This is a genomic window from uncultured Croceicoccus sp. (assembly GCF_947496385.1).
Lineage (GTDB): Bacteria > Pseudomonadota > Alphaproteobacteria > Sphingomonadales > Sphingomonadaceae > Croceicoccus.
Genome location: NZ_CANMCP010000006.1, coordinates 57,337 through 170,997, shown reverse-complemented (window position 1 = coordinate 170,997; position 113,661 = coordinate 57,337). Strand labels below are relative to the sequence as shown.

105 protein-coding genes and 4 tRNA genes (2 of these 109 cut by a window edge) are annotated in these 113,661 nt (G+C 64.7%); 54 read left to right on the top strand and 55 right to left on the bottom strand.

The annotated features are described in order from the left end of the window. The 7 genes from radA to Q0897_RS11275 form a co-directional block, all read left to right on the top strand. A protein-coding gene (gene radA, locus Q0897_RS11305; protein ID WP_299309557.1) for a DNA repair protein RadA crosses the window boundary here: on the top strand, positions 1 to 155 show its 3' portion. Its footprint begins 1,222 nt before the window's first position; 155 of the gene's 1,377 nt are visible here — the last part of the coding sequence; the start codon falls outside the window, past its left edge; its stop codon occupies positions 153 to 155. An 11-nt stretch (positions 156 to 166) separates the two neighbouring features. Further along, positions 167 to 739: a CvpA family protein gene (locus Q0897_RS11300; RefSeq protein WP_299309556.1), complete on the top strand. Its 573-nt coding sequence runs from the start codon at positions 167 to 169 to the stop codon at positions 737 to 739. Beyond that, the gene (locus tag Q0897_RS11295) at positions 736 to 1,167 is read left to right on the top strand and encodes an iron-sulfur cluster assembly scaffold protein (RefSeq protein ID WP_299309555.1); all 432 of its coding nucleotides are present in this window, start codon (positions 736 to 738) and stop codon (positions 1,165 to 1,167) included. The genes Q0897_RS11300 and Q0897_RS11295 overlap by 4 nt, the downstream gene beginning before the upstream one ends. A 5-nt stretch (positions 1,168 to 1,172) precedes the next feature. Then, positions 1,173 to 2,243 (top strand): alanine racemase, encoded by a 1,071-nt coding sequence (gene alr / locus Q0897_RS11290; protein ID WP_299309554.1) that lies wholly within the window; start codon positions 1,173 to 1,175, stop codon positions 2,241 to 2,243. Between the two features lie 99 nt (positions 2,244 to 2,342). Further along, the gene (gene phaR / locus Q0897_RS11285; protein ID WP_299309609.1) at positions 2,343 to 2,939 is read left to right on the top strand and encodes a polyhydroxyalkanoate synthesis repressor PhaR; all 597 of its coding nucleotides are present in this window, start codon (positions 2,343 to 2,345) and stop codon (positions 2,937 to 2,939) included. 141 nt (positions 2,940 to 3,080) lie between these two features. Beyond that, positions 3,081 to 4,613, top strand: coding sequence for a proline--tRNA ligase (proS, locus tag Q0897_RS11280; RefSeq protein WP_299309608.1), 1,533 nt, complete (start codon positions 3,081 to 3,083; stop codon positions 4,611 to 4,613). 66 nt (positions 4,614 to 4,679) lie between these two features. After that, the gene (locus tag Q0897_RS11275; RefSeq protein WP_299309553.1) at positions 4,680 to 6,044 is read left to right on the top strand and encodes a M28 family metallopeptidase; all 1,365 of its coding nucleotides are present in this window, start codon (positions 4,680 to 4,682) and stop codon (positions 6,042 to 6,044) included. Here the strand turns inward: Q0897_RS11275 and Q0897_RS11270 are convergent. Next, positions 6,014 to 6,913: an ATP-grasp fold amidoligase family protein gene (locus tag Q0897_RS11270; protein ID WP_299309552.1), complete on the bottom strand. Its 900-nt coding sequence runs from the start codon at positions 6,911 to 6,913 to the stop codon at positions 6,014 to 6,016. The two genes, Q0897_RS11275 and Q0897_RS11270, sit on opposite strands and share 31 nt — an antisense overlap. 33 nt (positions 6,914 to 6,946) lie before the next feature. Further along, positions 6,947 to 8,155, bottom strand: a complete 1,209-nt coding sequence (locus tag Q0897_RS11265; RefSeq protein ID WP_299309551.1) for a VOC family protein — start codon at positions 8,153 to 8,155, stop codon at positions 6,947 to 6,949. Positions 8,156 to 8,263: 108 nt separating this feature from the next. Here Q0897_RS11265 and rnr point away from each other — a divergent pair, with 108 nt between their 5' ends. Beyond that, positions 8,264 to 10,603, top strand: coding sequence for a ribonuclease R (gene rnr / locus Q0897_RS11260; protein WP_299309550.1), 2,340 nt, complete (start codon positions 8,264 to 8,266; stop codon positions 10,601 to 10,603). Positions 10,604 to 10,609: 6 nt separating this feature from the next. Here rnr and Q0897_RS11255 read toward each other — a convergent pair whose 3' ends face one another. Then, a complete protein-coding gene (locus Q0897_RS11255) occupies positions 10,610 to 11,065 on the bottom strand; it encodes a universal stress protein (RefSeq protein ID WP_202087784.1) in 456 nt (151 codons plus the stop codon). Positions 11,066 to 11,211: 146 nt separating this feature from the next. Here Q0897_RS11255 and Q0897_RS11250 point away from each other — a divergent pair, with 146 nt between their 5' ends. The 5 genes from Q0897_RS11250 (at position 11,212) to Q0897_RS11230 (ending at position 15,351) form a co-directional block, all read left to right on the top strand. Then, entirely contained in the window at positions 11,212 to 12,516 is a 1,305-nt protein-coding gene (locus Q0897_RS11250; RefSeq protein WP_299309549.1) for a pyruvate dehydrogenase complex dihydrolipoamide acetyltransferase, read from the top strand. Then, the gene (locus tag Q0897_RS11245; RefSeq protein WP_299309548.1) at positions 12,516 to 12,911 is read left to right on the top strand and encodes an acyl-CoA thioesterase; all 396 of its coding nucleotides are present in this window, start codon (positions 12,516 to 12,518) and stop codon (positions 12,909 to 12,911) included. The genes Q0897_RS11250 and Q0897_RS11245 overlap by 1 nt, the downstream gene beginning before the upstream one ends. A gap of 10 nt (positions 12,912 to 12,921) precedes the next feature. Further along, entirely contained in the window at positions 12,922 to 14,337 is a 1,416-nt protein-coding gene (gene lpdA, locus Q0897_RS11240; RefSeq protein ID WP_299309547.1) for a dihydrolipoyl dehydrogenase, read from the top strand. A 56-nt stretch (positions 14,338 to 14,393) separates the two neighbouring features. Beyond that, the gene (locus Q0897_RS11235) at positions 14,394 to 14,654 is read left to right on the top strand and encodes a hypothetical protein (protein WP_299309546.1); all 261 of its coding nucleotides are present in this window, start codon (positions 14,394 to 14,396) and stop codon (positions 14,652 to 14,654) included. A gap of 67 nt (positions 14,655 to 14,721) precedes the next feature. After that, positions 14,722 to 15,351 (top strand): YitT family protein, encoded by a 630-nt coding sequence (locus Q0897_RS11230; protein WP_299309545.1) that lies wholly within the window; start codon positions 14,722 to 14,724, stop codon positions 15,349 to 15,351. Positions 15,352 to 15,374: 23 nt separating this feature from the next. On the opposite strand, the gene Q0897_RS11225 is transcribed toward Q0897_RS11230, so the two are convergent. From Q0897_RS11225 to Q0897_RS11215, 3 genes are read right to left on the bottom strand one after another with little or no spacing between them, the layout of a single operon-like run. Further along, positions 15,375 to 15,797 (bottom strand): TadE/TadG family type IV pilus assembly protein, encoded by a 423-nt coding sequence (locus Q0897_RS11225; protein WP_202084903.1) that lies wholly within the window; start codon positions 15,795 to 15,797, stop codon positions 15,375 to 15,377. Further along, positions 15,794 to 16,279, bottom strand: coding sequence for a TadE family protein (locus tag Q0897_RS11220; protein ID WP_299309544.1), 486 nt, complete (start codon positions 16,277 to 16,279; stop codon positions 15,794 to 15,796). Before Q0897_RS11220 ends, Q0897_RS11225 begins: the two co-directional genes overlap by 4 nt. Further along, a complete protein-coding gene (locus Q0897_RS11215) occupies positions 16,276 to 18,306 on the bottom strand; it encodes a pilus assembly protein (RefSeq protein ID WP_299309543.1) in 2,031 nt (676 codons plus the stop codon). The genes Q0897_RS11220 and Q0897_RS11215 overlap by 4 nt, the downstream gene beginning before the upstream one ends. 259 nt (positions 18,307 to 18,565) lie before the next feature. Here Q0897_RS11215 and Q0897_RS11210 point away from each other — a divergent pair, with 259 nt between their 5' ends. Together Q0897_RS11210 and Q0897_RS11205 are read left to right on the top strand one after the other, a co-directional pair. Continuing rightward, positions 18,566 to 19,648, top strand: coding sequence for a hemolysin family protein (locus Q0897_RS11210; protein ID WP_299309542.1), 1,083 nt, complete (start codon positions 18,566 to 18,568; stop codon positions 19,646 to 19,648). A gap of 176 nt (positions 19,649 to 19,824) precedes the next feature. Next, positions 19,825 to 20,043: a YrhK family protein gene (locus tag Q0897_RS11205; RefSeq protein ID WP_299309541.1), complete on the top strand. Its 219-nt coding sequence runs from the start codon at positions 19,825 to 19,827 to the stop codon at positions 20,041 to 20,043. Between the two features lie 366 nt (positions 20,044 to 20,409). Here Q0897_RS11205 and Q0897_RS11200 read toward each other — a convergent pair whose 3' ends face one another. Further along, positions 20,410 to 23,052 (bottom strand): TonB-dependent receptor, encoded by a 2,643-nt coding sequence (locus tag Q0897_RS11200; protein WP_299309540.1) that lies wholly within the window; start codon positions 23,050 to 23,052, stop codon positions 20,410 to 20,412. Positions 23,053 to 23,089: 37 nt separating this feature from the next. Further along, positions 23,090 to 25,561, bottom strand: a complete 2,472-nt coding sequence (locus Q0897_RS11195) for an exo 1,3/1,4-beta-D-glucan glucohydrolase (protein ID WP_299309539.1) — start codon at positions 25,559 to 25,561, stop codon at positions 23,090 to 23,092. A 116-nt stretch (positions 25,562 to 25,677) separates the two neighbouring features. Here Q0897_RS11195 and Q0897_RS11190 point away from each other — a divergent pair, with 116 nt between their 5' ends. Further along, complete coding sequence (locus tag Q0897_RS11190) at positions 25,678 to 26,775, top strand: LacI family DNA-binding transcriptional regulator (RefSeq protein ID WP_366519932.1); 1,098 nt, start codon at positions 25,678 to 25,680, stop codon at positions 26,773 to 26,775. Here Q0897_RS11190 and Q0897_RS11185 read toward each other — a convergent pair. Both Q0897_RS11185 and Q0897_RS11180 read right to left on the bottom strand, forming a co-directional pair. Next, positions 26,772 to 28,214: a glycoside hydrolase family 6 protein gene (locus Q0897_RS11185; RefSeq protein WP_299309538.1), complete on the bottom strand. Its 1,443-nt coding sequence runs from the start codon at positions 28,212 to 28,214 to the stop codon at positions 26,772 to 26,774. The genes Q0897_RS11190 and Q0897_RS11185 overlap by 4 nt on opposite strands. Position 28,215: 1 nt before the next feature. Continuing rightward, a tRNA-Ser gene (locus tag Q0897_RS11180) sits at positions 28,216 to 28,305 on the bottom strand. A 144-nt stretch (positions 28,306 to 28,449) separates the two neighbouring features. On the opposite strand from Q0897_RS11180, the gene Q0897_RS11175 reads away from it, so the two are divergent. The 7 genes from Q0897_RS11175 (at position 28,450) to Q0897_RS11145 (ending at position 34,959) form a co-directional block, all read left to right on the top strand. Then, positions 28,450 to 29,490, top strand: coding sequence for a lytic transglycosylase domain-containing protein (locus tag Q0897_RS11175; RefSeq protein WP_299309537.1), 1,041 nt, complete (start codon positions 28,450 to 28,452; stop codon positions 29,488 to 29,490). Positions 29,491 to 29,521: 31 nt separating this feature from the next. Further along, entirely contained in the window at positions 29,522 to 30,748 is a 1,227-nt protein-coding gene (locus Q0897_RS11170) for a D-alanyl-D-alanine carboxypeptidase family protein (protein WP_299309536.1), read from the top strand. Further along, positions 30,745 to 31,389: a dTMP kinase gene (tmk, locus tag Q0897_RS11165; RefSeq protein WP_299309535.1), complete on the top strand. Its 645-nt coding sequence runs from the start codon at positions 30,745 to 30,747 to the stop codon at positions 31,387 to 31,389. The genes Q0897_RS11170 and tmk overlap by 4 nt, the downstream gene beginning before the upstream one ends. Positions 31,390 to 31,512: 123 nt before the next feature. Further along, the gene (gene efp, locus Q0897_RS11160) at positions 31,513 to 32,076 is read left to right on the top strand and encodes an elongation factor P (protein ID WP_299309534.1); all 564 of its coding nucleotides are present in this window, start codon (positions 31,513 to 31,515) and stop codon (positions 32,074 to 32,076) included. Between the two features lie 40 nt (positions 32,077 to 32,116). Beyond that, entirely contained in the window at positions 32,117 to 32,938 is an 822-nt protein-coding gene (locus tag Q0897_RS11155; protein WP_299309533.1) for an inositol monophosphatase family protein, read from the top strand. 56 nt (positions 32,939 to 32,994) lie between these two features. Then, positions 32,995 to 33,078 (top strand) — tRNA-Leu (locus tag Q0897_RS11150). A gap of 123 nt (positions 33,079 to 33,201) precedes the next feature. Then, positions 33,202 to 34,959 (top strand): SLC13 family permease, encoded by a 1,758-nt coding sequence (locus Q0897_RS11145; RefSeq protein ID WP_299309532.1) that lies wholly within the window; start codon positions 33,202 to 33,204, stop codon positions 34,957 to 34,959. 5 nt (positions 34,960 to 34,964) lie between these two features. On the opposite strand, the gene Q0897_RS11140 is transcribed toward Q0897_RS11145, so the two are convergent. Next, positions 34,965 to 35,591: a winged helix-turn-helix domain-containing protein gene (locus tag Q0897_RS11140; RefSeq protein WP_299309531.1), complete on the bottom strand. Its 627-nt coding sequence runs from the start codon at positions 35,589 to 35,591 to the stop codon at positions 34,965 to 34,967. A 118-nt stretch (positions 35,592 to 35,709) separates the two neighbouring features. Between Q0897_RS11140 and Q0897_RS11135 the strand changes: the two genes are divergently transcribed. Then, positions 35,710 to 35,991 carry a hypothetical protein gene (locus Q0897_RS11135; protein WP_299309530.1) on the top strand — a complete coding sequence of 94 codons (282 nt, stop codon included), beginning with the start codon at positions 35,710 to 35,712 and terminating at the stop codon, positions 35,989 to 35,991. A 53-nt stretch (positions 35,992 to 36,044) separates the two neighbouring features. Here Q0897_RS11135 and Q0897_RS11130 read toward each other — a convergent pair whose 3' ends face one another. Continuing rightward, entirely contained in the window at positions 36,045 to 37,139 is a 1,095-nt protein-coding gene (locus Q0897_RS11130; RefSeq protein ID WP_299309529.1) for a DUF475 domain-containing protein, read from the bottom strand. A 60-nt stretch (positions 37,140 to 37,199) separates the two neighbouring features. Next, complete coding sequence (panB, locus tag Q0897_RS11125) at positions 37,200 to 38,075, bottom strand: 3-methyl-2-oxobutanoate hydroxymethyltransferase (RefSeq protein WP_299309528.1); 876 nt, start codon at positions 38,073 to 38,075, stop codon at positions 37,200 to 37,202. Between the two features lie 111 nt (positions 38,076 to 38,186). On the opposite strand from panB, the gene Q0897_RS11120 reads away from it, so the two are divergent. Beyond that, positions 38,187 to 39,638 (top strand): sodium-dependent transporter, encoded by a 1,452-nt coding sequence (locus Q0897_RS11120; protein WP_299309527.1) that lies wholly within the window; start codon positions 38,187 to 38,189, stop codon positions 39,636 to 39,638. Between the two features lie 79 nt (positions 39,639 to 39,717). On the opposite strand, the gene Q0897_RS11115 is transcribed toward Q0897_RS11120, so the two are convergent. Further along, positions 39,718 to 40,197, bottom strand: coding sequence for a pyridoxamine 5'-phosphate oxidase family protein (locus tag Q0897_RS11115; protein ID WP_299309526.1), 480 nt, complete (start codon positions 40,195 to 40,197; stop codon positions 39,718 to 39,720). Positions 40,198 to 40,382: 185 nt separating this feature from the next. On the opposite strand from Q0897_RS11115, the gene Q0897_RS11110 reads away from it, so the two are divergent. Next, positions 40,383 to 41,219, top strand: a complete 837-nt coding sequence (locus Q0897_RS11110; protein ID WP_366519928.1) for a hypothetical protein — start codon at positions 40,383 to 40,385, stop codon at positions 41,217 to 41,219. Next, entirely contained in the window at positions 41,107 to 42,711 is a 1,605-nt protein-coding gene (locus Q0897_RS11105; RefSeq protein ID WP_299309525.1) for a DUF6504 family protein, read from the top strand. Before Q0897_RS11110 ends, Q0897_RS11105 begins: the two co-directional genes overlap by 113 nt. On the opposite strand, the gene Q0897_RS11100 is transcribed toward Q0897_RS11105, so the two are convergent. Further along, a complete protein-coding gene (locus Q0897_RS11100; RefSeq protein ID WP_299309524.1) occupies positions 42,702 to 43,493 on the bottom strand; it encodes a sulfotransferase in 792 nt (263 codons plus the stop codon). The genes Q0897_RS11105 and Q0897_RS11100 overlap by 10 nt on opposite strands. An 11-nt stretch (positions 43,494 to 43,504) precedes the next feature. Here Q0897_RS11100 and Q0897_RS11095 point away from each other — a divergent pair, with 11 nt between their 5' ends. Next, positions 43,505 to 44,746: a glycosyltransferase gene (locus Q0897_RS11095; protein ID WP_299309523.1), complete on the top strand. Its 1,242-nt coding sequence runs from the start codon at positions 43,505 to 43,507 to the stop codon at positions 44,744 to 44,746. Here Q0897_RS11095 and Q0897_RS11090 read toward each other — a convergent pair. From Q0897_RS11090 to Q0897_RS11080, 3 genes are read right to left on the bottom strand one after another with little or no spacing between them, the layout of a single operon-like run. Continuing rightward, a complete protein-coding gene (locus Q0897_RS11090) occupies positions 44,668 to 45,591 on the bottom strand; it encodes a galactosyltransferase-related protein (protein WP_299309522.1) in 924 nt (307 codons plus the stop codon). The two genes, Q0897_RS11095 and Q0897_RS11090, sit on opposite strands and share 79 nt — an antisense overlap. Next, positions 45,588 to 46,736: a glycosyltransferase gene (locus tag Q0897_RS11085; protein WP_299309521.1), complete on the bottom strand. Its 1,149-nt coding sequence runs from the start codon at positions 46,734 to 46,736 to the stop codon at positions 45,588 to 45,590. The genes Q0897_RS11090 and Q0897_RS11085 overlap by 4 nt, the downstream gene beginning before the upstream one ends. Continuing rightward, complete coding sequence (locus Q0897_RS11080; protein WP_299309520.1) at positions 46,733 to 48,751, bottom strand: HAD-IIB family hydrolase; 2,019 nt, start codon at positions 48,749 to 48,751, stop codon at positions 46,733 to 46,735. Before Q0897_RS11080 ends, Q0897_RS11085 begins: the two co-directional genes overlap by 4 nt. Positions 48,752 to 48,991: 240 nt before the next feature. On the opposite strand from Q0897_RS11080, the gene Q0897_RS11075 reads away from it, so the two are divergent. Genes Q0897_RS11075 through Q0897_RS11060 form a run of 4 tightly spaced genes read left to right on the top strand, consistent with a single transcriptional unit; the run spans position 48,992 to position 56,003 of the window. Further along, on the top strand, positions 48,992 to 50,239 hold the full coding sequence (locus Q0897_RS11075; RefSeq protein ID WP_299309519.1) for a putative DNA modification/repair radical SAM protein: 1,248 nt from the start codon (positions 48,992 to 48,994) through the stop codon (positions 50,237 to 50,239). Continuing rightward, positions 50,236 to 51,702, top strand: a complete 1,467-nt coding sequence (locus Q0897_RS11070) for a UdgX family uracil-DNA binding protein (RefSeq protein WP_299309518.1) — start codon at positions 50,236 to 50,238, stop codon at positions 51,700 to 51,702. Before Q0897_RS11075 ends, Q0897_RS11070 begins: the two co-directional genes overlap by 4 nt. A gap of 12 nt (positions 51,703 to 51,714) precedes the next feature. After that, positions 51,715 to 55,242 (top strand): error-prone DNA polymerase, encoded by a 3,528-nt coding sequence (locus tag Q0897_RS11065; RefSeq protein ID WP_299309517.1) that lies wholly within the window; start codon positions 51,715 to 51,717, stop codon positions 55,240 to 55,242. A gap of 2 nt (positions 55,243 to 55,244) precedes the next feature. Continuing rightward, positions 55,245 to 56,003 (top strand): extensin family protein, encoded by a 759-nt coding sequence (locus Q0897_RS11060; RefSeq protein WP_299309516.1) that lies wholly within the window; start codon positions 55,245 to 55,247, stop codon positions 56,001 to 56,003. A gap of 1 nt (position 56,004) precedes the next feature. Here Q0897_RS11060 and phoB read toward each other — a convergent pair whose 3' ends face one another. The 7 genes from phoB to Q0897_RS11025 all read right to left on the bottom strand — a co-directional run bounded on the left by phoB (position 56,005) and on the right by Q0897_RS11025 (position 63,370). Continuing rightward, positions 56,005 to 56,694 (bottom strand): phosphate regulon transcriptional regulator PhoB, encoded by a 690-nt coding sequence (gene phoB, locus Q0897_RS11055; protein ID WP_299309515.1) that lies wholly within the window; start codon positions 56,692 to 56,694, stop codon positions 56,005 to 56,007. 81 nt (positions 56,695 to 56,775) lie between these two features. Continuing rightward, positions 56,776 to 57,450 carry a phosphate signaling complex protein PhoU gene (gene phoU / locus Q0897_RS11050; protein ID WP_299309514.1) on the bottom strand — a complete coding sequence of 225 codons (675 nt, stop codon included), beginning with the start codon at positions 57,448 to 57,450 and terminating at the stop codon, positions 56,776 to 56,778. After that, on the bottom strand, positions 57,447 to 58,193 hold the full coding sequence (gene pstB, locus Q0897_RS11045) for a phosphate ABC transporter ATP-binding protein PstB (protein ID WP_299309605.1): 747 nt from the start codon (positions 58,191 to 58,193) through the stop codon (positions 57,447 to 57,449). The genes phoU and pstB overlap by 4 nt, the downstream gene beginning before the upstream one ends. An 84-nt stretch (positions 58,194 to 58,277) precedes the next feature. Next, on the bottom strand, positions 58,278 to 59,546 hold the full coding sequence (gene pstA / locus Q0897_RS11040; RefSeq protein ID WP_299309513.1) for a phosphate ABC transporter permease PstA: 1,269 nt from the start codon (positions 59,544 to 59,546) through the stop codon (positions 58,278 to 58,280). Between the two features lie 7 nt (positions 59,547 to 59,553). Beyond that, positions 59,554 to 60,936 (bottom strand): phosphate ABC transporter permease subunit PstC, encoded by a 1,383-nt coding sequence (pstC, locus tag Q0897_RS11035; protein WP_299309512.1) that lies wholly within the window; start codon positions 60,934 to 60,936, stop codon positions 59,554 to 59,556. Between the two features lie 21 nt (positions 60,937 to 60,957). Then, the gene (locus Q0897_RS11030) at positions 60,958 to 62,001 is read right to left on the bottom strand and encodes a substrate-binding domain-containing protein (RefSeq protein ID WP_299309511.1); all 1,044 of its coding nucleotides are present in this window, start codon (positions 61,999 to 62,001) and stop codon (positions 60,958 to 60,960) included. Positions 62,002 to 62,152: 151 nt separating this feature from the next. Further along, on the bottom strand, positions 62,153 to 63,370 hold the full coding sequence (locus Q0897_RS11025) for an ATP-binding protein (protein ID WP_299309510.1): 1,218 nt from the start codon (positions 63,368 to 63,370) through the stop codon (positions 62,153 to 62,155). 399 nt (positions 63,371 to 63,769) lie between these two features. On the opposite strand from Q0897_RS11025, the gene Q0897_RS11020 reads away from it, so the two are divergent. Continuing rightward, positions 63,770 to 66,715, top strand: a complete 2,946-nt coding sequence (locus Q0897_RS11020) for a TonB-dependent receptor (RefSeq protein ID WP_299309509.1) — start codon at positions 63,770 to 63,772, stop codon at positions 66,713 to 66,715. 107 nt (positions 66,716 to 66,822) lie between these two features. On the opposite strand, the gene Q0897_RS11015 is transcribed toward Q0897_RS11020, so the two are convergent. The 5 genes from Q0897_RS11015 to recJ form a co-directional block, all read right to left on the bottom strand. Beyond that, positions 66,823 to 68,511, bottom strand: coding sequence for a putative 2OG-Fe(II) oxygenase (locus Q0897_RS11015; protein WP_299309508.1), 1,689 nt, complete (start codon positions 68,509 to 68,511; stop codon positions 66,823 to 66,825). Continuing rightward, positions 68,493 to 69,137 (bottom strand): 2OG-Fe(II) oxygenase family protein, encoded by a 645-nt coding sequence (locus tag Q0897_RS11010; protein WP_366519927.1) that lies wholly within the window; start codon positions 69,135 to 69,137, stop codon positions 68,493 to 68,495. The genes Q0897_RS11015 and Q0897_RS11010 overlap by 19 nt, the downstream gene beginning before the upstream one ends. A gap of 177 nt (positions 69,138 to 69,314) precedes the next feature. Then, positions 69,315 to 69,389: transfer RNA gene (locus Q0897_RS11005), tRNA-Glu, on the bottom strand. A 50-nt stretch (positions 69,390 to 69,439) separates the two neighbouring features. Then, positions 69,440 to 69,514: transfer RNA gene (locus Q0897_RS11000), tRNA-Glu, on the bottom strand. Between the two features lie 80 nt (positions 69,515 to 69,594). After that, positions 69,595 to 71,391 (bottom strand): single-stranded-DNA-specific exonuclease RecJ, encoded by a 1,797-nt coding sequence (gene recJ, locus Q0897_RS10995; protein WP_299309506.1) that lies wholly within the window; start codon positions 71,389 to 71,391, stop codon positions 69,595 to 69,597. A gap of 126 nt (positions 71,392 to 71,517) precedes the next feature. Between recJ and Q0897_RS10990 the strand changes: the two genes are divergently transcribed. From Q0897_RS10990 to Q0897_RS10980, 3 genes are all read left to right on the top strand, one after another. After that, positions 71,518 to 72,006 (top strand): flavodoxin family protein, encoded by a 489-nt coding sequence (locus Q0897_RS10990; RefSeq protein WP_299309604.1) that lies wholly within the window; start codon positions 71,518 to 71,520, stop codon positions 72,004 to 72,006. Positions 72,007 to 72,124: 118 nt separating this feature from the next. Then, complete coding sequence (locus Q0897_RS10985) at positions 72,125 to 72,781, top strand: hypothetical protein (RefSeq protein ID WP_299309505.1); 657 nt, start codon at positions 72,125 to 72,127, stop codon at positions 72,779 to 72,781. Between the two features lie 177 nt (positions 72,782 to 72,958). Beyond that, positions 72,959 to 73,417 (top strand): AHH domain-containing protein, encoded by a 459-nt coding sequence (locus tag Q0897_RS10980; RefSeq protein ID WP_366519926.1) that lies wholly within the window; start codon positions 72,959 to 72,961, stop codon positions 73,415 to 73,417. Here the strand turns inward: Q0897_RS10980 and leuA are convergent. From leuA to miaA, 6 genes are all read right to left on the bottom strand, one after another. Beyond that, positions 73,414 to 75,090: a 2-isopropylmalate synthase gene (gene leuA / locus Q0897_RS10975; RefSeq protein WP_299309503.1), complete on the bottom strand. Its 1,677-nt coding sequence runs from the start codon at positions 75,088 to 75,090 to the stop codon at positions 73,414 to 73,416. The two genes, Q0897_RS10980 and leuA, sit on opposite strands and share 4 nt — an antisense overlap. 336 nt (positions 75,091 to 75,426) lie before the next feature. Beyond that, positions 75,427 to 76,077 (bottom strand): YceI family protein, encoded by a 651-nt coding sequence (locus tag Q0897_RS10970; protein ID WP_299309502.1) that lies wholly within the window; start codon positions 76,075 to 76,077, stop codon positions 75,427 to 75,429. 149 nt (positions 76,078 to 76,226) lie between these two features. Beyond that, entirely contained in the window at positions 76,227 to 77,246 is a 1,020-nt protein-coding gene (gene ilvC, locus Q0897_RS10965) for a ketol-acid reductoisomerase (protein ID WP_299309501.1), read from the bottom strand. A 71-nt stretch (positions 77,247 to 77,317) separates the two neighbouring features. After that, complete coding sequence (gene ilvN, locus Q0897_RS10960; protein ID WP_202084828.1) at positions 77,318 to 77,830, bottom strand: acetolactate synthase small subunit; 513 nt, start codon at positions 77,828 to 77,830, stop codon at positions 77,318 to 77,320. Continuing rightward, positions 77,827 to 79,587 carry a biosynthetic-type acetolactate synthase large subunit gene (ilvB, locus tag Q0897_RS10955; protein WP_299309498.1) on the bottom strand — a complete coding sequence of 587 codons (1,761 nt, stop codon included), beginning with the start codon at positions 79,585 to 79,587 and terminating at the stop codon, positions 77,827 to 77,829. Before ilvB ends, ilvN begins: the two co-directional genes overlap by 4 nt. A gap of 108 nt (positions 79,588 to 79,695) precedes the next feature. Continuing rightward, positions 79,696 to 80,700 carry a tRNA (adenosine(37)-N6)-dimethylallyltransferase MiaA gene (miaA, locus tag Q0897_RS10950; protein WP_299309497.1) on the bottom strand — a complete coding sequence of 335 codons (1,005 nt, stop codon included), beginning with the start codon at positions 80,698 to 80,700 and terminating at the stop codon, positions 79,696 to 79,698. Here miaA and serB point away from each other — a divergent pair. Then, complete coding sequence (gene serB / locus Q0897_RS10945) at positions 80,693 to 81,574, top strand: phosphoserine phosphatase SerB (RefSeq protein WP_299309495.1); 882 nt, start codon at positions 80,693 to 80,695, stop codon at positions 81,572 to 81,574. The two genes, miaA and serB, sit on opposite strands and share 8 nt — an antisense overlap. Here serB and purL read toward each other — a convergent pair. Then, on the bottom strand, positions 81,571 to 83,742 hold the full coding sequence (purL, locus tag Q0897_RS10940; RefSeq protein WP_299309494.1) for a phosphoribosylformylglycinamidine synthase subunit PurL: 2,172 nt from the start codon (positions 83,740 to 83,742) through the stop codon (positions 81,571 to 81,573). The two genes, serB and purL, sit on opposite strands and share 4 nt — an antisense overlap. Before the next feature lie 118 nt (positions 83,743 to 83,860). On the opposite strand from purL, the gene Q0897_RS10935 reads away from it, so the two are divergent. The 8 genes from Q0897_RS10935 (at position 83,861) to Q0897_RS10900 (ending at position 90,247) form a co-directional block, all read left to right on the top strand. Continuing rightward, positions 83,861 to 84,115, top strand: coding sequence for an exodeoxyribonuclease VII small subunit (locus Q0897_RS10935; protein WP_299309493.1), 255 nt, complete (start codon positions 83,861 to 83,863; stop codon positions 84,113 to 84,115). A 25-nt stretch (positions 84,116 to 84,140) separates the two neighbouring features. Beyond that, positions 84,141 to 85,040 carry a polyprenyl synthetase family protein gene (locus Q0897_RS10930; protein WP_299309491.1) on the top strand — a complete coding sequence of 300 codons (900 nt, stop codon included), beginning with the start codon at positions 84,141 to 84,143 and terminating at the stop codon, positions 85,038 to 85,040. A 26-nt stretch (positions 85,041 to 85,066) separates the two neighbouring features. After that, the gene (gene coaD, locus Q0897_RS10925) at positions 85,067 to 85,582 is read left to right on the top strand and encodes a pantetheine-phosphate adenylyltransferase (RefSeq protein WP_299309489.1); all 516 of its coding nucleotides are present in this window, start codon (positions 85,067 to 85,069) and stop codon (positions 85,580 to 85,582) included. 115 nt (positions 85,583 to 85,697) lie between these two features. Continuing rightward, the gene (locus Q0897_RS10920) at positions 85,698 to 86,432 is read left to right on the top strand and encodes a peptidylprolyl isomerase (protein ID WP_299309488.1); all 735 of its coding nucleotides are present in this window, start codon (positions 85,698 to 85,700) and stop codon (positions 86,430 to 86,432) included. A gap of 73 nt (positions 86,433 to 86,505) precedes the next feature. Further along, the gene (gene queA, locus Q0897_RS10915) at positions 86,506 to 87,534 is read left to right on the top strand and encodes a tRNA preQ1(34) S-adenosylmethionine ribosyltransferase-isomerase QueA (RefSeq protein ID WP_299309487.1); all 1,029 of its coding nucleotides are present in this window, start codon (positions 86,506 to 86,508) and stop codon (positions 87,532 to 87,534) included. 36 nt (positions 87,535 to 87,570) lie between these two features. Continuing rightward, the gene (locus tag Q0897_RS10910) at positions 87,571 to 88,542 is read left to right on the top strand and encodes an ABC transporter ATP-binding protein (RefSeq protein ID WP_299309486.1); all 972 of its coding nucleotides are present in this window, start codon (positions 87,571 to 87,573) and stop codon (positions 88,540 to 88,542) included. Beyond that, positions 88,539 to 89,312 carry an ABC transporter permease gene (locus tag Q0897_RS10905; RefSeq protein WP_299309484.1) on the top strand — a complete coding sequence of 258 codons (774 nt, stop codon included), beginning with the start codon at positions 88,539 to 88,541 and terminating at the stop codon, positions 89,310 to 89,312. Before Q0897_RS10910 ends, Q0897_RS10905 begins: the two co-directional genes overlap by 4 nt. A 17-nt stretch (positions 89,313 to 89,329) precedes the next feature. Then, positions 89,330 to 90,247 (top strand): DUF481 domain-containing protein, encoded by a 918-nt coding sequence (locus Q0897_RS10900; RefSeq protein WP_299309483.1) that lies wholly within the window; start codon positions 89,330 to 89,332, stop codon positions 90,245 to 90,247. A 4-nt stretch (positions 90,248 to 90,251) separates the two neighbouring features. On the opposite strand, the gene Q0897_RS10895 is transcribed toward Q0897_RS10900, so the two are convergent. Further along, positions 90,252 to 91,010 carry a TSUP family transporter gene (locus Q0897_RS10895; RefSeq protein WP_299309482.1) on the bottom strand — a complete coding sequence of 253 codons (759 nt, stop codon included), beginning with the start codon at positions 91,008 to 91,010 and terminating at the stop codon, positions 90,252 to 90,254. A 75-nt stretch (positions 91,011 to 91,085) separates the two neighbouring features. Between Q0897_RS10895 and Q0897_RS10890 the strand changes: the two genes are divergently transcribed. Next, a complete protein-coding gene (locus Q0897_RS10890; RefSeq protein WP_299309480.1) occupies positions 91,086 to 91,697 on the top strand; it encodes an alpha-ketoglutarate-dependent dioxygenase AlkB in 612 nt (203 codons plus the stop codon). A 10-nt stretch (positions 91,698 to 91,707) separates the two neighbouring features. Continuing rightward, positions 91,708 to 92,832: a tRNA guanosine(34) transglycosylase Tgt gene (gene tgt, locus Q0897_RS10885; RefSeq protein ID WP_299309478.1), complete on the top strand. Its 1,125-nt coding sequence runs from the start codon at positions 91,708 to 91,710 to the stop codon at positions 92,830 to 92,832. Between the two features lie 16 nt (positions 92,833 to 92,848). On the opposite strand, the gene Q0897_RS10880 is transcribed toward tgt, so the two are convergent. Further along, positions 92,849 to 93,040: a hypothetical protein gene (locus Q0897_RS10880; RefSeq protein WP_299309477.1), complete on the bottom strand. Its 192-nt coding sequence runs from the start codon at positions 93,038 to 93,040 to the stop codon at positions 92,849 to 92,851. Positions 93,041 to 93,183: 143 nt separating this feature from the next. Next, positions 93,184 to 93,798: a 30S ribosomal protein S4 gene (gene rpsD / locus Q0897_RS10875; protein ID WP_202084797.1), complete on the bottom strand. Its 615-nt coding sequence runs from the start codon at positions 93,796 to 93,798 to the stop codon at positions 93,184 to 93,186. 198 nt (positions 93,799 to 93,996) lie between these two features. On the opposite strand from rpsD, the gene Q0897_RS10870 reads away from it, so the two are divergent. Continuing rightward, positions 93,997 to 94,311: a chorismate mutase gene (locus Q0897_RS10870; protein ID WP_299309474.1), complete on the top strand. Its 315-nt coding sequence runs from the start codon at positions 93,997 to 93,999 to the stop codon at positions 94,309 to 94,311. A gap of 9 nt (positions 94,312 to 94,320) precedes the next feature. On the opposite strand, the gene Q0897_RS10865 is transcribed toward Q0897_RS10870, so the two are convergent. From Q0897_RS10865 to Q0897_RS10820, 10 genes are all read right to left on the bottom strand, one after another. Continuing rightward, positions 94,321 to 95,046, bottom strand: a complete 726-nt coding sequence (locus Q0897_RS10865; protein ID WP_299309473.1) for a TrmH family RNA methyltransferase — start codon at positions 95,044 to 95,046, stop codon at positions 94,321 to 94,323. Beyond that, positions 95,043 to 95,507 carry a transcriptional regulator NrdR gene (gene nrdR / locus Q0897_RS10860; RefSeq protein WP_299309472.1) on the bottom strand — a complete coding sequence of 155 codons (465 nt, stop codon included), beginning with the start codon at positions 95,505 to 95,507 and terminating at the stop codon, positions 95,043 to 95,045. Before nrdR ends, Q0897_RS10865 begins: the two co-directional genes overlap by 4 nt. Next, the gene (locus Q0897_RS10855) at positions 95,508 to 95,681 is read right to left on the bottom strand and encodes a hypothetical protein (RefSeq protein WP_299309470.1); all 174 of its coding nucleotides are present in this window, start codon (positions 95,679 to 95,681) and stop codon (positions 95,508 to 95,510) included. It abuts the gene before it with no gap. 12 nt (positions 95,682 to 95,693) lie between these two features. Beyond that, positions 95,694 to 96,989 (bottom strand): serine hydroxymethyltransferase, encoded by a 1,296-nt coding sequence (glyA, locus tag Q0897_RS10850; RefSeq protein ID WP_299309469.1) that lies wholly within the window; start codon positions 96,987 to 96,989, stop codon positions 95,694 to 95,696. Between the two features lie 36 nt (positions 96,990 to 97,025). Beyond that, on the bottom strand, positions 97,026 to 97,463 hold the full coding sequence (gene rpiB, locus Q0897_RS10845; RefSeq protein ID WP_299309467.1) for a ribose 5-phosphate isomerase B: 438 nt from the start codon (positions 97,461 to 97,463) through the stop codon (positions 97,026 to 97,028). Positions 97,464 to 97,567: 104 nt separating this feature from the next. Continuing rightward, positions 97,568 to 98,104, bottom strand: coding sequence for a DUF2059 domain-containing protein (locus Q0897_RS10840; RefSeq protein ID WP_299309465.1), 537 nt, complete (start codon positions 98,102 to 98,104; stop codon positions 97,568 to 97,570). A 50-nt stretch (positions 98,105 to 98,154) separates the two neighbouring features. Beyond that, the gene (gene rpoD / locus Q0897_RS10835) at positions 98,155 to 100,170 is read right to left on the bottom strand and encodes an RNA polymerase sigma factor RpoD (RefSeq protein WP_299309463.1); all 2,016 of its coding nucleotides are present in this window, start codon (positions 100,168 to 100,170) and stop codon (positions 98,155 to 98,157) included. Next, positions 100,163 to 102,091 (bottom strand): DNA primase, encoded by a 1,929-nt coding sequence (gene dnaG, locus Q0897_RS10830; protein WP_299309462.1) that lies wholly within the window; start codon positions 102,089 to 102,091, stop codon positions 100,163 to 100,165. The genes rpoD and dnaG overlap by 8 nt, the downstream gene beginning before the upstream one ends. Positions 102,092 to 102,173: 82 nt before the next feature. Beyond that, entirely contained in the window at positions 102,174 to 102,848 is a 675-nt protein-coding gene (locus Q0897_RS10825; RefSeq protein ID WP_299309460.1) for a hypothetical protein, read from the bottom strand. After that, entirely contained in the window at positions 102,848 to 103,309 is a 462-nt protein-coding gene (locus tag Q0897_RS10820) for a GatB/YqeY domain-containing protein (protein ID WP_299309459.1), read from the bottom strand. The genes Q0897_RS10825 and Q0897_RS10820 overlap by 1 nt, the downstream gene beginning before the upstream one ends. Before the next feature lie 152 nt (positions 103,310 to 103,461). Between Q0897_RS10820 and carA the strand changes: the two genes are divergently transcribed. The 4 genes from carA to greA all read left to right on the top strand — a co-directional run bounded on the left by carA (position 103,462) and on the right by greA (position 108,792). Continuing rightward, a complete protein-coding gene (gene carA / locus Q0897_RS10815; protein WP_299309457.1) occupies positions 103,462 to 104,649 on the top strand; it encodes a glutamine-hydrolyzing carbamoyl-phosphate synthase small subunit in 1,188 nt (395 codons plus the stop codon). A 3-nt stretch (positions 104,650 to 104,652) separates the two neighbouring features. Then, the gene (locus Q0897_RS10810) at positions 104,653 to 104,880 is read left to right on the top strand and encodes a hypothetical protein (RefSeq protein WP_299309455.1); all 228 of its coding nucleotides are present in this window, start codon (positions 104,653 to 104,655) and stop codon (positions 104,878 to 104,880) included. After that, the gene (carB, locus tag Q0897_RS10805) at positions 104,880 to 108,221 is read left to right on the top strand and encodes a carbamoyl-phosphate synthase large subunit (protein ID WP_299309453.1); all 3,342 of its coding nucleotides are present in this window, start codon (positions 104,880 to 104,882) and stop codon (positions 108,219 to 108,221) included. Before Q0897_RS10810 ends, carB begins: the two co-directional genes overlap by 1 nt. Positions 108,222 to 108,318: 97 nt before the next feature. Continuing rightward, positions 108,319 to 108,792 carry a transcription elongation factor GreA gene (gene greA / locus Q0897_RS10800; RefSeq protein WP_202084769.1) on the top strand — a complete coding sequence of 158 codons (474 nt, stop codon included), beginning with the start codon at positions 108,319 to 108,321 and terminating at the stop codon, positions 108,790 to 108,792. Positions 108,793 to 108,849: 57 nt separating this feature from the next. On the opposite strand, the gene Q0897_RS10795 is transcribed toward greA, so the two are convergent. The 5 genes from Q0897_RS10795 to Q0897_RS10775 form a co-directional block, all read right to left on the bottom strand. Further along, positions 108,850 to 109,095, bottom strand: coding sequence for a DUF4170 domain-containing protein (locus Q0897_RS10795; RefSeq protein ID WP_299309450.1), 246 nt, complete (start codon positions 109,093 to 109,095; stop codon positions 108,850 to 108,852). 150 nt (positions 109,096 to 109,245) lie between these two features. Next, complete coding sequence (locus Q0897_RS10790) at positions 109,246 to 109,785, bottom strand: hypothetical protein (RefSeq protein ID WP_299309449.1); 540 nt, start codon at positions 109,783 to 109,785, stop codon at positions 109,246 to 109,248. Between the two features lie 52 nt (positions 109,786 to 109,837). Beyond that, complete coding sequence (locus Q0897_RS10785) at positions 109,838 to 110,155, bottom strand: hypothetical protein (protein WP_299309447.1); 318 nt, start codon at positions 110,153 to 110,155, stop codon at positions 109,838 to 109,840. Continuing rightward, positions 110,155 to 110,586 carry a phage holin family protein gene (locus Q0897_RS10780; protein WP_202084760.1) on the bottom strand — a complete coding sequence of 144 codons (432 nt, stop codon included), beginning with the start codon at positions 110,584 to 110,586 and terminating at the stop codon, positions 110,155 to 110,157. Before Q0897_RS10780 ends, Q0897_RS10785 begins: the two co-directional genes overlap by 1 nt. An 88-nt stretch (positions 110,587 to 110,674) precedes the next feature. Continuing rightward, positions 110,675 to 111,241: a hypothetical protein gene (locus tag Q0897_RS10775; protein WP_299309445.1), complete on the bottom strand. Its 567-nt coding sequence runs from the start codon at positions 111,239 to 111,241 to the stop codon at positions 110,675 to 110,677. A gap of 278 nt (positions 111,242 to 111,519) precedes the next feature. Here Q0897_RS10775 and eno point away from each other — a divergent pair, with 278 nt between their 5' ends. Next, the gene (gene eno, locus Q0897_RS10770) at positions 111,520 to 112,806 is read left to right on the top strand and encodes a phosphopyruvate hydratase (protein ID WP_299309444.1); all 1,287 of its coding nucleotides are present in this window, start codon (positions 111,520 to 111,522) and stop codon (positions 112,804 to 112,806) included. A 134-nt stretch (positions 112,807 to 112,940) separates the two neighbouring features. Continuing rightward, positions 112,941 to 113,661, top strand: partial view of a M13 family metallopeptidase gene (locus tag Q0897_RS10765; RefSeq protein WP_299309443.1) — the 5' portion only. 1,361 nt of this gene lie beyond the right edge of the window; the window shows 721 of its 2,082 coding nt (coding positions 1-721); the start codon lies at positions 112,941 to 112,943; its stop codon lies off the right edge, out of view.

The following is a 113,661-nucleotide window of genomic DNA, read 5'->3' as shown; positions in this document are numbered from 1 at the left end:
CGCCGCTGCGTCTTCGCGAATCGGTGAAGCTTGGCTTCGACCGCGCATTCGGGCCGGGCTCGGTGGCGGAAAAGGGCGAAAAGGTTGCGGGCGCGCGCTTTCACCCGATGCGGCAATTGCCAAATCTCGTTGACCATGTGGTGGGGAGCCAATAGCGGATAACGCCATGACGGCATTCGATCTCGTGGTGATTATCATCGTCGGTTTTGCGGCGGTGGGCGGCTTCATGCGCGGGTTCGTGCATGAGATACTGGCGCTGGCCGCGTGGATCGCCGCGATGATCGCAATCTCCGCGCTGCATACCCCGCTGACGCAGTGGATGCTGCAGTATATCGACACGCAGGCGAGCGCGGCGGTGCTGGCCTTTGCCGTATTGTTGATGGTGCCCTATCTCATCGTGAAGCTGATCGCGCGGTGGGCCGGGTCGCGCGCGCGCAACTCGGTGCTCGGCGCGGTCGACCGGATGCTGGGCCTGGGCTTTGGCATCGTGAAGGGGCTGATCATGGTCGTGCTGGCCTTTTCGGTGCTGGTGCTGGGATATGACACGATCTGGGGCGTGGAGGGGCGGCCCGACTGGATCGCGAAGGCGCGCAGCTATTCCTTCGTCAACGCGGCCAGCATCGCACTGGTCGAGGATATCGAGCAGCGCCGCGCCGCCTTTCGCGCGCAGGCGGACGAGGAAGACGGCGAGGACGACATGGAGCGCGTGAGCAGCGAAGTGGACGCCGCGACCCGATGAACGCGCACCGGCTCTATACGCCCGCCGTGCTGGCCGCGGCGACCCGGCTTGCATCCTTTACGCTGGATTCGCGCTTTTCCATTCGCGGCGAGGCGCGCTCGCCCAGCTGCGGCAGCCGGGTCGAGCTGGGCCTGCTGCTCGGCGAGGGCGGCAAGATCGCGGAGGTCGGCATCGCGGCCCATGCCTGCGCGGTGGGGCAGGCGGGTGCGGCGGTCTTCGCGGAATCTGCCGCGGGCCGCGACGCGCAGGACATCGCGGCGGCGAACGCGGCGATGGAGGAATGGGTGCGCCGCGACGGACCGCAGCCCGACTGGCCGGGGCTCGACCTGATCGCACCGGCACGCGCCTATCCGGGGCGCCACGGGGCGATGTTGCTGGCATGGAACGCGGCGGCGAACGCGCTTCGCCCGATGGTTCGCGAAGGGTGAGCGAAGTGACGCCGCCGCTCGCGAATGGCGATGAGCCAGGTGTGCCGCTTCCGCCGCCTGCCTTGCGCCTGTCTTTTGACGAAGATGCGTTGGCGGCGAACTGGCGCGTGCTGGACCGGTTATCCGGGCGGGCGACGGCCGGGGCGGCGGTGAAGGCGGACGGCTACGGCACCGGCGCACGGCGGGCGGCGCGCGTCCTGTGGGAGGCAGGCTGCCGCCATTTCTTCATCGCGCACTGGCAGGAGGCGCCCGATGTCATGGCCTCCGTTCCGGCCGATGCGATCTCGGTGCTCCACGGCCCTGCCACGGATGAGGAAGCGCGCTATGCCCGGGCGACCGGATTGCGCCCCGTACTCAACAGTCTGACGCAGGTTGACCGATGGCTCGCGGCCGGCGGCGGGTCGTGCGATCTCATGATCGATACGGGGATGAACCGGCTGGGCCTGCGTCCCGACGAATGCGGCGATGCGAGATTGCAGCAATTGCAGGTCGGCACGCTGATGTCGCATCTCGCCTGCGCCGACGAGGATGTCGCGGCCAATGCGCGGCAACGCGATGCGTTCGCAGGCCTGCTGCACCGGATCCCGCACCAGCGGGCGAGCCTTGCCAATGGTGCGGGGATCGCATTAGGCGCGGATTACCATTTCGATCTCACCCGGCCCGGTCTCGCGCTTTATGGCGGGGTGCCGCGCCCCGAACTGTCCCCGCATATCCGCCAGGTCGTCACGCCCGAGGCGATGGTATTGCAGGCCCGCCATGTCGCGGCGGGTGACAGCATCGGATATAACGCGACCTTCACCGCGCCGCGCGACTTGCGCGTGGGCATCGTGTCGCTGGGCTATGCCGACGGGTATCTGCGCTGCTGGAGCGGGAAGGGCGGCTTCGTGTGCGATGGCCGAACGCTCCCGGTTCTTGGCCGCGTGTCGATGGACATGACCGCGATCGACCTCGGCGATAGCGGCATCGGGGAGGGGGACTGGGTCGCGGCGCGTTACGACCTGCCGGAAGCGGCGCGGACCTGCGGCCTGTCGCAATACGAACTGCTCACCGTGTCCGGCCCGCGCCTTCGGGGGTAAGCGGCGCTTGCCCCGTCAATGCTGCGCATGCTAAGAGCGTGTGCAGCAACGTGAAAATCCGCAATCCGGCGGGGTCGTTCAGTAGTGATGGGCATGGATATGGCGGAAAAGAAGCGCGAAGATGGTGTCATCATCATCAAGAAATATGCCAACCGGCGCCTGTATAACACCGACAGCTCCAGCTATATCACGCTCGATCACCTGTCGAAGATGACGCGCGAAGGGGTCGAGTTTCAGGTCGTCGATGCGAAGAGCGGCAACGACATCACGCATCAGATCCTGACGCAGATCATCATGGACGAAGAGGCCGCGGGCGGATCGCAGATGTTGCCGGTGAGTTTCCTGCGCGATCTGATTTCGATGTACGGCAATTCGATGCAGTCGATGATCCCGCATTATCTCGAAATGTCGATGCAGCATTTTCGCGAAAACCAGATGAAGATGCGCAAGACGTTCGAGGAAAGCCTCGGCTCCAATCCCTTGGCCAAGCTGGCGCAGCAGAACATGGCGATGTTCACCGCCGCGACCAATGCGTTCATGCCCGGCGGAGCGCAGCACAGCGGCGCGCCGCAGGGCGAGGACCGGCCCGAGGGCGACGCGAGCGCGACGAGCGACGAGGGCAAGGAGGCCGAGCTTGAAACGCTGCGCCGGCAAATGGCCGAGATGCAAAACCAGCTGAACAAGCTCATCAAATAGCACGCCACGCTTGGCAAATGGAGCGCTTGGGAATAGGGCGTTCCCGACAGGGGTGCGGCAGGACAGCCGTCACCCCTTTATTGATATGCTCTATACCCGAGGTACGCAGTGGCCGCCAAGACCGACGCCCAATTTCCGACGATTCGCCATGCGCTGGACATCAAGCGCGAGGACGATTTCGCCGCCTGGTACCAGGCGGTCGTGTCCCAGGCGGATCTGGCCGAGGAATCGGGCGTGCGCGGGTGCATGATCATCAAGCCGTGGGGCTGGGGCATCTGGGAACGGATTCAGCGGCTTCTGGACGAACAGATCAAGCTGACCGGTCATGACAATTGCTATTTCCCGATCTTCATCCCGCTTTCCTATTTCGGGAAAGAGGCGGAGCATGTCGAGGGTTTCGCCAAGGAAATGGCCGTCGTCACGCATCACCGGCTGAAGGCGGAGGACGGCAAGCTCGTCGTCGATCCCGATGCCGAGCTTGAGGAACCGCTTGTCGTGCGGCCGACGTCGGAAACGGTGATCGGTCAGGCGATGCACCGCTGGGTGCAGAGCTGGCGCGATCTTCCGCTCAAGATCAACCAGTGGGCCAATGTCGTGCGCTGGGAAATGCGGACCCGCATGTTCCTGCGCACGAGCGAATTCCTGTGGCAGGAGGGGCATACCGCCCATGCCGACAAGGCCGACGCCATGGACGAGACGCTGAAAATGCTCGAGGTCTATCGCGCCTTTGCCGAGGACGTGCTGGCCATGCCGGTGATCGCGGGGGAAAAGCCGGAGAACGAGCGTTTCCCCGGCGCCGATGCGACCTTCAGCATCGAGGCGATGATGCAGGACGGCAAGGCATTGCAGGCAGGCACGTCCCATTACCTCGGCACGACCTTCGCCGAGGCCGCCGACATCCGTTACCAGGACAGCGAGGGGCAGCAGCAGCTTTGCCACACGACGAGCTGGGGCGTGTCCACCCGCATGATCGGCGGCGTCATCATGACCCATGGCGACGATGACGGGCTGGCCGTGCCGCCCCGCGTCGCCCCGCATCAGATCGTCATCCTGCCCTTGCTGCGCGGCAAGGACGAGGACGCCGACATCATCAACTATTGCGAGGAAGTGCGCACCGCGCTCATCGGGCAGGACGTCTTCCGCGAGCCGATCCGCGTGCTCGTCGATCGCAAGCCGGGCAAGACGGCGGTGAAACGCTGGGGCTGGGTCCGCAAGGGTGCGCCCCTTATCATCGAGGTCGGCCCCCGCGACATGGAGGGCGACAAGCTTTCGGTCCTGCGCCGCGATGCGCTGTGGCGCGAGGATGACGGAAAGCCCGATTTCGCCTTGCAGGACCGGCACGATTTCGTGTTCTGCGCCGGCGGTATCCTCGCGGAGATTCAGCAGACCCTGTTCGAGCGTGCCCGCGAACGGCGCGATGCCGCGATCCGTTACGACGTCACCGATTTCGAGACGCTGGCCGATCATTTCCGCGAAAGCGAGACGAAGCCGGGCTGGGTCGCGGTGCCATGGTCGCGCCCGACCGGCGCCGCGCTCGACGCGATCGTGGAAAAGCTGAAAACGCTGAAGATCACGATTCGCAATTCCGCGCTCGATGCCGACGTGCCCGATGCGCCGTGCTTCTTTACCGGGGATAAGGCGGTCGAGACGATCTATATCGGCCGCACCTACTAGGCGGGTTTGGCGCGCGGGCGATCGCCTGCTCTTGCCGCAGGGTGATTTGGCGGGCATCGTCGGCGGATGAAAACCATCGCGCTTCTCTCCGCTCCATTGCTCCTCTCGCTCGGCGTCGCCCCTGCCTTCGCGCATGATCCGTCGCCCGCATCGTCGGTCGCCGCCCCCGTATCGCAGGACCGTCTGCGCGCCGATGTCGAAAGCCTTGTCGGTTTCGGCACGCGCCATACGCTTTCGGAGCAGGACAGCGCGACGCGCGGCATCGGCGCGGCCCGCCGCTGGGCAGAGGCGGAATTCCGCCGGGCGAGCGAGGCGTGCGGCGGCTGTCTCACGATCGTCACGCCCGAACGCATGGTGTCGGGCAATCGCATCGAAACGCCGGTCCGCCTCGTCAATGTCGTGGCGATACAGCCCGGCACCGAGCGTCCCGACGAGGTCGTCATCGTGCAGGCCCATATCGACAGCCGTGCCAGCGATGTGATGGACTGGAAAAGCGATGCACCCGGCGCCAATGACAACGCATCGGGCACCGCGCTCGTGCTCGAAGCGGCGCGCACGCTGTCGCAACATGACTATCCCACGACCATCGTCTATGCCGTGCTTTCGGGTGAGGAGCAGGGCCTTTACGGCGGCAAGCTGATGGCGGATTACGCGCGGGAGCAGGGCTGGACCGTGAAGGCGGTGCTGAACAACGACATCGTCGGCGGCTCGCACGGTTCGGACGGAAAGTCGGACGACGCGCATGTCCGCGTCTTTTCGGAGGCGCTGCGTTCCGATTCCACCGACGAATTGCGCAGTGCCATGCGCCGCAACGGCGGCGAGAACGACAGCCCGTCGCGCAATCTGTCGCGCTATATCGCCGGCATCGCGAGCGCCGATACGGATGATACGCTCGCCGTTCGTCAGATCTATCGCGCCGACCGCATGGGGCGCGGCGGCGATCAATTGCCGTTTCAGGCGATGGGCTATCCCGCCATCCGTTTTTCCGTCGCGGTCGAGGATTACGAGCATCAGCATCAGGATCTGCGCACCGAGGATGGCGTGACCTACGGCGACACGGTCGAGGAAATGGATTTCCCCTATCTTGCCAAGGTCACGCGGCTGAACGTCGAGACGCTGGCCGCGCTCGCGCAGGCGCCGATGCCTCCGCGCGTGTCCGCCGAAGCCGCGGTGCAGACCTTTACCACGGTGCAGTGGACACCGAGTGAAGGGGCAACGGGCTATCGCATCTGGCGCCGGCGGACCGACGATGCGCAGTGGGAATTGCTGCGCGAAACCGATGGCGCGACGCATATGGTGACGCTCGACGGGTTGCGCGGTGACGACTGGATCGTCGGGGTCAGCGCGCGCGCCGGTGAGGCGGAAAGCCCGGTCGCCGCGGCGGTTCCGGGCGGCGCGTTCTATCCGCTCGACACTTCCGAGGGGGAGTGAACGGTCCGCTCGTCAAGGCGCGCGACCGGATTTTGCGTCGATAGCGCGAGCGCCCAGAGCCCGCCCAGCGCAAGATCGGTCGCATCGTCGAAAAACCGGTCCAGCCCCGATCCGGGGTAGAAGCAGAATTCGCCGAACACCGGGCGCCCGTGCAATTCGTAGAAGTCCACGCGCACGAAGGACATCGCGCCCGACAGCATTTCCGCCGCCTCGATCATCGCGTCGACGCTGCGCGGCCGGGGAAGCGCTGCGCCGCCATCGAGCCGTTTCCAGTCCCGGTCATGCAGGTGCCAGCGATGCCGCCCCCCGCCGCGCCCGGTGTGCACCTGCACATGGGTGGCCGCGCCGCCAAATACGTAGATCTTGTAATCCACCGGCAGCGTGGCGCCATCGCCGAGCCACCCCTCGATCATCAGGCCGCGCGGCACATCGCGATAGGCCCATTCGTCGAGCCACACACCATAAGGCGAGCGCAGCCAGCGATGCGCTTGGCGGCGCACGGTCTCCCACCGGCCCGGCGCCAGCGACGGGCCGAGCGCGCGATATTGATTACAGCCGTGCCGCGATTTCAGCATCGCACGCCCCGACACGGGCGACCGCGCCGGCAATGCCGCCCCCTCCCACGCGAGCGGCGCCACCCAGTCGAAGCCGAGGCGGCCAGCAACGAGCCGTTTGGCGTAGAGCTTGTCGAGCAGGCGCGGCATGGCGGGGTCGCGATCGTATAGCTTGCGATGCTGCACAAATTCGGTGAAGCGGCGCGGGTTTTCCACCGGACACAGCCGCCCCATCCGCGCCGCGTAGCACAGCGCGACCCGCATACGCGCAGCAGGCGCTGGCGGATCGTTCGCGTCGGCGGGAAAGGCGGTCATTCCTGCTCAAATCGCGATCGTGCAGCAGGTTCCCTACGGCGCGTCGTCGGCGCCCGCACGATAGAGGGCGAAGGGATCGTGTACCGCCATGCCGAGCGCATCCTCGAACGCGTCGCGCGCCGATCCGGCTTCGCCATGTCCACTGCTCGTTTCGGCGCCGAGATTGGACTGAAAAATGCCGGCTGCGCTCACGGGCAGGAAATCCTCGTAGGTGACCGGATGTCCGTCGCGGAAAAAGGCGAGCGCTTCCTCACGCATCGCGTCGAGGTCGTCGGGAAAGCGGGCAAAGGATTCGCGCAAGGCAGCCTCGTAATCGCCGCCTGCCGCGCGCGCATCGGCGAGGCATTCGTCGTATAGCGCGCGGCCCTTGGGCGTAAGCGCGGCGCCGCGTTGCTCGATCTCTCCGAAACGGGCGGTGTGGGCACCTGCGTCGTCGCCGCCGAAGGACACCGTTTCCGACAGCGCCTTGAAACTGGTCTGACGCAGGAGAATGGGGCACGCGCGGCGCGGCGGGCCTTCGATCTGATCCTTGGCGTCGATATTGCGGGCGATCATTTCCGCCTGCGCCGCGTCGATGTCGAGCGTGCGCGGCGTCAGATGGTTGATGTGCGGTCCGGCAAAACTGACCACGTCGGCAATAAGGCGGTGCGCATCGTGCAATTCGCCATAGGTCTGGGCATCGACCCGCGCCGTATCGTGCCAGCGAAAGACGTTCAGCCCCTCCTCCAGAAACGCGTCGGCATCGCCTGGCGCCAGCCCGCCCGTCTCCTCCGCCTTTGCGATGAGTTCCATCAGCCGCGTCGAGCAGATCTGCCGCGCCTCCAGAATATCCGCAGCCCGATCGCGCAGCGCCGCATCCTCGATCAGTTCGAGCCGGAGCAGCGAGCAGAACATGCGGAACGGGTTGGCGTCCATGCCGCCCGCGGTGATGGGGCGAAACGCAGTCGAATGCACCGGCACACCCGCCACCGAAAGATCGTAGTAATCGACAGGCTCCATGTCCATCACTCCAAAGAAGCGCCGCATCGCGCGCAATTCCGCCGCCGTGCCCACGCGGATCGCGCCGTGGCGTTCCTCGCCCAGCCGCCCGCCATCGTGCGTCGCCGCCCCGCCGGAGCGCGCGTTTACCGACGCCACGATGTCGAGCAATTCGCCATAAAGCGGCACCTCGGCCCGGTACATCGCCGACATCGCGGCGGAGAAGCGTGCGCGCAGCGTATCGGGCGAAACGAATTGGGTCATGGGTCGGCTCCGGTCGGCAGGTCTTTGCCGGGTGATAGGGCACGCGATTGCATTTGCAACCGGGCGAACGCGCTTGCGTATCGCGCAGGTGCGGCCCACATGGGAGCCATGAACGAAAAATCGAAGAAATTTCAGGGACTGCCGTCGAAAGAACAGATTTTGGAGTTCGTGAAGACGAGCGAAACCCCCACCGGAAAGCGGGAAATCGCGCGCGAATTCGGCCTCAAGGGGCAGGAGAAGATCTCGCTCAAGGCGCTGCTGCGCGACATGGCCGAAGAGGGGCTGATCGACGGGAAGAAATCCGCGTTCCACAGTATGGGTGGCCTGCCGCGCGTGACCGTGTTGCGCGTTGCGGATATCGAGGATGGCGTGCCCATCGCCGTTCCCGAAAGCTGGTCGCCCGACAGCGGGGAGTTGCCGCCACGGCTGCGCGTCGTCGACCGGAAACAGGCGGGCGGCAAGGGGAAGGGCAACCGCGCCTTTCCCGCCCTGCGCAAGGGCGACCGGGTGCTTGCCCGGACGGAGGAGACGGGCACGGGCTGGCTCGCCCATGTGATGAAGAAACTGCCCGATGCGCAGACCGCGATGATGGGCGTCGTCGAGATTGACAAGACGGGGAAGGGCTGGCTCGCCCCGATCGAGAAATCGGTGCGCAATTCTGCCGCCATCGCCGATCTTGGCGGGGCCGAAGAAGGCCAGCTCGTGCTGGCCGAGCCGACCGGCAAATCGCCCCGTGCCGGCGTGAAGGTGACGCAGATCCTCGGCGACCCGCTCGAGCCGAAATCTTTCAGCCTGATCGCGATTGCAAAGCACGAAATCCCCTTTCACTTCGACGACGCGGTGAAGGATGCGGCGCAGGCGGCGGCGAAACTGCCCGTGTCCGCCGACAGTCGCGAAGATTTGCGCCATCTGCCCATCGTTGCCATCGACCCGGCCGATGCGCGCGACCATGACGATGCGATCTGGGCCGCGCCGGACGACGACCCCGCCAATGCAGGCGGGTGGAAGGCAATCGTCGCCATCGCCGACGTGTCCTATTACGTGCGGCCGGGCAGCGCACTCGACCGCGAGGCGAGGAAGCGCGGCAATTCGGTCTATTTCCCCGACCGGGTCGTGCCGATGCTGCCCGAAATCCTGTCCGCCGACGTGTGTTCGCTGGGCGAGGGGGAGCCGCGCGCCGCGATGGCGTGTCACATGACCGTCGATGCGAAGGGCAAGATCAAGGACTGGCGCTTTACCCGCGCCATCGTGAAGATTTCCGAGGTCATCGCATATGAGGATGCGCAAAGCCGCATCGACGATGACAGCGCGGATGAAAGCCTGCGCCATCTGTGGGCCTGCTGGAAGGTGCTCAACGCCGCGCGCGAGGCCCGCGATCCGCTCGATCTCGACCTGCCGGAACGGCGCGTGGTGTTGAACGAGGCGGGGCGGATCGAGGAGATCGCCGTGCGCGAACGGCTCGACGCGCACCGGGTGGTGGAGGAATTCATGATCGCCGCCAATGTCGCGGCGGCCAAGGCGCTGGAGAGCAAGGTCGCGCCCGTCGTCTATCGCATTCATGAAACGCCGAGTCGCGAAAAGCTGATGGCGCTCAAGGACTACCTCGCCACCTACGACCGCAATTTCACGCTGGGGCAGGTGATCACGCCGGGGATCTTCAACCGGCTGATCAAGGATACGGCCGACGATGCGGAGCGCGCGCTTATCATGGAGCAGGTGCTGCGCAGCCAGACGCAGGCGTATTACGGGCCGCAGAACGCGGGGCATTTCGGGCTAGCGCTCGGAAGCTATGCGCATTTCACCTCGCCCATTCGCCGCTATTCCGACCTGCTCGTGCACCGGGCGCTGGTCGATGCGTTCAACCTCGAACAACCCAAGCCGCAGGACCGCGACATTCCGGCCCGCTCCGGCCTGTCCGACAAGGATCGCGCCAGCCTCGAATCGATCACCGAGGCGATCAGCAAGACCGAGCGCCGCGCGATGGAGGCGGAGCGCGACACCATCGACCGCTATGTCGCGGCGTGGCTTTCGGGGAAGGTCGGCGAGGTGTTCGACACCCGCGTGACCGGCGTGCAGAAATTCGGCCTGTTCGCGACGATCCTCAATTTCGGGGGTGACGGATTGCTGCCGATTTCGACCATCGGCGATGAATATTTCGTCTATGAGGAAAAGGCGCAGAAATTGGTCGGCAGCGATACCGGCACCGAATACAAGGTCGGCGACCGGCTGAAACTGCGGCTGGCGGAGGCGAACCCGCTCAGCGGTGCGTTGAAGTTCGAGCTGCCCGAGCAGGAAGGCAAGGTCGAACCGCGCGGCAAAAAGATCGTGCACAAGGGCAAGGCGCGCACGAAGGACCGCGGCCCGAAAAAGGACGCGCAGGGCAAGCACATCGTCGGCAAGCGCGGCCGCCCCGGCAATATCCGGCATCAGGGGCGCAAGAAGAAATAGGCAGGCTCAGCTCAGCGCGTCGATATCTTCCTCACTGAGCCCGCCGGGTACGATCATGAGCGGGCAGGGGAGCTGCCCCGCCTTGTGATTGGCGAAATGGTGCACCAGCGGACCCGGAGAGCCCTCCGCCGCGGCGCCGAGAACGAGCGCGGCAATCTGTGCATTTTCCGTAAGGTAGTCCTGCACCACCTTCGCCCCGTCGCCGACGCGGACGGAAATTGACGGCATCCGCCCGCTTTCGGCGAGCAGGCTTCCCGCCGCCGCCATGACGAGCACTTCGGCGCGGCTTTTCGCCTCCTCCTCGATCGTGGCCTGGACGCCGCCGAACGCGACGAAGGCCTGTTTCGGGACGAGCGCGATGAGATGCACCGACCCCCCGGTTTTCGCCGCGCGGCGCGATGCAAAGCGCAAAGCGACCTTCGCCTCCGGCGTTTCGTCCATGATGACGAGATATGTACGCATGTGGCGTGGTGTCCCCTCTGTGCCCTGGGGTCCAGACTGGGCCATGAACGCATTATTGGCAAGTCGGCGGCTTACGCCCTTGACCGCGGCGGGCCGTCCCCCCAACAAGGCGATCAAATGTGAGCCAAGGATCGCGAAGGAAGCCCATGCCGATCGAAATCAAGATGCCCGCCCTGTCCCCCACGATGGAGGAGGGCACTCTCGCCAAGTGGCTGGTCGAGCCGGGACAGAAGGTGGAACCCGGTGACATCATCGCCGAAATCGAAACCGACAAGGCGACGATGGAGTTCGAATGCATCGATGAAGGCACGATCGCGGCCATCGCGGTGGATGAAGGCACCGAGAACGTGAAGGTCGGCACGGTCATCGCCATGCTGGCCGAAGAAGGCGAGGATGCCGGCGCGATTTCGGCGCCATCCGCGCCCGCCTCCGATGGCGGCAGCGACGCGACGAAGGTCGAAACGCAGGACCGCAAGGAAAAGGTCGAGGGCGAGAAGGCCCGCACGCGCGAAACGCCCGCCCCGGCACCCGCACCCGCGCCGACCGGCGGGGGCCGTATCGTGGCATCCCCGCTCGCCAAGCGGATCGCGGCGGAAAAGGGCCTCGACCTTTCGGCGATCAGCGGCAGCGGCCCCAATGGCCGCATCATCAAGGCCGATGTCGAAAATGCAAAACCGGGGCAGCAGAAGGCCGCCGCCGAAACGGCTGCGCCTGCCGCCGCACCCGCACCCGGACCGGCGCCGAAATCGGCCGCGCCGGACATTCCGCACGAGGCGGAAAAGCTTTCGGGCATGCGCAAGACCATCGCCCGCCGCCTCACCGAATCGAAGCAGCAGGTGCCGCATATCTACCTGACCGTGGATATTCGCCTCGATGCGCTGCTGAAACTTCGGGGCGAGCTCAATGCGACGCTGGCCGCGCGCGATGTGAAGCTTTCGGTCAACGACCTGATGATCAAGGCGCTCGCCCGCTCGCTCGAAATGGTGCCCAAGTGCAATGTGCAATTCGCGGGCGACGAGCTTTACAGCTTCACGCGCGCCGATATTTCGGTTGCCGTTTCGGTCCCGGCGGGCCTCATCACGCCGATCATCACCGATGCAGGCGGCAAGTCCGTTTCCAAGATCTCGACCGAGATGAAGGATCTCGCCGCGCGCGCCCGCGATGGCAAGCTTCAGCCGCACGAGTTCCAGGGCGGCACGGCGTCGCTGTCCAACATGGGCATGTACGGGATCAAGCAGTTCGAGGCGGTCATCAACCCGCCGCAGGGCATGATCATGGCGATCGGCGCGGGTGAAAAGCGCGCGCATGTCATCGATGGCGCGCTGCAGATCGCCACGGTGATGAGCGCCACCGGGAGCTTCGATCACCGTGCCATCGACGGCGCGGACGGCGCGCAATTGATGGCCACGTTCAAGGATCTTGTCGAAAACCCGCTGGATCTTCTGGCCTGATGGCGGGGGGCGGCGTCGCTGAGGTCCAGCCCGACGGCGAACCGGTCATCCGCATGACCGCGATGCCCGCCGATACCAATGCCTATGGCGATATTTTCGGCGGCTGGCTGATGAGCCTCATGGACATGGGTGCGGGGCTCGTCGCCTCGCGCCGGTGCAAGGGGCGCGCCGCGACGGTGGCGATGGACGGGATGCAGTTTCACGAACCGGTCGCGGTCGGCGACGAGGTTTCGGTGCATGCCTATATCGAGAGCGAGGGCCGTACATCCATCAAAATCGCAGTAGAAGCATGGCGGCGTCACCGGCATGAAGAGGTACGCGTAAAGGTGACCGAGGCGCGGTTCACCTTCGTTGCAATCGACGATAACGGGCGTCCGCGCCCGGTGAGTGGTTAGGAGTTTTTCAGTGGCTGACAGCTATGACGTGATCGTTCTGGGTTCGGGGCCGGGCGGCTATGTGGCGGCGATCCGCGCCGCGCAGCTCGGGCTGAAGACGGCAATCGTGGAGCGCGAATTGCTGGGCGGGATCTGCCTCAACTGGGGCTGTATCCCGACGAAGGCGTTGCTGCGCTCGGCCGAAATCCTGCACTACATGCACAATGCAAAGGATTACGGCCTCGCGGCAAAGGAGATCGAGGCCGATCTCGACGCGGTGGTGAAACGGTCGCGCGGGGTGGCGTCGCAGCTCAACAAGGGCGTGACGCACCTGATGAAGAAAAACAAGATCGCGGTGCATATGGGCACCGGCAAGGTCGCCGGAAAGGGCAAGCTGTGCGTCACCGACAAGGATGGCAAGACGCAGGAATTGTCGGCGAAGCACATCATTGTCGCGACCGGCGCCCGCGCGCGCGAGCTGCCCTTTGCCAAGGCAGACGGGAAGCGGATCTGGACCTATCGCCATGCGATGACGCCGTCCGAAATGCCGACGAAGCTGCTCGTCATGGGGTCGGGCGCCATCGGCATCGAATTTGCCAGCTTCTACAACGATATGGGCGCGGATGTGACCGTGGTCGAAATGCTCGACCGGATCGTGCCGGTGGAGGATGAGGAAGTGTCCGCATTCCTTCAGAAAGCGTTGACGAAGCAGGGCATGAAGATCGTCACGGGCGCAGGTGTCGAAGCGCTCGACGTCGGCGCGAAGGGCGTCAAGGCGAAGATCAAGAGCGCGGATGGCAAGGTCACCGAAACCGAGTTCAGCCACGTTATTTCCGCGGTCGGGATCGTGCCCAATACTGAGGACGTGGGCCTGGAAAGCCTGGGCGTGAAGATGGAGCGCGGCTTCATCCAGATCGACGATTTCGGACGCACCGGGGTCGATGGCGTGTGGGCGATCGGCGATTGCACGCCCGGCCCGTGGCTCGCCCACAAGGCCAGCCACGAAGGCGTGGCCGCCGCCGAATCCATCGCCAAGGAACTCGGCAACAAGGACGTTCACCCCCACGGGCTCGACCGCAACAATATTCCCGGCTGTACCTACTGCCACCCGCAGATCGCCAGCGTCGGCCTGACCGAGGCCAAGGCGAAAGAGGCCGGGCACGAGGTGAAGGTCGGCAATTTCCCGTTCATCGGCAATGGCAAGGCGATCGCGCTGGGCGAGGCCGAAGGGTTCATCAAGACGGTGTTCGATGCAAAGACCGGCGAATTGCTCGGCGCGCATATGATCGGCGCCGAGGTGACCGAATTGATTCAGGGCTATGTCGTTGGCAAGACCTTGGAAACGACCGAGGCGGAGTTGATGAATACGGTGTTCCCGCATCCGACTTTGTCCGAAATGATGCATGAAAGCGTGCTGTCCGCCTATGGCAAGGCGCTGCATATCTGAGGCGTGATGGAACGGGGCGCGGTTTTCGACCGTTGGTCATGCAAAGGAGAAACCGCATGAGCGACGACGAATACACCCCCGTTCCCAAACGCCCCGATCCGGCCAAGGAAAACGCTGTCGATCCCGGCGCTGTACCGGGCAAGGGCAAGCCAGCGGATTCGGCGAACAAGGATCCGGACGACATGCCCAAGGGGGAGAACCCCGCCGGCAACAGCCAGTTGCACAACACGGCGAAATTCAATTCCGAAGTCAGGCCGCAGGATTATCCCGAAGACGAACGCCGCGCGAGCCAGCTGACAGGGGGTCCCAAGAAATAACGGGATTCTGACGTGCCGGTAATGCCGGCGCTTGCCGGAGACGCCGCGCTGGGATAGCGGCGGTCCGGTGACCGAAAAGACGCAAGACACCGCATTTCCGCAACCTCGACCCCACGGCGTTGCGGAAGATATCTATGGGCTCGTGACCGGTGCGTTGCTGATGGCGATCGGGCTCACCTTGATGAAGGCGAGCGGCATCGTCACAGCGGGCATGGGCGGGGTCGCCCTGTTGATGACGTACAAGGTGGGATGGACCGTCGACGGTTGGTTCTGGACCTTGAACCTGCCGTTTTTCGTGCTGGCGCTGTCGGCGATGGGGCGGGGATTCCTGATAAAGTCGATCGCGGCCGTCACGCTGGTGTCCGTTTGCGCGGCGATCACCCGCATCTCTCTCGACATTTCGGCCATTCATCCCGCGTTTGCGGCGGTGGGTGGCGGGACGGCGGCGGGTGCGGGCATCCTCGCCATGTTGCGGCACAAGGCCGGCGTTGGCGGGGTGACGATCCTCGCCATTTTCCTTGAAAAGAAGTTCGGCTGGAATGTCGGCTGGCTGAGCTTCGTGCTCGACGCGTCTATTATCGCGGTCGCGGTGACCGCCATCCCGTCGGAACTCGTGATTTATTCCGTGCTGTCCGTCGCGGCGGTGAGCGGCATATTGATCGCCTATCACAAGCCTGGACGATATACGGGATATTGACCGGGTGAGGGGCGCGTTCCGGCCTAACTCGTGATCTCTCGCAATTTCGGGAAGCAGGCCCTTGTCGAAAGGGTTTGCGGAAAACCGGGCGCGAGTTCGGACAGAACGGAACGGAACGGCACCTCGATCCGGACGCTATGCGATTCGGCAAAACCCTTGCAGGTGCCCGTATCGCTCGTGACGATGCGGTCGGCGGGCACCGCGATGCCGTAGGCGGCGGCCCGCTCCTTCGCATAGGCGCCGCGCGTTGCGGTATCCTCACAAGTGAGGCTTACGCTGATGCAACGCGCGGTGCTGTACGCGACCTCGTCAATGGTGTGCTGGGTCCAGAACAGCCGCCCGGTTTCGATCACGCCGAAAATCATCATGATCATGATCGGCGCCAGCAGTGCAAATTCGATCACCGCCGCGCCGCCTTCGTCCATCCAGAGCGCGCGAATCTTCATTCCAGCCTCAGCGTCGTGGCGCGCGTCACGGTGTCGCCGCCAAAGGCGCGTTGCGGGACGATGAGCGCCTCGATCGGGGTCGTCGCCTCGACCGTCATGTAATAGCCCGCGCGTGCGCCATTGTCGGGGCACGTCGCCTTGCAGGTATAGGCGCTGTACCCGCCGTCTGCGGAAATGCAGGCGCAGCTGCGATCCATGTTGGTGCATGCATCGACGACGCCGTTGCAGCTCAGGATCACGCTCGTCGCCGTATCGTCGGAAAGCGCGCGGACATAGGCTGGCAGCTGGTCGAAGCGTACGTTTTCGCGATTGTCGAATGCGACGATGGCGCTGGCCGACAAGGCTTCGTCGAGCCGGCTCCGCTTCATGAAAAAGGATCCGATGTCGAGCGCACTCGCCACGACCATGAAGAACAGCATCGACCACAGCGCGAATTCGACCGCAACCGCGCCCGTCTCATCATTGCGGAGAGAGCGGATCATCGGACCAGCCTGATCCGGCTGTTGGCGCGCGTTTCGCCGCCGGCCGATCCGGTCATCAGACATTTGGACCCGGCCGTCGCGCCGCCCGCGGCCTTGATCTCATCCGCGATCAGCATGAAGCATGTGCCGCCATCGGCGGTCGAATTGCCGCCGGCCATCGTCACCGATGCGTTGGGGAAATGGATGGTGCCGGAAAACACGTTGCCGGTCCCGCCGGTCCAGTTCGACGCACCGCTTGCCGCCGAATGGAAAAGGAGTTGCGCGATCTGCGCGCCCGATTGCGAGTAGTCCGGCGCGGAAAGCTTGGTCAGTGCACCGCCCGCCAGCTTGAGGAGGCCTGCAAGAATGAACGTCACATCCTGCCCGGCCATGTCGAAGCCAGCGCCATACGCGCCATAGGTTTCGCCGGTCAGCGAGGAGGTATAGGGCCAGGTCGTGCCCCCCGTGCCGTTCACGAAATCGCCATTGACGGTGTAACGGCCTGCGCCGAAATACACCGAACCGCCGAAATCCATGTCGCCATCGATATAATGGTTCGCGGTGTCGCCGAAGACCATGCGGCTCCCGCCCATCGTCTTGATATCGCCGCCGATCGACGTGCTGCCATCGCCCATCAAAAAACGCGCGCTTCCCGAAAGCGATACCGCCGCGCCGCTTTTCGGTGTGCCGATGATGATATCGCCGTTGCCGATGGCAAGTTCGCTGTCACCTTGAACGTCGATGGATTCCGACACGACGAAATCGCCGTTCCCCATCAAGGTGTCGCCACCGCCGCCCAGTTTGATCGATTTGAAATAATGGTCGCCATCGCCCATGAGCAACGATTGCCCACCGCCGAGATTGAGCGTGTCGTTGATGACGACCTTGCCATCACCCTTGCGATTGGTGCCGAGGAAATCGATCTTTCCGTCGCCGATCCACAGCGTGCCGTCGCCGAAGGTGACGCCGTTCGATCCGCTGTTGAATCCGCCGTTGATGTAAACGTCGCTATCGCCGAAATTGACGGAAGATCCCCCCCCGACCGCGACGCCGTTTGACACCGTAATCCTCGATCCCGACTGGAACACGACATCGATGCCGCCGTCCACCGTCAGGCTGGAAATATCGTAATTGCCCGCGGGGATCACATACCGGTTCGTGTCGCCCACCCGGTATTGCTTCACCGCATTGCTGGGCTTCCATGATAGATCCCATTTTGCGCCGCCTGGCGTGACGGGATTGAACAGTTCGGGCGGCGCTGTGCGAGAGCCCAGCCTGCCGTCTGCCTCCGCGATCTCCAGATTGTCCTTCCACGGATCGAACAGGTCTGTCTTGGCATTGTGACGGTCGGCGAGGGCGGGCAGCTGATTGTTCCACTGCGGCACTTTCAATTCGCCGCCATATCGCAGCGATTCCGCCTTCAGCCAGCCGGAATTGAGCACGATGTCGCCAAGCCCGGCGACGATCTGCGACGCTTCGATCGTGTCGCCCTTGTTCGCGAGACCGCCGATCGCCGCCACCGAACAGCCCGGCGCATTGATCGATGCGCCGCCGTTCACCACCAACGCGTCGTTTCCTGTACTCAGCGCGAGAAAACAGGGCGTGTCGTAGGGCGATTCGCTTTCCACGACGGCGGCGGATACAGCCGACACGGTAAAATTCCCGCCAAGCCCGACCGCCGCAGCGAGGAGATAGGGCACGTCGCGCGTGATCGTGACCTCGACCACCTTGTCACCCTCGTAAGGGTAATCATCGACCAGCTTCGCCTTTACCGTCACGCCGTCCAGGCGGTTCGCGGCGGCGACCACCGCGGCGGCACTTTCCAGATCGACAGAATTGTTGTCCTGATACTCGAGCGCCACACTCAAGGCGGCCATGTCGGCGACGCGCTGATTGACGACTTTCTGCCCGTATCCGCGGCTGAGGTCGAAGGCCAGCCCCGCACCGCCCAGCATGACGGGCAGCGAAAGGGCGGCAAGCGTGGTCACCGATCCGCGCTGATCGCGCAAGATCCTGCGAAACAGCGAGGAAGATAGTCTGCGGGCCATGATCGGTAAAATGGCGCAAAAGGCTTAAGATTTCCTAAACGCCCCGCTTGCGGCGTAATCGCGTCCGGCAATTCCCGTTGCCGCCATCGCATGGCAATGCCGGTCCCGCGGCCGCATCGCCCGTGACCAACGCAGCACGCACGCGTGCCACTTGCGGGACGCCGCGCGACCCATCCGACATGGTGAACGCATTCATCGCCGCCTCGATAAAACGCCCTGCGCAATAGCGCTTTGGCCGCGGCTCTTGTAGGTGGGCGTCATGACCCTGTTGATCTTCTACGTCGCGCTTGCGCTCGTCGTGTCGTTTTTGTGCTCGCTTCTCGAGGCATCGCTGCTCACCATCACGCCGTCCACGATCCGTTCGGCACAGGATCATGGCGCGGGATGGGCGGTGAAGCTCAAGAAGCTGAAGGACGATGTGGAGCGGCCGCTTGCCGCGATCCTGACGCTCAATACCGTGGCGCATACGATGGGGGCGGCGGGCGCGGGCGCGCAATATGCCAAGCTCTACGGCGCGGGAAGCGAGGCCGTGTTCGCGGGCGTGCTGACCCTTGCCGTGCTGATCGTGACGGAGATCATTCCCAAGACCATCGGCGCCCGCTACGCGCCGCGGCTCGCGCCCTTTACCGCCTGGCTGCTGCCCATCCTCATCACGGTTCTGGCGCCGCTGGTGTGGGCATCGCGGCAATTGACGCGGATCATCACGCGCGGACGCCCGGCCGAAATGCCGCATCATCGCGACGAATTGCTGGCGCTGGCGAGCCTTGGCCATGCCTCGGGCCAGATTGAGAGCAGCGAGGTCCGCTTCGTTCAGAACATGCTGCAACTCCACCGGGTCAAGAGCGCCGACGTCATGACCCCGCGGATCGTCGTGTCGAGCCTTCCGATGGATCTCCCGCTGGCCGAACTCGCGACCCGGATACGGGACGTTCCCTATACACGCATTCCCCTTTTCGACGAAAAACCGGACAATATCCGGGGCTTCGTCATCAAGCACGAGGTGTTCGCCAGCCTGTCCGACGATCCGCCGCACGAGGATGTCCAGTCGCTGATCCGCCCGCTGCCCGGCGTGCTGGACGAGGTGACGGTGGACCGTCTTTTCCGCCGCATGATTTCCGATCACCACCATATCCTCGCAGTGGTCGACGAATATGGCACGTTCCTGGGGTTGGTCACGTTGGAGGATGTGCTGGAGACGATTTTCGGGTTCGAGATCGTCGATGAACTCGATGAAATCGCGGATCTTCAGGAATACGCACGCGAACTTGCACGGCGTAGGGCATCCGCATCGCGGCAGGGTCGCGGAGCCGCGTCACCCCCGCGCGAGGGCACGGATCCTTGACCCGGCGGTCATAGATGCATGAAAATGGCGGTGGTAGTATCGCGCCGCCCCATGGTGACGGTGAAGGCGCGTCCCGTGCCGCGATAGCGGCGTAAGACGTCCCGCACGTTTCGAAAGAGGCGCGTTCCGTCCTCCGAAAACGACCGTCCGCACCGTCCCCGATGAAGCAGGATGAGATGACGCATATGTTGAAGACACTGGTAAAGGATTATGGCTGGATCCACACCGCGCTCGGCGTGATGGGCAATGCGACCTTCGTGATCGGAAGCGTGCTCTTTCTGCCGCAATTCGAACAGTTTCAACGTCTGGCCGTGTGGTGCTTCATCGTCGGGTCGGCGTTGATGCTGGTGGGTGCGCTGGGAAGCCTGGCCGTGAAACTTTACGACGATGCATAGCGAGGCACCGCCGGGCAAGTGCGGGTCGGTGTGACGGTTCAAGTGCGCGCGATGTGACCGGCGGGGGGTGCGAATGCCGCAATCTGGCGCCGCGCGGTCTCGGCCTCTGCTGTGTGATAAGGGTCGGGCCGCACCCCATCTCCGCTACAGCGCGCTGAGGTAAGTCATGCCCGGATGGGCGCCGGCACTTCCCTCGTGTCACCTCTATGACCCGGGCAAGCGGCAGCCGATCGCCGGGCTCACGGCGTTCGTGCAAGGCGATGCGCGTGCTCTGATCGCGCAGGGGCGAACCGCCTCGCGAACGGGCAGGGAAGGGGCCGCCGCCCGCCGTGGCGAACATGCGGCCCCTTTGCCATCTTGCCCCGTCTAGAACGTGATGCGCCCGCGCAGGCCGTAGGTCCGCGCATCGTTGAGGAAGCGAATGTTGAGGGCCGACCCCACGAGTGCCTTTTGCGAAACCTCCTCGTCGAGGAAATTGCTCGCCCACGCCTCCAGACGGAAATTCCCGATCGTGTAGCCCGCCCCGAGATTGAGCGTCACGAAACCGCTCTGCCGATCGGGAAAGCCCGCGTCGAGCGCATCCTGCCGCGCCCCGTCGAGGAAGACGATGTCATCCTCGTTGAACTGGGTAAGGAAGAACGAGGAGCGGTATTTGAGGAGAGCCTGCCAGTCGAACTGACCCTCGCCGATATCGAACCATTGCGAGAGGCGCGCGCTCAGGTTCATCTTGGACGCCAGCGGCAGGCGATTGCCGACGAGGCTGATGAGCGGGGATTCGCCCCCGGCATCGTTATCCTGCGCGCGCGGATCGGCCACCACGCCCTTCGTGATCTCGGTATCGAGATAGGCCGCATTGAGATCGAGCGCATAGTTCGCCGGAAGTTTCAGCTTCAGCTCGGCCTCCGCGCCATAGATCCGGGACGCGCCGATGTTGCGATTGACGAGCGAGTAGCCATTGCAGACCGGCGGCGCCTGCGTCTCGTCGAGATTGATGCAGGTCAGGTCCTGAAAAACCTGATCCGAATAGTCGTAGTAGAAGCCGGTGAGGTTGAAGATCGCGCGGCGTCCGAACGCGTCGAAGCTGTTCCGGCTACCCGCCTCATACACGATGATCTCTTCGGGGCTGTATGTCTCGGGTATGGTCGAGCCATTGAAGCTGTCATTGAAACCGCCCGATTTGTGGCCGGTCGACACCTTGGCATAAAGCATGGTGTCGGCGCTCAAATCGAATTCGATCCCGGCACGCCAGTCGATGAAATCGAACTCGGCCTGACCGATCTGCTGATCCGGGATGGTGAGTTCGACGAAGCTGAAGCCGCCGTTCGCGTTCGCCGGGCAGTTCACGAACCCGTTGTCGATATCGGGACGGTCGATACAGGTCCCGTTGGGGTTCGTTCCATTCGCGATCGCGCCGATCTGATCGATCAACGTATCGCGAAGGCCGGGCGTGCGGATTCCTTCGATCAGGAATTGCGCGCGCTGTTGCGGGGTCGTGATCCCGCTCACGTCGAAATTGGGGCGGCCAAGGAGGTTGGGCCGGAAACCCTCGGTCCCCAAACGCGTGCCAAAGCAGCAGGAGAAATCCTCCCCGCCCAGCGTCAGCGCCCAGTTGCCGCCGATGCCGTAGCGCGACTTCTGCTCTTCGGTGTAGCGCAACCCGCCAAAGATACGCAGCCGGTCCGTGACGTCGTAAGTCCCGTCGCCGAAGAATGCGAAGCTCTCGCCATTGACGTCGGGCATCGTGAATTCGGTACCCGAGTAACAGCAATACCCACGGTCGGCGAGCGCGAGATAGCCGACCGCCTGGTCCTCCTTGAAATAGAACCCGCCCAGGTTCCAGCGCAGGCGCTGATCGTCATTGGCGGACAGACGCAGCTCATAGACCTGGCTCTTGGATTTCGCCTGCCAGAAATTGTTCGAGAAATTGTCATATTCCTGCGCATTGAGGTCGCGGCCCGGATAGTCGATGCCTTCGCTGCTGGCATTGGCCTGCTCGAAATCGACGGAGCGGTAGCTGCCGGTGAATTCGGCGGTGAACGTGTCGAACTCGTAGGCGAGCCGGCCCTGTACGCCCCAAAGCTCGTTCTCCATGTCGCCCTGCATCCCGCGATAGACGACGTCCTTCAGGTCGAGCTTGTCGGGCCGCAGGCCGGTAGCGATGACCGCGGTATAGATATTCGCGCCGGGATAGCCGGTGCCCGTTTCCATGCCGTAATCGCCCACGAAGGAAATGCTCAGCCGATCGTCCGGCTCCCAGAGAAAGGACAGGCGCCCGGCGTAGTTCTCTTCGAGGCCCGCGGGCTTGAGCTGGCTCGCCTGTTCGCCCGTGGAGACATTGCGAAAGCCGAAGTCGCGATTGACGTAATAGCCTGCTGCACGCACCGCCATGGTGTCGCCAAGCGGTATGTTGAGCGCACCCTCGGCCCCATAGGACGAGCGATTGGCGATCTCGGCCTGCGCATAGCCGCCAAATTCGCCCAGCCGCGGCTTGGCGGTGATGATGTTGAGCGTGCCGGCCAGCGCGTTGCGGCCATAGAGCGTGCCCTGCGGCCCCTTGTTCACCTCCACCCGTTCAAGATCGTAGAACATCAGGCCGAGCCCGCGCGGGCGCGGAATGTAAACCCCGTTGAGATGCGGCGCGGCACCGGGATCCCCCAATTCGGTATTGTTCGCAGAGCCGACCCCGCGAATGAAGATTTCCACATTGCCTTCCTGATTGGCGATGCTGAGCCCGGGGACGGCGACCTGAAGGTTGCGCAGGTCCCTGATGCCGTCCTGGCGCAATTGCTCGGCGTCGATGGCCTGCACCACGCCGGCCACGTCCTGAAGATTCTCCTCCCGGCGGTTGGCGGTTACCATGATGACATGTGTGTCATCGTCGGTATCCTGCGCCTCGGCCGGATCGTCTGCGGGCGCGGGCGCGGGCGCTGTCTGCGCCTGTGCAGGCAGCGCTGCGACGGAACACAGCAGAATGGTGGCGAATGCCCTTGCGAATTTCGTATTGGTCATGGTGTCCTCCCCTTCGATCTGTCGGTGCAGATCGCGCTTATTGACATGAAACTTGGTTGCCCGACGGCGACACGATCCGCGCCGACGACAGTGTGAGATCGAGCCGGCCTTCGGTGACCAGCATCATCGGCGCATCGACGCGACCCATGTCGACGCCGGCTTTTTCGAAACAGCTGAGCGGGATCGTCAGCCGCGTCCAGGTCCCGCCCTGCGCCGCCTTCGTCAGCACCGCGCCGAGCGGAAAGCCGCCAGCGCATCCCTCGCCGCAGGTCATCATCAGCGTCACGTCCTCGGTCGGCGCGGAATTGACCCTGAATTGCAGTTCGAGCGCGAGATCGCCGTTGGTTTGCCGCGTGAGATCCGCCGGGCTGTCCTGCACGATGGCGGCTGCGGCGCGGCCCTTGCCGGTGAAGCGCAGGCGCACTGAATCTTCCTGTGCATTGCGGTCGGCCCGCTCGATCGTGATGAGGTCGGGGCCGGGGTTCGTCGCGAGCGCGCCCGGCGTGCCGATCAGCAATCGCCGTCTCGCACCGACACGCCCGGCGTTGAACAGTACGCTATCGTCGACCGGCGCGGCGGAGGCGCGATCCTCGGGCAGCATGGCAAGTTCGCCGTCGTCCGCCGTGGTCAGCCCGAAGCCATAGGGGAACAACGGATCGTAATCCGCATCGCCGATGTTCAACGCGGTCTGGTCGCTGGATTTCGGCCAGCTATAGGGCAGCTTGCCGGTAAATTCGGCGTCCCCGAACAGGACATCGGCGATACCGCCACCCTCGGAGCCCGGAAGCCAGGCGGCAACGAAGGCATCCGATGCGTTGATGAAGGGATTGGCCCACATCGCGCGGCCCGACAGAAACACCGATACGGTCGGTATCCCCTTCGCGCGAAGCGAGCGGAGCAGGACAAGACTGGCCTCATCGTCATAGCCGACGTCGGCCCGGTCGCCCTGAAATTCTGCGTAAGGCTCTTCCCCGAACACGACGATCGCGACATCCGGCCTCGTCGCATAGGCGCCATCGGCCGAAAGCGTGGCGGTCCCCCCTGCTGCGTCGACGATTTCCTCGATCCCTTCCCAGATCGACTGCGCATGGGGAAAGTCGGAGCGCTTGGTGCCCGTTCCCTGCCACGTCAGCGTCCAGCCGCCGGTCTGCTTGGTGAGATTGTCGGCCCCGTCGCCGGTGACCAGCACGTTCGCCCCGCTGTCGAGGGGGAGCACGCCGTTCGCATTCTTCAGCAGCACCAGCGATTTTCGCACCGCCTCGCGCGCCACCGCGCGGTGGTCGGCGCTGCCCAGGCGTTCGAACTGGCCAGCATAGGGGCGCGAGGAGGGCTTGCCCGCCTCGAAAAGCCCGGCCCGCAGTTTGACGCGCAGGATGCGCCGCACCGCGTCGTCGAGCCGGTCCATCGGCAGCGTACCGTCCCGCGCGTCCGCCAGCGTGGATGCGTAGAGCGCCTTCCAGCTGTCGGGCGCCATGTACATGTCGAGGCCCGCGATGACCGACTGCGCGCAATCGGTCGCGGTGCAGCCAGCGACCTGCCCATGGCCGTTCCAGTCGCCAACGAGAAACCCGTCGAAGTTCCAGCGATCCTTGACCACGCCGGTCAGCAAGGACCGGTTGCCATGCATTTTCGCCCCGTTCCAGCCTGAAAAGCTGACCATGACCGACTGCACGCCCGCCTCGATCGCGGGGAGATAGGGCGCGCTGAACAAATTGCGCAGGCCGGTCTCCGTAATCCGGGTGTCGCCCTGGTCCTTGCCGCCGGTGGTGCCGCCATCGCCCAGGAAATGCTTGGCCGTGGCGATGATGTGCGGCCCGCGCAGCCAATCTTCGTCGCCGATCTTTCCCTGCAACCCCTCGATCAGCGGGGCGGCGTAGGCGGTGGCGATCTCCGGCGTCTCGCCAAACCCTTCGTAGGTCCGGCCCCAGCGATCGTCACGCACCACGGCGAGCGTGGGGGCGAATGTCCAGTCGAGGCCGGTCACGCGCATCTCGACCGCGGTGATTTCGCCGATGCGGCGCAACAGTTCGGGGTCACGCGCGGCGCCGAGGCCGATATTGTGCGGAAACAAGGTGGCGCCGACGACATTGTTGTGACCGTGCACCGCGTCGCTGCCCCAGATGATCGGAATGCGCGGCAGCTTGCCATCGCGCTTCATCGAGGCGGCGTAGAACGCATCGGCCGCCTTCAGCCATTGCGGGGCGGGCGCATTATAGGCACCGCCCGGCGTCGAATTGCCGCCGTTGAGGATCGAGCCGAGGTGATACCGGCTGACATCCTCGGGGGTGACACTTCCGATGTCGGCCTGAATGATCTGCCCGACCTTCTGCTCCAGCGACATCGCGGCGATCAGTGCCTCGATCCGCTGCTCGCTTGCCGCATCGCGCGCGATGGGCGCCGACAGGGCCGGCCATAGAGAGGGATCGGCGATCGCCGACGAATCCGGTTGTGCCGCAAGCGGAGCGGCCGCCAGCGCCGCGCCAAGCGCGCCCGCCATCGTTCCCGCCATGAATCTAGCCCTGCCAAACAGCACCCGTCTCTCTCCCTGCTTATGACAACGTTTACCGTCGTTGCTGACAACGTTTACCGGCGTCTATCGACAGGTGTCAAGAGAGTCGCTAACCCATATCCGCCGGCAGGGTCGGCGAGGGGGCCGGCGGCGCGCTTTTTCCGGAGGATTGTGCTATTTCCAAACGATCCACGATCGTCGACGTCGCCGAACTCGCCGGGGTGTCGATCAAGACGGTTTCGCGCGCCCTGAACGACGCCCCGCATGTCAGCACCGATGCCCGCGAACGTGTGCGCGCCGCGGCGGCGAAACTCGATTATCACCCCAATATCGCGGCACAGAGCCTGATCGCGCGGCGCAGCTACCTGATCGGGCTGACCTACGAACGGCCGAGCCCGAGTTATGTCGTCGAATTGCAGAACGGTGCGCTCGCCCGGCTCGAGGATTCGCGCTTCCGCCTGGTGGTGCTGCCGTTTCGCGACGTGGCGAACCGGCCGACCGAACTGGGGCGCCTGCTCGTGCGGGCCGGTCTGGACGGGGTGGTGCTCGCCCCTCCTGCCTGCGATCAGGACGATCTGCTCGAAATGCTCGACCGGCAGAAGCTGCCCTATGCGCGGATCACGCCCCATCGGGAGATGGCGCGCGGCATCGTGGCGACGATCGACGAGGTTGCCGCCGGCCACGCGATCGCCGCGCATCTGCTGTCCATTGGGCATCGCCGCATCGGGATCATCATGGGCGACCCCTCGCATGCTGCGTGCGCGGCGCGGATGGAGGGGTATCGCCGGGCCTTCGCGGAGGCCGGTGCGGCGATCGACGATCATCTGATCGTGACCGGCGATTTCACCTATGACGTGGGCTACGCCGTTGCGGCGGATCTGCTCCGCCGTGCACCCCAGCCCACCGCGATCCTGGCGCAGAACGACGATATGGCGGTGGCGGCGATGGCCGCCGTGCGCGACCGCGGCATGGCCGTGCCGGCGGATGTATCGGTTGCCGGGTTCGACGATTCCGAAGTGTCCCGCACGGCCTGGCCGCAATTGACCACCGTGCGTCAGCCGGTCAGCGAACTGGCATGGGACGCGACCGACCGGCTCATTGCCGCGCTCGAGACGGAGCGCGACGGTAGCAGCAAGTACGCCGCGTCACCGGCCCCGCGCGGCGATCATGCCCATGAATTGTTCGTGCGGAGTTCGACCGCACCGCCGCGCTAATCCCGGATCAGCGGCGGGACCGCGTTCCGGATCAACTCGCGGGCCTGCACCGGGAACCAGCCACCCGCACGCGGCGCCGCGATCCCGCGCGCGGGGTCGGTCGGGCCACCGGTTCCGCGATAGCATTCACCGTCGGATTCTCCGGGAATCTTGATCCAAAGATACGCATCGACATAGGGATTGCCGGTATCGAGCGCAGGCCGGCGACCAAGCCCGCGACCGGGCGGATTGCACCAGATTTCCGCGTCGGAATATGTGTTCGCCGGCGGATCCCACGATCCCGTTCCATTGCGGCTGGTATCTATGATTGCGTGTTTCTGCGATGCGGGCGCCCGCGCGATGCCGGCGCGTGCGAACAGCGCGTCATAAGCCGCATCGGTCGCGGTCCAAGAGCTGGAATCGGCGAAATCGGCGGGATGATATTGGCTCGGGCATGTGCGCGGATCGGTTTCCCCCCCTGTCACGAGGGCGAGGCAATCGCTGATCCAGCGGGCGTAATGGAGCAGGCGGAGGTCGCTTTCGAAATTGGATACGTTGAGGAAATATCCGTCCGCGCGGGCGACATTCGCGCGGATGAGCCGGTTGGCGGCTTCGCCCGGGGCGAGCCATCCGCTGCCCGTTCCGTCGAGGTAGATGCGCACGTTGGGCAAGGTGGCGAGGATTTCCACCGCCGTGCTCAATTGCGCAAACCGTGTCGCGGCGGCATCGTTGTTCGCGCTGTTCCCGGGTTGGCAATGCTCCAACTCGCCGTCGAGCGTGCGATGCCATGGGATCGCGCCCAGGCTGTCGGGTTCGAGCACGACGATTGCGGCACGTTCGCCGATGCCGGCTGCAAAGCCTTCGATCCAGGCGCGATAGGCATTGCTCCCCGCCGCGCCCCCGGCGGAATAGAGCGCGCAATCCCGCCCGGGAATATTGTAGGCAACGAGGACCGGCAGGGCATTCTGCGCGGCCGCTGCGTCAACGAGGCTTGCAACCTGCCGTTCCACTTCGTCAGGCGTCCCATCGGAAAACCATGTCGCGGTGGGAATGCGGCCGAGGGCAAGGGCATCCCGGCGCGCTTCCCCGTCCAGCCGTTCCGCCGCGGCGAGCGTGGTGCTGTTAGGATTGACGTATAAAGCGGGCTGCGCCTGCGCCAAAGACGCAGCGCCCAGTCCGAGCGCCATGTGTGCCGCGAAGCCGGCCATGAACCGTAATTTTGCCATCGCCAATGTCTGCCAGCATCGCACGATCGTGACAATCGGAAGGCGCGATGGGACGGTGTAAAATGGCAATTTCGCCGTATTGCAACGGGCCGTGTCGATAGCGCGGATCGCCGGACCGGACGAAAATCGCACCGCAGGACCGGATTTCGGCTTTGAAGGCGCGCCCGAATCGGCGACGAGGCCGCGAATGCCAATGATGTCGGGCATCCGGCGCCCCGTGTCGGTCGGTGCCATGTGGCGGAAGCGGTGGGATTCGAACCCACGATACGGTTGCCCGTATGCCAGTTTTCAAGACTGGTGCCTTCAACCGCTCGGCCACGCTTCCACATCATCGCCATCGTTCGTCGCGGCAATCGCGGCTGCGTCGCTAGCCAAAAGCAGCGGCTTTGTCACGCCACATCGCGCATGGGGGGGCATTCGTCGCATGTCGCAATTCACACGGCCGTGTTCCTGTGCCATGAGCCTGAACATGCTGAAAAAACTTCGCGCCGCCGTGCGCCTTCCCTCGTTCGCCGGTGCCGCCGTCGCGCTTTTGCTGGCCTCGCCGTCATCGGCGCAGACGCTCACGCAGGCGGGCTTCGATGCCTATCTCGATCAGGTTGCCGCCCGCGCGCGGCAGCAGGGCGTGTCGGACCGCGCAATCGCCACGGGGCTTTCGGGTCTCACGCTTAATCCCCGCGTGGTCGAACTCGACCGGCCGCAGGCGTCCAACCCCAATTCGGTTCCGCCGCCCTTTGCCCCCTATCGCGAGCGCCATGTCGATTCCGCGCGGATCAACGGCGGCATCCGCGCCTACGCCCGCAATGCCTCGCTCTTTCCGGAGATCGAACGGCGCTATGGCGTGCCGGGCGAGGTGCTCGTCGCGATTTGGGGGCATGAAACCAATTACGGCAGCTACATGGGCGGGTTCGACCTGCCGCGCTCGCTCGCCACGCTCGCGTATGAAGGGCGCCGCCGCGACCTGTTCGAAGGCGAGCTTATCGCCGCGCTCAAGATGATCGACCAGGGCGTCGCACGTTCGCAACTGGAGGGGAGCTGGGCCGGCGCGTTCGGCAATCCGCAATTTTTGCCGAGCGTGTGGCTGCGCCTCGCCGTCGACGGCGACGGGGACGGGGATCGCGACATCTGGAACAGCAATGCCGATACGCTGCATTCCATCGCCAATTATTTCAGGAGCGCGGGCTGGCGTCCGGGCGAACCCTGGGGCGTGCCCGCCGCCGTGCCGGCGGGGTTCGACATGGGTCCGCAGCGCACCGACCTCGTCGCGCCGCGTTGCCCGCGCGTCTTTGCCCGGCACAGCCAGTGGAAGACCGTGCGCGAATGGAAGGCGCTCGGCATTCGTCCGCAAGGCGCGATCCCGGATGACAGTTTCGCCGTATTGTTCGAACCCGACGGGCGCGGGAACACGGCCTATCTGCTGACCTCGAACTATCGCGTGATTCTCGATTACAACTGTTCCAACTATTACGCGCTTTCGGTAGGGCTGCTGGCCGATGCGATAAGGCGTTGATCTGACGCCGCCGCGCTGATGACGGGATGACATGACCGGATTGACTCTTCGCCGAACGCTTTTCGGCCTGACCGCGGCCGTGATGGTGGGCGGCGCGCCCCTGCTTTACGCACAGGCGGATCGCGGTGACGGGGCAGGGGGCACAGCCTCGGTTGCGCCCGCCCCGCCGCTTGCGCCCGCCCCTCCGCAAAGCCTCGACGGTGCGCCCATCGCGCTGATGTACGATCTGGGCTCCAACCGGACCCTGCTCGCCCGCGAAACCGACCGGCGGTTCATTCCCGCCTCGCTGACGAAGCTGATGACCGCCTACACCGCGTTTGAAATGGTGAAGGAGGGGCGCATCGCTCTCGATCAGGTCATCACGGTCGATCCCGAAACGGCGCGGCAGTGGAGCCGGCGCGGTTCCTCCATGTTCGTGCGCGCAGGCGACCGGATCACCATCGATACGCTGCTCGCGGGGATCGTGACGGTGTCGGCGAACGACGGCTGCGTCGTGCTGGCCAAGGGGGTTTCGGGCAGCGTCGACGGATTTACCCGCGAAATGAATGCCCAGGCGCGCAAGCTGCGCATGACCGACAGCCATTTCAACACGCCCAATGGCTGGCCGGACGAGGGGCGCACCTACACCAGCGCGCGCGATCTCGCCAAGCTGACCAAGGCGATCCTGACCGACCATCCCGATCTTTACCGGCGCTATTTCGCGATGGAGGAGTTCAGCTTCAACGACATCACGCAAAAGCATCACAACCCGATCCTGGGCGCGGTGGCGGGCGCGGACGGGTTGAAGACCGGCTTCACCAACGAGGCGGGCTATGGCTTCGTCGGGTCGGCACAGCGGGACGGGCGACGGCTCATCATGGTGGTCGGCAACACCGAAACCTCGCGGGAGCGCAAGCAGATCTCGCGCGATTTCATGGAATGGGGCTTTGACGAATGGTCGACGACGCGATTGTTCGGGAAGGACGCGGAAATCGGCCGGGTCAAGGTGCAGGGCGGCAGCCACACCAGCGTCGCGGTCGCCGCGCCGCGCCCCGTTTTCGTCACCACCCCGATCGGGAAGGCGCCGAACCCGTCGGTCCGCATCGTTTATCAAGGTCCGGTCGTCGCCCCCATCCGCAAGGGGGAGCGCATCGCCGAACTGCACGTCAATAACGGCAACGGCAAGTCGAGCCGGATGGATCTCGTCGCGATGGAGGATGTCGCGCCTGCCAATCGCTGGCAGCAATTGCGCAACGGTTTGCTGGGGCTGGTCGATTGACGGGGGTCTTCATCGCGGTCGAGGGGATCGACGGGTGCGGCAAGACCGGCTTTGCGCAGGCGCTTGCCGGTCATCTGACGCAGCGCGGCAAAGAAGTGGTGGCCACGCGCGAGCCGGGGGGATCGCCGCAGGGCGATGCGATCCGTGCGCTGATCCTGTCGGGCGCGGACGATTCTTGGGACGATCGGTCCGAGCTTTTGTTGATGACGGCGGCGCGGATCGAACATGTGCGGCGCACGATCCGCCCCGCGCTCGATGCCGGGCGCTGGGTCGTGTGCGACCGGTTCGTCGGCTCCACCATCGCGTATCAGGGGGCGGGGCGCGGGCTTCCGGTGGATTTCATCCGCATGTTGCACGCCCGCACGATCGGCGATTTTTTCCCCGACCTGACCGTCGTGCTCGACCTCGATGCCGGGACCGGCCTTGCGCGCAGCCGCAAACGGCTGACGCGCGATGGCAGCGGGGAGGACCGTTTCGAAACGCTGACGCAGGAATTTCACGCACGCGTGCGGCAATCCTTCCTCGATCAGGCGGCGGCGGATCGCGCGGCGCATGTCGTCATCGATGCCTCCCGATCGCAGGACCAGGTGATTGCCGATGCGCTCGCCGCGGTCGACGCATGGCTCGATGCGCGGGGGTGATGCGGCCATGACGCAGGGGCGCGGATCCATGCTGCGCCTTGTGCCGGGAGGTTGCACCGGCTAAGGGCCGCGACATATCCGAACCATCGACAGTTTTTTGCAAACCATTCAAGGTCCAGCCTCATGAAGATCAGCGGCGTCGACATTCGCCCCGGCAATATTCTCGAATATGAAAAAGGCATCTGGAAGGTCGCCAAGATTCAGCACACGCAGCCCGGCAAGGGCGGTGCCTACATGCAGGTCGAGATGAAGAACCTGATCGACGGGCGCAAGACGAACGTGCGTTTCCGCAGCGCCGACACGGTCGAGAAAGTGCGCCTCGACCTCAAGGATTTTCAGTATCTGTATGCCGATGATGAAACCCTCGTCTTCATGGATACCGATACGTTCGAACAGATTCAGCTTCCCGCCGACCTGCTCGGCGATGCGGCGGCCTTCCTTCAGGACGGCATGCAGGTCACGCTCGAAATGTATGACGAGCGCCCGATCAGCGTCGCGCTTCCCGAACAGGTCGAGGCCGAGGTCGTCGAGGCCGACGCCGTGGTGAAGGGGCAGACCGCCTCTTCGAGCTACAAGCCCGCCGTGCTCGACAATGGCGTGCGCGTCATGGTCCCGCCCCATATCGAAAGCGGCACGCGCATCATCGTCGACGTGTACGAGCGCAGCTATGTCGGCAAGGTCAGCTGATCTTTCCCTTACGTCCCTGATTTGAAAAGCGAATAGAAGAATGGCCCTTTCCGGCATCATCCGCGTCATGGAACGCGCCGCGCGCAAGGCGGGTTCGCGCCTGCGCCGCGATTTCGGCGAGGTCGAACACCTTCAGGTCAGCCGCAAGGGGCCCGCCGATTTCGTGTCGAAGGCGGACCGCGCCGCCGAACGCACGTTGTGGGACGAATTGCGCGCCGCACGGCCGGGCTGGGGCTTTCTCATGGAGGAAGGCGGCACGATCGACGGCGACGAGGACAAGCCGCGCTTCATCATCGATCCGCTCGACGGGACGACCAACTTTCTCCACGGCATGCCGCATTTCGCGATTTCGATCGCGGTGCAGGAGCCCAAGCTCGACCGCAGCGGTTGGGGCGAGGTCACCGCCGCGCTCGTCTATCAGCCGATCACGGACGAAAGCTTCTGGGCCGAAAAATCGCGCGGAGCGTGGCTCCACGATGCGCGGCTGCGCGTGTCGGCGCGACGGGATCTTGCCGATTCGCTGATCGCGACGGGCACGCCCTATGGCGGGCATGGCAATTTCACGGAATGGTCGAAAATCGCGAACGCCATCGGCCCGCGCGTGGCCGGGTTGCGCAGGTTCGGTGCGGCCTCGCTCGATCTCGCATGGGTGGCTGCGGGCCGTTACGAAGGGTTCTGGGAAAGCGATCTCAGCCCGTGGGACACTGCCGCCGGGTGCCTGCTCATTCGCGAGGCAGGCGGTTTTGTGTCCGACTGGAAGGGGCGCTCCCTTCCGGTCTGCGACAAGACGGTGCTTGCCGGTAATGACGCGGTTCATTCGCGGCTTCACAAGCTTCTCGTGGGCGCACTCAAGGGGGATTGATGCGCGCAGCCCTCCCGGCTAAGGCCGGGGAGCGTCGCCTGTGACCGGGCGGCTGTGCCCCTGTGGCGGAATGGTAGACGCGAACGACTCAAAATCGTTTGTCGCAAGACGTGCCCGTTCGAGTCGGGCCAGGGGCACCATTTCATGTAAAGGCGAACGTCGCCCCGGTGGGCGGATTGACGCGCCATATGGCGCTCTGTCTCGCAGGGTGTTAGGACTTTTGGTCTATGCCGGGCTTGCCGTCCTATCACGCCGCTGCCGCGATGGCGCTGACGATCGCGATGTTCGTTGCCTTTGCGCGCGGGCGGATCAAGACCGAAATCGTCAGCCTCGTCACCATCGCGATCATCGCGCTGGGCCTCTATTTCTGGCCGCTTGATTCCATCGACCGCAATGCCGGGCTTGCCGTCGCGTTCAGCGGTTTCGGCCACCCGGCGCTCATCACCATCTGCGCGCTGATGATCATGGGCCGGGGGCTGGTGGTCACGGGCGCGCTGGAGCCGGCGACGCTGTTCCTCGACCGGGTGTGGAAGTTCAATCCGCGCATCGGCATGCTGGTGTCGCTGATGCTGGCGATGGGGCTGTCGATGATGGTCAACGACACGCCGGTGCTGGTGCTCCTGCTCCCGGTGTTCGTGCAGCTGGCCGAACGCGGCGCGATGCCCGCGTCCAAAACGCTGATCCCGCTCAACGCCGCGGTGCTGATCGGTGGGATGGCGACGACGATCGGTACGTCGACCAACCTGCTCGTCGTGTCCATTGCCGAGGATCTGGGCATGCCGCCGCTGCGCGTGTTCGATTTCACGCCGATCGTTCTGCTCGCCGCTTTGGTGGCGATTCCCTATCTCTGGCTGGTGATGCCGAAGCTCCTGCCGGACAACGGCCTGACCGCGATGCGCACGAAACGGCGGTTTTCCGCGACGCTGCGCATTGACGAGGACAATGAGCTGATCGGCATGACGCCGAACGACCTCGCCGATCGCCTGCCCGAAGGTTTCGCCTTCGAAGGACCGCAGGACCGGCAGATCACGGCGAGTTCGCGCATTCCCGTAAGCGGCACGCATCGCGCCCTCGAAGAGGCGATGCGCGTGTTCAAGGGGCGGGTCGCGCCGGCGTGGGTGGTCGAACGCATCCGCGCCGCCGCGCGCCGCCAAAGGCTCGACGTGGTGGTCGTCGAAATGGCGATTACCGCCGAATCGCGGCTCGTCGGGCTGACCATTCCGTCGTCCGGCGTGGCGGGGCAATTCGGCGTCGCCGTACTCGGCATTCATCAGCAGAATAAATCCGACGACCGCGGCCGCCACGAATATTCGGAACTGACGCTCAAGGTCGGCGACGTGCTGCTCGTCATGGGATCGCTCGCCGAAATTGAGGAATTTGCCGAGACGGATCAGCTGCTCCTGCTCGAAGGGGCGAAGGAAGTGCCCCGCCGGTCGAAGGCGGTGCTGGCCGCGGCGATCATGCTGGGCGCGGTTCTGTCGGCGAGCATCGGGCTCTGGCCCATCGCGGTGTCGGCGCTGGGCGGCGCGATCGCGATGTTCGTGACCGGCTGCGTGAAGTTCGACCGGGTTGGGCGCGCCCTGTCCGCCAATGTCATCGTGCTCGTCGCGGCGAGCATCGCGATCGGGCGCATCATCCTCGAAAGCGGGGCGGCCGAATGGCTCGGCCTCGTAATGTCGGCGGGCTTGCAATATCTGCCGGCGGCCGGCGTGCTGGTCGCGATCATGCTGTTCGTGACGCTGCTCACCAATTTCGCGTCGAACGCGGCGGCGGCCACCGTCGGCACGCCGATCGCCTTCAACATCGCCAACACGCTGGACCTCCCGCAGGAGCCGCTGATCCTCGCCGTGCTGTTCGGGTGCAATCTGTGCTATGCGACGCCGATCGCGTATCAGACCAACATGCTTATCATGGAGGAGGGGGGCTACGACTTTGCCGATTACCTTCGGACCGGCGTGCCGCTCGTGCTGTTGATGGCGACGACGCTCTCGATCCTGCTGGTCATATTCTACGGGATGTAGCGAGATTACGCGATGGTATGGCGCGGCGTTCCATCGCCCAGCCGGTATCCGACGCCCGGTTCGCTGAGGATATAGCGCGGCAGATCGGGTTCCGGTTCCAGCGCATGCCGCATGTGCCCGATCGCCACGCGCAGATATTCACGCCGTCCCGCCGCATGTTCGCCCCATGTCTGCGCGAGCAGCGTTTCATGCGTCACGAACCCGCCCCGCGCCGCCCATAAAAGCGCGAACACGCCCGCGCCACGCTCCCGTAACACGACATCGCGCCCGTCGATCCGAACGGTTGCCGGCGGACGGAATTCGACGCCGTCCGGCCGTGCCGCCCCGTTTTCCAGGAAACGCAGCCGCGCACGCAGATCGGCCGGTTCGACGGGCCCGCTCTGCAGAAATTCGTCGACCCCCTGCTCTAGCGCGTCCTCACGCTCCCGGATCTGCGCCGCGGTGGCGAGCGCGAGGACGATGCGTCCCTCGCTGCGCCGCGCGGCAATCCGCTGTGGCGCGTCGGGGAGGGACAGGCTCACGCAGGACAGCGTCGCCGGGACGGGAATGGCGGGAAGGGCAGCCATCGCGGCGACCCATTCCTCACGCTCCGGCGCGGTGGTGTCGGCAAGAATGTCCGGGGCGACCTCCATCCGGTGCTTGTCCGACGAACAGGCGACGAGTGCAACGAAATTCCGCGCCGCCGCCTCCGCGCGGAACGGAAACCTCCTATCCGGAGTTTTCAACGACTGGATAAACAAGGAGGCCGCCATGGTCGAAGAACGCGTCACCGAAACCCGCACGCCCGAAGGCAACACGCATACCCATACCGAAGTCTATCACGACAGCCCCCGCAAATCCGGCGGGGCCGGCTGGGCGATCTTCGCGGTGCTTCTTCTGGCCGTGCTGGTCGGCGGGTTTTTCCTGATGCAGGGGAGCGGGGCCGAAGTCGCCAAGGACAACGCCATTGCCGAGGCCGCCGGCGATGTGGGCAATGCCGCGCAAAGCGTGGGCGATGCGGCCAACGATGCAGCGGACAATCTGGGCAACTGAACGTCCAGACCGCCGATGGACCCGCCGTAATGTGCGGCGGGTCCGGACGCGGATCAGGAGGAAACCGGCCCGCCGGACGGTCCGGCCTCGGCATTGGCCTCCGCGGCGTCCTCGGGATGCTTGCGCGCATGGCGGATCGACCAGAACAGCGACAACCCGATCAGCGTCGCGCCGATCAGCCCGGTGATCGTTTCTGGGATATGCACGACCGCGGATGCCAGCATGATCGCGCCCAGCACGATAATCGCCCAGAACGCCCCATGTTCGAGATAGCGATATTGCGAAAGCGTGCCCGCCCGTACCAGGTGAATGGTCATCGAACGCACGAACATCGCGCCGATCGACAGGCCCAGCGCGATGATGAGCATGTTGTTGGTCAGCGCGAACGCCCCGATGACCCCGTCAAAGCTGAAGCTGGCATCGAGCACCTCGAGATAGAGGAACCCGCCGAGCCCGGACCGCGCGGCGCCGGATGCGGCGTTGTTGTCCGCCATGTCGAGCAGCGTGCCGATCGCCTCGACCACGATATAGGTCAGCAGGCCCAGCATGCCCGATGTCAGGAAGGTCAGTGCCTCGGCATCGGGAAGCGCCAGCGATATGAGATAGAGCGCCAGCACGAGGACCGCGATAGCCGCCGCATCGATATTCGAAACCTTTGCAAGAAAGCGTTCTATCACACTGATCCAGTGGACTTCCTTGTCCGCATCGAAAAAGAATTTCAGCCCCACCATGGTGAGGAACGCGCCCCCGAAACCGGCGATGCCGATATGCGCATCGGATACCAGCGCCTCATAGGTTTCCGGATCGTTCAGCGACAGGTTCAACGCCTCGATCGGGCCGATGCTGGCCGCGATCGCCACGATGGCGAGCGGAAACACGATGCGCATGCCGAACACCGCGATCGCGATGCCCCAGGTGAGGAAGCGTCGCTGCCATTTTTCGTCCATGTCGCGCAGGACCGTGGCATTAACGACCGCATTGTCGAACGACAGCGATATTTCGAGGATCGAGAGCACGACCACGATCCACAGGACCGAAAGCATGCCCGACACCCCATCGCCCTGCGCAAATCCGAGCCATACGGAAAGCGCCAGCGCCACGAAGGTGAAAAGGAACGAGCCTTTGTAATGGGCAAGGAGTGTCTGCAAGACGGTTCAACCTGAATAAGCGTTGCGATAAGGGCGCAGGATCGGCGCGCGGCCGGGCGTTCAATCCGCCTTTGCGGGATAGATCTGTTCCGGTCCCGGAAATTCGCGGGCGCGCACATCGCGGGCGTATTCGGACGCCTTTTCCGAAATGAATTCAGCGATGTCGCCGTATTTCTTCACAAAGCGTGGCACCCGTTCGAACATGCCGAGCATGTCTTCGGTGACGAGAACCTGCCCGTCGCACCGTGCCGATGCGCCGATCCCGATGACAGGGACCGCGACCGCCGTGGTGAGCGCGATGGCGATATCCTCCACCACCCCTTCGGCGACGACGGCAAAGGCGCCGGCCTCGGCAACGGCGCGGCCATCGGCAATGATCTTCGCATGTTCGGCCTCGCTTCGACCACGGGCCATGTACCCGCCCAGCGCATTGACCGCCTGCGGGGTCAGCCCGACATGCGCCATGACCGGAATGCCCCGCGCCGAAAGGAACGCGATGGTCTCGGCCATGGCCGTCCCCCCTTCGAGCTTGACCGCGGCGGCGCCGGTTTCGGCCATGATGCGGCTCGCATTTTCGAAAGCCTGCTGGGGCGATGTCTCGTAACTGCCGAACGGCATGTCGACCACGACCAGCGCGTGATACGATCCGCGCACGACGGCGGCACCATGGGCGCACATCATGTCCATCGTCACGGCCAGCGTCGATGGCAGGCCGTAAATCACCTGCCCCAGCGAATCGCCGACCAGCAGCATGTCGCAATGCGGATCGAGCAGCTGTGCCTGCCGCGCGGTATAGGCGGTGAGCATGACGAGCGGTTCCGCCGTCTCTCCGTCCTGCTTGCGCCGAGTGATCTTGGGCACGGTGAGCCGTTTCATCGGCGCCGGCGTCGGCGTCGCCCGACTGGTCGAGGTGTCGATCTGAAAAGTGGTAGACATGGTGGCGGCTTTTACCCGTGAACGCGAATATGGCAAAGCCCCGCTTGGAATGCGGGCCAAACCGTTGCAAGAGATATGAAACAAATGGTTACCGGGGGCGAAGGCAAAGATATGGCGGCACCAACACAAGACGCGGCGCACGAAGGCCAGGTCGACGAAGGCCAGGCCCACGAAGGATGGTCTTCGCGCAGCGCGTTCATCCTGGCCGCGATCGGGTCGGCGGTCGGCCTCGGCAATCTGTGGCGGTTCCCGGCGGAGGCCGGCGCGAACGGCGGCGGGGCGTTTGTCCTGTTCTATATCTTCTGCGTCGTGCTGATCGGCTTGCCGGTGCTGCTGTCCGAAACGTTGATCGGGCGGTTCGGGCAGACGTCGGCACCGCAATCGGTGCTCAAGCTCGCGGCGGCGTCGCGGGCGTCGCGCCATTGGGGCGCGCTGGCGTCGATCGGCGTGCTTTCGGCGTTTATCGTGCTGTCGTTCTACTGCGTCGTGGGGGGATGGGTGCTGTATTATATCGGCATCTTCGTATCCGACCTGTTCCACACCGGCGTCGCGGGCGGCGCGTTTCAGGGGCGCGACCCGGCGACGATCGACGCGATCCTGCCCGGACTGTTCGGAAACGGTCCGTTGATGGTCGGGCTCGACGTGGTGTTCATCGCGGTCACGCTGTTCTTCGTGGCGCGGGGCGTTTCGGGCGGCATCGAATTCGTGGCGAAATGGATGATGCCGGCGTTTTTCGTGCTCATCGTGGCGATCACCATCTATGGCGCGTTTACCGGCGCCATGGGCGATACGCTGAATTACCTGTTCACGTTCGAACCTGAAAAGCTGACCGGGGCGGTGATGCTGGCCGCGCTGGGACAGGCGTTCTTCTCGCTCTCGCTCGGCGTGGCGGGGATGATCACCTACGGGTCGTATGTGGGGCGCGACGTCAATCTGGCGGGCACGTCGCTCATCATCGCGGGCGCGGATACGGCCGTGGCGCTGATCGCGGGGCTGTGCATCTTTCCGATCGTGTTCCTCGCCGGGCTGGAGCCGAGCGCGGGGCCGGGGCTCATGTTTCAATCGCTGCCCATCGCGTTTCAGGACATGCCGGCGGGATCGCTCGTCGGGCTCTTGTTCTTCGTCATGGTGGCCTTTGCCGCGCTGACGAGTTCGGTCGCGCTGATGGAGGTGCCGACCGCATGGATGATGGAGCGGTTCTCGCTTGCGCGCGGGCCGGCCAGCGGAATCGTGACCGCGGGGGCACTGGCGCTCGGCGTGCTGGCCGCATTGTCGTTCAACACGCTTTCCGATGCGCATCCCGCCGGCTTCATCCCCATGTTCGAAGGGTTAGGCTGGTTCGATTTCCTCGATTCGCTGACGTCGAAACTGCTGATGCCGATCGCCGCGGTGCTGACGTCGATCTTCGTCGGCTGGGTGGCGGAACGGCGCATCGTGGATAGCGAGACGGGGCTCGGAGGCGGATTGCTGCGCGTCTATCTCGTGCTGGTGCGCTGGGTCTGTCCCGCCGCGCTGATGGCGATTTTGATCATCGGCATCTTCCCCTCGATCCTCGGCGCATAACGCCGGGCAACGGAACCGGCATGCGAAAAGGGCCGCTCCCCGTGAAAGGAGCGGCCCTTTTGCTACGCTGCGCTGTGGATCAGAGCGCGGTTTCGGCCTGTCCGCCCTTGGTATCGTCGGTGATGTCCATGCCGAGCATCATCTTGGCCGTGGTGATCGCACCCATCTCGCCGGACCAGATCGACGCATCGCCGAGATCCATCCGCATCATCAGCAGGTTGGGATCGTCCTTGCCGTTGGGGAACCATGCCTCGACGGAATTGCTCCATTCCTTTTCGAGCCGTTCGCGGCTGGTTTCCTCGCTCAGCACGCCGTGGAAACGGGCGAACAGCTCGTGGTCTTTCGACGCGAAGGTGGCCGTGGCCGGGCCCATCGTGGCGAAACGATTGTCGCGATAGGTGAAGAACCAGATCGCGCTATCGGCATGCTTGTCGAGCTGCGCAGTCATGGGTGCGGCCGAATCCGGGTCGGCATCGAGTTGCAGCATGACGAAGGGCGATTTCGCCATCTTTTCCCAGAATTCATGCTTCAGTTCGTCGGCGTCGCCTTGATCGTACATTGTCGGTCCTTTCGTTGTTTTCTCCTTAACGGGTGGGGACGGCGCGCGTTCCGCCTTTGCACACGCCTGTGGATGAAATGCGGGGATCGCGGAGCATGACAATGGACGTAAGAGACGGAACATAATAAGAACATGGCCGTTGCCTCCACAACCGTGAAAGACCGATTCGCCGGAAAAATACCGCCATGAACAAGACCCGCCCCGATCCCGCTCCCGACCTTCCCGACGGCCTTTTCGCGGCCAGTCGGCTGTCGCCTTCGCATATGCGCGGGGCAGGGGGGGAGTGGCGCCCCGGCATGGGGTTTCGCGGCGCCGGCGATATTTTCGGACAGGGGCGGGAGGCCGCCGCCGCCGCGCTCGCGCTCGCGCTGGCGCAGGAGGCTCCGCGCGACATGGGGCACGCCGCACTGAACGGGGCAAAGGCTGCACGGGTGGAGGCGGTGGATGACCGCGCGTTCCTCTGGGTGCAGGACCGGGCCGCGATCCGCGTGGGCGGGCGGCCCTATCTTCCGGGCCTGCCCGATGCGTTGCGCCACCGGATGATCCATGTTGCGGCGCGCGATGCGGGCGATGCGCTCTTTGCGCTGGAGGAGGGGGTGCGGTGCCGCGATCTCGCCTTTGTCATCGGGGAGATCGCGGGCAATCCGCGCGCGCTGGACTTTACCGCCTCGCGCCGGCTGGTCCTGGCCGCGGAACGGCATGGCGTGCCGTTGTGGCTGGTGCGGCCTGATGCGCGGCGCGATCTTGGCGCAGGGCGGATGCGGTGGGAGGTATCCGCCGCCCCGTCGCAGCCGCCGCGATGGAACGCGAATGCGCCCGGGGCGGCGCGCTGGCACGGCGAATTGTTCCGCGCCCGTGGCCTGCGCCCCGGTGCGTGGTGGATCACGCAGGATATTGCAGGACAGGACCATGACCGCAGCCAACACGAAAGGCAGCCCCTGCGCGCCGCCCCGGCGGGTGCTGGCGATCTGGCTGGCGCGGCTGGCGATCGATCGCTGGCGGCGGCATCGGCCCGCGCCTGAGGGACACGCGCCTTTGGAGGGGGCAGGCGAGGATGACGCCCCCGTCGCGCTGATCACCGAAACCGCGCACGGACCCCGCATTGCCGCGACCAACCACGCGGCGGAGCGGCACGGCGTGCGCGCGGGCACCATGCTGGCCGATGCGCGCGCGGTCTGTCCGCAGATTGCCGTGCATCCCGCCGACCCCGCGGGCGATCTCGCCTTTCTCGAACGGCTGGCCGTGTGGGCACAGCGCTGGGGCCCGTGGAGCGCGCTCGACCCGCCCGACGGGGTCATCGTCGACATCACCGGCGCGGCGCATCTGTTCGGCGGGGAACGGCGGCTGATCGGCGATGCCGCCGCGATCCTCGCCGCGCGCGGATTGACGGCGCGCATCGCCATCGCGCCCACCGCCGGTGCGGCATGGGCGCTCGCGCATCATGGCCCGGCGCAGGCCATTGTCGCGCCCGATGACGACATGCCCGCGCGGCTGTCGCAATTGCCGGTGGCGGCGCTGCGGCTCGACGATGACGTGTTGCTGGTGCTGCGGCGGCTGGGGCTGAAACGGCTGGGCGATCTGCACGGGGTCGGGCGCGATGCGTTGACCCGCCGGTTTCGCGTGCGCCGGTCGGCGACGGCGAACCCGCTTTTGCGCTACGATCAATTGCTCGGCACGGTGCCCGAACCGTTGCTGCCCGTGGTGGGGGAAACCGCGCCCATGGTGCAGCGGCGGCTGATGGAGCCGATCCGCCATCTGCCGCTGCTCGAAATCGTGCTGTCCGATCTGGCGGAGGAGATGATGCGCCTGCTCGAAGGGAAGGGCCGCGGCGCGCGCCGGCTGGAGCTGGGATGCTGGCGCGTGAATGGGGAGATGGTGGGCCGCCGGCTCGAACTCGCCGCCGCGACGCGCGATGCCGCCCACGTGTGCCGCCTGTTCACCGAAAAGCTGGACGGGATCGACGCGGGCTTCGGGATCGAGATGGTGCGCCTTACCGCAAGCTGGGCCGAACCGCTCGATTTCAACCAGGCCGATCTCGACACGGCGGCGCAGGAACACGGCACCAGCCTTGCCGCGTGCGTCGACCGGCTGACCACCCGGCTGGGCGCGGATGCGGTGCGCCGCCCCGTCCCGCGTGCGAGCCATGTTCCCGAACGCTGCGTCAGATGGCAGGCGCCGCTCGCCCCGCAACCGGCGGCGCAGGCGGAAATGGCGTTCCATGCCCGCCCTCTGAAACTGCTCGACCGGGCGGAGCAGATCGCGGTGGTCTACGAAACGCCGGACGGCCTGCCGCGCCGGTTCCGCTGGCGCGGTGAATTGCACGAGGTCGCGCGGGCGGAGGGACCGGAACGCATCGCGCCCGAATGGTGGCGCGAACGCTCGACCGTGCGGCTGCGCGATTATTACAGGATCGAGGACAGCGCGGGCCGACGTTACTGGCTCTATCGCGACGGGATCGCGGGCGACGGGCGCGGCGGGCCGCCCGCATGGTACCTGCACGGGATCTACCCCTGAACGAGGGTGAGCACATCCTCCCGCACGGCGCGCAACGGGTGGCGCACCACGGGCGTCATCGGCAAGGCCGAAAGCCCGTCGCCATAACCCCATTCCGCCGCCCGCGCCGCCTGATCGAGTGTCATGTCCGGCACATCGGCATAATCCGCATTGCCATCGCGCACCGCCATATCGACCGGCACCGGTTCGAGATCCAGAAACCGGTGCAACGCCGCCGTCCATGCATCGGGCCGTGCAACGAGATCCTCGTAACGCACGACCATGGCCCAGTGCAGCCGGGCCAGATCCCGCGCCACGATGTCATAGGCGTCGAGCGCGTAATCGACGAGTTCGGCAAACGGCCGGTCGCTCCATTTCGCCAGCGCCCCCGCCATCGCCGCCGGGTGGCGCAGGAGGACGATGAATTGCGCCGTCGGAAACACTTGCTGGTAAAGGCGCATGCGGGTGAGGTTGACCGGCGATTTCTCGACTCGCCACGGTCCCGCCGTGTCGAACCACCGCGCCCAGTCCGCCTCGATCCTGTCGCGCGTGGCGAGCGTATCGTATCGGCACCCCTCGATCAGGTGCTGTGCCGGGTCGGTGGCGAAATGCCCCGGAATGCCGTGGGTTGCGTCGTGGGGAATGGCGCCCTGAAGATAGCATCCCTCTTTTTCGGGGACGGGCGCATTCGTGATCGCGGCGACCTGCGGATGGGCCGCGATCAGCCGCGCGGTCATGCTGGTCCCGGTGCGGTGCAATCCGGCGACGAAGGCATATCGGTGGGGGCGCGGCGTCACAGTCACAAGGCCATCCAATGAGCGGAACCGCCACCGGTTCCACCCGTTTCCCGCCACATGCGAAATTCTCCCGCTCGTCCCGCCCCGACCCGCCGGTCAAGACCGACCCGCCGATGAGGATCGCCGTCGTCGCGCATATTCGCCACCCGCTCACCGAACCGTTCATGGGCGGGATGGAGGCGCATGCCGTACAATTGTCGCGCGGGCTTCGCGATGCGGGCCACGACGTGACGCTGTTCGCGGCGCCGGGGGGCGAGGATCCCGACCTCGTGCCGATATGCGATGCGCCTTACGAGGCTGTCCTGCCCTGGGCGCAATGGCGGGGTACGCCCCGGCTCGACCGGTATCAGCGTGCGGCCTTCGACCGGGCGTGGACCGCGATCCGGGCGGGGTTTCGTAATTGCGAATTCGACGTGGCGCATAACAATTCGCTGTTTCCCGACCTCATCGAACGGGCGGCGGACGAGCGCGTGCCGATGGTCACGTCGCAGCACGTGCCCCCCTTCGGCAAGATGCGGGAGGCGGTGCATGCCGTGGCCGGATGCAACCACGCGCAAATCACGCTGACTTCGCAGAGTCAGATGCCGCTCTGGCTCGCCGGATTGGGGCAGGACGGGGCGCAGGCCCGCGATGCGCCCGCCAATTTTGCGGTCGTGCCCAATGGCGTGTCCTGCACCGAATGGCAGCCCGCGACCCGCAGCGACCGCCTGCTATGGTATGGGCGGATCACCCCGAACAAGGGGCTGGCCGAAGCGATCGCCGCCGTGCGAGAGGCGGATGCCGCGCTCGACATCTACGGCCCGGTCGAGGACAAGCATTATTTCTCGGATCGCGTCGCACCCGCGCTCGGCCCCGATATTGCCTATAAAGGCCATGCCAGCGGCGCTGTGCTCCGCGCCGCCGTGGCGCGGGCGCGGGCGGTGCTGGTGACGCCGATGTGGGACGAACCCTTCGGTCTCGTCGCGGCGGAGGCGCTCGCCTCGGGCGTTCCCGTCATCGCATTCGACCGCGGCGCCATGCGCGAGGTGATCGGCGATTGCGGGATCGTCGTGCCGGCGGGCGATACCGGGGCCATGGCGCGGGCCATCGGCGCTGTCCACGCCATCGACCCTGCGCGATGCCGCCGCCGCGCCGAAACCATGCTTTCCACCGCCGCGATGATCGCCGGGTACGAGGCGCGCTATTCCGCCGCGATGGAGGCCGCATCCTTCGCCGCGGCCCGTTCCAGCAGGTCGAGCACGCGCGCACTGCTGGCGTAGGGCTGGTCCTCCTCCTGCCGGGTGAGGGCAAGGTCGCGCTCCTCCGGCTCGCGCAGCTTTACCCACCCCGCGCCGTCCCGCCGGGTCAGCCCCATCAATGTGAACGCCCGCATCCAGTGCTGCATCGTGGGCTCGCCCCATTTTTCGGCAAAGCGATGTGCATTCGCCATCACGCTGTCGAGGTGATGCACGGGCGGCATGTGGTGCGGGTGATACTGATGATATGCCTTCGCCCCGCGCACCCATTGGAGCGGCAGGCCGCAGGCGGCGACCACGCGCCCAAAATCCGTATCCTCCCCGCCATAGCCGGTATAGCGTTCGTCGAAACCGCCGGTCCGCGCGAAATCCGCCGCCGATATGGCGAAATTCAGCGACCAGAAACACCGGTAATCCCGGCACGGCCCGACCGCAGCCTCGGGTGGGCCGGGGCGTTCGGAATGGCGCACGGCGACGCGTTCGAAATGCGCGAAATCCACGCCGTTCGCGGTCGCGCCGCGCGGCAAATAGCCGACCTCGCCCATGAGCACGCCGCCATGGTCGCGCGCGACCTTCGCATAATCGCCGACGAGCGCAGGGTGCGGCACGCAATCCACGTCGAGGAAGATCAGCAGATCGCCCGATGCCCCGCCCGCCGCCGTATTCCGGCCGAGCGACAGCGGCACGCCATCGCTGCCCAGAACGATCTGCGTCACGGGGAACGACGCCGCCGGCAGGTCATAGGGCGCATCCTGCAACACCGCCACGATCAGCTCGTCCGGTGCCCGCTCGCTCTCCATCAGGCCGAGCACGAGGTTGCGCAGATGCGCGGCCCGCCCGCTCGCCAGCGTGCATATCGAGATTTTCATGCGCAATCCTGCCTTTCGCGAAGGGGTACCCCTGCGCCCGCCCACAGATCTGTGGCGAGATGGTCGAGCCATCGTGCTGCCTGTTCCGCGGCATCGTCGCGCACCATGGCGCGTTGTCGTTCCGGGTGAATCGCGCGCGCCGCGTCCCACAATGCGCGCCAGCGGCCCGCATGCGCCGGCCAGTGCGGCGCCACGGCCGCAACGCCGGCGCGCTCCAGGGCATCCGCCTTGCGCAATTGCTCATCGAAATAGCGCCACTCGGGCACGACGATCCATGGTTTGCCCGCGGCGCATACCATCTGCACCGTGGTGTTGCCGCAGCTCGACACGATGCGATCCGCCGCCGCGATCCAGTCCTGCGGATTGTCGACCCATCCCATGTGGCGAAGATTGCCGGGCGGCGTTTCGTGCCATTCGCTCGCGATCGTGCCAATGGTGAACCATTGCGCCCCCGCATTGTCCCGCGCACCGAGCGTGAGCGGCGCCGTCGGCGTGCCCGTGCCGCCGCCGCCGGCAAGGACGAGGACGATCTCCGCATCCTGTGACAGGGACAGCCGCTCCCGCGCCGCGTCGCGCGTGGGCAGGGCGGTCATATCCACCCCGACACCGGGGGCGTAATGGGTCTTCGCCTGCATCCATCGGGGCCGCTCCGGCTGCTCCAGATCGGGGTGGTAGGGGGCGAGCAGGCCGGTCGCCGCGGCGTAGGACGCCATGTGGCCGGGGTCGGCCCGGTCGCCATGTTGCAGCACCGCGACATGCGGCACCGATGCGATCCGCGCGAGCTGGCCCAGTTCTGCCGAAACATCGGTCATGAACAAGGCGGGCGCCGCATCGTCGAACCACGCGGTAATCGCCGCGACCGCGCGCGTGATGGTGGGCCATCCGACCGGCGCGCAATGCAGCGTATCGGGCGTGGGCATCGCGTCGAGCCGGGGCGGGGCGGTGCCCTCCGGCTCGAACAGCGAAGGAATGGCGATGCGCTCGATGCGCGGGTCGAGCTCGGGGAAAATATCGCTCCGCGCACAAAACAGCGTGACCGGGCGGCAATCGATAAGCCGGTTGGCGATCGCCGCGGCCCGTTCGGCATGGCCGCGCCCCTGATGATGGACGAAATAGCCGACCGCGCGGCGCGGACCGCCGGTCATGCCGCGACCCCCCGGCGGCGCGCGAAGCGATGGGCGACAATCCCCTCCAGCGTGCCTCCGGCGTGGTGGCGCCGGGTGAGGTAGACGTTCTCCCGCTCGCTCAACCGCGCGAGTTCGGGCGCGTGATTGCCGACGAGGATCGCGTTGCGGCAATCGGTCAGCATGTCGATATCGTTGCCGCTGTCCCCGGCGGCGAAAACATCCTCGGGCGTGAGGCCGAGCGTGTTGGCGACATGGCGCATCGCCGCCGCCTTTCCGCCCTCCACGGGAAGGATGTCGAGCAGTTTTTCGTGGCTGAAGATCACCCGCGCCTTCACGCCCGCCCGGTCGAGCCGTTCGCGCACCTGCGCAAGCCGGGCGGGATCGTGGAGGAAATAGCTGCGCTTGAATTCGCGTTGCTCGCTGCGCCCCTGCGGCGTGAGGCAGGGCAGGTCGCGCAGCGCATCGTGAACCGCGTCGCCGTCCCATCCGCGTGCAAGGGACCGCGCATAATCTTGATCGGCGATACGATCCTCTCCCCGCTGCCAGTAGATTTCGCTCCCCACCGAGGTCACCCAGACGGACGGAAAGGGGAGCGACCATTCGCGCAGGACACGCTGCGCCTCGAGGATGGAGCGGCCCGTCGCCACGCCAAAGACGGTGTCGCGATGGCGGGAGAGATAGGCGCTCAACCTCCGCGCACCTTCGGCGCATCCGGTGAGCGTATTGTCGATGTCGCACAGGGCGAGCGCGCGGGGCACGGGCGCCACGGCGCGGTGAGCCATGGCCCGACCGGTGACTTCCCGCGCCAGCGCGACAAGCCCGCTGGCATAGCGGTCCCAGCCCATCGAGCGCACACCCTCACGGCCGCTGTTCGATGCGCGCAGCCATGATGGGCGATCCACGATCAGGGTACGTACCGCATTTCCGATTCCGGCCCGATCGGTCGGCTCCACCAGCAATCCGTTTTCCAGCTCGCCGACGATATCGGCCGGCCCACCCCGGCATGTCGCCACCACGGGGAGGCCATGCGACGCCGCCTCGATCAAGGTCAGGCCATAGGGTTCGGTCAGTGCCGGATTGACGAACACGCCGCCGCTGTCGCGGGCAAGGGCGTAGAGCGCCTGCACATCGTCGCGCGAATGGTTGCGGGGCCACGCCACATGGCCATGCAGATCGTAGCGATCGATCGCATCGGCAATGCCGGACAGCACGCGATCCTGCTCCGGCTCTCCGCCGACGAGCCCTTTGCGCAGACCGGCGAGCAGGACCAGATTGGCGCGCTCGCGCAATCGGGGGTCGCGTCCGAACGCCTCGACCAGGGCGACGAGATTCTTCTTTGCCACCGGGCGCGCCACGGCGAGCACGATGGGCCTGTCCCCGTGGCGCAGGAACGGGGCGATCATGGCCGCCGCCCGCGCGCGCGCCGCGGCATCCGGCACCGTCATGTCGACGCCGGGACGCAAGCGATGAATACGCGCCGCATCGGCGGACGGGTAGGCGGGCAATTGGCGCTCACACTCGTCGACGGAGCTCGCCACGATGGCGTCGGCGCGGGCGATCGCGGCGTCCTCCTCCGCGATGCGCGCCTGCATCGTGGGCGTATCGCGGGGCGCCAGTGCGCAATCGCGCTTGTCGATGCCGAGCGAATGGGCGGTGTAGATGAAGGGAATGCCCAGTTCGCGCCGGACCCGCGCCGCGACATCGGCCGCGTCGGCGAAATGCGCATGGATGAGATCGGGCAGTCGGTCCCGCGTGCGCAGATGGGTGATGAACGCGCGCGCGAACGCATCCCGGTCGGCTGCGAGAGCCTCTTTTGCAAGATAGGCGCGGTTGCCGCTGTCGATCCGCGTAATGAAGAGTTTCGGGCCGAGCGGTTCGTGCGCGCATCCGTGAATCGCACCGAGTTCGGGGGCATCGAAGAGGCGTGTGACGATCTCCGCCTGCGTCACGGCGCCATGTGCGGCAAGGGCGCGCATCTCGCCAAGAATATAGGCGATATGCCCGCCGGTATCTTCCGTAATGCCATAGGCCACGGGTTCGCCCCGCAAACATCCACCCAGCGCCAAAGAAACGATATGCAAGGAATATCCCCGGTCATGAAACCCGGGTTCTCAATCATTGCCGGCGATACCCGTTCCTCAAACTGATTAAGGTTAATACGTTTTTGCCGTGGGAGGGTTCGAAAGGGGCGGATCCTCGCCGGTACCTGTATGGTTCCGTTTTGTTCTGGCCTCTGTCCAAAAGAACATTTATAGAACGGAAAAGAGGTGCCCATGGCTCAGAAACCGATTCTCGACCGATTGAAGATCCTCGCCGATGCGGCGAAATACGATGCGTCCTGCGCGTCGTCGGGCACATCGAAACGCGACAGCCGCGGCGGCAAGGGCATCGGTTCGACCGAGGGGATGGGCATTTGTCACGCCTATGCGCCCGACGGGCGGTGCATTTCGCTGCTCAAGGTGCTGATGACCAATCATTGCATCTTCGATTGCCATTACTGCATCAATCGCAAGAGTTCGAACGTGGAGCGCGCGCGCTTCACGCCGCAGGAGGTCGCCGACCTCACCATCGCATTCTACAAGCGCAATTATATCGAGGGATTGTTCCTGTCCTCCGGCATCGTGAAATCGTCCGATCACACGATGGAGCAATTGGTGGAGGCGGCTCGCATCCTGCGCGAGGAGCATGATTTTCGCGGCTATATTCACCTCAAAACCATTCCCGAGGCGGACCCGGAGATCATTCACCGCGCCGGGCTCTATGCCGATCGCGTGTCGATCAATGTCGAATTGCCGACCGATGCCGGGTTGAACCGGCTGGCGCCCGACAAGAACGCAGGTCAGATCGACGGCGCTATGGGCCGCATGGGGAGCGACATCACGGAGGCGGTGGATGCGCGCAAGCGATTTCGCCACGCGCCGCGATTTGCGCCTGCCGGCCAGTCGACGCAGATGATCGTCGGCGCCGACGGGGCGAGCGACACCGATATCGTGACCCGCGCCAGCAGCCTTTACGGCCGGCATGCGCTGCGCCGCATCTATTACAGCGCGTTCAGCCCGATTCCCGATGCAAGCGCGGTCCTGCCGTTGAAGCGGCCGCCCCTGATCCGCGAACACCGGCTCTATCAATCGGACTGGCTGATGCGGTTCTACGGCTATTCGCCGCAGGAGGTTGGCCAGGCGGCGGGGGCGGACGGGATGCTGCCGCTCGACATCGACCCCAAGCTGGCCTGGGCTCTCAAATTTCGGGAGGAATTTCCGGTGGATGTGAACCGGGCTTCGCGTGAAATGTTACTGCGCGTGCCGGGGCTGGGCACGCGGGCGGTGGGGCAGATCCTGTCGGCGCGGCGGCATCGGCGGCTACGGCTGGACGATGTGGCGAAGATGACCGTGTCGCTTACGAAGGTGCGCCCGTTCCTCGTTGCCGCAGACTGGCGCCCGACATTGCTGACCGACCGGGCCGACCTGAAAACGCTGATCGCCCCGCCGCAGGACCGGCAGCTGGAGCTGTTCGCCGCATGAGTGCGCCGGCGCAGGACAGGCTGGCTCATGTGAAGCTGGGCACCTATTACGTGGTGCCTCTGGCCGAGAGCGACGATTTCGAGGGGTGGCGCGATCAGGCCCGCCGCCTGTTGATGGCGGATGCGCCGCCCGACCGCGTGGCATGGACCGAACCGGGTGGAAGCGCCGGCGATCTGTTTACCCATGGCGACCGCCGCCTGCCCACCCCGCCTGATGATGCGCCGCAGCCGCGCGTGTCGCGACGCTTCATGGATATTGCGAAGACTGTTATCCTTCACTCTGATCCGGAACGGTTTTTCATTCTTTACCGCACGCTGTGGCGGTTGCAGACGCGGCCCCGGCTGATCGAGGATGCCGCCGATGGCGATATTCGCAAGCTGGCCGACATGGCCCGCGCGGTGCGGCGCGACATTCACAAGATGCGGGCCTTCCTGCGCTTTCGCGAAACGAAGGACGAGGACGGGACCGAGCATTACATCGCGTGGTTCGAACCGTTCCACCACATATTGCGGCACAATGCGGGCTTTTTCGTGCGGCGCTTCGCCAATATGCGCTGGTCCATCCTGACCCCGCGGGGGGCGTTGCACTGGGACGGAGAGGTGCTGCGCGAGGGGCCGTCCGCCACCCGCGCCGACGCGCCGACCGGCGACGATGCGGAGGAATTGTGGCGCGGCTACTATGCCTCCATCTTCAACCCCGCGCGCCTGAAGATCGGCGCGATGATGAAGGAAATGCCGCGCAAATACTGGAAAAACATGCCCGAGGCGCAGATGATTCCCGAGCTGGTCGCGGGCGCGCAGGCACGGGAGGCGACGATGGTGAAGGCCGGCGAAATCGACATGGGCGAACGGCCCGAAACGCTGGTCGCGATCGAAAAGGCGATCCATGCCTGCGCCCGCTGCCCGATCGGCGAACTCGACAATACCGCCGTCATGGGCGAAGGGCCGCGCGGTGCGCCCCTCATGATCGTGGGCGAACAACCCGGCGATCAGGAGGATCGGCAGGGCCGCCCCTTCGTCGGGCCGGCGGGGCAATTGCTCGACGTGCATCTTGAAAAGGCGGGCATCGACCGGGCCACCGCCTATGTCACCAACACGGTCAAGCATTTCAAGTTCACGGCCAAGACCACGCAGCGCGGAAAGCGCCGCATTCACCAGTCGCCCAAGGCGAAGGAGATCGACATCTGCCGCTGGTGGGTGGAGAGTGAACGCGCCATCGTGCGCCCGAAACTCGTGCTGGCACTGGGTGCGAGCGCGGCGCGCGGCATGCTGGGCAAGACGGTCAGCATCACGAAGGCGCGCGGCGTCGCCCATCCGCTGGATGACGGAAGCGAATTGTGGGTGACGGCGCACCCGTCCTACCTCCTCCGCCTCGACGGCGCGGCGCGGGAAGAGCAGCAACGGCTTTTCGATGCCGATCTCGCCGCGGTGGCAAAGCGGCTGTCCGAACTGACCGATGCATGACGGGGATGCGCGATGCCCGATGCACCGCTGACCCCCGCCCGCCGCCGGATCGAAGGCGATCCCGACGGCTTTGACCCGCCACCCCGCGCGCCTTTCGTGGAGCTGGGGCTGATCAGCTGTTTCTCGTTCCTGCGCGGGGCTTCGGATGCGGTCGATCTGGTCGAGACCGCGCGGGCGCTGGGCTATGATGCGATGGGCATTGCCGACGTCAATTCGATGGCGGGCGTGGTGCGCATCCATACCGAGGCACGGACGGCGAAGCTGCGCCCCGTCATCGGTTGCCGCATCGAAACGGTGGAGGGGCTGGCCTTTCTCGCCTATCCCACCGACCGCGCCGCCTATGGCCGGTTGTGCCGCCTGATTTCCACCGGGCGGATGCAGACGCTGAGCGGTGAGTGGCAGGACAAGGGCGTGTGCGAGATCGATCTCGCCATGCTCGCGAACCATGCCGAGGGGGTGCAGCTGATCGCGGTGCCGCCGGCCGATCTTGCCACGCGGTTCACGATTTGCGCGCCGGGCAATGTCGTCGCCTTTCCCGGTGCCGAACAGCCCGTGGCCGATGGCCGCATGACGGGATGTTTCGAGACCTTGCTGCCCCATCTGTCCCGCATGTTGCCGAGCCTGCGCCATGTCGCGGCCAGCCTCGTCTATATCGGTGACGATTTGGCGCGGATCGCGCATCTCGACCGGATGGCGCACGCCCATGGCATGGCGATCCTCGCCACCAATGACGTGCATTATCATGCGCCCGGATGCCGCCCGCTTCAGGATGTGATGACCGCGATCCGGCACAAGACCACAGTGGCGAAGGCGGGCCATCTGCTGCACGCCAATGCGGAACGTTATCTCAAAGGGCCACAGGACATGGTCCGGCTGTTCCGCGACTGGCCCCATGCGATCGCGGCGGCGCGGGAGGTTGCCGATGCCTGCGATTTCAGCCTCGACGAATTGCGCTACGAATATCCGGAAGAGATCTATCCCGATGGGCAGACGCCGCAGGGCTATCTTGAGGCGCAGACGTGGGAGGGGGCAAAACGCCGCTATCCCAATGGCTTGCCGGACAGTATTCGTGCAACACTGGAACGCGAACTGGCGCTGATCGGGAAGCTCGACCTCGCGCGATATTTCCTGACCATCAAGGATATCGTCGATTTCGCACGCGGGCAGGAACCGCCGATCCTGTGTCAGGGGCGGGGCAGCGCGGCCAATTCGGCGGTGTGCTATTGCCTCGAAATCACCTCGGTCGATCCGGCGCGCCATGCGCTTTTGTTCGACCGCTTCATATCGGAGGAGCGCAAGGAGCCGCCCGATATCGACGTCGATTTCGAACACGAACGACGCGAGGAGGTGATCCAGCATATTTACAGGACATACGGGCGGCAGCGGGCCGGGCTGTGCGCGACGGTGATCCATTACCGCCCGCGCATGGCCATCCGCGAGGTGGGCAAGGCGATGGGCCTGTCGGAAGATGTGACATCCGCGCTCGCCGGGACGGTATGGGGCGGCATGGGCCGGGAAATCGGCGAGGCACACGCGGCGGAAACCGGGCTCGACATTACCGATCCACATTTACGGCGGATTTTGAAGATTACGCGGCAAATGATTGGAATGCCGCGCCATTTGTCGCAGCACGTTGGCGGTTTCATCCTGACCGAAGGGGCGCTGACCGAAACCGTGCCGATCGGCAATGGGGCGATGCCGGACCGCAGCTTCATCGAATGGGACAAGGACGATATCGAGGCGCTGGGCATCCTGAAAGTCGACGTCCTGGCGCTCGGCATGCTGACCTGCATTCGCAAATGCCTTGATCTGGTCGGCGATCATCATGGCCGCCGGATGACGCTGGCCACAGTTCCGCGCGAGGATGCCGAAACCTATGCCATGCTGCGCAAGGGCGACAGCCTCGGCGTGTTCCAGGTGGAAAGCCGGGCGCAGATGAACATGCTGCCGCGCCTGCGCCCGCGCGAATTCTACGACCTTGTGATTCAGGTCGCGATCGTGCGTCCCGGCCCGATTCAGGGGGACATGGTGCACCCCTATCTGAAACGCCGGCGCGGCGAGGAGGCGGTACAGATCCCGGCGCCCGGCCCCGCGCATGGCCCGCCCGACGAATTGTCCTCGATCCTCGCCCGGACGCTAGGCGTGCCGATCTTTCAGGAGCAGGCGATGAAGATCGCGCTCGACGCCGCGAAATTTTCCAGCGTCGAGGCGAACCGGCTGCGCAAGGCGATGGCGACGTTCCGTTCGCGCGGCATGGTCGACGAATTGCAGGACATGATGGTCGAACGCATGGTGGCACGCGGATACGACCGCGAATTCGCGCAGCGGTGCTTCAACCAGATCCGCGGTTTCGGCGAATATGGCTTTCCCGAAAGCCATGCGGCGAGCTTTGCGCATCTGGTCTATGTGTCGAGCTGGCTGAAATGCCATTATCCCGCCGCGTTTGCCTGCGCGCTGCTCAATTCGCAGCCGATGGGATTTTACGCGCCGGCACAGATCGTGCGCGATGCCGCCGAACATGGGGTGGAGATCCGGCCCGTGGACGTGAACCGGTCGCAATGGGACTGCACGCTGGAGCAGGCGGGGGAGCAGGCGGGGCGGGGGCGCATGGCGTTGCGCCTCGGCTTTCGTCAGGTGGACGGGTTCCCCGAACATGTCGCCGCGATGATGATCGATGCGCGCGATGCAGGCGGTGATTTCGCCGATGTCGCGGCCATTCGCGAACGATCCGGCATTCCCGTCGCGCATGTCGAGCGGCTTGCCAGTGCCGATGCGTTCGGGTCGCTGAACCTCGCGCGGCGGCAGGCGCTCTGGGATGCGCGCAGCCTGGTGTCCGCGCCGGCGCTGCCCTTGTTCGCCCATGCCGATGCGCGCGACGAAGGGGCGGAGGCCGTGCCCACCCGCCTGCCGTCGATGCCTATGTCGGAGGAGGTCGTCGCCGATTACCAGACGACGCGGCTTTCATTGAAAGCGCATCCGATGGCGTTTTTGCGGGCCGATCTGGCCGAGCGGGGTTTCGTGCGGGCCTGCGACCTGCGCGCGCGCAAGTTCCGCTCGATGATCCATATTGCGGGGGTGGTGCTGATCCGGCAGAGGCCGGGCAGCGCGAAGGGCGTGTGCTTCATCACGCTGGAGGATGAGACCGGTGTCGCAAATCTCGTCGTGTGGCCCGATTTCAAGGAGAAATATCGCAAGGTGGTGATGGGCGCGCGCTTGATGGAAGTGCGCGGGCGTGTCGAATATGACGACGACGTGGTCCATGTCATCGTGCAGCACATGGTGGATGCGACCCCGGCATTGATGGCGCTGTCCGACGACCTGATCCGTACCGATCTGGCCCGTGCCGACCATGTGAGCCACCCGTTGCCGGCGAAATTCGGCCCGCGCGACGAATTGCGGGAAGGGCGCGACGATCCTGCCCACCCGAAACCCCCGCTCGACCCGTGGCAGCCGCCGCCCGGCGACAATCGCGAATGCGGCTTTCGCGGCAGCCATCCGCGCAATGTCAGGATACTGCCGCGCTCTCGCGACTTTCATTGAGGATGGATGTCTTTTCGCGCCTGCCCGCCCGTTCGCTGTTCCGCATGGACCGTGTATTCATCGGCGTGATGATCCTTGCCGCACTGGCGCTGGCCGCGAATGGATGGATCGCGGCCCATCCGGAGCACGACCCGCGCGCGCCGCTGGCCTTGAACGGGCCGGCAGGGATGGCGACATCCCGCAAGCTGGCCGCGCTGCGCACCGATCCGGCGCTGTGCCGCGGCGCGCTGGAACGGGCGGAGATCGCGTTCGACGACCTTAACCCGGTGGGTGAGGGGGCATGTCGGCGCGACGACCGGCTGCGCGTTGTCCCGGCGCCGGAGCGCGGCCTTGCCTTTGCGCCGGCGCGTCCGGAAACGACCTGCGCGGTGCAGGCGGCAATGGCATGGTGGCTGGATAAAAGCGTACAGCCCATGGCGGAGGAATTGCTGAACAGCCGCGTCGCCCGGATCGAGCAACTCGGCACCTATAGCTGCCGCCGGGTCAATGGTGCCGACACCGGCCGGTGGAGCGAGCACGCCACGGGCAATGCCATCGACATCGCCGCATTCGTGCTGAACGATGGACGCCGCATATCGGTGCAGGGTGACTGGTGGACCGGCGCGGGCACGCCCGATGCCGAGGGCGCGTTCCTCGCCGCGGTGCGGGACGGGGCGTGCGACGCGTTCGGGACGGTCCTATCGCCCGATTACAATGCGTTGCACGCCGATCATTTTCACCTGGACCAGGCGCCGCGCGGCTTCGGCTCGTTCTGCCGGTAGGTCAGACCGCCTCGAACGCATAGCCCGCCGAACGCACCGTGCGGACCGGATCGGTGCTGTTCTCGATGGTCAGCCCCTTGCGCAGGCGGCGAATATGCACATCCACCGTGCGCAATTCGATGTCGCTGCCAGTGCCCCATACGGCGTCGAGCAATTGCACGCGAGAAAACACCCGCCCGGGATGCTCCATGAAGAATTTCAGCAGGCGAAATTCCGTCGGTCCCAGTTGCAGCGACTGTCCCCGCCGCGTAGCCCGATGGCTCGTCGCGTCGAGCCGGATGTCGCCAACCTCCAGCATCTCGCCGGCCAGGGCGGGCCGCACCCGGCGCAGCACCGCGCCAACGCGCGCAATGAGCTCACGCGGGGAAAACGGCTTGGTCAGATAATCGTCCGCGCCGGTTTCGAGACCGCGAATCCGGTCCTCCTCCGCATCGCGCGCGGTCAGCATGACGATCGGCACATGCGCCGTGCCCTTGCCTCGGCGCAGGCGGCGGCAGATCTCAATCCCGCTCGTCCCCTCCACCATCCAGTCGAGAATGACGAGATCGGGGGCCTGCTCCTCGGCCAGGAGCAGCGCCTCGTCGCCATCGGGGGTGGAGATGACCCTGTAGCCTTCGGCCTCGAACCGATATTGCAGCAACTCGGCGAGCGACAGATCGTCCTCGACGAGGAGAAGGCGGGGGGAGGGCACGTCTGAAACTCCTATATTCGCGAAACCGGCCACAGTCTCACACGCGCAACGTTACCGCCTTATGACAATTGCGACCGCGATTTAACGGCGATCCTCGTCGGGCGGGTAATCGCCTGTCGCGGCAAAGTGCACCATTTCGGCGACATTGGTCGCATGGTCGCCGACCCGCTCGATATTGCGCGCAACGAAAAGCAATTGGGCCGCGCTGCTGATCGTGGCGGGGTTTTCGACCATGTGCGTGACGAGATTGCGGAAGATGCTATCGTAGAACGCATCGACCTTTTCATCCATGGCGATGACCTCGCGGGCCAGAATGGGGTCGCGCGCGGCATAGGCGGTGAGCACGTCATGCACCATTTCGGTCGCGACCTCGCCCATCGCGGGCAGGAGGGTGAGCGGTTCGAAATGGCGGCGCCCCTCGATCTTGCCGACGCGTTTTGCGATATTTTTCGCATAATCGCCGATGCGTTCGACAACGCCCGCGATCTTAAGCGCGGCAATCACCTCGCGCAAATCGTCGGCCATGGGCGCGCGCAGGGCGATGATGCGCACGGCGAGCCGGTCCACCTCGGTTTCGAGCGCGTCGATCTCCTTGTCGCGCTTCACAACCTTTTCGGCGAGATCCTCGTCGCCGTTGACCATTGCATCCAATGCTTCCTGTACCGACAGCTCGGACAGGCCGCCCATCTCCGCGATCAGGCCGCGCAGCCGGGTGATGTCCTCTTCGAAAGCCTTGACCGTGTGTTCCATCGTCAACCGTACCGTCCGGTAATGTAATCCTTCGTCCGCTCTTCACGGGGATTGGTGAATATCGCGCTTGTCTTGTCGTATTCGACTAGATTGCCAAGGTGAAAAAAGGCTGTGCGCTGGGATACGCGTGCGGCCTGCTGCATCGAGTGGGTGACGATGACGATGGCATAATTGCCGCGAAGATCGTCGATCAGCTCCTCGATCCGGGCCGTGGCGATGGGGTCGAGCGCGGAACACGGCTCATCCATGAGAATCACCTCGGGATCAACCGCGATGGCGCGGGCAATGCAAAGCCGCTGCTGCTGCCCGCCCGAAAGCGCGGTGCCCGAATCGGTCAGCCTGTCCTTCACCTCGTCCCAGAGGCCCGCACGTTGGAGCGAGCGTTCGACGATCTCGTCCATCTCCGATTTGCCGGACGCCAGGCCGTGAATGCGCGGGCCATAGGCGATGTTTTCATAGATGGATTTCGGGAACGGATTGGGCTTTTGAAACACCATGCCGACGCGGGCGCGCAATTGCACGACATCCATTTTCGACCGGTAGATATCCTCCCCGTCTAGGAGGATTTCCCCGTCCACGCGCGCGGCCGCGATGGTGTCGTTCATGCGGTTGAGGCTGCGCAAGAAGGTCGACTTGCCGCAGCCCGACGGCCCGATGAACGCCGTGACATAGCGGGTGTGAATGTCGATCGACACGTTATCGATCGCTTTCTTCTCGCCATAATAGACCGACACGTCGCGCGCCGACATTTTCGCAGGGCCGGCGTCGGCGAAGGGATTGTCCGCGTCCTCGCCATGCGTTTCGTCGAGTTTCTGATCCGTCATTTTCAACACTCACCAGCGCCTTTCGAAGCGATTGCGCAGATAGATGGCCAGCCCGTTCATCAATAGCAGGAAAACGAGCAGCACGATGATCGCCGCCGAGGTCCGTTCGACGAAACCGCGATTGATTTCGTCGGACCACAGGAAAATCTGCACCGGCAATACGCTGGACGGTGAAGTAAAGCCATCCGGCGGCGTTGCGACGAACGCGCGCATCCCGATCATGAGCAGCGGCGCCGTTTCGCCCAGTGCGCGGGCCATGCCGATGATCGTGCCGGTCAGAATGCCGGGCAGGGCGAGGGGGAGCACATGGTGGAACACCACCTGCACCTTTGACGCGCCGATGGCGAGTGCGCCGTCGCGAATCGACGGGGGCACGGCCTTGATCGCGTTGCGGCCCGAAATCACGATGACCGGCATCGTCATCAACGCCAGCGTCATGCCGCCAATGAGGGGCGCCGAACGATAATTGGGAAAGATCGCCAGGAACACGGCGAGGCCGAGCAGGCCGAAGATGATCGACGGCACCGCGGCGAGGTTGTTGATCGATACCTCGATAATGTCGGTCCACTTGTTCCGCGGGGCGTATTCCTCGAGGTAAAGCGCCGACAGCACGCCGATGGGAAAGGCGAGTGCCAGCGTCACCACCATGGTGAGCAGCGACCCCTTGAGCGCGCCCCAGATGCCCGCCTGCTGCGAATTGGTGGCATCGGCTCGGGACAGGAAGCCCCAGTCGACCGCGCGATAGAGTGCGCCCTCGGCCTCGAGCCGGTCGGCGAGCGCGCGCATCTGCGGTGCGCCTTCGCCGCGCAGGCCGGAGGCGAGATCCTCGCTCACGGGCACGGACACGGTCTGCTCCCCGCGGAGCATTGCGGGGTCTGCGATCAGCTGATCGGCGAGGTTGCGCCATGCCGCGGCATCGAGTTCGTCCGCCGCTTCCGGTCCATAGGCTTCGGTCGCGGAAAACTGCAGGATGTCGGCAAGGCCCGCCGATTCCAGCGCGGATTGCGCGCCCGGCTGCGAAAGCCGCGTTTCGTCGATGGTCAGCCCCGCGCCGGAAAAATCGACCGGCACGCGCATTTCCGCGCGCGAAAACCCGGCGATCCCGTTCGACGTCATCACGAAAAGCAGGAACGCCAGCACGAGCGCGGAAAAGATCACCGAACCCATGGCCAGGTATTTGAACCGCTTTTCCGCGGCATAGCGTTTCTTCAGCCGGGCCGCGATGCGGGCGTTGCGCGCCTCGCGCTGTGCATCGACGCTGGTGGTGGTCTCGCTCATGGCAGGCTCACTCATACGCTTCGCGGTAACGTTTCACCACGCGCAGCGCGATGAAATTGAGGATCAGGGTCACGGTGAACAGCACCATGCCCAATGCAAAGGCCGACAGCGTCGCGGGGTGGTCGAAACTTCCCTCGCCGGTCAGCATGGCGACGATCTGATACGTCACGGTGGTCATGCTTTCGAACGGATTGCCGGTCAGGTTCGCGGCGGCGCCGGCGGCCATCACGACGATCATCGTTTCGCCGATCGCCCGGCTCACGGCGAGCATCACGCCCGCCACGATGCCCGGAAGCGCCGCGGGGATCAGCACCTTGCGGATTGTTTCCGATTTCGTTGCGCCCATCGCCAGGCTGCCGTCGCGCATCGAGGAGGGCACGGCGGCGATGGAATCGTCTGCCATCGAGGATACGAACGGGATGATCATCACGCCCATGACGAGGCCGGCGGCAATCGCGCTCTCGCTGCTGGCATTGGAAATGCCGATCGCGCGGGCCCAGTCGCGGATGACCGGCGCCACGGTCAGCGCCGCGAAATAGCCGTAGACGACCGTCGGCACGCCGGCGAGGATTTCCAGCATCGGCTTCATCACGCGGCGCAGGCGGTCGTTCGCATATTGGGTGAGGTAGATCGCGCTGAACAGGCCGAGCGGGATCGCGACCAGCATGGCGATGATCGCACCGATGTAGATCGTGCCCCAGAACAGCGGGAGTGCGCCGTAATCCTCGCCGGAGGTATAGGCGGGATCGCCCATCGGATTGGGCGACCATTGCGTGCCGAACAGAAAATCGATCGGCGACACCATGCCGAAAAACCGCACGGTTTCGAACAATAGCGAGACGAGAATGCCCAGCGTCGTCAAGATCGCGACCAGCGAGGCCAGCAGCAGCGCCAGCATCACCGTGCGCTCCACCCGCGTGCGGGCGGTAAAGTCGGGCTTCACCCGCAGGAACGACCATACCCCCGCGGCAAAGCCGATGAGCAGCGTCACCACGATCCCGATGATGCCATAGCGGGTCAGCGCGTCACGGGCCGGCTCGACCAGCGGCTGCGCGAGCGGGTTGAACACGCCCTGCGCATTGCCGCGCGCGACGGCCATGGCCTCCGCGATGATGCTGTCGCGGGTCATGCCGAATTCGGGCAGCGCGCCCGCCGCCGGATGCGAGGTGACGGCCTGCATCACGAGCTGCGGGCTGATGATGGCCCATACGGTCGCGAACAGGACGGCGGGGACGAAGACCCACAGGCCCACGTACCACGCATGGTACGACGGCAGCGAATGCAGCCGCCCAGGCGTGGACGCGGCCATGGCCCAGGCGCGCGAACGCGCCGCCAGCCACCCGACCAGACCCAGGCCGAGAGCGAGAAGGACGAAGATGGCTGGAGACATGACGGCGGGTCTATATCCGTATTATTTCAGAACCGAGGCATCGAGCGGCGTGAGGTTCTTTGCCGTGTCGGCGGTCCGCGCCTGCACCGCATCCGACGATGCGATCATGCCCCGACCGGTCAGCATGCCGTCACGGCCCCAGTTCTCGATCCAAGTCTGGATATATTCCTTGAGCCCCGGAACCGCGTCCATGTGCTGTTTCTTGACATAGAGATAGAGCGGGCGCGCGCCGGGATAGGCGTTGCTGGCGATGTTTTCGTAAGTCGGCTCCACCCCGCCGAGCGGCTGTCCGTGCAGGCGCTGTGCGTTTTCCTCGAGGAAGCTGTAGCCGAAGACGCCGACGGCCTGCGGATTGGCGACGAGCTTCTGCACGATGAGATTGTCGTTCTCGCCCTGCTCGACGAACTTGCCGTCCTTGCGGACCTCGGTGCAGACGGCTTCGTATTCTTCCTCGTTGCTGTCCTTGAGCGCGGCGGTCGCGTCGTCGGTCTTGCACCCGGCGGTCATGATCAGCTCGGCGAGCGCATCGCGCGTGCCGGAAGACGGCGGCGGGCCGTAGACCAGGATCGGCTGATTCGGGGAGGCGGGATTGATGTCGTTCCAGTTCTGCGCGGTATTTTCCTCGCCGAACGGGCGGGCCGCGACCGCCTGGTAGAATTCGCGCGGGGTGAGGTCGAGCTTCAGCCCGTCGGCCGCCGATGCGATGGCGATCCCGTCCATGCCGACTTCGAGTTCGACGATATCGGTCACGCCATTGTTCTGGCAGGTTTCGAATTCGGACGCCTTCATCCGGCGCGACGCATTCGCGATGTCCGGGTGCGCGACGCCGACGCCGGCGCAGAACAGGTTGATGCCGCCGCCCGTGCCGGTCGATTCGATGATCGGCGAGGGATATTGCGGATAGCTGCGGGCGAATTCCTCGGCTGCCGCCTTTGCAAACGGATACACGGTGGACGATCCAACAGCCTTGATCTGCTCCCGCGAGGAAGACTGCGCCCCGCCGCATGCGGCAAGCGCGACCGTGCCCAGCAGGACGGGCAGGCTCTTGAACAGGATATTCGTCATCGATTCGATTCCTTGCATGCAATTTTCAAAGGCCGGAACACCGGACATTTTCGCGCGTTTTGTTACAGCCGTGACGCGCCATGCGCGGTCCCCATGACAGCTTTATGACAGTGACTCAACCGCGGGCGCGCAAGGAGCGTGGCGCGAAGGTCTACGCAGGGTGGCGATCGGGGGCATCATCGCCGGCATCGCCCTGTAACGGAAGGCGGACGGTAATCGCGGTCCCTTCGCCCAGACGGCTGCGAATGTCGAGCCGGCCGCGATGGCGTTCGACGATATGCTTCACGATCGCAAGGCCGAGCCCCGTGCCGCCCACGGCCCGGCTGCGGCCAGGATCGGTTCGGTAGAAGCGCCGGGTGAGATGCGGCAGGTGTTCCGCCGCGATGCCCGGACCGCGGTCAGTCACCACCATCTCGGCCTGATCGCTGTCGAGGCGGGATAGCAAAATGGTCACCGGCGCGTCCTCCGCCCCGTATTTCAGCCCGTTGTCGACGAGGTTGCGCAAGAGCTGGTCGACCTGTTGCCGGTCGCCGCGCACGGGCAGCGGAGCGTCCGTATCCTCGAGCCGGATGCGATGCTCGCCATGGAGGGCGGCAATGCCCGACGCCACCGTGCGCGCCATGTCGCCGAGGTCGAAGATGGCAGGCGGCAATTCGTGCTTTTCCGCCTCGATCCGCGAAAGCGACATCAGATCCTCGACCAGCGCCTGCAATCTCTTGCTTTCGCGCAGGATGGTGCGGTGAAAACGAAGGCTGGTCTCCGGCCCGATGCGCGCGCCGCCCTCCGCCTCGATCAGGGTTTCGGCATAGCCGATGATGGAGGCGAGGGGGGTGCGCAGCTCGTGGCTGGCATTGGCGACGAAATCGGTGTGGGCGCGGCTGATATCCGCCTCCGCCGTGCGGTTGACCAGCTCGACCATCGTGGAGGTCGCGTCGATGGGGAGCAGCGACACGTGCCAAATGCTGCGCGAACCGGTGAGGCCGCGCACGATCGCCTGTCCGCCGCCCTCGCGGTCGAGCAGGCGGACCGCCTCGGGATGGCGAAGCGCGACGCGGGCGTCCTGCTGCACGATATGGGCGCCCAGCACTTCGCGCGCGGCGGCATTGGCAAGGATGATGCGCCCGCCCTCGATCACGAGATAGGGCAGGCCCAGCGGTTCGAGGAAATCGCGCAGCCGGTCGGTCTGGAACAGGGCGTTGGGCGGGGGCGGCGCCTGCGCATCGCTTTCCCGCGGGGTGAGGAACAGCGAGGCCGCCCATATGGTGAGCACGGCAAGGCCGAGCCAGAAATCACCGGCAAGGACCATGATCGCGATCCCGCCGACAAAGGCTAGAATCAGGCCCGGCAAAGGCAGGGGGCGGTGTTGCATTGAAAAGTGCCTTGGCCTCTCGACTTTGGTCAGCCCGGACGCACGGGCGATAAAACGCGTGCCGACGAAATCCGGCGGCATTCAAGCGTGGTGCCATGCCCGCTTTAGGGAGAGAGCGAGAGCGATGCCATCGCCAATTCCCGATCATGCACATTCCACATGGCACGGAGCGCATCAAATGCGATTCGACCGAATCGCGACTGTGTTTTGATTGCAACAGATACTTTTAAAATGTTGCACCTGCGTTGCTCGCATCTTGTTTCGGCATGCTTAGGCCCCGATAGGTCCGTCAATCTTGGCCGGGAAAGTAGGGCGTCACGTGTCGACCCGCTGGGCAGGAGATTCTTCATGAGCTTGCCGATCATCGGCGGCTGAGGACCACTTAGGGGATTTTCCATCGTGAAATTCAAAACCAATTCCATGCTGAAGGCGAGCAGCAGCCTGCGCGCTGCCGCTCTGGTCGGCGCGACCTCGCTGCTGGCCGTGGCAAGCCCGGCGTTCGCGCAGGCCGACATGGACGAGCCCGGCGTCGGCTCGCCGTCCAATTCCTATGACGAGCAGGTCGGTCAGCCGATCGTCGTGACTGGTTCGCGCATCGCGCGACGCAATCTCGAGACTGCGGCCCCCGTCGCCGTCGTCAACGAGGAAGAGTTCGAACTGTCCGGCTCGGTCAACGTCGAATCCGTCATCAACGCGCTGCCGCAGGTCGTTCCCGGCCTCAACGGCAACTCGAACAACCCGGGCAATGGTGCCGCCACGCTGAACCTTCGTGGTCTGGGCGAAACCCGCACGATGGTGCTGGTCAACGGTCGCCGCTGGATGTTCTACGATACCTCGCAAATCGTCGACTTGAACACCATCCCGCAGTTCCTGATTCAGAACGTCGATGTCGTGACCGGCGGCGCCTCGGCCGTTTACGGTTCGGACGCGCTGGCTGGCGTCGTCAACTTCAAGCTGCGTGACGATCTCGACGGCATCCTGCTCGGCGGGCAGAGCTCGATCACCGAGCGTGGCGACGGTCACCGCTACAACATCGACATCGCGCTCGGTTCCGACCTTGCCGACGGTCGCGGTAACGTCACCGTTTGGGGTTCGTACAACCGCCGCAAGGAAATCTTCCAGGATCAGCGTGCGTTCTCGCGCTTTGCAGCCGTCGACGGCTGTATCGTTCCCGGGTCCATCGACGGCGACACCGGCATCAGCGACCAGACCGTTCCGTTCAGCTCGTCCGCAGGTCAGACCTGCGTCGGCCAGGGCGGCGTCATCGGTCCGGTTGCCGGCGGTTCGTCGGGCGTTCCCACGACCTATGTCGACGCGCTGGGCGCACAGTTCGCGAACAGCGGCGGCACGCTCGTCGATTATTCGCCGTTCAACTACGCACCGTTCAACTACCTGCAGCTTCCGCAGGAACGTTACATGCTCGGCGGCTACGGTCATTATGACATCGCCGATGGCATGACCGCGTACACCGAACTGTCCTATGTCAATTCGAACGTGCCGCAGGAACTGGCCCCGACGCCGGCGTTCCTGACCGTCGACCTCGACGTCGACAGCCCGTTCTTCGACCAGTCGGTTCAGAACCAGCTTGCCGCGCTCGACACCGATGGTGACGGTTTCGTCAGCTCGCAGGTGCGTCGCCGCCTTCTGGAACTCGGCTCGCGTAACTCGAACGACGACCGTAATGCGTTCCGCGTTCTGGGCGGTCTGCGCGGCGAATTCTCGCCGGCATGGGGCTATGACGCCTATTACATGTATTCGCGGACCCGCAATTCGCAGATCCAGTCGGGCAATGCGTCGATCAGCCGCTTTACCCAGGCTCTGCGGACCGAGTTCGACGATGATGGCAATCTCGTCTGCACCAATCCGGCGAACGGCTGTGTGCCGCTCAACATCTTCGGCCTGAACACGATTTCGGACGAAGCGGCAGACTTCATCCGCATCGGTGCGCAGAACACCGAAATCTCGTCGCTGCAGGTTGCCAACGCGACCATCAATGGCGAGCTTTTCGAGCTTCAGGGCGGCGCACTGGGCGTGGCCTTCGGTGCCGAATATCGCAAGGTTTCGTCGGAATACATTCCCGACACCTTCCTTGCATCGGGCGACGTAACGGGCTTCAACGCCGGTCTGCCGACCGAGGGCAGCTATGACGTGAAGGAGCTCTTTGGCGAACTTTACGTGCCGCTGATCAACGGTGGCTTCATCGACCGTCTCGAGCTGACCGGCGCTGTGCGTTATTCCGACTACTCGCTCGGTGCAGTGGGCGGCGTGTGGACCTATGCCGGCGGCGTGACGCTTGCTCCGATCCGCGACATCACCCTGCGTGGTCAGTATCAGCGTGCCGTCCGTGCGCCCAACGTCGACGAATTGTTCGGCGGTGCGTCGCAGGGCTTCCCGCCCGCTACCGACCCGTGCTCGAGCCGTAGCACGAACCAGAGCGACGCCGTGCGCGATCTCTGCATCGCGACGGGCGTGCCTGCCGATGCGGTCTTTACCGATGCGGTTCAGCTGAACTCGCAGATCGAAGGCCAGTTCGGCGGCAACCCGAACCTCGAAGAAGAAACGGCCGATACGTTCACCGCCGGTGTCGTGCTGCAGCCCTCCTTCATCCCGCGTCTCGCCATCACCGTCGACTATTTCGACATCAAGGTCGAGAACCTCATCTCGACCCTGGGTGGCGGTCTGAACAACGCCCTGTCGCTGTGCTACAACACGGTGCAGGACGTCTCGAGCGAGTATTGCCAGGCCATCAACCGTTTCGACGATGGCAGCATCAACTTCGTCGAGATCCTGAATGCCAACATCTCGGAACTGACCACCTCGGGCGTCGACCTCGAAGTCAGCTACGCGACGCCTGTCGGCTTCAGCATGTTCGGCGCGGGTGAGAGCGACCTGTCGTTCTACTTCCTCGGCACCTGGACGGACGAGAACACCTTCACCCCGGTGTCGGATCTCCCCGATCAGACCGAGCAGTGCGCGGGCTACTACGGCTCGACCTGCGGCACGCTTCAGCCCGAGTACAAGTTCTCGAGCCGCGTGACGCTTTCGGATGGCCCCGCAACGATCAGCCTGCGTGGCCGCTATGTCGGCGAAGCCGAGGACGATCAGCTGCGTGACGGCGTGGATGCGGCATCGCTCGCGATTCCGCGTCTGAAAGAAACCTTCTACCTCGATCTCGCCACCTCGTTCGAGGTTCTGGAAAACAAGGTCATCACCTTCGGCGTGAACAACCTTCTCGACCAGCAGCCCCGTCTGACCGGCGATTCGCAGCAGCAGGCGAATACCTACCCGACCGTCTATGACGTTCTGGGCCGGGACTTCTTCGTCTCGTTCAAGGCGGAATTCTGATCCCACCGGATCGGATCCGATCGAATGGATAGGGCGGTGGCACTCAGGTGCCGCCGCCCTTTTTCATTCCAGGTTTGAAACGCCCGAAAAGCGCATCCGATTTTTGTTCAGCGGGGTACGACGTCGAAGGCCACGGTCATACGCTGGCCGCCTTCAAAAGGTCGCGTGCCGTGATAAAGCGTGCTGGGGAAGAGAACGAGATGCGCGCGCCGTGGTTCGACCATGCGCTCCGGCGGCAGGTTCAGCCGCAGGTCGCGCGGCGGTCTTCCAAGTTCGAGCCATCCGGCGCGATCCATCCCGTCCGTGTCGGGAAGCTCCAGATGGATTGCGGAGGACACGCATCCCTTCGGATGAATATGCGCGGCATGAAAGCCAGAGGCATTCAGACGGACCGACCAGGATCCATCGGTTCGCCAGGGTGTGTCACGCAATCGAAGCAGGGGGTGCCGGTCATCGCGATCGGGCAGCGCCGCGCGATAGCAATCCAGCGCCTCCATGACGGAGCGGTGAAGCCTTATGATCTCAGGCGTCGAGCGGGCGAAAAGCCGCCCGCGCGTCTGGCTACCGCCCCGCACCGATTGGCCGAGAGGCAGGGAGGACCGTTCGTGAAGCGCATGGAGAACCGCGCATACCGTTCGTAGCGATTGCGGTTCGAGGGGGAGGGGAAGTCGCTGCACCAGCGTATCCTGACCATGCAGCCATTCCAGCTGGCTATCCCCTGACAGACGCCAGCAAATCGAACGAAGCGCCCATGCGCCTATATCGAAAGGGCGTTCGTCCAGAACGCGCATCAGGAGGGCTTCCGCCTGTTCAGGATCGCCCAGTCGTATCCAGTGACGCGCTTCGTGAAGGTCGCGCGTGGCATTTCGCTCTGGCAACTCGGCAAAAATTGCACCCCCGCGCGCGTCGTCGCCCGCCTCGCCAGCGTGAACCGCCTCCAGCAAGGCAAAGCGCGGGTCGCCGGGAAAATCACGTCGTGCGTTGGCCGCGACATCCGCTGCCTCGGCAAAGCGGTCCAGCCCTGCCAATTGCCGCGCCCACTCCAGTCGTATCGCAGCATCGTCCGGCGCGCGAAGTGCCGCCTCATGGTAAGGCGCGGTAAAATCGTCATCGCCGCGCGCAAGACGCAATTGCGCCGTTTGGGAAAGCGCATCGGTCCAGCGCGGAGCGGCTGCGTTCAAACGCTCCGAGAGGGCGAGCGCATCGTCATTCCGGCCGGTAATTTCGAGAGCCTGCGCATATCCGAGCAAGAGTTCCGGGTCGTTTGCGTTCAAGCGCAGCGCCGCTTCGTATCGCGCGACCACATCGTCATCCGCCCGTTCGAGGGCGATCCGCGCCCGTCCGTGCATCGCTCGCGCATGATCCGGCTGTAATGACAGTGCCCCGTCGTAGCTTTCCGCCGCATCGTCGAGGAGGGAAAGCGCGCGTTCGACATGACCCCGCGTCGCAAAATAGCGCGCATCGCGTTGCGCACTGAACTCGAAACCGGAAAGCGATGCCAGCGCTTCGTCATGATGGCCGAAGCGATGAAGCGCGATGGCGAAATTGGTGGCATATTCGATGGAATCCGGCGCCAGTCGAAAAGCCTTGCGATACCATGCCAGCGCATTTTCGCGCCGGTCGAGCCGGAGCGCCAACCCGCCCGCACTATTCAAGAGCGCGGCGTGATCGCCCGCCAATTCCACCGCGCGGACCATCATCTGCATCGCGGTATCGCCGTCCCCGGCACGTTCCGCCGCGAGCGCCTGTTCCCGCAGGCTCGCCAGATCCGCGGCCTTCACCGGTCGCGTGCCCATCCCGTGATCGCGAAACGCCCGGCGGGCGCGAAGGGGGGGACATAAGCCACCGCGTGACGTTGTGGCACGAGGAAGAGATTAAGCGCGTTGAAGCGCGGCTTCCATCCCGCGACGATGTCTCCATCCTCGTCGTGAAAGTTCAGATACCCCCCCCATTCCGGGCGCCAGTCGGCATCCGCGAAATTGAGGACATAGGCAACGCGCCACCCTTCGGCCACGTGGCTGTCGTCGTGTGTGGCGAGGAAATGGTTTGGTCCGTAAAACGTGGCCTGCGCGTCGGCCTTCTTCAACGCGTCGATGCCGGTTACATCGCGGAGAAGTCCAAGATATTCCTGCGTATTGAGATGTTCGAGCAGGATGTCCTGCGCACTTCCCTCGGCCCATTTTTCGCGATAGGCATCGAGCATGGGATAGCTGCAAAAGCGGAAAGCGTAATCTTCTCCCCGGCTCGCAGCGGCCTTGTGCGTGCTTTCCATCATGGTCTGCAGACGGCCGCGATGCTCTGGATCGCGCAATTGGTCCGCACGCATCAGCTTCGGTCCATCGCTCCCTGCCTGCCAGGCGAGACCCCAGGGGGTCGCCGATTGGAGCACGTGGCGAATTTCGCGCGCGCTTTCGTCGGTCAATACGTTGCGAATTTGTACACGGCTGTCCTGCGCAAAGCGGCGGGCCAGCGCGATCCGATCAATATCCGGGTTCAGCTTAAAAAGCGATTTGAGCACACGTTTCTCGCTACAGCCGCATATCCCGCGATGCAAGGTGTCGGAGAAGACCGGGCGATCGTTCGAAGCGACGCACCGCAGTGGTGACCCCTACGGGAATCGAACCCGTGTTTCAGCCGTGAGAGGGCCGCGTCCTAACCGCTAGACGAAGGGGCCTTGCCGACCGGCGGCAGGGCCGCGAGGGGTCGGGAATATCTGTGCACCGGTGGTGACCCCTACGGGAATCGAACCCGTGTTTCAGCCGTGAAAGGGCCGCGTCCTAACCGCTAGACGAAGGGGCCACGTCCGGTGCAGGCCGCGCAATTACGAAGGATGAGCCGGGCGGTCAAGGGTGAATTGCGAGGAAACGCAATTTTCTTTTCTAACCCGCCCAGGCCGCATCCTCGACATGCAATTCGACCGCGGGAACGCGGCCCCAATCGTCGATTTTCGCCCGCCCGGCGAGCCAGACCCTGCGCCCGGCAGAGCCGTGAAGCAGGGCCTGCCCAAGTTCGGTTTCCTCGGCGCGAAAGGCGATGCCCTTGAAGCGGGCGCCGTCCTGTCCGGCCGCGATGATGCGCACGTGGCCGTTGCCCACGACATCGGCCTTCACCAGCCTCACCGGCCCGACCGCGACCCGGGGAGAGGGCCAGCCGACGCCGTAAGGGCCCGCGCTTTCGAGCGTATCGACAAGCGCGGGCTGCAATCCGCCCGGTGCGAGCGAGAGGTCGATCGTCGTCGTTAGCGAGGTGCGCGCGCGCTCCACCTCGCGGGACAGCCGCTCGTCGAGGAAATCACGGAACGCGTCCAGCTTCTCCGCCGCGATGGTCAGCCCCGCCGCCATCGCATGGCCGCCGCCCTGCATGACAAGCCCTGCATCGCGCGCGGCGATGACCGCGGCGCCGATATCGACGCCCGGAATCGACCGGCCCGAACCCTTGCCGATCAGCGCGCCCTCGTCGTCGTCCTGCATCGCGATGATGAGCGCGGGCCGGCCCGCCTTTTCCTTGATGCGGCCCGCGACAATCCCGATCACGCCGGGATGCCAGCCATGCCCCGCGATCACGACCACGGCGCGATTATGCTGCGCGGCGAGCTGCTGCTCCGCGGCCTCCTGCACCTCGGCCTCGACCCCGCGCCGTTCTTCGTTCAGCGCGTCGAGCCGGTCGGCGATCTCGGCAGCCTCTTCCGGATCTTCGGTGGTCAGCAGGCGCACGCCCAGCGTGGATTCGCCGATGCGGCCCGCAGCATTGATCCGCGGGCCGAGCGCGAAGCCGAGATCGCTGCACACCGGCGCACGTTTCAACCGGCTCGCGTCGATGAGCGCGGACAGCCCGACATTCTGCCGCCGTGCCATGATCTTCAGCCCCTGCGCCACGAAGGCCCGGTTCAATCCGTGCAGCGCCGCCACATCGGCCACCGTGCCCAGCGCCACGAGGTCGAGCAGCGCCATGAGATCGGGTTCCGCGCGGTCGGCGAAATAGCCGCGCGCACGCAATTTGCGCACCAGCGCGACCGAGAGGAGGAACGCGACCCCGACCGCGGCGAGGTGCCCGTGCGCCGCCGCCTCGTCGCATTCGTCGAGCCGGTTCGGGTTCACCAGCGCGGCTGCGCGGGGCAGGACGCTGCTGCATTTGTGGTGATCGACGACGATGACATCGACGCCCGCATCGTGCGCCATGTCGAGCGCCTCATACGCCATTGCGCCGCAATCGACAGTGACGACAAGGCTGCTGCCCTGCTCGCCGAGCCGGACCAGCGCCTCGCCCGACGGGCCGTATCCTTCGAGCAGGCGATCGGGGATGTAATGCCCCGGATCGGCGCCGAGCATCCGCAGCACCCGGATCATCAGCGCCGCGCTGGTCGCGCCATCGACATCGTAATCGCCGTAGATCGTCATCGCCTCGCGTGCGAGCACCGCCTGCGCCAGCCGGTCCGCCGCGTTTTCCATGTCGGCGAAGATCGACGGGTCGGGAAGGAACCCGCGCATCGTCGGCGAGCGGTGGCGGTCCATATCTTCCACCGAGACACCGCGCGATAACAGCAGCTGTGTCACCAGCTCCGCAGAGCCTGCCTCGTCCGCGGCGGCGCAATCGACATTGCCCCCGCGCCACCGCCATGCCCGGCCGGAAAGAGAGTGTTCGACGCCGCACACGTAACCATTGGTAAGTATTGCCATGCCATGGGATTACAGCAATGCCGGTGCGAGCGAAATCGTGCTATGGCCGGACGGGATAAATTATTGTCCTTCCGCCGGCGTCGCGCGGGCGCCCTTTCGATGATCCAAGGTGATGCGCAGATGACCATGAACCCGGAAGCGCCATTGCTGATCGTCTGGCACAGCCGCACCGGCGCGGCCGAGGCGATGGCCGACGCCGCGTCGAAGGGCGCGGACGGCGATGCGCGGGTCGTGCGAGCGCGCGATGCGCAACCGGACGACGTGCTGAAAGCGAAGGCCTATCTTTTTGCGTGCCCGGAAAACCTCGCCACCATGTCGGGCATGATGAAGGAGTTCTTCGACAGGTGCTATTACCCCGTGCTCGGCCGGATCGAGGGGCGTGCCTATGCGACCGCGATTTCGGCGGGATCCGACGGGGAGGGCGCCACGCGGCAGATCGACCGGATCGCGGCGGGCTGGCGGCTGAAGCGTGTGGCCGACCCGCTTATCGTGAATTGCGATGCGCAGGATGCGGCGTCCATCCTCGCGCCCAAGACGATCGCCCCGGAACAGGTCGCGCGATGCGAAGAGCTCGGCGCCGCCATGGGCGAGGGGTTGCGGATGGGCATTTTCTGATCTGCGAAGAGGGGCGATTGCGCAAAATCTGAACCATTATGGACATGTATGTAAACTAATCTCGACCTGAGGGCGGGTATGTCGTTAGCGACGATAATTCGCAACAAAGGTTATAACCATGTCTGATCGGAAGGCGCGCTCGTCACCGGAGATTGAAACGATCAACGAAAACGGACTCATGATCTTCTTCGACCGAGACAGGACCGACATCTCTTCGCTGCCCCCGGCGGTGGCGGGCCTGTTGTCGCCCGTGTCCATCGGGCAGAGCGAATGCGTGCATCCGCGCTACCTCTTCGGGGTCGAGGGCGCGACCTTGGCGAATGCGGTCTGCTTCCTGCTGCGATCGGAGAATGAGGGATTGAACGGATTGCGCGACCAGGTCGCAGCGGCCTTGCGTATTTCCGAGACCGCGGGATGCCTCGCCGTGGGGTGGGCGAGGGCGCGCACGGCGATGGGCGTCGGCTATTTCCGCAGTGTCGCGCAAAGCTGGCTCGACGGGGGGGCGTTTCCGGCGCTCGGCCTGACGGCGCTCCACCTCGATGAAAACGGCGTCATGCAAAGCGTGGGGGTGCGCGCGCTCACCGGGTGGGAGGTTGCCGTGGCGCCCGCACCGGGCATGAGCCATGCGCAACAGGCAAAGGTGGCGACGCGTTTCATCGATCACATCATCCGCGAGGGACTCTCGGAGGATGAATCGGGGGTCGAAATCGATGGCATGGGAAAATTTCGCGTTCAGCCGAAGCGAGATTATAACATTGTTTACTTATTGCGATAATATCCGGTTAAGATAAGCCTTTGCGTATCGCAGAAGCAGGAGACTATCTTGGGATATGAGCAGTGGTCGCAGCCAGCTCCAGATTGCCGGAAGGGGATTTCATTTGGACGCGTCAATCGTCCATCCGACCCGGGGTTCAAACCCGGGTGGCAGAAACACCATCTGTTACCGCGGCAATTGTCGGCTATTTCTTCGCTCGCGCCGTTCTGGACGGCGATGCGCCGTCATGGCGTATCCTTCGACGATTTCCATTTCAACGGCGTCCTGCTCCCCGCGACCGAAACCATCGCGGCAAAGGAAAACCTGCCGCTCCACCGCGGTCCGCACCGCGAGTATAGCGATGCGGTCGGCGAGCGGGTAGGAGCCATCGAATCCTCCTGGGCGAGGGGGCAGTCGAGACCCGCTTTCGCCGATTGCGAGGCGGCGGGCCGGTTGCGGCTCCTTCAAAAAGCCTTGCGCCGGCGCCTGTCGCGCGAGGGGAACTCTCCGCTCACGCTGAACCGGCGCGATCCGGTTGGCCACGGGATCGATTTCGGCACGCTCGACGCCATGGCGGAGCAGCTGTGGAGCGTTACCGCATACGAGGATCCGGACCGCGGCATCGCGACCATCCCCGTATGCGGAAAGGTCGGCTAGGCCGAAACGGCGGAATTCCCGGCACTGAGGATCGCGCGCACGCTTGCGGTCGCGACATCCTCGTCAATGCCCACGCCCCAGATCGTTCGCCCGTCCTTTGTCATGCACTCGACATAGGCGGCCGCGCGGGCATCCGACCCCTTCGACAGGGCGTGCTCGCTGTAATCGAGCACTTCGAGCGTGACATCGAAGCTTTCGCGCAATGTCGCCACGACCGAGGATATGAGGCCGTTGCCCCGGCCCGAAACGCTGCGCTCCTTGCCCGCGACGGCGATGGTTCCGGCAAAGGTACGCGTGCCGTCCGCCGCGCGCGATTCCTCGTAATCGACAAGGTGGAAATGGCGCGGCCGCGACAGGTGATATTCGCTGCGGAACGCATCCCAGATATCCTGCGCGGTGACTTCCTGTTTCTTTTCGTCGGCAAGCCTTTGCACCGCTTTCGAAAAATGTGCCTGCATCCGCTTGGGCAGTTTGAGCCCGCGATCCTGTTCGAGCACCCAGGCAAAACCGCCCTTGCCGCTCTGCGAGTTGACGCGGATCACTGCCTCGTAATTGCGGCCCAGATCGGCGGGGTCGATCGGCAGGTACGGCACGCGCCAGGTTTCGTCGTTCTGTTGCTCGTGCGCCTCGAACCCTTTCTTGATCGCGTCCTGATGGCTGCCGGAAAAGGCGGTGAAGACGAGCTCCCCGCCATACGGGTGGCGTTGATGCACCGGGATCTGGTTGCAATATTCGACCGTCTCGATGACCGCATCGATGTCCGAAAAATCAAGGCCGGGATCGACGCCCTGCGTGTACATGTTGAGCGCCATCGTCACGAGACAGCAATTGCCCGTACGCTCGCCATTGCCAAACAGGCAGCCTTCGATCCGGTCCGCACCCGCCATCAGGCCGAGTTCCGCCGCCGCGACTCCGGTGCCGCGGTCGTTATGGGTGTGCAGGCTGACGACGACGCTGTCGCGGCGGGGTATGTTGCGGCAGAAATACTCGATCTGGTCGGCGTAGATGTTCGGCGTCGAAGCCTCCACCGTCGCGGGGAGGTTGAGGATGAGCGGCCGCTCCGGCGTCGGTTGCAGGACGTCCATGACCGCTTCGCAGCAGGCAATGCTGAAATCGAGTTCGGCGGTCGAGAACGTCTCGGGCGAATACTGGAAATGCCAGTCGGTATCGGGCCGCTTGGCCGCTTCGTCGCGCATGATCTTCGCGCCGGTGACGGCGATCTCGCGCACTTCGTCCTTCGTCATGCGGAACACGATGTCCCGCCACGCAGGCGACACGGCATTGTACAGGTGTACGATGGCGGCGCGCGCCCCGGCCAGGCTTTCGAAACTGGTGCGAATGAGATCCTCGCGCGACTGGGTCAGCACCTGAACCAGCACGTCGTCAGGGATGCGTCCATTCCGGACCAGACCCTGGATGAAGTCGAATTCGGTCGCGCCGGCGGCGGGAAAGCCGATCTCGATCTCCTTCAATCCGACGGACAGCAGCAAGTCGAAAAAGCGGTTCTTCTTCACGCTGTCCATCGGATCGATCAGCGACTGATTGCCGTCGCGCATATCGGTCGAAAGCCAGCGGGGCGGCTGTTCGATGACCGCGGAGGGCCAGGTCCGATCATGGAGCGCGACAGGCTGGAACCTGCGATATTTGGCCGAAGGGTCGGAAAGCATGGGCATGGGAAATCTCTACTGCGATGGCGCCGGATCGGTGGCGCCGGACTGCGGCGATGGTTCGTGTCGTTCCCCCGGGCGATTCACGCCGCCCGCGGGCAACGCGAATGTCACGCCCGAGGGCGCGTAAGTCGCAGGAGCAGGCCGATGGCCGCAAAGGTCCGGATGCCGTTCATCACCGCCCCCCTATGGGCACGCGGCACCGGATTGTCCAGACCGAAAACAGGATGGATCGTGGCGGCTGCACGCCATTTGTTGCGCGGCATCGGCGGCGCAGCGAAACAATCATGGCGTTGGGGCCGGCCCCTGTCTCACCGAGACAGGGGCCGGCGGGCAGCGGAGTTACTGTTTCTCGAACGCGGCCGAAATGTCGAGCACCACCTCATCGGAGACGACCGGCAGCGCATAATCGATCCCGAATTGCGAACGCAGGATCGTGGCGCGACCTTCGAAACCGATGGTTTCCGCCTTGCTCATCGGATTGGCGCCGGCGCCGGTGAATTCGGCTGCGATCACGACCGGATTGGTGTGGCCGTTCATGGTCAGATTGCCGGTGATCATCGCCTCGGTCGGGGTGTTGCCCATCGTGACCGAAGTGGAACGGAACACCGCCATGCCCGGATTGGGGCCGAAGAAATCGGGGTCGCCGCCGTCCTTCGCCGGGCGCAGGAGATGGTCGCGTAGCCCCTCGCTCACCACGGCGAGGCTGGTGATCGGAATGCTGATTTCGACCTCGGCGGCGGTGGGGTTGGCGGGATCGATCGCCAGCGTACCCTCCGCATCGCCGAACAGGCCGAAGTAATCGTTGAAGCCGAAATGGTTGACGGTCCAGCCGACGATGGTGTGCGCGGGATCGGTCACGTAGGTGCCGGCCGTGACCCGGCTGACGTCCGCGACGCCGGGGAGCTGCGGCTCTTCGTGATGATCGGCGATCGCGGGCAACGCGATCGCGGCGGTGAGCGCGGCAAGCGGGGCGAGATAGGCAAGGCGCATGATGTGAGGTTCCTTCGTGTGTTGCGTTGCGGCACGATGGCCGTGTTGAATGTCATTCGCAAGTCATCCGGCCCGAAACCCGAACGAATACCCCCGCACGGCGCGGGGCCGTACGGGGGTTTCGTTACCGTTCCGGTGGGGGAGGGGGATCAGTTCTTGTCCTTGTCCACCAGCTTGTTCGCGCCGATCCACGGCATCATTGCGCGCAGCTTTGCGCCGGTCTTTTCAATGGGATGTGCCTCGGCCCGCTTGCGCGAGGCTTTGAGCTCAGGCTGCCCGGCGCGGTTGTCGAGGACGAAGTTCTTCACGAAACGGCCCGACTGAATATCGTCGAGAACGCGCTTCATTTCCGCCTTCGTCTCGTCCGTGATGATGCGCGGGCCGGTGGTGATGTCGCCATATTCGGCGGTGTTGCTGATCGAATAGCGCATGTTGGCGATGCCGCCTTCGTAAAGGAGGTCGACGATCAGCTTCGTTTCGTGGAGGCATTCGAAATAGGCCATTTCGGGGGCATAGCCCGCCTCGACCAGCGTTTCGAAACCGGCTTGGATGAGATGGGTGATCCCGCCGCACAGCACGGCCTGCTCGCCGAACAGGTCGGTTTCGCATTCCTCGCGGAAATTGGTCTCGATAATGCCCGAACGGCCGCCGCCGACGCCGCTTGCATAGGCGAGCGCCACGTCATGCGCGTTGCCGGTCGCGTCCTGATGCACCGCGATGAGGCAAGGAACGCCGCCGCCGCGCTTGTATTCGCTGCGCACGGTGTGGCCGGGGCCCTTCGGCGCGATCATGATGACGTCGATGTCCTTGGGCGGTTCGATCAGGCCGAAATGCACGTTCAGCCCGTGGGCGAAGGCCAGCGCCGCACCCGCCTTCATGTGGCCGACGAGGTCGTCGTTCCAGATCGCGGCCTGATGCTCGTCCGGGGCGAGGATCATGACGATGTCCGCCCACGCGGCGGCCTCGGAATTGTTCATCACCTTGAAGCCGGCATCCTCGGCCTTCTTGCGCGTGGCGGACTCTTCGCGAAGGGCGATGGCGACATCCTTCACGCCCGAATCGCGCAGGTTCTGAGCATGGGCATGGCCCTGGCTGCCATAGCCGACGATCGCGATCTTCTTGTCCGCGATCAGGTTGGTGTCGCAATCGGCGTCGTAATAGACTTTCACTACTGGTTCCTTCTATTGTTGGTTCGCGTCGCGCCCGCAGGCGCCGTCGTTCGGGTGTTGTCGAAAAAGGGTCAGTCGATGCCGCGCATCATGCCGACGATGCCGGTGCGCCCCACCTCGACCAGGCCCAGCCCGCGCATCAATGCGACGAAGCTGTCGATCTTTTCCGGTGCGCCGGTAATCTCGAAGATGAAGCTCTCGGTCGTGGAATCGACGACCTTGGCACGGAACACATCGGCGAGGCGCAGCGCCTCGACCCGGTTGTCGCCCTTGCCCGCCACCTTCACGAGCGCAAGCTCGCGTTCGACATGCGGGCCAAGCTCGGTGAGGTCGTCGACCTTGTGCACGGGGATGAGCCGGCCCAGCTGCGCATGGATCTGGTCGATGACCTTGGGCGGGCCATGGGTCACGATGGTGATCCGGCTGATCTCGTGATCCTCGGAAATATCGGCCACGGTCAGGCTGTCGATATTATAGCCGCGCGCGGTGAAAAGCCCGGCGATCTTGGCGAGGATGCCGCTTTCATTGTCAACCGTGATGGCGAGAACGTGGCGTTCGGACGGACGGGTGTCGAGATCGGTCATACCGCGGCCCTCGCTTCTTCGGTGACTGCGGCGGGGGCTTCGTCCCCGTAGAGCAGCATGTCGGTGTGCGCCGCGCCCGAACGGAACATCGGCAGGCAATTGGCAAGCTTCGCGACGCGGCAATCGACGATGACCGGGCCGTCATGCGCGATCATGGCCTCGATCCCCGCGTCGAGTTCGGCCGGGTCGTCGATCAGGATCCCCTTCCAGCCGTAAGCCTCGGCGAGCTTCACGAAATCGGGCAGCGATTCCGAATAGCTGTTGGAATAGCGGCTTTCATAGGTCAGCTCCTGCCACTGCCGGACCATGCCCATGAATTCGTTGTTGAGCACGAACACCTTGACCGGGAGGCGATACTGGCTCGCCGTGCCCATCTCCTGAATGTTCATCTGGATCGACGCTTCGCCCGCAATGTCGATGACCAGCGCATCGGGATTGCCGATTTGCGCCCCGATGGCGGCGGGCAGGCCATAGCCCATCGTGCCGAGCCCGCCACTGGTCAGCCATTTGTTGGGCTCGAAGAAATGGAAATGCTGCGCGGCCCACATCTGATGCTGGCCGACCTCGGTGCTGATGATCGGGTCGCGGTGGCGGGTCAGCTCGAACAGACGCTCGATCGCGTGCTGCGGCATGATTTCGCTGTCCGACTTGGGATATTCCAGCGAATGACGCGCCCGCCACCCCTCGATCCGGGCATACCACTCGGACAGATCCTGCGGCGTCTTGCCGGTATTGCGCCACTGGTCGATGATCTGTTGCAGGACGCGCGCGCAATCGCCCACGATGGCGAGGTCGACCTCCACCGTCTTGTTGATCGAGGACCGGTCGATGTCGATGTGGATCTTTGTCGCATCGGGTGCGAAATCGTCGATCTTGCCCGTCACGCGGTCGTCGAAACGCGCGCCGACGCACAGGATGAGATCGGCGCGGTTCATCGTCATGTTCGCTTCATACGTGCCATGCATGCCCAGCATGCCGAGCCAGGCCGGATGCTGCGCCGGGAAACTGCCCAGGCCCATCAGCGTGGAGGTGACGGGCGCGCCGCTCATCTCCTGCAATTCGCGCAGGAGCCGCGATGCCTCCGGCCCCGAATTGATGACCCCGCCGCCGGTGTAGAGCACGGGCGCGCGCGCGCCGGACAACAGCTCGACCGCGCGGGCGATCGCGTCGTCGGCCCCGAGCGAGGCCGGCACGTAGCGGCGATGGGCTTCGCGCGTCTTGGGTTCGGACCGGGTGGCGGGCTGTTCGGCGACCTGCACGTCCTTGGGAATGTCGATCACGACGGGGCCGGGGCGGCCCGTGGTCGCGATCTGGAACGCTTCCTCCACCGTGGCGGCGAGATCGGCCGGATCCTTCACCAGATAGTTATGCTTGGTGCAATGGCGCGTGATGCCGACGGTATCGGCTTCCTGAAACGCGTCTGTGCCGATCATCGCGGTCGCGACCTGTCCCGACAGGACGACCATGGGGATCGAATCCATGAACGCGTCCGCAATGCCCGTCACCGCATTGGTCGCGCCGGGGCCGGAGGTGACGAGCACGACGCCGGGTTTCCCGGTGGAACGCGCGTAACCCTCCGCCGCATGGGCGGCGCCGGCCTCGTGCCGGACGAGGACGTGGCGGATGCGGGAATCGTTGAACAATGCGTCATAGATGGGAAGCACCGCGCCGCCGGGATAGCCGAATACCACTTCGACACCCTGCGCGACGAGGCTGTCCATCAATGTTTCGGCGCCGGTGCGGCTGGTCACGTGCATTCTCCATCACTCGAACAAATTCGTCTGCCTAAAACAGCAGGCCCGGACGCATATCGTCCGGGCCCGTGTGAAAGCATTCGATGGGCGGCTGCTAAGTGAAATGTAATGTCATGTCAATCCTAAGCTACGCAACATTATTGCAAAATTAGCATCCGCCGTGTTCGATTCCCATGCGAGCCTCTGCCAATCGGCGGGGGGTTGGTGACGGAACCAGGTGAATTGCCGCTTGGCATAGCGGCGAGTCGCCTGCGCGCCGGCCGCAATCGCTTCCTCGCGCGTGCAGGTTCCGCGCAGCCATGCGGATATTTCCGGGACGCCGATGGCCCGCATGACCGGAAGCGCAGGATCCAGCCTGCGCGACAATAGAGCCTCGACCTCGGCGACGGCGCCATGCTCCATCATCGTTGCAAACCGGCGGTCGCATCGTTCAAACAGTTCCTCCCGCTCGGGAAGGAGGATGAACGCCGCAAGCGCAACCCCGTCGCCGATGCCGCCCGCCTTGGCCGCCTGCCATTGCCGCAGTGGAACCCCGGTGGACCGCACGACCTCCAGCGCGCGGGCGACCCGAGTCGTATCGGCGGGGGCGAGGCGGGCGGCGGCCTCCGCATCCTCATGGACGAGAGCGGCATGGGCCTCGTCCACGCGGAGGGCGCGCACGGCCGCGCGGATCGCGGGATCAATGGCCGGAACGGGCGCAATGCCGTCGATCAGGCTGCGCAGATAAAGCCCGGTCCCGCCGACAAGGATGGGCAGGGCGCCGGCCCGATGCGCCTCGGCGATTTCACGGCGCGCCGCATCGGCCCAATCCGCGGCGGAGCATGGCGCCGCGCCATCCCACGCGCCGAACAGCCGGTGTTCGATCCCGCCCATTTCCGCAACCGACGGCCGGGCGGACAGTACGCGCAGATCGGCATAGACCTGAGCGCTGTCGGCATTGATGATGACGGCCCGCGTGCCCGAACGCTCGGCGGCCTGCGCGAGTGCGACGGCGCAATCGCTCTTGCCGCTGGCCGTCGGTCCTGCGATGAGCGCGAGCGGCGGCTTGCCATCCTGCGGCGCGCCAACCGGATGGCCGGCGCCACCATCATCTGCGGAGTTCGAAGCCTTGCTCATTGCCCGATTGATAGCAGACAGCGCGAAACTGGAAACCGGCCTCGACACCGCGGGGGCGAAACTCGCCGAACGCGGCTGGACGATAGCGGGCGCGCAGATGATGGATTTTTGCGGCGACGTTCTCCAGATTTCCCTGCCCGAGGGTGAGCCATCGGCGGTCGCGGCCATTCTGGATCAGGCATTCGGCCCGTGCGATCTGTTGATGTCGGACCGCCCGATCGAGGTGCCGCACCTGCTGATCTCCGACATGGATTCCACCATGATCGGACAGGAATGCATCGACGAACTCGCCGATTTTGCCGGGCTGAAGGACGAGATTTCCGCCATTACCGAGCGGGCCATGCGCGGCGAACTCGATTTCGAGGCGGCGCTGACCGAGCGGGTCGGGCTGCTGGCGGGATTGGCGGAGGATACCATCGCGCAATGCCTGGCCGAGCGGATCGAGCCGGTGCGCGGCGCGCGCAAGCTGGTGCAGACGCTGCGTTCGCGCGGTGCCCATACCGTGTTGGTGACCGGCGGTTTCCACAGTTTCGCCGACCCGGTGGCGGACATGATCGGCTTTGAACGGGTGGTCGGCAACCGGCTCGGCATCGCGGACGGGCGGCTGACGGGAAAGCTTGCCTCCGCTATCGTGGATTCGGGCGTGAAGGCGCGGACCCTGCGTGAGGAGATGGACCGGCTGGGCGATAATGCGCGCAGCCTCGCCATGGGGGATGGCGCGAACGACATTCCCATGCTGCAGGCTGCCGATTACGGCATCGCCTATCGCGCGAAGCCCAAGGCGCGGGAGGCGGCCAATGGCTGGATCGAGCGCGGCGATCTTACCGCCGTGCTCGAACTGTTCGACATTCCCAAGGCGGAGTGGGTCGACTAACCCGCCATCCATTCGCGGAAAAAGCTGTCATGTGCATCGCGCAGCGCGGCGAGTGAAACGCCCGCAACCGCGTCGCCGCCCACCGTCCCGATGCGCACCGCATCCGGCAAGGTCGCATCGGCCGCGGTCGTGACGACATAGCGGCCCTGATCCTCGGCAAAGGCGCGCGCGGCGTCGAGCGGGGCATCGAGCGTGCAGCCCATGCCGCCCGCCATCGCCATTTCGGCCAGCGCGACAAGCAATCCGCCATCGCTTACGTCATGGACGGCGCCGGCCGTGCCATTGGCGATGGCCTCGCGCACCATGGCGCCATTGCGCGCCTCCTCGGCAAGGTCGACGCGCGGCGCATCGCCCGCCGTCCGCCCGTGCATTTCGCGCAGCCACACCGACTGGCCAAGGTCGGTGCCTTCGCCGCCGACAAGCCAGATGGCATCGCCTTCGTTGGCAAACGCGATGGTCGCCATGATCGAAAGATCGTCGAGCAGGCCAACCCCGCCAATCGCCGGCGTGGGCAGGATCGCGCTGCCGCCGCCGGTCGCCTTGCTCTCGTTATAAAGGCTGACATTGCCGGACACGATCGGGAAATCGAGCGCGCGACACGCATCGCCCATGCCGTTCAGACAGCCGACGAATTGCGCCATGATCTCGGGGCGCTGCGGATTGCCGAAATTGAGGCAATTGGTCACCGCGAGCGGCCGCGCACCGACCGCGCACAGATTGCGATAGGCCTCGGCAATGGCCTGCTTGCCGCCTTCGTACGGATCGGCATAGCAATAGCGCGGGGTGCAATCGGTCGTCATGGCGAGCGCCTTGTCCGTGCCGTGGACGCGCACCACCGCCGCATCGCCGCCCGATTTCTGCATCGTGTCGGCGCCGACCTGCGAATCGTATTGCTCCCAGATCCACCGGCGCGAGGCGAGGGCGGGCGTCCCCATCAGGCGCAGCAGGTCGGCGCCCACGTCGCTTTCGGGTATATCGCCGAGCGGGGCCACGCCGGCCCATCCCTTGTATTCCGCGTCAGACATGAAGGGGCGTTCATATTCGGGCGCATCGTCGGCGAGCGGGCCGAGCGGAATGTCGCATACCGTTTCCCCGCCGAAGGTCAGCTCCATCCGCTGCGTATCGGTGACTTCGCCGATGACCGCGAAATCGAGCTCCCACTTGCGGAAGATCGCCTCGGCCTGCGCCTCGCGTCCGGGTTTGAGGACCATGAGCATGCGCTCCTGGCTTTCGGACAGCATCATTTCATAGGGCGTCATGCCGTCCTCGCGGCAGGGCACGGCATCCATGTCGAGCCGTATGCCGGTCTTGCCATTGGTGGCCATCTCGACGCTGCTGCTGGTGAGGCCGGCGGCGCCCATGTCCTGAATCGCGACGATGGCGTCCGTCGCCATGAGCTCCAGGCACGCCTCGATCAGCAGCTTTTCCACGAAGGGATCGCCAACCTGCACGGTGGGGCGCTTTTCCTCGATGTCGTCGCCGAAATCCGCGCTGGCCATGGTGGCGCCGTGGATGCCGTCGCGCCCGGTCTTCGACCCGACATAGACGATGGGATTGCCCACGCCCGTCGCGGCGGAGTAGAATATCCGGTCCGCATCGGCGACGCCCACCGTCATCGCATTGACGAGGATATTGCCGTCATAGGCCGGGTCGAAATTCGTCTCCCCGCCCACGGTCGGCACGCCCACGCAATTGCCGTATCCACCGATGCCGGCCACGACGCCCTGCACCAGATGCTTCATTTTCGGGTGGTCGGGCCGGCCGAAACGCAGCGCGTTCATGTTGGCGACCGGGCGCGCGCCCATGGTGAACACGTCGCGCAGGATCCCGCCCACACCCGTCGCCGCGCCCTGATACGGCTCGATATAGCTGGGGTGGTTGTGGCTCTCCATCTTGAAGATCGCGGCCAGCTTCGTCCCGTCCGGTCCGTCGCCGATTTCGATGACGCCGGCATTCTCACCCGGACCGCAGATGACCCAGTCAGCTTCGGTCGGAAGCTTCTTCAGGTGGAAGCGGCTGCTTTTGTAACTGCAATGTTCCGACCACATGACCGAGAATATGCCCAGCTCGACAAGATTGGGCTCACGGCCCAGGGCGCCGAGCACGCGCTCGTATTCTTCGGGGGAAAGGCCATGGGCCTCGACGACGTCGGAAGTGATTTCAGCCATGCGCCGCGCCTTAGCCACGCCGCGCGCCGACTGCCAGCATTTTTGCCGCAGCCATGGCGGAGCGTTCCTCCATCCGCAGGCTTGACCGTGACGCCGCGCCCCGCCAAAGCTGCGCGCCATGGACGAGGGCAACCACGATATCGCCGCGCTGAGCTACGAGCAGGCGCTGAAGCAGCTTGAGGATACGGTCCGCAAGCTGGAAAGCGGGGACGCCGGGCTCGACGAATCGATTGCGCTTTACGGACGCGGCGAAAAATTGCGCAAGCATTGCCAGTCGCGGCTCGACGCGGCGCAGGCCCGGATCGAGGCGATCGTCGCCGATGCCGAGGGAAAGCCGACCGCGACCCGCCCCTTTGACGAGGCGCAGGGTTGACCATGGCGATGACGGGCCGGCCCGCGTGACGGACATCAGCAACAGCCTTTCGGGCGCGCTGACCCGTATCGCGGGCGAGGTCGACGCCTGTTTCGATGCGATGCTGCCGGTGCCGGACGATGCGCGCAAACGGCTGATCGAGGCGATGCGCTATGCCGCGATCGGCGGGGGCAAGCGGGTGCGTCCGCTGCTCTGCGTCGCCGTGGCGGAAATGTTCGGCGTGTCGCGCGATGTGGCCGTCCGGGTCGGCTGCGCGATCGAGGCGATCCACGCCTATTCGCTGGTGCATGACGACCTGCCGTGCATGGACGACGACGATCTGCGCCATGGCAAGCCGACGGCCCATCGCGCCTTCGACGTGGGCACGGCTGTGCTCGCGGGCGATTCGCTGCATGCTCTGGCGTTCGAGATTCTGGGCGCGCCCGATATCGTCACCGACCCGGTCCTGCGCGCCGAACTCGTGATGACGCTGGCGGGGGCGAGTGGGTCGGCAGGCATGGCCGGCGGGCAGATGATGGATATCGTCGCCGAAGAGCAGAGCTTCGACTTGCCGACGGTCACGCGCCTGCAACAGCTCAAGACGGGGGCATTGCTCGGCGCGTCTGTGGAAATGGGCGCGATCCTAGGCCGGGTGCCGGTGGATGCGCGCACCCCGCTCAGGCTTTATGCGCACGACATCGGCCTTGCGTTTCAGATTGCGGACGACCTGCTCGACCACGAAGGGGACGAGGCGCTCGCCGGAAAGGCGCTGCGCAAGGATGCGAAGGCGGGCAAGGCGACTTTTGTTTCGCTGCTCGGCCCCGAACGCGCGCGCGAGCAGGCGCAGGCCCTGATCACGCAGGCGATCGGCCATCTCGCCGTCTATGACCACGAGGCGGATCTTCTGCGCGCACTGGCGCAATTCGTCATCGAACGAAAAAAATAACGTCGGAAGGGGGGGGAGCCGAAGCGATGAGTGAACCAAGAATTGGGGTCTACCCCGGCACGTTCGACCCGATCACGCGCGGCCATTGCGACATCATCCGCCGCGGGGCAAAGCTTGTCGACAGGTTGATCATCGGGGTCACCACCAACCCGTCGAAAAACCCCATGTTCAGCCCGGACGAGCGGATCGCCATGGTGGAAAGCGAGATCGCGGCCATGGAAATCGACAATGTGAGCGTGGTCGGCTTCAACGCGCTGCTGATGAAATTTGCCGAGGCGGAGGGCGCGAGCCTCATCGTGCGCGGCCTGCGCGCCGTCGCGGATTTCGAGTACGAATATCAGATGGCCGGCATGAATCAGCAGCTCAATGACAATATCGAGACGATCTTCCTCATGGCGGACGTCGGCCTTCAACCGATCGCGTCGAAGCTGGTCAAGGAAATCGCCTGGTTCGGCGGCGATATCACCCCTTTCGTGAGCGATCACGTGCGCGGCGAAGTCGTGGCCCGCGTCGCGCGCGACGGGCAGAAGGGCGATTACTGACGCAGCAGGCCGGCGATAGGCGCCTGCGATCGCGCGCGCGATATTCATTGTATCGTCAGCATCGCGCCTCTACCCGCAAGCCTTCCCTATGCGTCGATACAGGAACGACACTGCAATGAAATTTCGCATGCTGACCGGTCTGGCCATGGCCACGTCCCTGTTCGCGGCCACCTCGGCCACGGCGCAGGATACAGTGCCGCAGGACGCGCCCGCGCAGGCTGCGCCGGCATCGCGCGCCGACCGGCCCGCCATCGCGCCGGCGATCGGCCCCACCTATTTCCAGATCGAGACCGATGCGAGCGTCGATCCCGACAATGTCCTGCTGCTCGACCTGTCGAATGGCGGGCGGGTGACGATCCGGCTGAAACCCGAATGGGCGCCGACGCATGTCGAGCGGATCAAGACGCTGACCCGCGAAGGGTTTTACGACGGCGTCACGTTTCACCGCGTGATCGACGGTTTCATGGCACAGACCGGCGACCCGACGGGCACCGGCAATGGCGGTTCCTCGCTCCCCGATCTGAAGTCCGAATTCAATCGCGTGCCCCATTTGCGCGGGACGGTGTCGATGGCACGGACGCAGGATCCCGATTCGGCCAATAGCCAGTTCTTCATCGTGTTCTACCCGCGCATGGCGCTCGACCGGGATTATACCAATTTCGGGCGGGTGATCGGCGGCATGGAATATGCCGACGCGATCAATCGCGGCGAACCGCCCGCCAACCCGACGCGCATCGTGCAGGCCTCGCTCGGCAGCGAGAACGCACCGCGTCCGGCGGTCAACACCGCGCCGACGAGCGACGTGACCGCCGACATGCTGAACGCGCCGGTGGAGGACGCAGGCGAGTAACCGCCGGCGCCATCGCGCGGTTTGCAGAATCCTGCGCTTTGCAAATGCGGCGCGCCCGGCCTAAGGGCGCGCCATGCGTGTCGACCTTTTCGATTTCGAACTTCCGCCCGAAAACATAGCGCTGCGTCCGGCGCGGCCGCGCGATGCCGCGCGCATGCTCGTCGCAGAGGGAGCGGTCGGCATTCGCGATGCCGGCGTCCGCGACCTGCCGCATGTGCTGCGGCGCGGGGACGTGCTGGTGTTCAACGATACGCGCGTCATTCCCGCCCGGCTCGAAGGCTATCGCGGCGAGGCGCGGATCGGTGCCACGCTGCACAAGCGGGTGGACCTGCGCCGGTGGCAGGCCTTCGTCAAGAATGCGAAGCGCTTGCGCGAGGGGGACGAGATCCGCTTTCCCGCCGAGGTGACCGCGACCGCCGAAACCCGCCACGACGATGGCAGCTGGACGCTGTATTTCGCGGGCGAGGAGCCGGTCGAGGTACTGCTCGAACGTGCAGGGACCATGCCCTTGCCCCCCTATATCGCGGGCAAGCGCGGCACGGATGCGCAGGACCGCGAGGATTACCAGACCATGTTCGCGCAGAAGGACGGCGCCGTTGCCGCGCCGACCGCCGCGCTTCATTTCACGCCGGAGCTGATCGGCGCGCTCGACGACGCCGGGATTGGCCGCGAAACGCTCACCCTGCACGTGGGGGCGGGGACGTTTCTTCCGGTCAAGGCGGACGACACCGCCGACCACGCGATGCATTCGGAATGGGGCCGGATCGATGCGCCGACCGCGGACCGGTTGAATGCCGTGCGCGCGGCCGGCGGACGGGTGATTTCGGTGGGCACGACCTCGCTGCGCGTGCTGGAAAGTGCGAGCGGTGAGGACGGCATCATCCGCCCGTTCGAGGGGGATACCGATATTTTCATCACGCCCGGCTATCGGTTCCGCAGCGTCGACGGGCTGATGACGAACTTCCATTTGCCCAAGTCGACGCTCTTCATGCTGGTCAGCGCCTTGATGGGTCTTGACCGGATGCAGGCGATCTACGCCCATGCCATTGCGGAGCGTTACCGGTTCTACAGCTATGGCGACGCCTCGCTTCTCATTCCCTGACTTGTAATGCGCAGGCCGCGGCCCCACTAAGCGGACGTGACTGATATTCTCGAAATTCGCGGGCTGACGAAGCAATATGCGGGGCGCGGCGGCGCGCCTGCGGTAAAGGCTCTGGACAATGCCGACCTGACCATACGCCGGGGCGAGATTTTCGCGCTGCTCGGCCCCAATGGCGCGGGGAAGACTACGCTGATCGGGGCGGTGTGCGGGATGGTGCGGCCGACCTCCGGGCAAATCGTCGCATTCGGCCACGACATGGCCGACGATTGGCGCCGTGCGCGGGCGAAGATCGGGCTGGTGCCGCAGGAGCTGGGCTTCGACATGTTCGAGACCGTGGGCCGGTCCATCGCCTATTCCCGCGGGCTTTTCGGGGCGCCGGCGGACCCGGCGCGGATCGAATCGGTGCTGCGCTCGCTTCAGTTGTGGGACAAGCGGGAGGCGCAGATCCGCACGCTTTCGGGCGGGATGAAGCGGCGCGTGCTCATCGCAAAGGCGCTGTCGCACGATCCGGACCTCCTGTTCCTCGACGAACCGACCGCGGGCGTCGATGTGGAGCTGCGTCGCGACATGTGGCGGCTCATCGCGCAATTGCGGGACAATGGCACGACCATCATCCTCACCACTCATTATATCGAGGAGGCCGAGGAAATGGCCGACCGGGTCGGCGTGATCGACAAGGGGCGCATCCTGCTCGTCGATGAAAAGGACGCGATGATGGCCCGGCTCGGCCGGACCGAGGCGCGCTTTACCCTCGCCGAACCGATGGGCGATGTTCCGCAAGCGCTGGACCGTTTTCCCGTGACGCTGGCGGATGAAGGCCGCGTGCTGTGCTATCGCGGCGGCGACGGATCGGGTAAGGGCAAGCAGGAGGTCGCCGAACTCGCCCGCACGCTCACCATCGAGGGGATCGTGTTCACCGCGCTCGATCAGAAGGAATCGAGCCTGGAGGATATTTTCGTCGATCTCGTTCAAAATGAAGAGGGTATTTCCGGGGGGCAGGGCGCATGAACGCCGTTTTCAACGCGCGCGGCGCATTCGCCATCTATCGCAATGAATTGTATCGGGCGTGGCGGGCCGTGTTCGGCACCATCGTGTCGCCGGTCATCACCACCTGCCTTTACTTCGTGGTGTTCGGCGCGGCGATCGGCGGGCGCATGAACAATGTCGGCGGGGTGGATTACGGCGCCTTCATCGTACCGGGCCTGCTCCTGCTCACGCTTTTGTCCGAAAGCACGTCGAACGCCAGTTTCGGCATCTACATGCCGCGCTTTACCGGCTCGATTTACGAGCTGCTGTCGGCGCCGGTGGGGGTGGGCGAAACGCTCATCGGCTTTATCGGGGCGGCGGTGACGAAATCGCTCATCCTCGCGGCGATCATCCTCGCGACCGCGACGATCTTCGTCGATTACCGGATCGAGCATCCGTTGCTCGCCTTCGGCTTCATCATATTGGTGGCCTGCGCCTTTTCGCTGTTCGGGTTCATCCTGGGCCTGTGGGCCGAAGGGTTCGAGAAATTGCAGATGATCCCGTTGCTCGTGCTCACGCCGCTGACCTTCCTGGGCGGTACGTTCTATTCGATCGACATGCTGGCGGCGCCGTGGCGCACCATCGCGCTGTTCAATCCGATCGTCTATCTGGTGAGCGGGCTGCGCTGGACCTTTTACGGGGAGGCGGATGTCAGCATCGGCGTCGCGGCGGGGCTGACCTTCGCGTTCCTGGCGCTGTGCATCGCGATCATCGCATGGATCTTCAAGACCGGTTGGCGCCTGCGCGACTGATTGGTAAGCGCGCTGGCATGAAGACCGCTGCCGCTCCGCTCATCCTCGCAACCGCCGTCCTGCCCGCACCGGCCCATGCCGCGTTGCCCGACGGGGTGCGCGCCATGGTGGAGGCGGCCATCGCCACCGGGGACCTTGCCAAGGTGGAAACGGTGGTCGAACTCGCGCGGCAGACGCACCCGGCCGACACGCGCGAGATCAACACGCTGTATCAAGAGTTTCAGGATCGCCGCCGCACGCGCCTCGCCGAAGAGCAGCAGCGCAAGGAAAAGGCGATTCGCAACGCCCATCTCTTCGACTACTGGAAGGGGAAGGGCGAGGTCGGTGCGTTCCGCTCCACCGGGAACACGCGCAACACGGGCTTTACCGGGGCGCTGTCGCTCGAACGCGTGGGCATCGACTGGCAACACCGCGTCGCCGCCCGCGTCGATTATCAGCGCAGTTCGGGCAATACGACGCGCGAACAATATCGCGCATCCTATGAACCCAATTACAATTTTTCGGAAAAAGGCTTCGTCTTCGGGCTGTTTCAGTACGAACGCGACAGGTTTCAGGGATTTACCTCCCGCTATTCCGCGTCCGGCGGGGTCGGGTATCGCGTGTTTGAACGCGATGGGCTGCAATTGTCGGTGAAGGGCGGGCCGGCGCTGCGTTCGGCGACGCTCGTGCCCGAGGGGCGCGAACGTTTCATCGCGGCGCTGGGTGCGATGGATCTCGACTGGCAGGTGACGAAGGTCATCGGCGTCACGCAGGAGGCCAACATGTTCCTGCGCGCCGGCAATAGCAGCTTCAACGCGCTGAGTGGGGTGGAGGCAGGGATCGGCGACGGGCTGAAGGCGCGGCTGTCCTATTCGCTGCAACACGAAACGGGGCCGCCCGATGGCGCGCTCAAGACCGACACGCTTTCGCGCTTCACGCTGATCTACGATTTTTGAGCGGTCAGCCCGCGAACCAGTCCCATAGGAGCCGCGCCGTCAGCGCAATGCTGATGATGACGAGCAACGGCCGGATCAGCTTCGCGCCGTGCTTGACCGCAAAGCGCGAACCGATCCACGAGCCGGTCATCGAGCCCACCGCCATGCTCAACCCCACGGCCCAGATGATCTTGCCCCCGAACGCGAAGAGCAGCACGCTGGCCAGATTGGTCATCATGTTGAACAGCTTCGCATTGGCCGTCGCCCGCGTCAGCCCTTCACCGCGCAGTCCGACCTGCGATGCGGCAAAGAAGCTTCCCGTTCCCGGCCCGAAGAACCCATCGTAGAACCCGATCCCCGCCGACACCGGCGCATATCCCCGCCGCGACAGGCGCTCCTGCGAGGGAACGTCGTCCATGCGCGGCGAAAGCAGCACGTAAAGCGCGACCGCCATCAGGAACAGCGGCACGATAAGTTGCAACACGGCCGGCGAAATCCGCTGCACCATGAAAGCACCCAGCGCCGCGCCCGCAAACGCCAGCAGCGCCAGCCATTTCTCGTTCCGCCAGTCGACGAGTCCGGCCTTCATATAATTGCGAAAGGCCATGGTGGTGGCAAAGATCGACTGCGTCTTGTTCGTGCCGAGCGCGAGTTGCGGCGGCAGGCCCGCGAACAGGAGCGCGGGCACGGTAATGAGCCCGCCGCCGCCCGCGATCGAATCGATAAAGCCGGTGAGCACCGCAACAAGGGCGAGGGCCGCGATGACCCAGAGTTCGAGTTCCATGCCCTTCGCCTTAGCGCAATCGTGCCGCGTGTGAACCCATTGTGCAGGGCACGGGGCGCAACCATATCGCGCGGAATGCCCGTTCAGCCCGACCTTTTCGCCGCCGATACCCCGCCCGCCGCGCCGCCCGGCCTGACCCTCGCAGAACCGGCGATCGACGCGGATTGGGAACGCCGGTTGGCGCAGCATATCGACGACAGCGGCCTGGAACCCTTTCGCTTTCAGCAATGGACAGGAAAGCGGCTGACCCGCTCGTTCGGGTGGCATTACGATTTCACCGGCGGCGGCTTGCGGCGCGGCGACGCGATGCCGGACTGGCTGCTGCGGTTGCGCGGCACGGTGGCCGCGTCGTTCGGCGAGGAACCCGGCGCATTCGAGCAGGCGCTCGTCATCCGCTACGATCCGGGCGCGGGGATCGGATGGCATCGCGACCGGCCGCAATTCGGGCGGGTGATCGGGCTTTCGCTTGGCGCGGCGGCGGAGATGCGGCTGCGTCTGCGGCGCCGCGATGGCGGATTCGAAAGGTTCAGCGTGCCGCTCGATCCGCGTGCGGCCTACCGGCTCGATGGAGAGGCGCGGCGCGATTGGGAGCATTCGATCCTCCCCATGGAGGAGACCCGCTGGTCCGTGACGTTCCGTTCGCTGGCGGACGATGCCGGGCGTGACGGGGCGTTTCAACGCGGCTAAGGACGGCGGCATGACCCGATTTTTGTTCTCCATCGACGCCCGCGACGGGCAGGCGCGCACCGGCGCCATCACCATGCAGCGCGGCACGATCCGCACGCCCGCCTTCATGCCCGTCGGCACCGCCGCCACGGTCAAGGCGATGAAGGTGGAGGACGTGCGCGCAACGGGCGCGGACATCATCCTCGGCAATACCTATCACCTGATGCTGCGGCCCGGGGCGGAGCGCGTGGCCCGGCTTGGCGGGTTGCATGCCTTCATGGGGTGGGACCGCCCGATCCTGACCGATAGCGGCGGTTATCAGGTGATGAGCCTCTCGGACCTGCGCAAGATCACCGAGGAAGGGGTCACGTTCAAAAGCCATCTCGACGGTTCGAAGCATGCATTGACCCCGGAGCGGTCGATGGAGATACAGCGCCTGCTCGGCTCCGACATCGTGATGGCGTTCGACGAATGCCCACGCGCGGATCAGTCGCGCGATGTCATCGCGGCCTCGATGGAAATGTCGATGCGCTGGGCCAGACGCAGCCGCGAGGGCTTCGACGCCGGGGGTGAACACGCCCAACGTGCCGCGCTGTTCGGCATACAACAGGGCGCGCTTGAACAGGATCTGCGCCGGATTTCAGCCGAAAAACTGACTGAGATCGGCTTTGACGGCTATGCCATCGGCGGGCTTGCGGTGGGTGAGGGGCAGGAGGCGATGTTCGCCACGCTCGATTTCGCGCCGGGCCAATTGCCGGATGACCGGCCCCGCTACCTCATGGGGGTGGGCAAGCCGGACGATCTAGTTGGCGCGGTGGAGCGCGGCGTCGACATGTTCGATTGCGTGCTGCCGTCGCGGTCGGGCCGCAACGGGCAGGCATTCACCTGGACCGGGCCGATCAACATTCGCAACGCACGTTTTGCCGAGGATACGGACCCGGTCGATCCGCGCTGCTCCTGCGCGACCTGCGGCAAATATACGCGGGCCTATCTGCACCATCTCGTCCGTTCCGGAGAGATTTTGGGCGCGATGCTGATGACGGAACACAACCTGTCGTTTTATCAGCAATTGATGCAGGCGATGCGCGACGCGATCGGCGCGGGGCGTTTCGCGCAATTCGCGTCGCAATTCCGGAGCGATTACCTGCGGACATAGCAGCCGCTTTTGCGGACTACGCGGCGATCGAGGTCTCGGCGGCCGGTTCGACTTCGCGCATCTCCAGCTCGGTTTCACAATACTGGAAGAATTCGCCGCTTCCATCGTTGAGATAGCCGGCGCCGATCGAACAGGCGTGCCGCTGTGCCAGGGCAAGGCTCGGATACCATTTGCCGGTCTTGTTCGGGGTGATGAAGCGATATTCCATAGTAGCGGAACAATGCGCAAACATCGTCGACGGTTCCCGGCAAAACGCAATGAAACATCGGGAAATATTTGGCGCGCGCGACCCATGAGAAAGGGCGGGAAAAACCCGCCCTTTCCATCGTTCGTAACGTGTCGGAATTCCGATCAGCGCGAGTAGAACTCGACCACCAGATTGGGCTCCATCTTCACCGGATAGGGCACCTCGTCGAGGGTCGGGACGCGGGTGAAGGTCACCTTGTCGTCGCCGTCGACCGACACGTAATCGGGGATTTCACGCTCGGGCAGGCTCTGCGCCTCGATGACGAGCGCCATTTCCTTCGCCTTGTCGCCGAGCGAGATCACGTCGCCGACGAAGCAGCGGCGCGAGGGGATGTTGCACTTCACGCCATTGACCTTGATGTGGCCGTGGTTGACGATCTGACGCGCGGCGAAGATCGTCGGCGCGAATTTCGCGCGATACACGATCATGTCGAGACGCTGCTCGAGCAGGCCGATCAGGTTCTGGCCGGTATCGCCCTTGATCCGCGAGGCCTCCTGATAGGTGCTCTTGAACTGCTTTTCCGTGACGTCGCCGTAATAGCCCTTGAGCTTCTGCTTCGCACGGAGCTGCAGGCCGAAATCGCTGACCTTGCTCTTGCGGCGCTGGCCGTGCTGACCGGGGCCGTAGGAACGCTTGTTCACCGGGGAATTGGGACGACCCCAGATGTTTTCGCCCATCCGGCGATCGAGCTTGTGCTTGGCGCTCTTGCGCTTCGACATGACATGTCCTTTCAAAAATGCAAACGCCGCCCGGGATGGCGGCGCTTCAACCCGGTATCGCTCCGGCGGGCCGGAATGCCCGCCGTGGCTGCCGCTTCACCGGGGTGCGGAGCCAATTTGCGTGGCGCGCCTTTCGCAGATATGCGCTGCTGCGTCAAGCGTCTCGACAATGGCGCGCGGTCCGGGCAGATGTGGCGCATGACCGAAACGACATTGCCCGCCAGCCAGTGCACCACCATGGACGAGGTGCGCGCCGGCGTTGACGAGACCGACCGCCGCATCGTCGCGCTGCTCGCGGACCGTTTCGCCTACATGCGCGCGGCCTCCCGGATCAAGCCGACGCGCGACGCCGTGCGCGACGAACCGCGCAAGCGTGCGGTGATCGACGCCGCCGTGGCCGAAGCACAGGACCATGAGCTTCCCGCCGATTTCGTCGCCCGCATGTGGGAGGACATGGTCGAAACGTCGATCGCGTATGAAATGCGGCACTGGGACGCGCGCCGCGGCGGGTAGGGGCCAGAATCAGTCGCGCGGGGTTCGCGCCAGCGCCGAGAGCACCCCGCGCATCGCCCGCACCTCCAGCGTATTCCAGCCAGGCTTGGTCAGCATCGTGCGCAAGGTCCGCCGCGTCGCGGTCGCCCGGCTCGGCGGCAGGAAATAGCCCTTCGGCTCCAGCATGGTTTCAAGCTGCCCGATCATCCCCTCAAGCTCGACCTGCGGGGCCGGGGGCAGGGTGTCTTCTTGCGTCGGTTGGGCGAGGGGGCGTTCGCGCCCCGCCGCCTTCGACCATTCGTAGGACAACAGGATAACCGCCTGCGCAAGGTTCAGCGATCCGAACTCCGGATTGATCGGCACCGTCACGATATTGCGGGCAAGCGCGACGTCATCGGTTTCGAGGCCCGACCGCTCCGGCCCGAACAGGATCGCATGGCGGCCCTCGTGGCGGATCATCGCATCGGCTGCCGCCTCCGGGGTGAGCACGGGCTTCGTCACGCCGCGCTTTCGCACCGTCGTCGCGTGGACATGCTCGCAATCGGCCACCGCGTCCGCCACGGTATCGAACACGGACGCGCGTTCGAGCACGACATCTGCACCCGCCGCCGCCGGTCCGGCCGAAGGATTGGGCCATCCGTCGCGTGGCGCGACGAGCCGCATCTCGACCAGCCCGAAATTGAGCATCGCGCGGGCCGCCTTCCCGATGTTTTCGCCCAGCTGCGGACGCACGAGCACGATGACCGGGGCGGTCATGGCTCTGCCGCCGCGCCGGTCACCGCGCTGGCGAATTGTTCGAAATCGCGGGCCTCGCTGAAATCGCGATAGACGCTGGCGAAGCGGATATAGGCGACCGGATCGAGCTGACGGAGGCCTTCCATCACCATTTCGCCGATGGCCGCCGCGTCGATTTCCGCCTCGCCGCGGGTCTCCACCTGCCGCTGCACGCCGGATACAAGCTGATCGATGCGTTCCTGCGCGATGTCGCGCTTGCGACAGGCAAGCGATACGGCATGCTCGATCTTCGCGCGGTCGAACGCCTCGCGCCGATCGCCGCTTTTGAGCACAGTGATCTCGCGAAGCTGGATGCGTTCGAAGGTGGTAAAGCGGGCGCCGCAGCCTTCGCATTGGCGCCGCCGCCGGATCGCGGTGTTATCCTCGGTCGGGCGGCTGTCCTTTACCTGGCTGTTATCGTTGGCGCAAAATGGGCAGCGCAATCAGATCTTTCCTTTTGCCTTCGCATAGCCGAGGCCGCCGCCCACGACACCGCCAATGAGCGGGCCGACGAACGGCACCGGAATGGCGATCAACGCACCGATCGCACCCCATTTCAACGCGGTCTTCGTTTCGGGCGTCATGCCTTCGTTCGGGCGTTTGTCGTAATCGTTCATCTCAGCAGCTCCTCATGCGTAGATCGGAAATCGATCGCACAAGGCTTCGACGCGTTCACGGACATTGCGTTCCACATCGGGGTCGCCTTCTTCACCCTTCGCACACAACCCGTCGAGCACGTCGGCCAGCATGTTGCCGATCTCGCGGAATTCCGCCGGGCCGAAACCGCGCGTGGTGCCGGCCGGCGTGCCGACCCGGAGGCCGCTCGTCTTGACCGGCGGCAGCGGATCGAACGGGATGCCATTCTTGTTGCAGGTGATGCCGGCGCGCTCCAGCGCCTCGTCCGCATCCTTGCCCGTCACGCCGAGCGGGGTCAGGTCGACCAGCACGACATGCGTATCGGTGCCGCCCGACACGATCTCGGCGCCGCGCTCCTTCAACGTGGCGGCAAGCGTGCGGGCATTTTCGATCACGCGCGCAGCGTAATCCTTGAATTCGGGGCGCAGCGCTTCGCCGAACGCGACGGCCTTCGCGGCGATGACATGCATGAGCGGTCCACCCTGCAGCCCGGGAAAAACGGCGGAATTCAGCTTCTTCGCAAGCTTCTCGTCATTGGTGAGGATCATGCCGCCGCGCGGTCCGCGCAAAGTCTTATGCGTGGTGGTCGTCGCGATATGCGCGTGGGGGAAGGGGGAGGGGTGGGCACCCGCCGCCACCAGCCCTGCGAAATGCGCCATGTCGACATGCAGGATCGCGCCCACCTTGTCCGCGATTTCGCGCATGCGGGCAAAATCGATGATGCGGGGATAGGCGCTCCCGCCCGCGATGATCAGCTTGGGCTGATGCTCGGTCGCGAGGCGTTCGACCTCGTCATAATCGATGAGATGATCGTCGCGGCGTACGCCATATTGCACCGCGTTGAACCATTTGCCCGACATCGCCGCGCGCGCACCGTGCGTCAAATGCCCGCCTGCGTCGAGGCTCATCCCCAGGATCGTGTCGCCCGGCTTTACACAGGCGAGCATGACCGCGCCGTTTGCCTGCGCGCCCGAATGCGGCTGCACATTGGCATAGTCGCAGCCGAACAATTGTTTCGCCCGGTCGATGGCCAGCGTTTCGACCGCATCGGACGGGCCGCAGCCCTGGTAATAACGCTTGCCGGGATAGCCCTCGGCATATTTGTTGGTGAGGACCGAGCCCTGCGCCTCCAGCACCGCCTTCGACACGATGTTTTCCGAAGCGATCAGCTCGATCTGCTTCTGCTCGCGCTTCAATTCGGCGCCGATGGCATCGGCCACGGCGGCGTCGGTGCTGGCAAGGTCGTCGGTGAAGAAGCCGGGGGCGCGGATCGCGGTTTCGGTGGTCATGGCATCAGGTCCGTTGCAACAAGAGGGATCGGCGGTTCAGCAGGAGGGATTGGACAGCTTTTCGACGCGGCCCGCATGGCGGCCCCCGCCGAATTCGGTCGAAAAAAAGGCGTCGAGGCAGGCTTTGGCCATGTCCGGCCCGGTCAGACGCGCGCCCATGGCGATGCAATTGGCATCGTTGTGTTCGCGGGCCAGCGCGGCCGAAAGCGGTTCGGATACCAGCGCGCAGCGGCACGCGGCATTGCGGTTCACCGCCATGGAAATCCCGATGCCCGAACCGCACAGCGCCACGCCAAATTGCGCGGTGCCATCGGCGATGACGGAGGCGAGCGAGTAGCCGTAATCGGGGTAATCGACACGCGCGTCGGTTTCGGGGCCAAGGTCGGCGACCTCGTGCCCCTGCTCGATCAGCCAGTCGCGCAATTCCGCCTTCAACGCGACGGCGGCATGGTCGGAGGCGATGGCGATACGCATGCGAAAAGCTCCTGCAACAGATGCGCCCGCCCATAGGGCGCGATCCCGCGATGCGCCACCCCCTTGGCACACGGCGGCGGGATTTTATCGACCGGAACGGCGCCTTATCCCGCGTCCTGCGCCTCCAGATAGGCGATCACCCGCGATTCCACGCGTTTGCGCAGTTCGGGCATCATCGCCATGATTTCAGAGATATAGGCCTCGTTCGCATCGGCGAATGCGGGATTTTCGATCATCTTCACGGACCGCATGAGAAAGGTCGAACCCGTCGGCGTTTTGACGAATTCGGCAATATCGCGCAATTCCGCTTCGCTGAACTCGTCGCGATAGGCGATCGCGTAGGAATCCATGAGCGCGGGAATATGCCGCGTCAGCACGATCTTGCCCTCGGCGAGAAACCGGTTGGTTTCCTCCTCCACGATGGCGCGCACGCCGGGCGGGACGTCGGCGCCCACCGCGTTCATCATCTGTGCCGACATGGCGTCGGCGACACCGCCGAACATCTCGGCCCGCTGCTCTTGGGGATAGGCGTCGGCGACGATCTGCCGGGCGAGGGCGAGGGCGCTTTCCTCATCCGCATGGGCCGGTGCGGCGATGATGGCACCGATCATGGCGGCGAAAGGAAATGCCAGGCGAATCATGTGAAAAACCCCTCTCCGACCGTTCGGAGAGGGGCTTGGATCAGGCGGGCTTACTGGTCAAGGAAGCTGCGCATCTTGCGGCTGCGGCTCGGATGCTTGAGCTTGCGCAGCGCCTTCGCCTCGATCTGGCGGATACGTTCGCGGGTGACCGAAAACTGCTGTCCGACTTCCTCCAGCGTGTGGTCGGTGTTCATGCCGATGCCGAACCGCATGCGCAGAACGCGCTCCTCACGCGGGGTCAGGCTGGCGAGGACGCGGGTGACGGTTTCCTTTAGATTGGCCTGAATCGCGGCATCGACGGGGATGATCGCGTTCTTGTCCTCGATGAAATCGCCGAGATGCGAATCCTCCTCGTCGCCGATGGGGGTTTCGAGGCTGATCGGTTCCTTGGCGATCTTCATCACCTTGCGAACCTTTTCGAGCGGCATCGACAGCTTTTCGGCCATCTCCTCCGGCGTGGGTTCGCGGCCCTGATCGTGGAGGAACTGCCGGCTCGTGCGGACCAGCTTGTTGATCGTCTCGATCATGTGGACCGGGATGCGGATCGTGCGCGCCTGGTCGGCGATGGACCGGGTGATGGCCTGACGAATCCACCAGGTCGCATAGGTGCTGAACTTGTAACCGCGGCGATATTCGAATTTATCGACCGCCTTCATGAGGCCGATATTGCCTTCCTGAATGAGGTCGAGGAATTGCAGCCCCCGATTGGTGTATTTCTTGGCGATGGAAATCACGAGGCGCAGGTTCGCCTCCACCATTTCCTTCTTCGCGATCCGGGCCTCGCGCTCCGCCTTCTGCACCATGTTCACGATGCGGCGGAATTCGGGCAGGCTCATGCCGGTCTGCGCCGCGATGTCCGAAATCTCGATGCGGATACGCTCGACCGAATCGGCTTCCTTCTCGGCGAAGGCGGCCCATTTCTTGTCCTTGCCCGCCATTTCGGTGAGCCAGTTTTCATCGAGCTCGTTGCCGATATATTCCTTGAGGAAATCGGCGCGCTTCACCTTGTGCCGTTCGGCAAGGCGCAGCATCTGCCCGCCCAGCGCCGTCAGCCGGCGGTTGAAGGCATAGAGATTGTCGACGAGAAACTCGATCTTCGTCGCGTGGAACTGCATGCTCTCGACCTCGGCCGTGAGCTCGTCCGACAGGTTCTCGTACTGCTTTTCGCGCGCCTCGGGAAAGCTGTCCCCGCGGGCGAGCGATTCCATGCGATCGGTCTGCAATGTCTCGAACTGCCGGAACAGCGTCGTGATCCGGGCAAAACGTTCGATTGCATCGGGTTTGAGCGCGGCTTCCATCTGCGCGAGAGAGAGCGTGTTGTCCTCTTCCTCCTCGTCGTCGCGCTTGGACTTTTCGCCGTCCTCGCCGTCTTCGGAATCGCTGTCGTCGTCGTCATCGTCGTCCTTGAACGACGGGCCGGCGGTTTCCTCGCTGATTTCGCCGTCCTTGCCGTCATCCTCGTTTTCGAGGTTTTCGGGCGCTGGCTCCTTCGACAGCATCGCGTCGAGATCGAGGATCTCGCGAAGCTGCATCTCCTCGTTGTTGAGCGCCTCGGACCAGTGGATGATGGCGTGGAAGGTGATCGGGCTCTGGCACAGGCCCATGATCATCATGTCGCGGCCCGCCTCGATCCGCTTGGCGATGGCGATCTCGCCCTCGCGGCTGAGCAGTTCGACCGCGCCCATCTCGCGCAGGTACATGCGGACGGGGTCGTCGGTCCGCTCGTTCGTCTCTTTCTTCTTGGCCGGGGCCTGATGCTCGGTCTTGGGATCCTTCGCATCGGCGCCATCATCGGCAATTTCATCGACGTCGCCGGCATCCGGATTGTCCGAATCACCGTCACCTTCGGAATCGTCGTCGTTTTCGACGATATTGACACCCATCTCGCTGATCGCGGACATGACGTCCTCGATCTGCTCGGACGACATCTGATCCTGGGGCAGCGCCTCGTTCAGTTCGTCATAGGTGATGATGCCACGCTTCTTGGCGCGCGCGATCAGCTTCTTGATCGCGCCTTCGTTCAGATCGATGAGCGGCGCATCGCCGGTTTCGCCCTTGTCAGCCATGTTCGGTCGTTCTGCTCTTTCCTGCCATATCGTCCGCGACATTTGCGGATGGTGTCCCTCGCGAGGCTGCCATTTGCACAAGACGGCGTTCGAATTCCAGTTTTCTGTTAAGCAAACGCTGCTGTTCTACAAAAGCTCCCTCCGGATCTTCGGCAAAACGCGCGGTCGCGTCGGCCAGCGCCGCCTCGATCGCCGGTTTTTCAACCAGCAGACCGATGGCTTCCGCCAGTTCTTGCGTGGCTTCGGCCGGCGTTGTTCGATCGGTCAAGAAGGCAAATCGCATGCCGCCGATCGTTTCCCTGTCGGGCAGGGCCAGTCCACGTGCCTGCAATATGGCCGCAATATCTTTTGTTTCAAGCGGTTTTCTGCGCCCTGTCCCGCCATCGGCCATGCCATCATCGACAAGCGAGAGCATCGCATCGAGCGCGGCGGCATGGTCCGGGTTCGCGGGATGAAGCCGGGCGAGCCGCTCGGCATAATGGTCGAGGCATTCGGGATGGCGCAGCAAGCCGCCCAGGATCGCGGCAATCAGCCTGTCGCGCGCCGCCGCCGGCGTCATCTGGCGAAGCTCCTGCGAGGGAGGTTGAATCGCGGGCCGACGGTCGAAACCCCGCTTTCCCGCCGGTGCCCGGACGAAATCCTTGCCCCGTTCGCGCCGGGGAAAGGCAAACGCACCATAGCGATCGAGGAGTTCCCGGCGATAGAGCGAGCGTATGTCGCTATCCGCGATGGTGTCGACATGAGCAAGCAGGCGACTTTTCAGACCCGCCTTGTCCTCCGGCGTGGAGAGCGGCGCGGCGGCGCGTTCGTGTCGCCAGATGATCTCGGCCAGCCCCTCGCCATTCCTGAGAAGTTCGGCAAAGGCGCTCGCCCCGTCGCGGCGGATGAGATCGTCGGGGTCCATGCCTTCGGGCAGGGTGACGATGCGCAGGCTGTGCCCCGGACGCAGCAAGGGAAGCGCCCGCGAAATGGCCCGCATCGCCGCGCGTTGCCCCGCCGCATCGCCATCGAAACACAGCACGGGCACGGGGACGAGCCGCCACAAAATCTCCAGCTGCGCATCGGTCAGCGCGGTCCCCATCGGGGCCACGGCTTCGCCAATTCCCGCATCGGCGAGCGCGACCACGTCCATGTAGCCTTCGACGACGACGATTCGATTCGCCTGCCGCGACGCGGTCGCCGCGCGGTGGAGATTGTAAAGCGTGCGCCCCTTGTCGAAGACCGGCGTTTCGGGGGAATTGAGGTATTTCGGCGCCTTCGTATCGGCATCGAGGATGCGCCCGCCAAAGCCGACGACCCGCCCGCGACGATCCTGAATCGGGAGCGTGAGCCGCCCGCGAAACCGGTCATAGGGTGCCTTGTTCTCCACATCGATGAGCAGGCCCGCCTCGACCAGCATGTCGGTTGGAAAGCCGGAGAGCGCTTCCTTTATCGCGCCACGCGAATCGGGCGCATAGCCGAAGCCGAATTCCCGCACGGCCTTCTCGGAAAAACCGCGCTGCGCCAGATATTGCCGCGCCGCGCGCCCCGTGTCGGAGGCGAGATTGCGGACCATCCACCCCTGCGCCTCGGCCAGAACGTCGTGCAGCGTCGCGCGTTGTTCGGCGGCCTGCGCCATGCGGGGATCGGGGGCCGGCATTTCGAGCCCGGCCTCGCTCGCCAGCTCCTTGACCGCATCGATGAAGGGCAGGCCGCGTTGATCCGTGAGCCAGCGGATCGCATCGCCATGCGCGCCGCAGCCGAAGCAATGGTAGAAACCCTTGGCATCATTGACGTAGAAACTGGGCGTGTTTTCGTTGTGAAAGGGGCAACACGCCTTGAATTCGTGCCCTGCCTTCTGGAGGCGCGTGGTCCGGTTCACGACCGCGGACAGCGTGATCCGCGATCGCAATTCGTCCAGCCATTGCGGGGAGAGCGCCATGCCCGCTTCCCTGCGCGGATGGGACGCGCAAATCAAGCGGCGCTTGCGGCCCTCCGTCAGGTTCCGCGGGAATGCGCGGGGTTCAGCAGCCGCCCGTGGTCTGCTGTGCCGGGGCCGGTCCCTCTGCGGTCCCGATCCTGCCGCCGGCGACAAGCTGATACGCCTGCGCGGGACCGGCAGGCGGCAATGTCCCCTGCCAGAAGAACGTGATCGGCGCCCCGGCGCGCCATCCTTCGCCGCCGACCACGGAATAGAACAGCCCGCCATTGACGCAGCGCAGTTCAAGCCGCGCATCGCCGCCGAGCGCGGCCTGTGCCTCCGCTTCCTCGAACCCGGCGACGCCTGCATAGCCGAAGACGGGAATGGCGGTGCGAAACGCGCTCGCCCGTTCATCCGGGGTTACGCGCATGACATAGGTGAAGATCGTCGTTTCGGGCAGTTCGGCGGGGTTGCACGCGCTGCCGCTCGTCTCGATCGGGCAGGCGACGTAGGATTCGATCGTCCCCGTGGTTCCGTCCGGCCCTTCGAAGCGGGACTGCACCGTCGGCCCCTGCGGACCGAGGATGCGCGGGCCGATCATGCTGCGGGCGAAATCCTCGGGGTTGAGAAGTTCGCCGTCCGCGGCATCGGCATCGTCGATGGCCTGCTCTGCAACGGTTTCGTCCTGCGCCGGCTCGGCCTGCGAACATGCGCCGAGCAACACGGTCAGTGCGCCCAACGCGGCGACGCACGGCGCTCCTGCCATCCGCCCCGTCATCAGGCGAGGCTCTCCTTCACCAGCCGGCTGGCGTTGCTCATGTCGAGGACCGCGCCGTGCCGCGCTTTCAGTTCCGCCATGACCTTGCCCATGTCCTTCATCCCGGTGGCGCCGGTGTCCGTCTTGATCTTTTCGATGGCATCCTTCGTCTCCGCCTCGTTCATCTGCTGCGGGAGGAATTCCTCGATCACAGCGAGCTCGCCCTGTTCCGCGGCGGCGAGTTCGGCGCGGCCGCCCTCGTTATACATGGCGATCGATTCCTTGCGCTGCTTCGCCATTTTCTGAAGCACTTCAATCACCATCGCATCGTCATCGGCCGGTTCGCCCAATGCGTTGCCGGTGCGCATCTCGATGTCGCGGTCCTTGATCTTGGCGAGAATCAGGCGGACCGCGGCCAGCCGTTCCTTGTCCTTCTCCTTCATTGCCTGAATCTGGGCGGATTTGATCGTGTCGCGCAGCATGTGCCATGTCCATTCGCATAGGAGATTGGTTGAACCGCGTCGGTAGCCGTAAAAACGTCGCGTTCCTAGCTTGACCGCCGCCGCGCGCGAGGCTAGCCGCTGGGCCTTAGCGAACATCGCCGAACCACTGGACAAGAACGGAGCGCCCACACATGGCCGACGCCGCAACTACGCATGCGCCACAACCAAAGGGAGCGACCGCCGCTCTGGTTTTTGCGGATGGCCATGTGGCATGGGGACGCGGCTTCGGGGCGACGGGCCATGCGGTCGGCGAAATGTGCTTCAACACCGCGATGACCGGGTATCAGGAGGTGATGACCGACCCCTCCTATGCCGCGCAGGTGGTGTGTTTCACCTTCCCGCACATCGGCAATGTCGGATCGAATGCAGAGGATGTCGAGGGCGCGGTCGACAGCGCGGTCGGATGCGTCGTGCGTGAAGATGTCACCGACCCCTCCAATTTCCGCAGCATGGGCGATTTTCCCACCTGGATGCGGGAGAACGGAAAGATCGGCATCGCCGGGCTGGACACGCGCGCGCTGACTCGCCGGATCCGCGTGCAGGGCGCGCCGAACGTCTGCATCGCGCATGATCCCGATGGCAATTTCGACATTCCCGCACTGCTCGCCCGGGTGCAGGGGTGGCAGGGGCTCGAGGGGCTCGACCTTGCCGGACCCGCCAGCCGCGAGGTGCAGGAAGGCTGGACCGGCGACGTGTGGGAACTGGGCACCGGATATGGCGCCGCGGCGGACGGGGAACGCCCGCATGTCGTTGCCATGGATTTCGGCGCGAAGGACAATATCTTCCGCAATCTCGTGCGGGCGGGGGCGCGGGTAACCGTGGTTCCGGCACGCGCGACGCGGGACGAGATCGTGGCATTGAAGCCCGATGGTGTGTTCCTGTCGAACGGGCCGGGCGATCCGGCGGCGACGGGCGAATATGCCGTGCCGGTGATCCGCGCCCTGCTCGATCGCGACGTGCCGATCTTCGGCATATGTCTGGGGCATCAGATGCTGGCGCTGGCCGCCGGCGCGAAAACGACCAAGATGCATCAGGGGCACCGCGGCGCCAACCACCCGGTGCAACGCGTCGGCGACACCTGGGGCGACACGCAAGGCCTGGTCGAGATTACCAGCATGAACCACGGCTTCGCAGTAGATGGCGACACGCTGCCGGACGGGGTGGTGGAAACGCATCGCTCGCTGTTCGACGGAACCAATTGCGGGATTTCGATTGCCGGCAAGAAAGCGTTCGGGGTGCAGTATCACCCCGAAGCATCGCCGGGGCCGCAGGACAGTTTCTACCTGTTCGAGAAGTTCGTGGGTGAGTTGGAGGCTTAAACAATGGCAACCATCGGAACTCTCACGGTCAGAGTAAACGAAAACGCCCAACCGCATGGCGAAGTCGGAAAAGCTGTCGTTCGCTTGGTTGACTGCGGGGCGGAGCGTTTCCTGCAAATTGATACTTATGGACGCTCCACACGGGATATCCATGGAAAATTGTCGCAAACAATACGGCTAGACAAAGCAGCCTTCGAACGGTTGGTCGATCTTGGAAAGAGGCACTTTTAATGCCCAAACGCACTGACATTTCATCCATCCTCGTCATTGGCGCGGGGCCGATCATCATCGGGCAGGCTTGCGAGTTCGATTATTCGGGCACGCAGGCGATCAAGGCATTGAAGGAGGAGGGCTACCGCGTCATCCTCGTCAATTCCAACCCGGCCACGATCATGACCGACCCGGAAATGGCGGACGCCACCTATGTCGAGCCGATCACGCCGGAATTCGTCGAGAAGGTGATCGCGAAGGAGCGGCCCGATGCCGTCCTGCCGACCATGGGCGGGCAGACCGCGCTCAATTGCGCGCTGACGCTGGCTGAAACGGGCGTGCTCGACAAATATGGCGTGCAGATGATCGGCGCCGATGCCGACGCCATCGACAAGGCCGAAAACCGCCAGCGTTTCCGCGAGGCGATGGACAAGATCGGCCTCGAAAGTGCGCGGTCGGGCATCGCCCATTCGATGGAGGACGCGCTTGCCGTGCTGGAGCGCACGGGGCTGCCGTCGATCATCCGGCCCAGCTTTACCCTCGGCGGGACGGGCGGGGGCATTGCCTACAACCGCGCGGAGTTCGAGAAGATCGTCCGCGACGGGCTGGAGGCCAGCCCCAAGACCGAGGTGTTGATCGAGGAATCGCTGCTCGGCTGGAAAGAATACGAGATGGAAGTCGTCCGGGACCGGAACGACAATTGCATCATCATCTGTTCCATCGAAAACGTTGATCCGATGGGCGTGCACACCGGCGATTCCATCACTGTCGCGCCCGCGCTGACGCTGACCGACAAGGAATATCAGATCATGCGCAACGCCAGCATCGCGGTGCTGCGCGAGATTGGCGTGGAAACCGGCGGGTCGAACGTGCAATTCGCCGTGAACCCGGATGATGGCCGCCTCATCGTAATCGAGATGAACCCCCGCGTGTCGCGCTCATCGGCACTCGCGTCCAAGGCGACCGGCTTTCCCATCGCGCGTGTCGCGGCGAAGCTGGCCGTCGGCTATACGCTGGACGAGATCACGAACGAGATTACGGGCGCCACCCCGGCGAGTTTCGAGCCGACGATCGACTACGTCGTCACGAAAATCCCGCGCTTTGCCTTCGAAAAGTTCAAGGGCGCCGACAATCGCCTCTCCACCGCGATGAAATCGGTGGGCGAGGTCATGGCGATCGGCCGCAATTTCAAGGAATCGATGCAGAAGGCGCTGCGCGGTCTGGAGATCGGGCTGGACGGCTTCAACCGGATCGAGGAACTCGAAGGGGCGACCAAGGACCGGATCGTCGAGGCCTTGTCGGTCGCGCGGCCTGAACGGCTGGTCGTCACGGCGCAGGCCTTTCGCGAAGGGCTGAGCGTGGACGAGGTCCATGCCGTCACGAAATACGACAAATGGTTCCTGCGGCATATCCACCAGATCATCGCCGAGGAGAGCATCATCCTGAAAGAAGGTGTGCCCCGCACGCGCGAGGGTCTCCTACGGCTCAAGGCGATGGGCTTTTCGGACAAGCGGCTCTCGACGCTCGCCGTGCGCAGCATTGGCGTGGCCGGCGGCATGGCGGAGACACAGGCGAAACGCTCCGGCCTGCTCCACGACGCGATCAAGGCGATGGCCGGCGGCACGTCGGAAGAAGAGATCCGCGAATTGCGCCACAAGCTCGGCGTGCGTCCGGTGTTCAAGCGTATCGACAGCTGCGCCGCAGAGTTCGAGGCGATTACCCCTTACATGTACTCCACCTATGAACAGCCTTTGTTCGGCGAGGCGGAGAACGAGGCCGATCCCACCGACGCGAAGAAGGTCGTGATCCTGGGCGGCGGTCCCAACCGGATCGGGCAGGGGATCGAATTCGACTATTGCTGCTGCCACGCCTGTTTCGCATTGGGCGATGTGGAGAAGGGCGGGGTCGGTTATGAAACGATCATGATCAACTGCAACCCGGAAACGGTGAGCACCGATTACGACACGTCCGACCGGCTTTATTTCGAACCGCTGACGGCGGAGGACGTGCTCGAGATCCTCGATGTCGAGCGGTCGCGTGGCACGCTGCATGGCGTGATCGTGCAGTTCGGCGGGCAGACGCCGCTCAAACTGGCGCAGGCATTGGAGGATGCGGGCATTCCCATCCTCGGCACCTCGCCCGATGCGATCGACCTTGCCGAAAGCCGGGAGCGGTTTTCCGCGCTGGTCAACAAGCTCGGGCTGAAGCAGCCGGCGAACGGCATGGCACGCAGCCAGGAAGAGGCGCGGGCGATCGCGGCGCGCATCGGCTTTCCCGTGCTCATCCGCCCGTCCTATGTCCTTGGCGGGCGGGCGATGGAAATCGTCGACAGCGAGGCGCAGCTCGATCAATACATGGAAACCGCCGTGCACGTATCGGGGGATCAGCCGGTTCTGATCGACCAGTATCTGCGCGATGCGATCGAATGCGATGTGGATGCGATCTGCGACGGGACCGATGTCGTCGTCGCCGGCGTGATGCAGCATATCGAGGAAGCGGGCGTGCATTCGGGCGACAGCGCCTGCTCGCTCCCTCCCTACAGCCTGCCTGCGACGATCATCGAGGAGATGGAGCGTCAGGCCGATGCGCTTGCCCGTGCGTTGAAGGTCGTCGGGCTGATGAATATTCAGTTCGCGGTGAAAGACGGGGAGGTCTACCTGATCGAGGTGAACCCGCGTGCAAGCCGGACCGTGCCCTTCGTCGCGAAGGCCATCGGGCAGCCGATCGCCAAGATCGCCGCGCGTGTGATGGCGGGCGAAATGCTCGCCGATCTGCCCGTCATCGACCGGCGGATCGACCATGTCGCGGTGAAGGAGGCGGTGTTCCCCTTCGCCCGTTTCCCCGGCACCGACCCTGTATTGTCGCCGGAAATGAAATCCACGGGCGAGGTCATGGGCATCGATGCCGATTTCACCTCCGCCTTCATCAAGTCGCAATTCGGCGCGGGCGCGAGCCTTCCGGAAAAGGGCATCCTGTTCGTGTCGGTCAAGTCGACGGACAAGCAGACGATCCTGCCCGCGGTGCGCAAGCTCGCCGATAATGGTTTCGATGTCATCGCGACGTCCGGCACGGCGCGCTTCCTGTCCGAAAACGGCATTGCCGTCGATATCGTGAACAAGGTCGCGGAAGGCCGGCCGCATATCGTCGACCGGATCGTGGATGGCGACGTCGCGTTGATCTTCAACACGACCGAAGGTTGGCAGAGCCTCAAGGACAGCAAGTCGATCCGCACCGCCGCTCTGGAAGAGCGCGTGCCGTCCTATACCACCGCGGCCGCATGCGTGGCCGCCGCCGATGCGATCGTCGCGCAACGCGGCGGAACGCTTGAAGTACGCTCGCTTCAGTCCTATTATAGCGGCTGAATTGACGACACATCGCATATAGCGGGCAAACCGGTCGCCTTCCATCTGGCAAGGCGGCCGGTTTTCCTGTCACACAACAGTAAGGAATGGTTCTAAAATGGCCGTCGAAAAAGTCCCCATGCTGGCCGAGGGCTACGAGAAGCTGACGGCGGATCTGAAAGCGCTGCGCGAGGAACGCCCCCGGATCGTGGACGCCATCGAAGAGGCGCGTGCGCATGGCGACCTGTCCGAAAACGCCGAATATCACGCGGCGAAGGAGCGTCAGGGCCAGGTCGAGGCGAGCATCGCCGATCTTGAGGATCGCGTCAGCCGTGCACAGATCATCGACCCCGCCACGCTTTCGGGCGACAAGGTCGTGTTCGGCGCGACGGTCAGCATGCTGGATGAGGATGAAAAGCCGATCCGTTACCAGATCGTCGGTCAGACCGAGGCCGATGCGAAAAAAGGCCGCATCAGCTATTCCAGTCCGATGGGCCGCGCGCTGATCGGAAAGAAGGTTGGCGAGGAAATCGAAGTCACCGTCCCGTCGGGCGAGAGGTTCTACCTCATCGACAAGATCGAATTCATCTGAATCCTTGCGGATCGGATCGAGAAAAAGGCCCCGGATCGCGTGATCCGGAGCCTTTTCTTATTCCGCGTCGGCAATCTTTTCATGATCGGCGAGATGCGGTTCCAGCAGGCGATGCAGGTGCACGATGACATATTTCATCTCGGCATCGTCGACCGTGCGCTGCGCCGCGCTGCGCCAGGCGTTTTCGGCGCTGTCGAAATCGGGGTAGACCCCGACCAGATCGACCTGCTCGAGATTCTCGAATTCAATGCCGCGCGGATCCTTGACCCGGCCGCCCAGAACGAGATGCAATTTCTGTCCCATCGCGCGTTGCTACCTTATGCTGCGAAATATCGTTGGCGAGAAGCGACCGCGTGTCGTCCAACGCGGTTCGGCTGCGTGGGTTAAACGAAAACGGCTTCGGCGCAAGACCTGCAAGCCCTGCGCCGAAGCCATGTTTGCGTTTCGCGGCGATCAGCGGCGAAGACGCGAGACCAGGGTGCGGCCTTCGCGCATGGTCGAATGTGCCGCACGCTCCAGCGAGTCAGCGGTGCGCTCTCCCGCGCGCGACACGCTGTCGACCGCGCTTTCGCCCGCGATCCGCGCGCTTCCGGTGAGGGCACTCGTCGCCTCGGCAATACTGTCGCCGATTTCCTCGAGCTTTTCCTGGCTCGCATTGCTGGCGTCTTCCGCCATTTCAAGCAGCTGCGCGCCATAGGTGGCGGCCAGCTCGGCGATCGTGCCGCCGGCTGCCATGACCGAACCGCGCACCTTGCGGCCCGGACGACCGGGCAGGGACACCGCGATGATCGCACCGACCGCGAGCGCACCAGCGACCGCGATGAACGGGTGCTCGCTCACGAAATTCTTCGTGGCGACGGCGGCATCGCCGGCCTTGCTGCGCGCAGGGGCGGTGCTTTCCGCGATCCGCTCCTGTGCCGCGGATACGCGGTCGGACAGGGACGGCTTGGTGTCGGGTTCGGGATAAAGCTCCGTATTGGCTTGGGTCTGCATAAAAAATTCCTTGTGATTGGGGTGGGGCGTTATGCCGGATCTGCGGGCGGCTTCAGTATTCCTCGTCGTCCGATCCGAAACCGAACAGGCCGGCGATCCCGCCGATCATCGCGCCGAGCACCGGGCGTCCCACGAACCAGGCGACGAGTGCGGCCGCGCCGGCCTTCACCGCCTGCGGATGTTCGGAGGCCGTTTCGCTCGCCTTGTCCGACAGGTGCCTGCCCTCTTCGGTGAGGCGGTTCTTGATCCGCGTGCCGACGCCAGCCGCGTCGAGATCGGCCCGAACGAGCGCCTTCTGCGTATCGAACACGGTGCGGGCAGAGCCGCGCAACCGCTTCGCTTCGAGGACTTCGCTTTCGGTCACGGGCATCAGCGGCTCTCCGTCCGGTCGGTGGTGGAAATGACGGCCTGCACATGGCGAAGCCGCTTCTGACCGGACTTCGCCAGTCCCAGCGCAACCAGCAGGTAGACCAAAGTCACGACCGCGGTAGAGCCCCAGATCGTGATGAGCGTACCCAGCGCGATGATGAGCCCGACCGTAAAGCCAATACCGGCGAGCAGCGCAACGACAGCCGCCGCGCCGAACCGGCCCACGATACCGCCAGCCTGCCCGGCGCCATAGGCGACGCGCTTCTTCTGAAAATCGAGCTCGGCCTCGGCAACCATCTTGCCATCGTCGATGAGCGCGCGAACGTCATCGACGAGCGACCGTTCGGCCGCCGGATCGGTTTCAATGTGGGTATCGTAGGGATCCACGGGGTTAACCCGCGGATCGCCTGCGTCGGTATAGCTTTGTGTCATGCCAGCGGCCCCGTTTCGATCGCCTTGAGATTATCGCGGGCCGAAATGGCGCCGGTCGATCGGATCATCGTTTGCGGTGTCGAGGCGATCACTTGCCCGAACGGAACAGGCGGGCCAGCATGTAGCCGGTCGCAGCGGCGATGCCGACCGCGGTGCCGGGGTTGGACCGGATATAGGTGCGCGTGTCCTCGGTCAGCTCCTCGATGCTCTTGGAATCGAGCTTGGCCGCCTGCTCTTCGAGGGTGCGCGAGGCGGAGCGGGCATAATCGCCGTATTTCGGGCCCAGCTTTTCGTCGAGCGTCGCGGCATTGTCGTTGATCATGCGGCTGAGCGAGGTCAGGCCTTCGCTGGCCTTTGCCTTGCCCTGATAGGCATAATCGCTGGCCTTCGCCTTTGCCTGGTCGCCATAGGCGGCGGCATCGCCCTTGAACTGGTCGCCCTTTTCGTTGGCGCGTTCCTTGTACTGATTGCCGCGGTCGAACGCCTCGGCCTTCAGTGCGGCGGCGCCCGCCTTCGCTTCGTTCAGCGCATTGGAGAAGCGCGACTTCGCCTCGGTCTTGTGATCGACGCCCAGCGTTTCGCGGTCGGTCGCGGTGGTCGCGCCCATGGCCGGCGTGGTGGTTGCGGTCGGTTCGGTGCTGATGGGGTCTGCCATGATAATTGTAATCCCTTCGTTGTTCGCCCCGGCGTTTGGGCGGTCTGATAGCCGGATGCGCAATATTTCCGGCGGTTCTTTCAATCGTGCACGGGGGGAGCGCTATTCTCCCGCGCTTATTGCCGCATTAACGGCTGTTGCCAGTCAAGGTTCCGGGAATTAGGGCGCTTTACGGACAGAGGCGCGAGCATATCGCCCGCGACGCTTTCCGACATCTTTGCCGATCGTCGTCGCCCGGCCTTATCCGGGTATCGCCAGACAGAAGGAACGAGTGAGCCATGACCGCCATTATCGACATCCATGCGCGTGAAATTCTCGACAGCCGGGGCAACCCGACGGTCGAGGTCGACGTCCTTCTCGAAGATGGTTCGATGGGCCGCGCGGCGATCCCGTCCGGCGCGTCCACCGGCGCGCACGAGGCTGTCGAACTGCGCGACGGCGACAAGGATCGCTACATGGGCAAGGGCGTGACGAAGGCCGTCGATGGCGTGAACGGCGAAATCGCCGACCTCGTCATGGGCCTCGACGCGGAGGATCAGCGCGACATCGACCTCGCCATGATCGACCTCGACGGCACGGCGAACAAGGGGCGGCTCGGCGCGAACGCCATGCTCGGCGTCAGCCTCGCCGTGGCGAAGGCGGCGGCGGCGGCGCGCGGCCTGCCGCTTTATTCCTATGTCGGCGGGGTTTCGGCGCACACGCTTCCGGTTCCGATGATGAACATCATCAACGGCGGCGAACATGCCGACAACCCCATCGATTTCCAGGAATTCATGGTGATGCCGGTCGGCGCCGACACGCTGAGCGAGGCGGTCCGATGGGGCGCGGAAATCTTTCACACGCTTAAGAAAGGCCTGTCGGAAAAGGGGCTTTCGACCGCGGTGGGCGACGAGGGCGGCTTTGCCCCCAACCTTGCCGGCACGCGCGACGCGCTCGACTTCATCATGCAGTCGGTGGAGAAGGCGGGTTTCAAGCCGGGCGAGGATGTCGCCATCGCGCTCGATTGCGCGGCGACCGAATTCTACCGCAACGGCAAGTACGAGATTTCGGGCGAGGGACTCTCGCTCGACGGGGCGGAAATGGCCGATTACCTGGCGAAACTGTGCGAGGCCTATCCCATCCTCTCGATCGAAGATGGCATGGGCGAGGACGATCTCGACGGGTGGAAGGCGCTCACCGACAGGGTCGGCGACCGGGTGCAGCTTGTCGGTGACGACCTGTTCGTGACCAATCCGGAGCGTCTGACCATGGGCATCGGCAAGGGACTGGCCAATTCGCTGCTGGTGAAGGTCAACCAGATCGGCACGCTCACCGAAACGCTGGAGGCCGTCTCCATCGCGCAGCGTGCAGGCTATACCGCGGTGATGAGCCACCGTTCGGGCGAGACCGAGGACAGCACCATCGCCGATCTCGCCGTCGCCACCAATTGCGGACAGATCAAGACCGGTTCGCTCGCCCGTTCCGACCGGCTTGCCAAGTATAACCAGTTGATTCGTATCGAGGAAGAGCTGGGCGCGAGCGCGTGGTATCCGGGGCGCGCCGCGTTCGGTCGTCTCGCCGGATAAAGCCGGATGAGCCCGCCGCCATGAAAAAGGGCGGGTACGACACGAAACCGGCACCGGACCGATTGCGAATTGGGGCGTTCTTCCCTAGAGGTGGGGCGCCCCATTTTTGCCACATATCGCTTCCGGACCTTTAATTGCCCTATCGTGACCTCGTCCTTCCCCTGCTTCTGGTGACCGGTTCGGTTGCGGCGGTGACCGCCTGCGCCCCGGATACGAGCGAGCAGGTCTCCCCGATCCAGGGGACGGGCGTGGGCATCGACATCGAGGCGATCGACAAATCGGTCGATCCCGGCGACGATTTTTTCCTGTACGCCAATGGCAACTGGCTGAACGCGACGCAGATTCCGGCGGATCGATCCTCGACCGGCTCGTTCCTCATGGCGCAGGAGCGTGCCGAGGAACGGCTCCGCACGCTGGTCGAGGAAGTGGCCGGCACGCCGCAGGACGACGATACGCCGGAGGGCATGATTGCCCGCTACTACACCGCCTTCATGGATCAGCACGCCATCGACCGGCGCGGACTGCGCCCGATGCGCGACGATTTCCGCCGTTACGCCGCGATCGATGACGTCGCGGATTTATCGCGCGTGCTGGGCCGGCAGATGCGCGCCGATGTCGATCCGCTCAACGCGACGGATTTTCATACCGAAAACCTGTTCGGCCTGTTCGTGACCCGCGCTCTGACCGAAGATAGCGTGGTGCCTTATATGTTGCAGGGCGGGCTGGGCCTTCCCTCGCGCGAATATTACCTGTCGGACAGCCGCGACATGGTCCGTATCCGCCGCGAGTATCGCGACTATATCGCGCGGATGTTCGGGACCGTCGGCGTGAAGGACGGATATGCGCGGGCGGACC

What these genes read in the sequence shown, in the direction of transcription:
- Q0897_RS11300 (WP_299309556.1), top strand. Translation starts at nt 167, where the DNA reads ATGACGGCATTCGATCTCGTGGTGATTATCATCGTCGGTTTTGCGGCG.
- Q0897_RS11295 (WP_299309555.1), top strand. Translation starts at nt 736, where the DNA reads ATGAACGCGCACCGGCTCTATACGCCCGCCGTGCTGGCCGCGGCGACC.
- phaR (WP_299309609.1), top strand. Translation starts at nt 2,343, where the DNA reads ATGGCGGAAAAGAAGCGCGAAGATGGTGTCATCATCATCAAGAAATAT.
- Q0897_RS11275 (WP_299309553.1), top strand. Translation starts at nt 4,680, where the DNA reads ATGAAAACCATCGCGCTTCTCTCCGCTCCATTGCTCCTCTCGCTCGGC.
- Q0897_RS11270 (WP_299309552.1), bottom strand. Translation starts at nt 6,913, where the DNA reads ATGACCGCCTTTCCCGCCGACGCGAACGATCCGCCAGCGCCTGCTGCG.
- Q0897_RS11265 (WP_299309551.1), bottom strand. Translation starts at nt 8,155, where the DNA reads ATGACCCAATTCGTTTCGCCCGATACGCTGCGCGCACGCTTCTCCGCC.
- rnr (WP_299309550.1), top strand. Translation starts at nt 8,264, where the DNA reads ATGAACGAAAAATCGAAGAAATTTCAGGGACTGCCGTCGAAAGAACAG.
- Q0897_RS11255 (WP_202087784.1), bottom strand. Translation starts at nt 11,065, where the DNA reads ATGCGTACATATCTCGTCATCATGGACGAAACGCCGGAGGCGAAGGTC.
- Q0897_RS11250 (WP_299309549.1), top strand. Translation starts at nt 11,212, where the DNA reads ATGCCGATCGAAATCAAGATGCCCGCCCTGTCCCCCACGATGGAGGAG.
- Q0897_RS11245 (WP_299309548.1), top strand. Translation starts at nt 12,516, where the DNA reads ATGGCGGGGGGCGGCGTCGCTGAGGTCCAGCCCGACGGCGAACCGGTC.
- Q0897_RS11235 (WP_299309546.1), top strand. Translation starts at nt 14,394, where the DNA reads ATGAGCGACGACGAATACACCCCCGTTCCCAAACGCCCCGATCCGGCC.
- Q0897_RS11225 (WP_202084903.1), bottom strand. Translation starts at nt 15,797, where the DNA reads ATGAAGATTCGCGCGCTCTGGATGGACGAAGGCGGCGCGGCGGTGATC.
- Q0897_RS11220 (WP_299309544.1), bottom strand. Translation starts at nt 16,279, where the DNA reads ATGATCCGCTCTCTCCGCAATGATGAGACGGGCGCGGTTGCGGTCGAA.
- Q0897_RS11215 (WP_299309543.1), bottom strand. Translation starts at nt 18,306, where the DNA reads ATGGCCCGCAGACTATCTTCCTCGCTGTTTCGCAGGATCTTGCGCGAT.
- Q0897_RS11210 (WP_299309542.1), top strand. Translation starts at nt 18,566, where the DNA reads ATGACCCTGTTGATCTTCTACGTCGCGCTTGCGCTCGTCGTGTCGTTT.
- Q0897_RS11205 (WP_299309541.1), top strand. Translation starts at nt 19,825, where the DNA reads ATGACGCATATGTTGAAGACACTGGTAAAGGATTATGGCTGGATCCAC.
- Q0897_RS11200 (WP_299309540.1), bottom strand. Translation starts at nt 23,052, where the DNA reads ATGACCAATACGAAATTCGCAAGGGCATTCGCCACCATTCTGCTGTGT.
- Q0897_RS11195 (WP_299309539.1), bottom strand. Translation starts at nt 25,561, where the DNA reads ATGGCGGGAACGATGGCGGGCGCGCTTGGCGCGGCGCTGGCGGCCGCT.
- Q0897_RS11185 (WP_299309538.1), bottom strand. Translation starts at nt 28,214, where the DNA reads ATGGCACCGACCGACACGGGGCGCCGGATGCCCGACATCATTGGCATT.
- Q0897_RS11175 (WP_299309537.1), top strand. Translation starts at nt 28,450, where the DNA reads ATGCTGAAAAAACTTCGCGCCGCCGTGCGCCTTCCCTCGTTCGCCGGT.
- Q0897_RS11170 (WP_299309536.1), top strand. Translation starts at nt 29,522, where the DNA reads ATGACCGGATTGACTCTTCGCCGAACGCTTTTCGGCCTGACCGCGGCC.
- efp (WP_299309534.1), top strand. Translation starts at nt 31,513, where the DNA reads ATGAAGATCAGCGGCGTCGACATTCGCCCCGGCAATATTCTCGAATAT.
- Q0897_RS11155 (WP_299309533.1), top strand. Translation starts at nt 32,117, where the DNA reads ATGGCCCTTTCCGGCATCATCCGCGTCATGGAACGCGCCGCGCGCAAG.
- Q0897_RS11145 (WP_299309532.1), top strand. Translation starts at nt 33,202, where the DNA reads ATGGCGCTGACGATCGCGATGTTCGTTGCCTTTGCGCGCGGGCGGATC.
- Q0897_RS11140 (WP_299309531.1), bottom strand. Translation starts at nt 35,591, where the DNA reads ATGGAGGTCGCCCCGGACATTCTTGCCGACACCACCGCGCCGGAGCGT.
- Q0897_RS11135 (WP_299309530.1), top strand. Translation starts at nt 35,710, where the DNA reads ATGGTCGAAGAACGCGTCACCGAAACCCGCACGCCCGAAGGCAACACG.
- panB (WP_299309528.1), bottom strand. Translation starts at nt 38,075, where the DNA reads ATGTCTACCACTTTTCAGATCGACACCTCGACCAGTCGGGCGACGCCG.
- Q0897_RS11120 (WP_299309527.1), top strand. Translation starts at nt 38,187, where the DNA reads ATGGCGGCACCAACACAAGACGCGGCGCACGAAGGCCAGGTCGACGAA.
- Q0897_RS11115 (WP_299309526.1), bottom strand. Translation starts at nt 40,197, where the DNA reads ATGTACGATCAAGGCGACGCCGACGAACTGAAGCATGAATTCTGGGAA.
- Q0897_RS11110 (WP_366519928.1), top strand. Translation starts at nt 40,383, where the DNA reads ATGAACAAGACCCGCCCCGATCCCGCTCCCGACCTTCCCGACGGCCTT.
- Q0897_RS11105 (WP_299309525.1), top strand. Translation starts at nt 41,107, where the DNA reads ATGACCGCAGCCAACACGAAAGGCAGCCCCTGCGCGCCGCCCCGGCGG.
- Q0897_RS11095 (WP_299309523.1), top strand. Translation starts at nt 43,505, where the DNA reads ATGAGCGGAACCGCCACCGGTTCCACCCGTTTCCCGCCACATGCGAAA.
- Q0897_RS11090 (WP_299309522.1), bottom strand. Translation starts at nt 45,591, where the DNA reads ATGAAAATCTCGATATGCACGCTGGCGAGCGGGCGGGCCGCGCATCTG.
- Q0897_RS11085 (WP_299309521.1), bottom strand. Translation starts at nt 46,736, where the DNA reads ATGACCGGCGGTCCGCGCCGCGCGGTCGGCTATTTCGTCCATCATCAG.
- Q0897_RS11075 (WP_299309519.1), top strand. Translation starts at nt 48,992, where the DNA reads ATGGCTCAGAAACCGATTCTCGACCGATTGAAGATCCTCGCCGATGCG.
- Q0897_RS11070 (WP_299309518.1), top strand. Translation starts at nt 50,236, where the DNA reads ATGAGTGCGCCGGCGCAGGACAGGCTGGCTCATGTGAAGCTGGGCACC.
- Q0897_RS11065 (WP_299309517.1), top strand. Translation starts at nt 51,715, where the DNA reads ATGCCCGATGCACCGCTGACCCCCGCCCGCCGCCGGATCGAAGGCGAT.
- Q0897_RS11060 (WP_299309516.1), top strand. Translation starts at nt 55,245, where the DNA reads ATGGATGTCTTTTCGCGCCTGCCCGCCCGTTCGCTGTTCCGCATGGAC.
- pstB (WP_299309605.1), bottom strand. Translation starts at nt 58,193, where the DNA reads ATGTCGGCGCGCGACGTGTCGGTCTATTATGGCGAGAAGAAAGCGATC.
- pstA (WP_299309513.1), bottom strand. Translation starts at nt 59,546, where the DNA reads ATGAGCGAGACCACCACCAGCGTCGATGCACAGCGCGAGGCGCGCAAC.
- pstC (WP_299309512.1), bottom strand. Translation starts at nt 60,936, where the DNA reads ATGTCTCCAGCCATCTTCGTCCTTCTCGCTCTCGGCCTGGGTCTGGTC.
- Q0897_RS11030 (WP_299309511.1), bottom strand. Translation starts at nt 62,001, where the DNA reads ATGACGAATATCCTGTTCAAGAGCCTGCCCGTCCTGCTGGGCACGGTC.
- Q0897_RS11025 (WP_299309510.1), bottom strand. Translation starts at nt 63,370, where the DNA reads ATGCAACACCGCCCCCTGCCTTTGCCGGGCCTGATTCTAGCCTTTGTC.
- Q0897_RS11015 (WP_299309508.1), bottom strand. Translation starts at nt 68,511, where the DNA reads ATGGGCACGCGACCGGTGAAGGCCGCGGATCTGGCGAGCCTGCGGGAA.
- recJ (WP_299309506.1), bottom strand. Translation starts at nt 71,391, where the DNA reads ATGGCAATACTTACCAATGGTTACGTGTGCGGCGTCGAACACTCTCTT.
- Q0897_RS10990 (WP_299309604.1), top strand. Translation starts at nt 71,518, where the DNA reads ATGAACCCGGAAGCGCCATTGCTGATCGTCTGGCACAGCCGCACCGGC.
- Q0897_RS10985 (WP_299309505.1), top strand. Translation starts at nt 72,125, where the DNA reads ATGTCTGATCGGAAGGCGCGCTCGTCACCGGAGATTGAAACGATCAAC.
- leuA (WP_299309503.1), bottom strand. Translation starts at nt 75,090, where the DNA reads ATGCCCATGCTTTCCGACCCTTCGGCCAAATATCGCAGGTTCCAGCCT.
- Q0897_RS10970 (WP_299309502.1), bottom strand. Translation starts at nt 76,077, where the DNA reads ATGCGCCTTGCCTATCTCGCCCCGCTTGCCGCGCTCACCGCCGCGATC.
- ilvN (WP_202084828.1), bottom strand. Translation starts at nt 77,830, where the DNA reads ATGACCGATCTCGACACCCGTCCGTCCGAACGCCACGTTCTCGCCATC.
- ilvB (WP_299309498.1), bottom strand. Translation starts at nt 79,587, where the DNA reads ATGCACGTGACCAGCCGCACCGGCGCCGAAACATTGATGGACAGCCTC.
- miaA (WP_299309497.1), bottom strand. Translation starts at nt 80,700, where the DNA reads ATGAGCAAGGCTTCGAACTCCGCAGATGATGGTGGCGCCGGCCATCCG.
- purL (WP_299309494.1), bottom strand. Translation starts at nt 83,742, where the DNA reads ATGGCTGAAATCACTTCCGACGTCGTCGAGGCCCATGGCCTTTCCCCC.
- Q0897_RS10935 (WP_299309493.1), top strand. Translation starts at nt 83,861, where the DNA reads ATGGACGAGGGCAACCACGATATCGCCGCGCTGAGCTACGAGCAGGCG.
- coaD (WP_299309489.1), top strand. Translation starts at nt 85,067, where the DNA reads ATGAGTGAACCAAGAATTGGGGTCTACCCCGGCACGTTCGACCCGATC.
- Q0897_RS10920 (WP_299309488.1), top strand. Translation starts at nt 85,698, where the DNA reads ATGAAATTTCGCATGCTGACCGGTCTGGCCATGGCCACGTCCCTGTTC.
- queA (WP_299309487.1), top strand. Translation starts at nt 86,506, where the DNA reads ATGCGTGTCGACCTTTTCGATTTCGAACTTCCGCCCGAAAACATAGCG.
- Q0897_RS10905 (WP_299309484.1), top strand. Translation starts at nt 88,539, where the DNA reads ATGAACGCCGTTTTCAACGCGCGCGGCGCATTCGCCATCTATCGCAAT.
- Q0897_RS10900 (WP_299309483.1), top strand. Translation starts at nt 89,330, where the DNA reads ATGAAGACCGCTGCCGCTCCGCTCATCCTCGCAACCGCCGTCCTGCCC.
- Q0897_RS10895 (WP_299309482.1), bottom strand. Translation starts at nt 91,010, where the DNA reads ATGGAACTCGAACTCTGGGTCATCGCGGCCCTCGCCCTTGTTGCGGTG.
- Q0897_RS10890 (WP_299309480.1), top strand. Translation starts at nt 91,086, where the DNA reads ATGCCCGTTCAGCCCGACCTTTTCGCCGCCGATACCCCGCCCGCCGCG.
- tgt (WP_299309478.1), top strand. Translation starts at nt 91,708, where the DNA reads ATGACCCGATTTTTGTTCTCCATCGACGCCCGCGACGGGCAGGCGCGC.
- Q0897_RS10880 (WP_299309477.1), bottom strand. Translation starts at nt 93,040, where the DNA reads ATGGAATATCGCTTCATCACCCCGAACAAGACCGGCAAATGGTATCCG.
- rpsD (WP_202084797.1), bottom strand. Translation starts at nt 93,798, where the DNA reads ATGTCGAAGCGCAAGAGCGCCAAGCACAAGCTCGATCGCCGGATGGGC.
- Q0897_RS10870 (WP_299309474.1), top strand. Translation starts at nt 93,997, where the DNA reads ATGACCGAAACGACATTGCCCGCCAGCCAGTGCACCACCATGGACGAG.
- Q0897_RS10865 (WP_299309473.1), bottom strand. Translation starts at nt 95,046, where the DNA reads ATGACCGCCCCGGTCATCGTGCTCGTGCGTCCGCAGCTGGGCGAAAAC.
- Q0897_RS10855 (WP_299309470.1), bottom strand. Translation starts at nt 95,681, where the DNA reads ATGAACGATTACGACAAACGCCCGAACGAAGGCATGACGCCCGAAACG.
- glyA (WP_299309469.1), bottom strand. Translation starts at nt 96,989, where the DNA reads ATGACCACCGAAACCGCGATCCGCGCCCCCGGCTTCTTCACCGACGAC.
- rpiB (WP_299309467.1), bottom strand. Translation starts at nt 97,463, where the DNA reads ATGCGTATCGCCATCGCCTCCGACCATGCCGCCGTCGCGTTGAAGGCG.
- Q0897_RS10840 (WP_299309465.1), bottom strand. Translation starts at nt 98,104, where the DNA reads ATGATTCGCCTGGCATTTCCTTTCGCCGCCATGATCGGTGCCATCATC.
- rpoD (WP_299309463.1), bottom strand. Translation starts at nt 100,170, where the DNA reads ATGGCTGACAAGGGCGAAACCGGCGATGCGCCGCTCATCGATCTGAAC.
- dnaG (WP_299309462.1), bottom strand. Translation starts at nt 102,091, where the DNA reads ATGGCGCTCTCCCCGCAATGGCTGGACGAATTGCGATCGCGGATCACG.
- Q0897_RS10825 (WP_299309460.1), bottom strand. Translation starts at nt 102,848, where the DNA reads ATGACGGGGCGGATGGCAGGAGCGCCGTGCGTCGCCGCGTTGGGCGCA.
- Q0897_RS10820 (WP_299309459.1), bottom strand. Translation starts at nt 103,309, where the DNA reads ATGCTGCGCGACACGATCAAATCCGCCCAGATTCAGGCAATGAAGGAG.
- carA (WP_299309457.1), top strand. Translation starts at nt 103,462, where the DNA reads ATGGCCGACGCCGCAACTACGCATGCGCCACAACCAAAGGGAGCGACC.
- Q0897_RS10810 (WP_299309455.1), top strand. Translation starts at nt 104,653, where the DNA reads ATGGCAACCATCGGAACTCTCACGGTCAGAGTAAACGAAAACGCCCAA.
- carB (WP_299309453.1), top strand. Translation starts at nt 104,880, where the DNA reads ATGCCCAAACGCACTGACATTTCATCCATCCTCGTCATTGGCGCGGGG.
- greA (WP_202084769.1), top strand. Translation starts at nt 108,319, where the DNA reads ATGGCCGTCGAAAAAGTCCCCATGCTGGCCGAGGGCTACGAGAAGCTG.
- Q0897_RS10795 (WP_299309450.1), bottom strand. Translation starts at nt 109,095, where the DNA reads ATGGGACAGAAATTGCATCTCGTTCTGGGCGGCCGGGTCAAGGATCCG.
- Q0897_RS10790 (WP_299309449.1), bottom strand. Translation starts at nt 109,785, where the DNA reads ATGCAGACCCAAGCCAATACGGAGCTTTATCCCGAACCCGACACCAAG.
- Q0897_RS10785 (WP_299309447.1), bottom strand. Translation starts at nt 110,155, where the DNA reads ATGCCCGTGACCGAAAGCGAAGTCCTCGAAGCGAAGCGGTTGCGCGGC.
- Q0897_RS10780 (WP_202084760.1), bottom strand. Translation starts at nt 110,586, where the DNA reads ATGACACAAAGCTATACCGACGCAGGCGATCCGCGGGTTAACCCCGTG.
- Q0897_RS10775 (WP_299309445.1), bottom strand. Translation starts at nt 111,241, where the DNA reads ATGGCAGACCCCATCAGCACCGAACCGACCGCAACCACCACGCCGGCC.
- eno (WP_299309444.1), top strand. Translation starts at nt 111,520, where the DNA reads ATGACCGCCATTATCGACATCCATGCGCGTGAAATTCTCGACAGCCGG.